The organism is Bradyrhizobium sp. 186, from assembly GCF_023101685.1.
Lineage (GTDB): Bacteria > Pseudomonadota > Alphaproteobacteria > Rhizobiales > Xanthobacteraceae > Bradyrhizobium.
The window spans coordinates 10,241,048-10,354,502 of the sequence record NZ_CP082164.1 but is presented as its reverse complement, the minus strand read 5'-3'; the positions used below and the strand labels follow the sequence as shown (position 1 = coordinate 10,354,502).

Annotated in this window: 103 protein-coding genes, 2 tRNA genes and 3 pseudogenes (2 of these 108 cut by a window edge); 58 read left to right on the top strand and 50 right to left on the bottom strand. The window is 64.4% G+C overall.

All coding sequences use genetic code 11. The features are described from left to right. Nucleotides 1–97 carry the start of a sulfate transporter family protein gene (locus IVB18_RS49485; RefSeq protein WP_247987267.1) on the bottom strand. It extends 644 nt beyond the left edge of the window, so only the first 97 of its 741 coding nucleotides appear in the window; the start codon lies at nt 95–97; its stop codon lies off the left edge, out of view. Between the two features lie 376 nt (nt 98–473). Here IVB18_RS49485 and IVB18_RS49480 point away from each other — a divergent pair, with 376 nt between their 5' ends. Beyond that, nucleotides 474–2,117, top strand: a complete 1,644-nt coding sequence (locus IVB18_RS49480; protein WP_247987266.1) for a S53 family peptidase — start codon at nt 474–476, stop codon at nt 2,115–2,117. Nucleotides 2,118–2,159: 42 nt separating this feature from the next. On the opposite strand, the gene nikR is transcribed toward IVB18_RS49480, so the two are convergent. Further along, complete coding sequence (gene nikR, locus IVB18_RS49475) at nt 2,160–2,606, bottom strand: nickel-responsive transcriptional regulator NikR (RefSeq protein ID WP_247987265.1); 447 nt, start codon at nt 2,604–2,606, stop codon at nt 2,160–2,162. A gap of 57 nt (nt 2,607–2,663) precedes the next feature. After that, nucleotides 2,664–5,042: a heavy metal translocating P-type ATPase gene (locus IVB18_RS49470; RefSeq protein ID WP_276581212.1), complete on the bottom strand. Its 2,379-nt coding sequence runs from the start codon at nt 5,040–5,042 to the stop codon at nt 2,664–2,666. A gap of 43 nt (nt 5,043–5,085) precedes the next feature. Between IVB18_RS49470 and IVB18_RS49465 the strand changes: the two are divergent. Next, nucleotides 5,086–5,360 (top strand): annotated as a pseudogene (locus IVB18_RS49465) (metal-sensitive transcriptional regulator). A 193-nt stretch (nt 5,361–5,553) separates the two neighbouring features. Here IVB18_RS49465 and IVB18_RS49460 read toward each other — a convergent pair. After that, a complete protein-coding gene (locus IVB18_RS49460) occupies nt 5,554–6,531 on the bottom strand; it encodes a YiiX/YebB-like N1pC/P60 family cysteine hydrolase (protein ID WP_247987264.1) in 978 nt (325 codons plus the stop codon). 190 nt (nt 6,532–6,721) lie between these two features. Here IVB18_RS49460 and IVB18_RS49455 point away from each other — a divergent pair, with 190 nt between their 5' ends. Then, nucleotides 6,722–8,119 carry an NAD(P)/FAD-dependent oxidoreductase gene (locus IVB18_RS49455; protein ID WP_247987263.1) on the top strand — a complete coding sequence of 466 codons (1,398 nt, stop codon included), beginning with the start codon at nt 6,722–6,724 and terminating at the stop codon, nt 8,117–8,119. A gap of 220 nt (nt 8,120–8,339) precedes the next feature. Here IVB18_RS49455 and IVB18_RS49450 read toward each other — a convergent pair. The 4 genes and pseudogenes from IVB18_RS49450 to pheS form a co-directional block, all read right to left on the bottom strand. Beyond that, a pseudogene (locus IVB18_RS49450) lies at nt 8,340–9,086 on the bottom strand (sulfite exporter TauE/SafE family protein); the annotation flags it as partial. Nucleotides 9,087–9,139: 53 nt separating this feature from the next. Further along, nucleotides 9,140–11,548: a phenylalanine--tRNA ligase subunit beta gene (gene pheT / locus IVB18_RS49445; RefSeq protein WP_247987262.1), complete on the bottom strand. Its 2,409-nt coding sequence runs from the start codon at nt 11,546–11,548 to the stop codon at nt 9,140–9,142. Further along, complete coding sequence (locus IVB18_RS49440; RefSeq protein WP_247987261.1) at nt 11,545–11,991, bottom strand: DUF559 domain-containing protein; 447 nt, start codon at nt 11,989–11,991, stop codon at nt 11,545–11,547. Before IVB18_RS49440 ends, pheT begins: the two co-directional genes overlap by 4 nt. 221 nt (nt 11,992–12,212) lie before the next feature. Continuing rightward, nucleotides 12,213–13,295: a phenylalanine--tRNA ligase subunit alpha gene (pheS, locus tag IVB18_RS49435; RefSeq protein ID WP_247987260.1), complete on the bottom strand. Its 1,083-nt coding sequence runs from the start codon at nt 13,293–13,295 to the stop codon at nt 12,213–12,215. Between the two features lie 205 nt (nt 13,296–13,500). Between pheS and IVB18_RS49430 the strand changes: the two genes are divergently transcribed. Continuing rightward, entirely contained in the window at nt 13,501–13,908 is a 408-nt protein-coding gene (locus IVB18_RS49430) for a hypothetical protein (RefSeq protein WP_247987259.1), read from the top strand. Between the two features lie 27 nt (nt 13,909–13,935). Here IVB18_RS49430 and rplT read toward each other — a convergent pair whose 3' ends face one another. Together rplT and rpmI are read right to left on the bottom strand one after the other, a co-directional pair. Further along, complete coding sequence (gene rplT, locus IVB18_RS49425; protein WP_247987258.1) at nt 13,936–14,295, bottom strand: 50S ribosomal protein L20; 360 nt, start codon at nt 14,293–14,295, stop codon at nt 13,936–13,938. A gap of 79 nt (nt 14,296–14,374) precedes the next feature. Next, nucleotides 14,375–14,575 carry a 50S ribosomal protein L35 gene (rpmI, locus tag IVB18_RS49420; RefSeq protein WP_008539890.1) on the bottom strand — a complete coding sequence of 67 codons (201 nt, stop codon included), beginning with the start codon at nt 14,573–14,575 and terminating at the stop codon, nt 14,375–14,377. Nucleotides 14,576–14,839: 264 nt separating this feature from the next. Here rpmI and IVB18_RS49415 point away from each other — a divergent pair, with 264 nt between their 5' ends. Further along, a complete protein-coding gene (locus IVB18_RS49415; protein WP_247987257.1) occupies nt 14,840–15,229 on the top strand; it encodes a hypothetical protein in 390 nt (129 codons plus the stop codon). Nucleotides 15,230–15,483: 254 nt separating this feature from the next. Here IVB18_RS49415 and infC read toward each other — a convergent pair whose 3' ends face one another. After that, nucleotides 15,484–16,023, bottom strand: a complete 540-nt coding sequence (infC, locus tag IVB18_RS49410) for a translation initiation factor IF-3 (protein ID WP_247991920.1) — start codon at nt 16,021–16,023, stop codon at nt 15,484–15,486. Between the two features lie 251 nt (nt 16,024–16,274). Between infC and IVB18_RS49405 the strand changes: the two genes are divergently transcribed. Beyond that, the gene (locus tag IVB18_RS49405; RefSeq protein WP_247987256.1) at nt 16,275–17,075 is read left to right on the top strand and encodes an alpha/beta hydrolase; all 801 of its coding nucleotides are present in this window, start codon (nt 16,275–16,277) and stop codon (nt 17,073–17,075) included. Between the two features lie 65 nt (nt 17,076–17,140). Here the strand turns inward: IVB18_RS49405 and IVB18_RS49400 are convergent, their stop codons facing one another. From IVB18_RS49400 to IVB18_RS49385, 4 genes are all read right to left on the bottom strand, one after another. Further along, nucleotides 17,141–17,938 carry an acyl-CoA thioesterase domain-containing protein gene (locus IVB18_RS49400; RefSeq protein ID WP_247987255.1) on the bottom strand — a complete coding sequence of 266 codons (798 nt, stop codon included), beginning with the start codon at nt 17,936–17,938 and terminating at the stop codon, nt 17,141–17,143. Between the two features lie 66 nt (nt 17,939–18,004). After that, complete coding sequence (locus IVB18_RS49395; RefSeq protein WP_247987254.1) at nt 18,005–19,336, bottom strand: IS110 family transposase; 1,332 nt, start codon at nt 19,334–19,336, stop codon at nt 18,005–18,007. 315 nt (nt 19,337–19,651) lie between these two features. Continuing rightward, nucleotides 19,652–20,815: a tRNA epoxyqueuosine(34) reductase QueG gene (queG, locus tag IVB18_RS49390; RefSeq protein WP_247987253.1), complete on the bottom strand. Its 1,164-nt coding sequence runs from the start codon at nt 20,813–20,815 to the stop codon at nt 19,652–19,654. A 97-nt stretch (nt 20,816–20,912) separates the two neighbouring features. Beyond that, complete coding sequence (locus IVB18_RS49385) at nt 20,913–21,605, bottom strand: glutathione S-transferase family protein (protein WP_247987252.1); 693 nt, start codon at nt 21,603–21,605, stop codon at nt 20,913–20,915. Between the two features lie 170 nt (nt 21,606–21,775). On the opposite strand from IVB18_RS49385, the gene IVB18_RS49380 reads away from it, so the two are divergent. The 3 genes from IVB18_RS49380 to IVB18_RS49370 all read left to right on the top strand — a co-directional run bounded on the left by IVB18_RS49380 (nt 21,776) and on the right by IVB18_RS49370 (nt 24,756). Continuing rightward, the gene (locus IVB18_RS49380) at nt 21,776–22,582 is read left to right on the top strand and encodes an undecaprenyl-diphosphate phosphatase (RefSeq protein WP_247987251.1); all 807 of its coding nucleotides are present in this window, start codon (nt 21,776–21,778) and stop codon (nt 22,580–22,582) included. Between the two features lie 98 nt (nt 22,583–22,680). Then, nucleotides 22,681–24,012, top strand: a complete 1,332-nt coding sequence (locus IVB18_RS49375) for an FAD-binding oxidoreductase (RefSeq protein WP_247987250.1) — start codon at nt 22,681–22,683, stop codon at nt 24,010–24,012. Between the two features lie 3 nt (nt 24,013–24,015). Then, on the top strand, nt 24,016–24,756 hold the full coding sequence (locus IVB18_RS49370) for an SDR family oxidoreductase (RefSeq protein WP_247987249.1): 741 nt from the start codon (nt 24,016–24,018) through the stop codon (nt 24,754–24,756). Between the two features lie 133 nt (nt 24,757–24,889). On the opposite strand, the gene IVB18_RS49365 is transcribed toward IVB18_RS49370, so the two are convergent. After that, nucleotides 24,890–25,855, bottom strand: coding sequence for a complex I NDUFA9 subunit family protein (locus IVB18_RS49365; RefSeq protein ID WP_247987248.1), 966 nt, complete (start codon nt 25,853–25,855; stop codon nt 24,890–24,892). Between the two features lie 150 nt (nt 25,856–26,005). Between IVB18_RS49365 and IVB18_RS49360 the strand changes: the two genes are divergently transcribed. The 11 genes from IVB18_RS49360 to ptsN all read left to right on the top strand — a co-directional run bounded on the left by IVB18_RS49360 (nt 26,006) and on the right by ptsN (nt 37,181). Then, a tRNA-Leu gene (locus IVB18_RS49360) sits at nt 26,006–26,092 on the top strand. A 933-nt stretch (nt 26,093–27,025) separates the two neighbouring features. Continuing rightward, a complete protein-coding gene (locus IVB18_RS49355; RefSeq protein ID WP_247987247.1) occupies nt 27,026–27,712 on the top strand; it encodes a hypothetical protein in 687 nt (228 codons plus the stop codon). A gap of 237 nt (nt 27,713–27,949) precedes the next feature. Further along, entirely contained in the window at nt 27,950–28,906 is a 957-nt protein-coding gene (locus IVB18_RS49350) for a methyltransferase domain-containing protein (protein ID WP_247991919.1), read from the top strand. Between the two features lie 277 nt (nt 28,907–29,183). Next, nucleotides 29,184–30,509, top strand: a complete 1,326-nt coding sequence (locus IVB18_RS49345) for a UbiA family prenyltransferase (RefSeq protein WP_247987246.1) — start codon at nt 29,184–29,186, stop codon at nt 30,507–30,509. 114 nt (nt 30,510–30,623) lie between these two features. Continuing rightward, the gene (locus IVB18_RS49340) at nt 30,624–31,238 is read left to right on the top strand and encodes a ribonuclease D (RefSeq protein ID WP_247987245.1); all 615 of its coding nucleotides are present in this window, start codon (nt 30,624–30,626) and stop codon (nt 31,236–31,238) included. Nucleotides 31,239–31,408: 170 nt separating this feature from the next. Further along, nucleotides 31,409–32,143: an LPS export ABC transporter periplasmic protein LptC gene (gene lptC, locus IVB18_RS49335; RefSeq protein ID WP_247987244.1), complete on the top strand. Its 735-nt coding sequence runs from the start codon at nt 31,409–31,411 to the stop codon at nt 32,141–32,143. 5 nt (nt 32,144–32,148) lie between these two features. Next, nucleotides 32,149–32,823, top strand: coding sequence for an LptA/OstA family protein (locus tag IVB18_RS49330; RefSeq protein ID WP_247987243.1), 675 nt, complete (start codon nt 32,149–32,151; stop codon nt 32,821–32,823). 209 nt (nt 32,824–33,032) lie between these two features. Beyond that, nucleotides 33,033–34,022 carry an LPS export ABC transporter ATP-binding protein gene (gene lptB, locus IVB18_RS49325; RefSeq protein ID WP_247987242.1) on the top strand — a complete coding sequence of 330 codons (990 nt, stop codon included), beginning with the start codon at nt 33,033–33,035 and terminating at the stop codon, nt 34,020–34,022. Between the two features lie 90 nt (nt 34,023–34,112). Continuing rightward, complete coding sequence (gene rpoN / locus IVB18_RS49320; RefSeq protein WP_247987241.1) at nt 34,113–35,726, top strand: RNA polymerase factor sigma-54; 1,614 nt, start codon at nt 34,113–34,115, stop codon at nt 35,724–35,726. 172 nt (nt 35,727–35,898) lie between these two features. After that, nucleotides 35,899–36,495 carry a ribosome-associated translation inhibitor RaiA gene (gene raiA, locus IVB18_RS49315; protein ID WP_247987240.1) on the top strand — a complete coding sequence of 199 codons (597 nt, stop codon included), beginning with the start codon at nt 35,899–35,901 and terminating at the stop codon, nt 36,493–36,495. Between the two features lie 224 nt (nt 36,496–36,719). Continuing rightward, entirely contained in the window at nt 36,720–37,181 is a 462-nt protein-coding gene (gene ptsN, locus IVB18_RS49310; protein ID WP_247987239.1) for a PTS IIA-like nitrogen regulatory protein PtsN, read from the top strand. Between the two features lie 69 nt (nt 37,182–37,250). Here ptsN and IVB18_RS49305 read toward each other — a convergent pair whose 3' ends face one another. Continuing rightward, nucleotides 37,251–38,840, bottom strand: a complete 1,590-nt coding sequence (locus IVB18_RS49305) for a winged helix-turn-helix domain-containing protein (RefSeq protein WP_247987238.1) — start codon at nt 38,838–38,840, stop codon at nt 37,251–37,253. Between the two features lie 224 nt (nt 38,841–39,064). Between IVB18_RS49305 and IVB18_RS49300 the strand changes: the two genes are divergently transcribed. The 3 genes from IVB18_RS49300 (at nt 39,065) to IVB18_RS51810 (ending at nt 43,034) form a co-directional block, all read left to right on the top strand. Beyond that, nucleotides 39,065–39,724 (top strand): peroxiredoxin, encoded by a 660-nt coding sequence (locus IVB18_RS49300; RefSeq protein WP_247987237.1) that lies wholly within the window; start codon nt 39,065–39,067, stop codon nt 39,722–39,724. An 80-nt stretch (nt 39,725–39,804) separates the two neighbouring features. Further along, nucleotides 39,805–40,884, top strand: coding sequence for a hypothetical protein (locus IVB18_RS49295; protein ID WP_247987236.1), 1,080 nt, complete (start codon nt 39,805–39,807; stop codon nt 40,882–40,884). 281 nt (nt 40,885–41,165) lie between these two features. Continuing rightward, on the top strand, nt 41,166–43,034 hold the full coding sequence (locus IVB18_RS51810; RefSeq protein WP_256477135.1) for an autotransporter domain-containing protein: 1,869 nt from the start codon (nt 41,166–41,168) through the stop codon (nt 43,032–43,034). Nucleotides 43,035–43,153: 119 nt separating this feature from the next. Here the strand turns inward: IVB18_RS51810 and IVB18_RS49285 are convergent, their stop codons facing one another. The 8 genes from IVB18_RS49285 to IVB18_RS49250 form a co-directional block, all read right to left on the bottom strand. Beyond that, complete coding sequence (locus tag IVB18_RS49285; protein WP_007598581.1) at nt 43,154–43,426, bottom strand: DUF1150 domain-containing protein; 273 nt, start codon at nt 43,424–43,426, stop codon at nt 43,154–43,156. Nucleotides 43,427–43,476: 50 nt separating this feature from the next. After that, on the bottom strand, nt 43,477–43,902 hold the full coding sequence (locus tag IVB18_RS49280) for an Hsp20 family protein (RefSeq protein WP_247987235.1): 426 nt from the start codon (nt 43,900–43,902) through the stop codon (nt 43,477–43,479). 362 nt (nt 43,903–44,264) lie between these two features. Further along, entirely contained in the window at nt 44,265–45,353 is a 1,089-nt protein-coding gene (locus tag IVB18_RS49275; protein WP_247987234.1) for a sn-glycerol-3-phosphate import ATP-binding protein UgpC, read from the bottom strand. Between the two features lie 108 nt (nt 45,354–45,461). Further along, nucleotides 45,462–46,310, bottom strand: a complete 849-nt coding sequence (gene ugpE, locus IVB18_RS49270) for a sn-glycerol-3-phosphate ABC transporter permease UgpE (protein ID WP_247987233.1) — start codon at nt 46,308–46,310, stop codon at nt 45,462–45,464. Further along, nucleotides 46,310–47,191, bottom strand: a complete 882-nt coding sequence (ugpA, locus tag IVB18_RS49265) for a sn-glycerol-3-phosphate ABC transporter permease UgpA (RefSeq protein WP_247987232.1) — start codon at nt 47,189–47,191, stop codon at nt 46,310–46,312. The genes ugpE and ugpA overlap by 1 nt, the downstream gene beginning before the upstream one ends. A 47-nt stretch (nt 47,192–47,238) precedes the next feature. After that, nucleotides 47,239–48,555 (bottom strand): sn-glycerol-3-phosphate ABC transporter substrate-binding protein UgpB, encoded by a 1,317-nt coding sequence (ugpB, locus tag IVB18_RS49260; protein ID WP_247987231.1) that lies wholly within the window; start codon nt 48,553–48,555, stop codon nt 47,239–47,241. Nucleotides 48,556–48,951: 396 nt separating this feature from the next. Further along, nucleotides 48,952–50,157, bottom strand: a complete 1,206-nt coding sequence (locus IVB18_RS49255) for a CaiB/BaiF CoA-transferase family protein (protein ID WP_247987230.1) — start codon at nt 50,155–50,157, stop codon at nt 48,952–48,954. Between the two features lie 175 nt (nt 50,158–50,332). Beyond that, a complete protein-coding gene (locus IVB18_RS49250) occupies nt 50,333–50,758 on the bottom strand; it encodes an organic hydroperoxide resistance protein (protein ID WP_247987229.1) in 426 nt (141 codons plus the stop codon). 156 nt (nt 50,759–50,914) lie between these two features. Here IVB18_RS49250 and IVB18_RS49245 point away from each other — a divergent pair, with 156 nt between their 5' ends. Beyond that, nucleotides 50,915–51,376 carry a MarR family transcriptional regulator gene (locus IVB18_RS49245; protein ID WP_247987228.1) on the top strand — a complete coding sequence of 154 codons (462 nt, stop codon included), beginning with the start codon at nt 50,915–50,917 and terminating at the stop codon, nt 51,374–51,376. 134 nt (nt 51,377–51,510) lie between these two features. Here IVB18_RS49245 and IVB18_RS49240 read toward each other — a convergent pair. Both IVB18_RS49240 and IVB18_RS49235 read right to left on the bottom strand, forming a co-directional pair. Beyond that, a tRNA-Ala gene (locus IVB18_RS49240) sits at nt 51,511–51,586 on the bottom strand. Nucleotides 51,587–51,652: 66 nt separating this feature from the next. After that, a complete protein-coding gene (locus tag IVB18_RS49235) occupies nt 51,653–52,063 on the bottom strand; it encodes a TIGR02300 family protein (RefSeq protein WP_247987227.1) in 411 nt (136 codons plus the stop codon). 160 nt (nt 52,064–52,223) lie between these two features. On the opposite strand from IVB18_RS49235, the gene aroA reads away from it, so the two are divergent. From aroA to IVB18_RS49190, 9 genes are all read left to right on the top strand, one after another. Further along, a complete protein-coding gene (gene aroA / locus IVB18_RS49230; protein WP_247987226.1) occupies nt 52,224–53,561 on the top strand; it encodes a 3-phosphoshikimate 1-carboxyvinyltransferase in 1,338 nt (445 codons plus the stop codon). A 10-nt stretch (nt 53,562–53,571) separates the two neighbouring features. Next, on the top strand, nt 53,572–54,177 hold the full coding sequence (locus IVB18_RS49225; RefSeq protein ID WP_247987225.1) for a hypothetical protein: 606 nt from the start codon (nt 53,572–53,574) through the stop codon (nt 54,175–54,177). Between the two features lie 43 nt (nt 54,178–54,220). After that, on the top strand, nt 54,221–54,562 hold the full coding sequence (locus tag IVB18_RS49220) for a hypothetical protein (RefSeq protein ID WP_247987224.1): 342 nt from the start codon (nt 54,221–54,223) through the stop codon (nt 54,560–54,562). 5 nt (nt 54,563–54,567) lie between these two features. Next, nucleotides 54,568–55,206 (top strand): (d)CMP kinase, encoded by a 639-nt coding sequence (gene cmk, locus IVB18_RS49215; protein ID WP_247987223.1) that lies wholly within the window; start codon nt 54,568–54,570, stop codon nt 55,204–55,206. A gap of 264 nt (nt 55,207–55,470) precedes the next feature. Further along, nucleotides 55,471–57,174: a 30S ribosomal protein S1 gene (gene rpsA / locus IVB18_RS49210; RefSeq protein ID WP_247987222.1), complete on the top strand. Its 1,704-nt coding sequence runs from the start codon at nt 55,471–55,473 to the stop codon at nt 57,172–57,174. Between the two features lie 126 nt (nt 57,175–57,300). Further along, nucleotides 57,301–58,158, top strand: a complete 858-nt coding sequence (locus IVB18_RS49205) for an FkbM family methyltransferase (protein ID WP_247987221.1) — start codon at nt 57,301–57,303, stop codon at nt 58,156–58,158. Between the two features lie 21 nt (nt 58,159–58,179). Further along, nucleotides 58,180–58,566: a VOC family protein gene (locus IVB18_RS49200; protein ID WP_247987220.1), complete on the top strand. Its 387-nt coding sequence runs from the start codon at nt 58,180–58,182 to the stop codon at nt 58,564–58,566. Between the two features lie 84 nt (nt 58,567–58,650). Beyond that, a complete protein-coding gene (locus IVB18_RS49195; protein WP_247987219.1) occupies nt 58,651–58,893 on the top strand; it encodes a hypothetical protein in 243 nt (80 codons plus the stop codon). Nucleotides 58,894–59,892: 999 nt separating this feature from the next. Continuing rightward, the gene (locus IVB18_RS49190; protein ID WP_247987218.1) at nt 59,893–61,143 is read left to right on the top strand and encodes an OmpA family protein; all 1,251 of its coding nucleotides are present in this window, start codon (nt 59,893–59,895) and stop codon (nt 61,141–61,143) included. Nucleotides 61,144–61,297: 154 nt separating this feature from the next. Here the strand turns inward: IVB18_RS49190 and argG are convergent, their stop codons facing one another. From argG to IVB18_RS49160, 6 genes are all read right to left on the bottom strand, one after another. Next, on the bottom strand, nt 61,298–62,635 hold the full coding sequence (argG, locus tag IVB18_RS49185; RefSeq protein ID WP_247987217.1) for an argininosuccinate synthase: 1,338 nt from the start codon (nt 62,633–62,635) through the stop codon (nt 61,298–61,300). A gap of 92 nt (nt 62,636–62,727) precedes the next feature. After that, complete coding sequence (locus IVB18_RS49180) at nt 62,728–63,504, bottom strand: phosphatase PAP2 family protein (protein WP_247987216.1); 777 nt, start codon at nt 63,502–63,504, stop codon at nt 62,728–62,730. Between the two features lie 135 nt (nt 63,505–63,639). Next, entirely contained in the window at nt 63,640–64,134 is a 495-nt protein-coding gene (locus IVB18_RS49175; RefSeq protein WP_247987215.1) for a hypothetical protein, read from the bottom strand. Nucleotides 64,135–64,275: 141 nt separating this feature from the next. Beyond that, nucleotides 64,276–65,478, bottom strand: coding sequence for a 23S rRNA (adenine(2503)-C(2))-methyltransferase RlmN (gene rlmN / locus IVB18_RS49170; RefSeq protein ID WP_247987214.1), 1,203 nt, complete (start codon nt 65,476–65,478; stop codon nt 64,276–64,278). A gap of 194 nt (nt 65,479–65,672) precedes the next feature. Continuing rightward, on the bottom strand, nt 65,673–66,308 hold the full coding sequence (locus IVB18_RS49165) for an invasion associated locus B family protein (RefSeq protein WP_247987213.1): 636 nt from the start codon (nt 66,306–66,308) through the stop codon (nt 65,673–65,675). A 115-nt stretch (nt 66,309–66,423) separates the two neighbouring features. After that, nucleotides 66,424–67,263: an SDR family oxidoreductase gene (locus tag IVB18_RS49160; protein ID WP_247987212.1), complete on the bottom strand. Its 840-nt coding sequence runs from the start codon at nt 67,261–67,263 to the stop codon at nt 66,424–66,426. 185 nt (nt 67,264–67,448) lie between these two features. Here IVB18_RS49160 and IVB18_RS49155 point away from each other — a divergent pair, with 185 nt between their 5' ends. From IVB18_RS49155 to IVB18_RS49145, 3 genes are all read left to right on the top strand, one after another. Then, on the top strand, nt 67,449–68,423 hold the full coding sequence (locus IVB18_RS49155; protein ID WP_247987211.1) for an NADPH:quinone oxidoreductase family protein: 975 nt from the start codon (nt 67,449–67,451) through the stop codon (nt 68,421–68,423). 335 nt (nt 68,424–68,758) lie between these two features. Further along, complete coding sequence (locus IVB18_RS49150) at nt 68,759–69,613, top strand: hypothetical protein (RefSeq protein WP_247987210.1); 855 nt, start codon at nt 68,759–68,761, stop codon at nt 69,611–69,613. An 18-nt stretch (nt 69,614–69,631) separates the two neighbouring features. Next, nucleotides 69,632–70,792 (top strand): TAXI family TRAP transporter solute-binding subunit, encoded by a 1,161-nt coding sequence (locus IVB18_RS49145; RefSeq protein WP_247987209.1) that lies wholly within the window; start codon nt 69,632–69,634, stop codon nt 70,790–70,792. Between the two features lie 149 nt (nt 70,793–70,941). Here the strand turns inward: IVB18_RS49145 and IVB18_RS49140 are convergent, their stop codons facing one another. Both IVB18_RS49140 and IVB18_RS49135 read right to left on the bottom strand, forming a co-directional pair. After that, nucleotides 70,942–71,331 carry a YkvA family protein gene (locus IVB18_RS49140; RefSeq protein WP_247987208.1) on the bottom strand — a complete coding sequence of 130 codons (390 nt, stop codon included), beginning with the start codon at nt 71,329–71,331 and terminating at the stop codon, nt 70,942–70,944. 89 nt (nt 71,332–71,420) lie between these two features. After that, nucleotides 71,421–71,723 (bottom strand): 4a-hydroxytetrahydrobiopterin dehydratase, encoded by a 303-nt coding sequence (locus tag IVB18_RS49135; protein ID WP_247987207.1) that lies wholly within the window; start codon nt 71,721–71,723, stop codon nt 71,421–71,423. A 151-nt stretch (nt 71,724–71,874) separates the two neighbouring features. Here IVB18_RS49135 and IVB18_RS49130 point away from each other — a divergent pair, with 151 nt between their 5' ends. Beyond that, nucleotides 71,875–73,320 (top strand): TAXI family TRAP transporter solute-binding subunit, encoded by a 1,446-nt coding sequence (locus IVB18_RS49130; RefSeq protein ID WP_247987206.1) that lies wholly within the window; start codon nt 71,875–71,877, stop codon nt 73,318–73,320. Nucleotides 73,321–73,489: 169 nt separating this feature from the next. Next, nucleotides 73,490–75,031: an alkaline phosphatase D family protein gene (locus tag IVB18_RS49125; RefSeq protein WP_247987205.1), complete on the top strand. Its 1,542-nt coding sequence runs from the start codon at nt 73,490–73,492 to the stop codon at nt 75,029–75,031. A 6-nt stretch (nt 75,032–75,037) separates the two neighbouring features. Here the strand turns inward: IVB18_RS49125 and IVB18_RS49120 are convergent. Continuing rightward, a pseudogene (locus tag IVB18_RS49120) lies at nt 75,038–75,193 on the bottom strand (response regulator); the annotation flags it as partial. Between the two features lie 143 nt (nt 75,194–75,336). Between IVB18_RS49120 and IVB18_RS49115 the strand changes: the two are divergent. Then, on the top strand, nt 75,337–76,113 hold the full coding sequence (locus IVB18_RS49115) for a Crp/Fnr family transcriptional regulator (RefSeq protein ID WP_247987204.1): 777 nt from the start codon (nt 75,337–75,339) through the stop codon (nt 76,111–76,113). A gap of 309 nt (nt 76,114–76,422) precedes the next feature. After that, entirely contained in the window at nt 76,423–78,249 is a 1,827-nt protein-coding gene (gene typA, locus IVB18_RS49110) for a translational GTPase TypA (protein WP_247987203.1), read from the top strand. Between the two features lie 64 nt (nt 78,250–78,313). Here the strand turns inward: typA and IVB18_RS49105 are convergent, their stop codons facing one another. From IVB18_RS49105 to ccmA, 5 genes are all read right to left on the bottom strand, one after another. Continuing rightward, nucleotides 78,314–78,898, bottom strand: coding sequence for a DsbE family thiol:disulfide interchange protein (locus tag IVB18_RS49105; RefSeq protein WP_247987202.1), 585 nt, complete (start codon nt 78,896–78,898; stop codon nt 78,314–78,316). Continuing rightward, on the bottom strand, nt 78,895–79,092 hold the full coding sequence (gene ccmD, locus IVB18_RS49100; RefSeq protein ID WP_247987201.1) for a heme exporter protein CcmD: 198 nt from the start codon (nt 79,090–79,092) through the stop codon (nt 78,895–78,897). The genes IVB18_RS49105 and ccmD overlap by 4 nt, the downstream gene beginning before the upstream one ends. Continuing rightward, on the bottom strand, nt 79,089–79,880 hold the full coding sequence (locus IVB18_RS49095; RefSeq protein ID WP_247987200.1) for a heme ABC transporter permease: 792 nt from the start codon (nt 79,878–79,880) through the stop codon (nt 79,089–79,091). Before IVB18_RS49095 ends, ccmD begins: the two co-directional genes overlap by 4 nt. 76 nt (nt 79,881–79,956) lie before the next feature. After that, nucleotides 79,957–80,625, bottom strand: a complete 669-nt coding sequence (gene ccmB / locus IVB18_RS49090) for a heme exporter protein CcmB (RefSeq protein ID WP_247987199.1) — start codon at nt 80,623–80,625, stop codon at nt 79,957–79,959. Between the two features lie 264 nt (nt 80,626–80,889). Continuing rightward, nucleotides 80,890–81,492 carry a heme ABC exporter ATP-binding protein CcmA gene (gene ccmA, locus IVB18_RS49085; RefSeq protein WP_247991917.1) on the bottom strand — a complete coding sequence of 201 codons (603 nt, stop codon included), beginning with the start codon at nt 81,490–81,492 and terminating at the stop codon, nt 80,890–80,892. Between the two features lie 254 nt (nt 81,493–81,746). Between ccmA and acnA the strand changes: the two genes are divergently transcribed. From acnA to IVB18_RS49070, 3 genes are all read left to right on the top strand, one after another. Beyond that, a complete protein-coding gene (gene acnA, locus IVB18_RS49080) occupies nt 81,747–84,467 on the top strand; it encodes an aconitate hydratase AcnA (RefSeq protein WP_247987198.1) in 2,721 nt (906 codons plus the stop codon). A 220-nt stretch (nt 84,468–84,687) separates the two neighbouring features. Then, entirely contained in the window at nt 84,688–85,464 is a 777-nt protein-coding gene (locus IVB18_RS49075) for a DUF1223 domain-containing protein (protein WP_247987197.1), read from the top strand. Nucleotides 85,465–86,003: 539 nt separating this feature from the next. Beyond that, nucleotides 86,004–86,375, top strand: a complete 372-nt coding sequence (locus IVB18_RS49070; RefSeq protein WP_247987196.1) for a DUF2794 domain-containing protein — start codon at nt 86,004–86,006, stop codon at nt 86,373–86,375. 106 nt (nt 86,376–86,481) lie between these two features. Here the strand turns inward: IVB18_RS49070 and IVB18_RS49065 are convergent, their stop codons facing one another. The 4 genes from IVB18_RS49065 to IVB18_RS49050 all read right to left on the bottom strand — a co-directional run bounded on the left by IVB18_RS49065 (nt 86,482) and on the right by IVB18_RS49050 (nt 91,566). Beyond that, a complete protein-coding gene (locus IVB18_RS49065) occupies nt 86,482–87,012 on the bottom strand; it encodes a GNAT family N-acetyltransferase (protein ID WP_247987195.1) in 531 nt (176 codons plus the stop codon). 203 nt (nt 87,013–87,215) lie between these two features. Next, nucleotides 87,216–88,007: a Bax inhibitor-1/YccA family protein gene (locus IVB18_RS49060; protein WP_247987194.1), complete on the bottom strand. Its 792-nt coding sequence runs from the start codon at nt 88,005–88,007 to the stop codon at nt 87,216–87,218. Nucleotides 88,008–88,276: 269 nt separating this feature from the next. Next, nucleotides 88,277–90,847 (bottom strand): FtsX-like permease family protein, encoded by a 2,571-nt coding sequence (locus tag IVB18_RS49055; RefSeq protein ID WP_247987193.1) that lies wholly within the window; start codon nt 90,845–90,847, stop codon nt 88,277–88,279. After that, nucleotides 90,844–91,566: an ABC transporter ATP-binding protein gene (locus tag IVB18_RS49050; RefSeq protein WP_247987192.1), complete on the bottom strand. Its 723-nt coding sequence runs from the start codon at nt 91,564–91,566 to the stop codon at nt 90,844–90,846. Before IVB18_RS49050 ends, IVB18_RS49055 begins: the two co-directional genes overlap by 4 nt. A 55-nt stretch (nt 91,567–91,621) precedes the next feature. Here IVB18_RS49050 and IVB18_RS49045 point away from each other — a divergent pair, with 55 nt between their 5' ends. Both IVB18_RS49045 and thpR read left to right on the top strand, forming a co-directional pair. After that, nucleotides 91,622–92,266, top strand: coding sequence for an arylesterase (locus IVB18_RS49045; protein ID WP_247987191.1), 645 nt, complete (start codon nt 91,622–91,624; stop codon nt 92,264–92,266). Between the two features lie 174 nt (nt 92,267–92,440). Then, nucleotides 92,441–92,977: an RNA 2',3'-cyclic phosphodiesterase gene (gene thpR / locus IVB18_RS49040; RefSeq protein ID WP_247987190.1), complete on the top strand. Its 537-nt coding sequence runs from the start codon at nt 92,441–92,443 to the stop codon at nt 92,975–92,977. A 31-nt stretch (nt 92,978–93,008) separates the two neighbouring features. Here thpR and IVB18_RS49035 read toward each other — a convergent pair whose 3' ends face one another. Further along, on the bottom strand, nt 93,009–93,416 hold the full coding sequence (locus IVB18_RS49035; protein WP_247987189.1) for a type II toxin-antitoxin system VapC family toxin: 408 nt from the start codon (nt 93,414–93,416) through the stop codon (nt 93,009–93,011). After that, nucleotides 93,416–93,670, bottom strand: a complete 255-nt coding sequence (locus tag IVB18_RS49030) for a type II toxin-antitoxin system VapB family antitoxin (RefSeq protein ID WP_247987188.1) — start codon at nt 93,668–93,670, stop codon at nt 93,416–93,418. Before IVB18_RS49030 ends, IVB18_RS49035 begins: the two co-directional genes overlap by 1 nt. 198 nt (nt 93,671–93,868) lie before the next feature. Here IVB18_RS49030 and zapE point away from each other — a divergent pair, with 198 nt between their 5' ends. From zapE to IVB18_RS48980, 10 genes are all read left to right on the top strand, one after another. After that, nucleotides 93,869–95,053 carry a cell division protein ZapE gene (gene zapE / locus IVB18_RS49025; protein ID WP_247987187.1) on the top strand — a complete coding sequence of 395 codons (1,185 nt, stop codon included), beginning with the start codon at nt 93,869–93,871 and terminating at the stop codon, nt 95,051–95,053. Between the two features lie 249 nt (nt 95,054–95,302). Further along, complete coding sequence (gene mdh / locus IVB18_RS49020; protein WP_247987186.1) at nt 95,303–96,271, top strand: malate dehydrogenase; 969 nt, start codon at nt 95,303–95,305, stop codon at nt 96,269–96,271. A 202-nt stretch (nt 96,272–96,473) separates the two neighbouring features. Continuing rightward, a complete protein-coding gene (gene sucC, locus IVB18_RS49015) occupies nt 96,474–97,670 on the top strand; it encodes an ADP-forming succinate--CoA ligase subunit beta (RefSeq protein WP_247987185.1) in 1,197 nt (398 codons plus the stop codon). Nucleotides 97,671–97,674: 4 nt separating this feature from the next. Beyond that, complete coding sequence (locus IVB18_RS49010; RefSeq protein WP_247987184.1) at nt 97,675–98,154, top strand: DUF1579 family protein; 480 nt, start codon at nt 97,675–97,677, stop codon at nt 98,152–98,154. A 33-nt stretch (nt 98,155–98,187) separates the two neighbouring features. After that, nucleotides 98,188–99,072, top strand: a complete 885-nt coding sequence (sucD, locus tag IVB18_RS49005) for a succinate--CoA ligase subunit alpha (RefSeq protein ID WP_247987183.1) — start codon at nt 98,188–98,190, stop codon at nt 99,070–99,072. Nucleotides 99,073–99,209: 137 nt separating this feature from the next. After that, nucleotides 99,210–102,179, top strand: coding sequence for a 2-oxoglutarate dehydrogenase E1 component (locus IVB18_RS49000; protein ID WP_247987182.1), 2,970 nt, complete (start codon nt 99,210–99,212; stop codon nt 102,177–102,179). A 163-nt stretch (nt 102,180–102,342) separates the two neighbouring features. After that, nucleotides 102,343–103,587: a 2-oxoglutarate dehydrogenase complex dihydrolipoyllysine-residue succinyltransferase gene (gene odhB / locus IVB18_RS48995; RefSeq protein ID WP_247987181.1), complete on the top strand. Its 1,245-nt coding sequence runs from the start codon at nt 102,343–102,345 to the stop codon at nt 103,585–103,587. 65 nt (nt 103,588–103,652) lie between these two features. Beyond that, complete coding sequence (locus IVB18_RS48990) at nt 103,653–104,402, top strand: SDR family oxidoreductase (RefSeq protein WP_247987180.1); 750 nt, start codon at nt 103,653–103,655, stop codon at nt 104,400–104,402. A gap of 37 nt (nt 104,403–104,439) precedes the next feature. After that, entirely contained in the window at nt 104,440–105,840 is a 1,401-nt protein-coding gene (lpdA, locus tag IVB18_RS48985) for a dihydrolipoyl dehydrogenase (RefSeq protein ID WP_247987179.1), read from the top strand. A gap of 34 nt (nt 105,841–105,874) precedes the next feature. After that, nucleotides 105,875–106,405 (top strand): hypothetical protein, encoded by a 531-nt coding sequence (locus tag IVB18_RS48980; protein ID WP_247987178.1) that lies wholly within the window; start codon nt 105,875–105,877, stop codon nt 106,403–106,405. Between the two features lie 165 nt (nt 106,406–106,570). Here the strand turns inward: IVB18_RS48980 and IVB18_RS48975 are convergent, their stop codons facing one another. Continuing rightward, nucleotides 106,571–107,161, bottom strand: a complete 591-nt coding sequence (locus IVB18_RS48975) for a DUF4337 domain-containing protein (RefSeq protein WP_247987177.1) — start codon at nt 107,159–107,161, stop codon at nt 106,571–106,573. A gap of 83 nt (nt 107,162–107,244) precedes the next feature. Beyond that, nucleotides 107,245–108,210 carry a tyrosine recombinase XerC gene (locus IVB18_RS48970; RefSeq protein ID WP_247987176.1) on the bottom strand — a complete coding sequence of 322 codons (966 nt, stop codon included), beginning with the start codon at nt 108,208–108,210 and terminating at the stop codon, nt 107,245–107,247. 124 nt (nt 108,211–108,334) lie between these two features. Between IVB18_RS48970 and IVB18_RS48965 the strand changes: the two genes are divergently transcribed. Beyond that, nucleotides 108,335–110,545, top strand: coding sequence for a primosomal protein N' (locus tag IVB18_RS48965; protein WP_247987175.1), 2,211 nt, complete (start codon nt 108,335–108,337; stop codon nt 110,543–110,545). 252 nt (nt 110,546–110,797) lie between these two features. On the opposite strand, the gene IVB18_RS48960 is transcribed toward IVB18_RS48965, so the two are convergent. After that, the gene (locus IVB18_RS48960; RefSeq protein ID WP_247987174.1) at nt 110,798–111,286 is read right to left on the bottom strand and encodes a septal ring lytic transglycosylase RlpA family protein; all 489 of its coding nucleotides are present in this window, start codon (nt 111,284–111,286) and stop codon (nt 110,798–110,800) included. 636 nt (nt 111,287–111,922) lie between these two features. Here IVB18_RS48960 and IVB18_RS48955 point away from each other — a divergent pair. After that, nucleotides 111,923–112,483, top strand: coding sequence for a F0F1 ATP synthase subunit delta (locus IVB18_RS48955; RefSeq protein WP_247987173.1), 561 nt, complete (start codon nt 111,923–111,925; stop codon nt 112,481–112,483). Beyond that, nucleotides 112,483–113,455 carry the 5' portion of a F0F1 ATP synthase subunit alpha gene (gene atpA / locus IVB18_RS48950; protein ID WP_247987172.1) on the top strand. Its footprint extends 557 nt past the window's final position, so 973 of the gene's 1,530 nt are visible here — the first part of the coding sequence; it begins with the start codon at nt 112,483–112,485; the stop codon falls past the right edge of the window. Before IVB18_RS48955 ends, atpA begins: the two co-directional genes overlap by 1 nt.

Genomic DNA, 113,455 nt, shown 5'->3' with positions numbered 1-113,455 from the left:
TGATCAGCACCAGGGCAACGCCGATCGATCGCCACAGGATCGAGCGCATCGGCGGCGAGATCATTTGCGACAACGCCTTCACGGCGGCATCCAGCATGGGGCACCCTCTCACGAAATCACCCGTGAGAGGTAGACACCTGAAGTCGCTTCGGCAAGGGATGCTGACCCGTCGCCGCCTGCCTCTCCGCCTTGGCGGATCGCTTCACCGCAAAGGTGTCGCGCGGCGACGGCATCGTGTGTCGCTGTCGGTCCAGGGGAGCCCTGCAGTTGCAATTTTAAATCGAATTCCTTGGCATCGAATGGTCGGGGCTGCTGACAGATTCCGTGCCGATTTGAGCCGTTCGAAGATTTTCCCTGCCAAACAAGGGCTCTCTTGAAAAAATATCGCGCAATGCCTGAACCAATTTCCATTTGAGATTACACCTATAGTTGAGATGCGACAATCTGCCTTCCAATCACAAAAGGAGGAAGTCATGACAGGCCCGACCAAGCGTGTGGCGCTGGCGAATAGCGCACGGAAATTGCCGAAGGGAGCCAAGCTCGTCGGCGCGGCCGATCCCAAGCAGGAAATCGAGATCAGCGTCCGCCTGCGGGCGAAGCGCAACGACGACGAGCAAGTGATGGCGCTCGGCGCGCAACCGCCGCGCGAGCGGCAATATCTCTCGCGTGCCGAGTTCGCCGACCAGATGGGCGCCGATCCCGCCGACGTCGCCCGGCTCGACGATTTCGCCCATCATCACGATCTCAACGTCAAGAGCGTGCACCTGGCATCCCGCACGGTGAAGCTGACCGGCACGGTGAAGGCACTCAGCGCGGCCTTCGGCGTCAAGCTCAACAAGGTCAGGTACGAAGGTGCGATCCATCGCATGCGCAAGGGCAGCGTGCAGATCCCGGCCGATCTCCAGGATATCGTCATCGGCGTGCATGGCCTCGACAACCGGCCGGTGGCGCAGCCCCACTTCCGGCGCAAGGTTCCCAAGAAGGGCGCGTCCTCACGCGCCGCGCAGGGCGGCAGCTTCTCGGTCGATCAGATCGCTCAGCTCTACAATTTTCCGGGCGGCGAGACCGGCGCCGGCCAGTGCATCGCCATCATCGAGCTCAACGACATCGACCAGGAGGGCCATCCCACGGGCGCCGGCTACAAGACGTCGGACCTGCGCACCTTCTTCAAGAAGGCGGGAATTCCGATGCCGAAGATCGCTCCCGCGAGCGTCGACGGCGGCGCCAACAAGCCCGGCCATTCCGACGCCGACGGCGAAGTCGTGCTCGATATCGAGGTCGCCGGCGCGATCGCGCCGGGCGCCAAGATCGTGGTCTATTTCGCGCCCAACACCACCAACGGCTTCATCGACGCGGTGAAAGCCGCAGTCCACGACACCGCGCGAAAACCCTCGGTGATCTCGATCAGCTGGGGCGGGCCGGAAGACCAGGAAGGCTCGCAGCAATTCGTCGACGGCCTGAACGAGGCGATCCGTGATGCCGCCGCGATGGGCGTCACCGTCTGCGTCGCCTCCGGCGACAACGGTTCGGCTGACATGGGCGAGGATTGGGACGGCATGCCGCATGCCGACTTCCCGGCCTCGAGTCCGTTTGCCCTTGCGTGCGGCGGCACCAATCTGAAAGCGCCGAACGGCCACATCAACGAGGTTGTCTGGAACGGCGGGCTGCAGGGCGGCGCGGGCGGCGGCGGTGTCAGCGTCGTGTTCGCGCAGCCGAAATACCAGGCCCACGCGCATGTGCCGAAATCGCCGACGCACCAGCACGGCCGCGGCGTGCCCGATATCTCCGGCGATGCCGATCCGGCGACCGGCTACCGGATCTTTCTCAACGGCGTCGGCACCACGATCGGCGGCACCAGCGCGGTGGCGCCGCTGATGGCCGGACTGCTCGCCCGCATCAACGAGGCCACGACCAAGAAATTCGGCAAGACGGTCGGCTTCATCAATCCGCTGATCTACGCTTCGCATGCGCAAGGCGTGTTCCGCGACATCACGGTCGGCCATAACGACATCACCGGCGATCTGCACGGCATGTACAAGGCCGGCCCCGGCTGGGACGCCTGCTCCGGCCTCGGCGTCCCCAATGGCGAAGCGCTGCAGAATCTACTCGCGGCGTGAGTTTCTATTGCCACTCCCCGCGTGCGGGGAGTGGCAGAGGAGCTACTCATGTCGATGCGCATGCTTCCGCGGCTTCGCCTGCTTGCCTTCCCCGGTCGGGATCATCACCACGCGGCCGTAGCGGACGCCGCGTTCGGCGATGATGTGGTCGGCGAAATGCTTGACCTCGGAGGCGTCGCCGCGCAGCGCCGTCATCTCCATGCAATTGTTGTCATCGAGGTGGACGTGCAGGGTCGCCAGCGCGAGGTCGTGATGGCCGTGGAATTCCTGCACCAGGCGCTTTGAGAGATCGCGCGCGGCGTGGTCGTAGACATAGACGAGGCCGGCGACGCAAGGGCCGGTCTGCGCGCTGTCCTCGGTGCTCCGTTGCAGGCCCGCGCGCGCGAGGTCGCGGATGATCTCGCTGCGGTTCTGGTAGCCGCGGGCTTCCGCCGCGGCGTCGATCTCCGCCAGCAAATCGTCCTCGATCGTGATCGTTATTCGCTGCATCAGATCCTCTCCGCGTGTACCGCCGAATGAACCTGTTTTACATGGATTTTGTCACCCTCACAGCCGTGTCGTACGAAGCCGCAGCGCATTCCCGACCACGCTCACCGACGACAGCGCCATCGCGGCCGCCGCGATGATCGGCGACAGCAGGATACCGAACGCGGGATAGAGGATGCCGGCTGCGATCGGAATGCCGGCGGCGTTGTAGATGAAGGCGAAGAACAGGTTTTGGCGGATGTTGCTCATGGTCGCCTGCGACAGTTTTCGGGCGCGGACGATGCCGGTGAGATCGCCCTTGAGCAGGGTGACGCCGGCGCTCTCCATCGCCACGTCCGTGCCGGTGCCCATGGCGATGCCGACTTCGGCCGCGGCCAGCGCCGGGGCGTCGTTGACGCCGTCGCCGGCCATCGCGACGCTGCGGCCGGCCTTTTGCAGTTTTGCCACCACCGCGCTCTTCTGGTCCGGCAGCACTTCCGCCTCGACGTCGGAGATGCCGAGCTTGCGCGCGACCGCCTCGGCCGTGGTGCGGTTGTCGCCGGTCAGCATGATCACCTTGATGCCCTCGGCGGCCAGCGCCTTCAAGGCCTCCGGAGTCGAAGCCTTGACCGGATCGGCGATAGCGAACAGGCCTGCGAGCGTGCCGTCGACGGCCATGTTGATCACGGTCGCGCCATCGCCGCGCAGCCGCTCGGCTTCTGCGTCGAGCGCCTTGGTGTCGATGCCAATCGAAGCAAAGTATCGGGCATTGCCGAGCACGATGGTTTTGCCGTCGACCTTGCCGGTGGCGCCCTTGCCCGTCGGCGAGTCGAATTGCTCGACCTGGCCGAGGGCAAGCTGCTTCTCCTTCGCCGCGCGGACGACGGCGTCGGCCAGGGGATGCTCGCTGGCGCGCTCGACACTGGCTGCCAGCCGAAGGACGTCGTCCTCGGCAAAACCAGTGGCCGGCACGATCGCGACCACCTTCGGCTTGCCCTCGGTCAGCGTGCCGGTCTTGTCGACCACGAGCGTGTCGATCTTCTCCATCCGCTCCAGCGCCTCCGCGTTCTTGATCAGGACGCCGGCCTGTGCACCACGTCCGACGCCGACCATGATCGACATCGGGGTTGCGAGCCCGAGCGCGCAGGGGCAGGCGATGATCAGCACGCTGACGGCGGCAACCAGGCCGAAGGCGAGCCGCGGCTCCGGTCCGAACCAGGCCCAGGCGGCGAAGGCGACGATGGCGACCGCGATGACGGTCGGCACGAACCAGCCGGCGACCTGGTCAGCCAGCCGCTGGATCGGCGCGCGCGAGCGCTGTGCGTCCGCGACCATCTGCACGATCTGCGACAGCAGCGTCTCGCGCCCGACCTTGTCGGCACGCATGATGAAGCTGCCGGACTGGTTGAGCGTGCCGGCGATCACTTTTGCGCCGGTCTCCTTGGTGACGGGCATGGATTCGCCGGTCACGAGGGATTCGTCGAGCGAGGAGCGGCCTTCGAGAATGATGCCATCGACCGGCACCTTCTCGCCGGGGCGGACGCGCAAGCGGTCGCCGGCATGAAGCGCGTCGATCTCGACCTCGTGCTCGCTGCCATCGGCGTCGACACGGCGCGCGGTCTTGGGCGCGAGCCGTAACAGCGCCTTGATCGCGCCCGACGTCGCATCGCGCGCGCGCAGCTCCAATACCTGGCCGAGCAGCACCAGCACGGTGATGACCGCGGCCGCCTCGAAATACACGGCAACCGCGCCTTCGTGACTTCGGAACGTGGCGGGGAAGATCTGCGGCGCCAGCGTTCCGATCAGGCTGTAGACATAAGCAACGCCTGTGCCCATCGCGATCAGCGTGAACATGTTCAGATTGCGCGTGACCAGCGACTGCCAGCCGCGGACGAAGAACGGCCAGCCGGCCCACAGCACGACGGGCGTGGCGAAGACAAGCTGGATCCAGTTCGACAGCGCCGGATCGATCCAATTGTGCGGGCCCGCGAGATGTCCGCCCATCTCCAGCACCACGGCCGGCAGCGCCAGCGCGCCGCCGATCCAGAACCGCCGCGTCATGTCGGCGAGCTCCGGATTGGGTCCGGTCTCCAGGCTTGCGACCTCCGGTTCCAGCGCCATGCCGCAGATCGGGCAGCTTCCCCGGCCGACCTGGCGGATCTCCGGATGCATCGGGCAGGTGTAGATCGTGCCCGCGGGCATCTCGGGCTCGGGCGCCTTCTCCTTGGCGAGATATTTTGCGGGATCGGCGGCGAATTTGGTGCGGCAGCCGGCCGAGCAGAAATGGAAGGTCTCACCGTGATGATCGAAGCGGTGCTTGGACGTCGCAGGATCGACCGTCATGCCGCAGACGGGATCGCGGACTTTCGTCGGCGCGCTTCCGTGGTCGTGGTCATGATGATGAGCGTGACCTGCATGATTGCCGTGATGGTACCCGTGTGCGGCGTTTTTCATGGTCATGCTCCGGTCTTGCACTTATACCCCAGGGGGGTATATAGAGGCCATGCGCACAGACATCAAGGCATCTGTCGGAAAACGTCTCGGCCGGATCGAGGGTCAGGTTCGCGGCCTCTCGAAAATGGTCGAGGAGGACCGCTACTGCATCGACATCGTGACGCAGATTTCCGCAGTGCGCGCCGCGTTGCGCCGGGTCGAGGAGAGGTCCTGAAGGACCACGTCGCCCATTGCGTCGAGCACGCGATCGCCAGCGGCGACAAGGCGGACCAGCGCGAGAAGATCGCTGAGCTGATGGCTGTGATCGGCCGGGCGGAGCGGTAGGCTTTTCACGCACTCCGCCATTGCGAGCGCGCACAATACCTCCCCGATGTCGTCCTGGCGAAGGCAGGACCCATTACCCCAGGGAGCAGTTTGGCGAAGACTAGAAGTTGAACTCTCTGCCGGTACCAAGACCGCCCGCAATCGATAGATTCCGCGGTATGGGGTCCTGGCTTTCGCCAGGACGACATTGGAGCTATGCCGCCCTCTCACGCACCCGCGCCCGTCGCGTCGGGCGGTACATCGCGATCTTCTTCAGCAGCAGAAAATGCTCCGAGACGGTCACGCGTTCCACCGTCTCCGCAGGTTGCGCGATCACTTCTTCAGCCGGAACCGGCGCCTCTTCGTCAATCGCCTCAGGAACGAGCGGCGGCGCACGGAACGTTTCTGGAAACACACTGAAGGTGCCGGCTACCTCCTCGAGCGGCTTCTGCTTGTCGGCCCAGTGCAGGGCGGTGTAGTCGAAGCCGTGCACGATGGTGGGTTTGACGACTTCGAAATAGGGCGAGATGTCGAAGTCGCGGGGCATGTAGAGCGAAGAATCGCGGATGTGCAGGATCTCGCGGCGGGCGGCGCGGCTGCCGGCCTTGGTGATCTTCGGCAGGATCGGATAGCGCACCGCGTCGAAGGCCTGCGCGATCAGCGCCGAGCAGATGATCTTGGTGGGATCACCCGAGCCGATCGCGATCATGCGGCGCCGCCAGCGCTGCGGTATCGGCAGCGGAAACAGAAAGCGCATCAGGTCGACGATGTTCTTGGTGTCGTAGCCGAAGCCGATGCGGTTGATCGCATAGCGGCAGACCGTGGTGCGGTCCTCATGGGACAGCCCGACCGGGCGGCAGAGGCGGGTGTGATAGGGAAAATATTTCGACAGCGGCGCGGAGGTGACGCCTTCGCCGATATTGGCCTCGATCAGCACGTGCGGTTCGCCGTCGGGCTCCTCGGCACCCTCGATCGGGCCGACATAGAGTGCGGCATGCGACCAGGTCGACTGCGTCAGGTACTTGATGATGCCGGAAATGCGGTTGTTGCCCTCGACCAGCAGCACGTCGCCGGACTCGATGACGCCGCGCAGATGCTCCGGGTCGCTCGGCGTAAACGGCTCATACCCCGGCACCTCCTTCGAGAGGTACGCGGCAATGAGCTTGCCGGCTGAGTCTAGGACGGTCCCCATGTCGAACTCCCCACGGCCTTTTCCGACCGTCTTTTTCCTTCTCTTATCATGGTCCAAACGTCTTGCAATTCGGTTCATCGCTCTGTGAGGTCAAGCACGATTGATTCACCATGATAGTTGCCGCGCAACACCGGATGCGGCAAGGTTCGCTAGCTGTTCCCGTTCGCCGCAAGTCTCCGGAAACCATGACATGACTATCACGCGCCGCAGCTTCCTATCGGCGTCGGCAGCCTTTGCCGCAGTGCCGGTCCTGCGCGCAACCGCCGCTACCCTGCCCCGCGAGGCTGACATTGTCGTGATCGGCGCGGGTGCGGCGGGAATCGCCGCGGCGCGGCGCGTCATGGCGGCCAATCGCAAGGTCGTGGTGGTGGAGGCGGCGTCGCAGATCGGCGGCCGCTGCATCACCGATAGCACGACCTTCGACGTGCCGTTCGATCGCGGCGCGCGCTGGATGCACAATCCCGAGACCAATCCGATGATCCGGCTGGCGCGCAGCGCCGGGCTCGATGTCCTGCCGGCGCCGTCGGGCCAGAAGATGCGCATCGGCCGCCGCAACGCGCGCGCCGGCGAGACCGAGGAATTTCTGGCGGCGCTGGTGCGGGCCAACCGCGGCATCGACGAAGCCGCGCGCGGCAAGCTGGATACATCTTGCGCATCAGTGCTGCCCAAGGATCTCGGCGATTGGGCCGGCGCGGCGGAGTTCGTGCTCGGTGCAAGCTTTGCCGGCAAGGATCTGAGGGAACTCTCGGCAATCGACAAGGCGCGCGCGCAAGACCGCAATGCCGCGATCGCCTGCCGCCAGGGCCTGGGCACGCTGATCACGAAACTCGGCGAGCAGGCGCCGGTCGCGCTGTCGACGCCGGCGAGCCGCATCGTCTGGAGCAATCGCGACGTCAGCGTGGAGACGCCATCCGGGAAGATCACTGCGCGCGCCGCGATCATCACGGTCTCGACCAACGTGCTGACCGCGGGGGCGATCAAGTTTGCGCCCGATATCCCGAAGCGCACGCTCGATGCCGCGTCAAAGCTCGGCCTTGGCAGCTACGATCACATCGTGCTGCAACTGCCCGGAAACCCGCTGGGGCTGTCGCGCGACGACATCCTCATCGAGCAGAGCAATTCGACGCGCACGGCGCTGCTGTTCGCCAATATCGGCGGCTCCTCGCTGTGCTCGATCGATGTCGGCGGCGCATTCGGCCGCGAGCTCTCGGGGCAGGGCGAGAAGGCGATGATCGCCTTCGCCAAGGAGTGGATCACAAAACTGTTCGGCAGCGAGGCTGCCGCGGCCGTGCAGAAGACCAGCGCCACGCGCTGGAATGCCTCGCCCTTTGTCATGGGCGCGATGTCGGCGGCCTCGCCCGGCGGCCAGCTCTCGCGAAAAATTCTGGCCGAGCCGATCGGCTGCATGTTCCTTGCGGGCGAAGCCAGCCACGAGACACTTTGGGGCACCGTCGACGGCGCCTGGGAAAGCGGCGAGCGCGCCGCGGATGCGGCCTTGCGCAAGATCGGCGCGTTGAAGGACGAACCGGCTGATGTCCCGACGCAATCGACCAAGCGCCGCCGGACGACGCAACCGCAGCGCAATTGAGCCGAGATATATTCGGTCGTCGTCCTGGACAAGCGCAGCGACGGGCAGGCGCGTAGCGCTGTCTGGCAGCGGAGCGCAGATCCAGGACCCATTACCACAGGGAGAAGTTTGGCGAAGACTTGTGGCTACCAGCTCGCGCGGCAAACGCTGACCGGGGTAATGGGTCCTGGCTTTTGCCAGGACGACCACGGATAGAGTTATCGCAGCACCCCGTCCAGCACGGCAGCCCGGCAACAACCGCCATCGCGATCAGCACGTAGCAGATGCCGCGGAATACCGTCTCGCTGGCGCGGCCGAACAGGGATGCGCCGAAGGCGACGCCGATGGCGTAGACCGGGCCGACGACGAGCGAGAGCCCGAGCGACTCGCGTGAGATCAGGCCGGTGGTCGCGTAGCTGACCATCGAGAAGAAATCCGACGCGCCGAAGAACAGCAGGATGTTGGTGCGTTCGACGATCGGGGCGATCGGACGGCCGAGCCAGTAGCCGACGATCGGCGGGCCGCCGGTCTGCGCCAGTCCGCTACAAAAGCCCGACAGGCTGCCGATGCCGACCGACAGCCAGGCGTGGTCCTTGCCGCGATAGCGCCAGCCCGACAGCAGCAGCAGAAGCAGTGCTGCGACGAAGCACGAGATGATTCAGCGCGTGGTGACGGGCTCGAGCACGCTGAGGAAATAGGTGCCGACGGGCACGCCGACCAGCGCGCCCAGCACGATCACGGCGGTGGCCTTGCGGTCTGCCTTGCGCCACGCGTCGGGAACGAGCGGCGCCGCCGCGACGAAATCGATGACGAGGAGCAATGCGGCGACGAGCCGCGGCGCAGCGACGCTGCTGGCGAGCGGCATGAAGATCAGCGCCGAGCCGAAGCCGGAGAAGCCGCGCGCCGTGCCCGAGACGAAAGCGACGGCGCAGAGCGCCATCGCGATGGTGAGGCTGACGTCCTTCGGAAGAAGGTCGGTGAGATTCATGCTCTATGTTTGGAGCATGATGTTGTCCGAAAACCGCTTCACACTTTTCGGCATCATGCCCTCAAGGTGCCGCCCGTCTTCTTCGTGACTTCCGCCACGATCTTCGCGGCGACGGCCTCGATCTCCTGGTCGGTCAGCGTCTTCTCGCGGGGCTGGATCGTCACCGCGATTGCGATCGACTTCTTGCCGTCATCGATGCCCTTGCCTTCATAGACGTCGAACACGTTGACGCCGGTGATCAGCTTCTTGTCGACGCTCTGCGCCGCGCGCACGATGTCGCCGGCCTTCACGGTGCGATCGACGATGAAAGCGAAGTCGCGCGAGACCGGCTGGAATGCCGGCAACTCGATCGCGGGTTTCGCGCGGGTCGGCTTCTTCTTCGCCTCGGGGACACGGTCGAGGATCATCTCGAACACCATCAGCGGTCCGTCGGCGCCGAGCGCCTCGAGCGTGCGCGGGTGCATCTCGCCGAAATAGCCGAGCACGTTCTGCGGGCCGATCTGGATCGTACCGGAGCGACCGGGATGCAGCCATCCCGGACCACCGGCGACGATCTGAAGCGCTTGCATCGGCGCGCCGGCGGCGGCCAGCACCGCGAGCGCGTCGGCCTTGGCGTCGAACAATTCGGCTTGGGCCGAATCCGACCAGTGCCGGCCGAGACCTTCCGACGAGGCAAAGCCACGGCGAACGCCGCTCGCCGCCGTGAACTGATCCTGCGGACGGTCGCCCTTGAAGACCTGGCCGACCTCGAACAGCGCGACATCGCCAAAGCCGCGATCGGCGTTGGCCTGCGCCGCCGCGATCAGGCCCGCCAGAAGGGTCGGGCGCATGTCGGAAAGGTCCGACGCGATCGGGTTGGCCACTTCGAGTTCACGCTGGCCGCCGCCGAACAACTCGGCCGCGGGCTTCGTGATGAACGACCAGGTCACGGCCTCGATCATGCCGCGGGTCGCGAGCGCCCGCCTGGCGCGGCGGGTGCGGAGCTGTATCGGCGTCAGCACGGATTTGCGCGCGTCCTCGCCGCGCTCGAACGGCGTCTCCGGAACCTTGTCGATGCCGTAGATGCGGATGACCTCCTCGACGATGTCGGCCTTGCCGTGCACGTCCGAGCGCCAGGACGGCACCGCGACCTTCACCACCGGGCCAGGGCCCGCCATCATGAAGCCGAGATGGGTGAGGATGCGCTTCATCTCCGGCTGCGGCACCTCAATGCCGGACAGCCGCTTCACCTCGGTGACCGGAAAATCGATTACGCGGTCGTCGCCGAAGGCCTTGCCGACCACGACGTTCTCTGACGGCGCGCCGCCGCACATGTCCATCACCAGCTTGGTCGCGAGCTCCAGCCCCGGCACCATGAAGGCCGGATCGACGCCGCGCTCGAAGCGGTAGCGTGCATCTGAATTGATGCCGAGCTTGCGGCCGGTCTGGGCGATGTTGATCTCGTTCCACAGCGCCGATTCGATCAGCACGTCGGTGGTGTTCTCATCGCAGCCCGAGGCCTCGCCGCCCATGATGCCGGCAAGCGATTCGACGCCATGGTCGTCGGCGATGACGCAGATGTTGGCGTCGAGATTGTAGGTGCGGTCGTCGAGCGCCAGCAGCGTCTCGCCGTCGCGGCCCCGACGCACCACGAGATTACCCCTGACCTTCTTCGCGTCGAACACATGCAACGGTCGCGCGCGGTCATAGGTCATGAAGTTGGTGATATCGACCAGCGCGTTGATCGGACGCAGCCCGATCGCAGTCAGCCGCTTTTGCAGCCATTCCGGCGACGGGCCGTTCTTCACGCCGCGCACCAGCCTGAGCGCGAAGCCCGGACACAGCGCGGCGTCCTCGACCGTGACTTTCACGGGACACGGGAATTCGCCCTTGATCGCCTTGATGGTCGGATCTTTGAGTTTGCCCATATCGGCTGCGGCAAGATCGCGCGCGATGCCATGGACGCCGGTGCAGTCTTGCCGGTTCGGCGTTAAGTTGATCTCGATCGCGGGATCGCCGAGGCCGGCCCATTCGGCATAGCCGGCGCCGATCGGGGCGTCCGCCGGCAATTCCATGATGCCGTCATGGTCGTTCGAGATTTGCAGTTCGGCTGCCGAGCACAGCATGCCGCGGCTCTCGACGCCGCGGATGGTGCCGACCCCGAGCGTGATGTCCTTGCCGGGAATGTAGGTGCCGGGCGGTGAGAATACGCTGACCAGACCGGCGCGCGCATTCGGCGCACCGCACACGACCTGCACGGGCGCGCCACCATCGCCGGTATCGACCATGCAGACGCGCAGCCGATCCGCATTCGGATGCTGCTCGGCGGAGATCACCTTGGCGATGGAGAACGGCTTCAGCGCCTTCGCCTTGTCCTCGATGTTCTCGACCTCGAGCCCGATCATGGTGAGCTTGTCGGCAAGCTTGTCCAGCGGCTCGTCGGTGTCGAGATGATCCTTCAGCCAGGAGAGGGTGAATTTCATGGCTGCTTTTTCTCCACGGAGACGGTCTGCTCCCTCTCCCGCTTGCGGGGGAGGGTTGGGGTGGGGGCTCTCTCCGCAATGGCAGTGGCGATTGTTTCGAGAACGCCGACGCGATTTGTCGTCAAGTCGTGATTGCTGAAGCGGAGGATTTTGAAGCCTCGCGCTTCGATGATGGCGGAGCGATGTGCATCCGCGCGCTCACCTTTGTCGGAGAAGTGCTGGCCGCCATCGAGCTCGATAACGAGCTTTGCCGCATGGCAGATGAAGTCGGCGACGTAGCGCTCGATCGGCACTTGACGACGAAAAACCACACCGTTCAGTCGGCCGGCGCGCAGCTCCGACCAGAGGATGCGCTCTGCATCGGTCGAATTGCGCCTGAGCGCGAGCGCATTGGCCCGTAGCTTGGACGATATTTTCCAGTCCGAATGCTTAGGATCGACCATTGGCAACCCCATCGAGGAGACACCCTCACCCCAGCCCTCCCCCGCAAGCGGGGGAGGGAGTTCGACCTGTCGAGCGGACAGAGAATACGTACCCATGGGATAAACGCTGCGCGCTCGCTCTATCCGTTCCCTCCCCCGCAAGCGGGGGAGGGGCAGGGAGAGGGTTCTCTCCGCGGAGGGAACGGAGAAAGTCTTCGCTAGCTCACGTCCGAGCTGTGCCATCACGAGCTCAGCCCTCCCGCGAGTGTGGGCACTTCCAGCGGCTTGAAGCCGTAATGGGACAGCCAGCGGACATCGTTGTCGAACAGCTGGCGCAAATCGCTCATGCCGTATTTCAGCATCGCGATGCGGTCGATGCCCATGCCCCAGGCGAAACCCTGGTACTCGTCGGGATCGATGCCGCAGGCGCGCAGCACGTTCGGGTGCACCATGCCGCAGCCCAAAATCTCGAGCCAATCCTCGCCCTCGCCGAAGCGGATCTCGCCCTTGTCGCGGCGGCACTGGATGTCGACTTCGAGCGACGGCTCGGTGAACGGGAAGAACGACGGCCGGAAGCGCATGTTGATGTGGTCGACCTCGAAGAACGCCTTGCAGAACTCGTGCAGGATCCATTTGAGGTGGCCGAGATGCGAGTGCTTGTCGATGACGAGACCCTCGACTTGGTGGAATTGCGGCGTGTGCGTCGCATCCGAATCGATGCGGTAGGTGCGGCCCGGGCAGATCACGCGGATCGGTGGCTTCTGGCTCAGCATGGTGCGCACCTGCACGGGCGAGGTGTGGGTCCGCAGCAGCATGCGCGAGCCGTCCTCCTTCGGATGGAAGAAGAAGGTGTCGTGCATCTCGCGCGCGGGATGGCCTTCGGGGAAGTTCAGCTTGGTGAAGTTGTAATCGTCGGTCTCGATATCGGGACCTTCGGCGACCGAGAAACCCATGTCGGCGAAGATCGTGGTCAGCTCGTCCCAGACCTGGCTCAGCGGATGGATGCGGCCGGCCTCGGCCGGCGTATCGCGCAGCGGCAGGGTGACGTCGATGGTCTCGGAGGCGAGCCGTGCGTCCAGCGCTGCCGACTTCAGGACGTCGCGCCGCGCGGCGAGCGCTTGCATGACCTTGTCCTTGGCGAGGTTGATCGCGGCACCTTGCGTCTTGCGCTCGTCCGGCGACATTTTTCCGAGCGTGGCGAGAAGCGCGGAGATCGAGCCCTTCTTGCCGAGGGAAGCGACGCGGGCGGCTTCGAGGGCGGCTTCGTCGCCGGCGGCGGCGATCTGGTCGAGGATGGATGTTTCGAGGCTGGCAAGGTCGGACACGGTCGGATCCTTAAGCTTTCAAAAGGCTGCCGGGTTGTGGCCGCAGCCGGGCCGAAACGTCAAGCCGTATGCAGCGTGAAGACTGCCGCGGGCATGTTATCTGGACGCGTTTTCTTGACGCGAACCGGGCCCCGTTTCGCTCGAAAACGCTATGTTGAACCGACTCGTCATGGCTGGCACCAACCTGAAATCGAAGGAGAGGACGATGCGTCTGCGATCCTGCCTGGCCGGTCTGGCCCTGGTTCTTCTGGGAGGCGTCGCTCACGCCGCGGAGGAGTGCCCGGCCAAATCCACGTCGATGGACGACATCGTCGCCGTCCTCAACGCAGCGCCGGGCTGCGACCGTGCCATGAAGCTGTTCGAAGCCTGCGCATACGGCGCCAGCGGCGACGTGCAGTTCGGCGAAGTGGTCGAGAAGAAGTGCGAGGCTGATTTTCTTAGGCCTCTGAAGCCGCCGCAGAAGCTCAGCTATCAGCGCGAGTTGCGGGCCTGCGACCGGAAATACCGGAACAAGTCCGGCACAATGTATCTCTCGGCCACAGCCTTCTGCCGGGCGGAGGTCGCCCAGCGCTACTCGCGAAGCGCGCTGAAGGCCGGGGGAGCCGGCCGTTAGCGCTTGGCTTTACTTCAACGCCTTGGCTCAGGCGGCGAGAGCGGCCTTGGCCTTCTCGGCGATCGCTTGGAACGACGCGGGTTCGTTGATCGCGAGATCCGACAGCACCTTGCGGTCGACCATGATGCCCGACTTGGCCAGGCCGTCGATAAATCGGCTGTAGGTCATGCCGAACGGACGGACAGCAGCGTTGAGGCGCTGGATCCAGAGCGCGCGGAAAGTGCGCTTCTTGCGCTTGCGATCACGGAAGGCGTACTGCTGGGCCTTCTCGACGGCCGGCTTGGCGGCGCGGATGGTGTTCTTGCGGCGGCCGTAGAAACCCTTGGCGGCCTTGTAGACTTTCTTGTGCTTGGCGTGGGCGGTCACACCGCGTTTGACGCGAGACATGACAAAATCCTTCAGAGATGACTTGGTTTTCGGATCGCCGCGTCAATCGCGGCGCAGGTGGCAGTGATCGTGGACGCGATCAGGCGTTCGGCAAGAAGTACTTCTTGACGTTGTCGCCGTCGGTCTTGAACAGCACGCGAGTGCCGCGGAGCTGACGGATCTGCTTCTTCGTCCGCTTGATCATGCCGTGACGCTTGCCGCGCTGGGCGTGCATCACTTTGCCGGTGGCAGTCACCTTGAAGCGCTTTTTGGCGCCCGATTTGGTCTTCAGCTTGGGCATTTTGCTCTCCTATGGCCACAACAGAACGCCGCCCGTGAAGGCGGCTGGCCGTCCAAATGCTCGTTAGAGCGTTGATTGTGCTCAGGTTTTTGCGAACTAGCGCGAAACCCGCACGGACATCGCCACGGCAGCCCTTAAATCAGCCGGGCGATGAAGGCTGGGCTTATGGCAGAGCGAGAGCCAAATGGCAACGGTGAACCGCCAGAACCGGCCCGCCGACTATTTGAGATCGCCACATGTTTCCCCGCCTGGAGCTGGACCCAAATGGCCGATTTCCCGCGATTCTCTAACCGCTTGCCGCACCGCCTGGCGCTCCTTGCCGTGCTCGCCGCAGCGGCGCTGCCGTCAACCGCCGACGCCCGCAGAGGCGGCTATAACGGCGTCTGGAATGTCACCTTCGCCACCACCCGCGGCAATTGCAGCTCGGGCTACAGCGTTCCCTTCACCGTGATCGGGAATCGGGTGTCGTCCGCCGGCGGCGGCCGGGTCTCGGGCAGGGTCAATCGCGGCGGCGCCGTTGCGGTCCGCGTCTCGGTCGGCGCGTCCCACGCCAGCGGCGGCGGCCGGCTTGCCGGCATGGCCGGTGCCGGGTGGTGGAGCGGCATCATCTCCGGCGACCGCTGCCGCGGCACCTGGCAGGCGACGCGGACGTAAGGGACCGATCGATCACCATGGTGACGGTGCGCCCCCTCTCCCGCTTGCGGGCGCTTGCGGGAGAGGGTCGGGGAGAGGGTATCTCCGCAACGAAGAACCCCCCGAGAGGCGAGAGCCCTCACCCGCGCCGCCCAGGCGCGCGGTGCGCTGCCGAACGCCGCGACTTCTCCCGCAAGCGGAAGAGGTGAACAACAAAAACGGCCCGCCGGATGTCCGGACGGGCCGTTGAATTCTCAGGCCTCAAACGGCCGGCGTCAGCGCGGTGCCAGCACCATCACGACCTGGCGGCCTTCGAACCTCGCGTCCTGCTCGACCTTGGCGAGTTCGGCGACGTCCGTCTTGATCTTGTCCAGAAGCTTGGTGCCGATCTCCTGGTGCGCCATCTCGCGACCACGGTAACGCAGCGTGATCTTGACCTTGTCGCCCTCTTCGAAGAACCGCAGCATCGCGCGCATCTTCACGTCGTAATCGTGATCGTCGATCATCGGCCGGAGCTTGATCTCCTTGATCTCGACGGTCTTCTGCCGCTTGCGGGCTTCGGCGGCTTTCTTCTGGGCGGAATACTTGTACTTCCCGTAGTCCATGATCTTGCAGACGGGAGGCGCGACGTTGGGCGAAATCTCGACCAGATCCATGCCGGCTTCCTGGGCCATGCGGATCGCGAGAACGGTCTCGACCGTTCCCTTGTTGTCGCCGGTCTGATCGATCAGCTGGATCTGCGCATTGCGGATATCGTCATTGATGCGCGGCCCGTCTTTGGCGGCAGGGGCCGGGGCTCTATTGGGACGGCGAATGGGTGGTTCTCCAAAGTTGTGAAGGAAGCAGCTATTTTGAAGGAAGAAGCGTTTGCCGGCAAGCAGGTCGCGTGTGTCGCGGTCGAAAAACCCTCAAATGCGAGGCTTTTTGGTCACGCCCATCGGCACGGTGCTCGACATAGACACCTTGTTCTCGTTCCGCAAGCGTTCCAAAACGTCAAGGTTGATACCCGGTTGCGCCGCCGGGCCGGCCCGGAGAGCTCAAACGGCACAGCCAGAGTAAATGTTCCATGACCAATGCGATTCCCGAAGCCGTGCTCGATTTCATCGAAATGGGTGAGGGTGCCTCAGTACGCAAGATCGCGGTGCGCAGCCGCACCGGAGCGGGGCCCGGCCTGTTCTGGCTCGGTGGCTTCAAGTCGGACATGCAGGGCACCAAGGCCGTAGCGCTGGATAATTGGGCCAGCGAGCGCGGCCGGGCCTCGGTCCGGTTCGACTATTCCGGCCACGGCGAATCCGGCGGCGATTTCGCCGACGGAACCATTGGGCGCTGGTTGGAGGAGAGCCTGACGGTGTTCGAGCGCTGCTGCGACGGCCCGCAGGTCGTGATCGGCTCCTCCATGGGCGGCTGGATGGCGCTGCTGCTCGCGCGCGAGCTGAGGAAGCGGCAAGAGAAGCAGCAAGCCAAGACGTCGCTGGCGGGCCTGGTGCTGATCGCGCCGGCGCCCGACTTCACTGAGGAGCTGATGTGGAAAAACTTTTCGCCCGAGGTGAAGCAGGAGATCGAGACCAAGGGCTTTTGGTTGAGGCCATCCGAATATGGCGACGGTTCGCCCTATCCGCTCACGCGGAAGCTGATCGAAGAGGGCCGCAACCATCTCGTGCTCGGCAGCGCCATCGATCTCGGCTGCCCCGTCCGCATCCTGCAAGGCGCGCAGGATCCCGATGTGCCGTGGCAGCACGCGTTTGCGCTGACGCATCGCCTGCCGGCCGACGACGTCGTGCTGACCATGATCCAGGACGGTGACCACCGCCTGTCACGCCCGCAGGACATCGCGCGCATTCTCGCCGCGGTGGCGGAGATCGGGTGAAACTGTTTCCAAGCCTGACGGTGTCATCATCCGCCTTGTGCGCCTGACTCTCTATGGCGTGAGCGTTACCGCTTCGACGGATTGGCCATCGGCTTTCGCTGCGCCAGTGCCGCCACCGTTGCGGTGCCGATCGGGCCTTGTTCGTCATAGAGCCAGCATTCGCCGATCGCGACGCCGTCGGTGGCGTGGTGATTCACCACCTCAAACCCGATCCAGTTCGTCGCCGGCAGCCGGTGCAGATAGATCGTCACGTCGCTGTTGATGTAGCCGAGCCCCCTGTCGCCGGCATTGGCAAACGGGCTGGCGAAATCGGCGCCGGTCGCGACATGGACGAACGGCGTCATCGGCACGCCCGCAACCAGCTCGCGCACTTCGCTCATCCAGAGCCGGCGCGGACCGAGCGAGCCCATATGGCCGACGATCGGCCGCGTCGTCCATTTGCCGTTCATGCCGAGCCGCGGATCGGTCGGCTTTGGAATGTCGGCCGGCTTCGGCGCGTCCCAGTTCGGCGGCGACCAGACGTTGCCGTCGGGATTCTGCGTCCGCCGCAGCAGCTGGCAGGAGGCGCGCGCCATGCTGACACCGCTGGAGAAAAACTCCGCCTCGACCACGCGGATGCGCATTCCATCGCGCACCAGCCGCGTCGTCACTTGAATCGGCTTGTCGATCGTCGGCAGCCGAAACATGTCGACGGTGAGCCGCGCCGGCACGAATTCGGGACCGGAATGGCGCTCCTCGATGGCGAAGCCGAGCAGGCCGATGATGACGCGTCCGTGCAGCGATTTCGGATCCCACGGGCCGTTGGCAGCTTCCGTCGGATGGAATGTATCGCCGTCGCGGGTGAAGAAAGGCGTGTTTGTCATGGCGCGCGACCTTGAAGGAACGCGCGCGGAAATCAAGGTCCCACAACCCTCTCCATGAACACGCTGTCAGACGACGGCGGCTGGATTGGGGACGATTTGCTGGCCGAGCTGGCGAGCCAGTCGGTGCAGAATGCGGTGCTTGGTTTCCAATACCCTCGCCTCGTATTGAGCCACACCTGTCTCGACGAAGTCGAGGCCTTTGACCATCACGCGCCAGAAGAGTGTGGCTAGTTTTCGCGCGAGGGCCTTGTTCGCCGCCAAGCCGCCGCGCCGTGCCGCCATGCGCCGGTAAAAGCCGCCGAGCGCGACGTATTTGCTGCGGGCCAAGGCACGGGCCATCACACAAAAGATCTGGCCGGCTCGGTTGCGGCGCCGTTTGACCGAAGCCTTGCGTTTGCCGCTTTGAGCGCTTCCGGGAGCAAGCCCCAACCACGAGGTGAAGTGCTTTTCAGTCCGCCACTTGGTCAGATCCGTGCCAACTTCACCGATGAGCTGCAAAACGCTGTACTCGCTATGGGCGGGCAGCGTCGTCAAATCCTTGGCGCCACAGATCTGTGCGAGGATCTCCCGCAGATCCGCGATATCCGGCGCATTGACGCCCGGCCGCGTGCGCGGTTTTCCTGTCTTTGTCGAAGCGGCCGGTGGCGGCACCTTCGCGTCCGGCATCTGGCGAAGGACGACCGCAATCTGGCGATCGCAGGCGGCGATGAGGCCTTGATAATGGTCCCAGCTTTGAACGGCCTGCGCGAGGGCGAACAAATGTTCTTCGGCCCAGTCGCCGCGCAGCGATTCGACGACGCGCTCAGCTTTGACGTTGCGGATTCGAATATCGCATAGACCCAACAGGACCTGCGGATCGCGTTCACCGGCGAGGATGGCGCGGATCACGGTCAGACCGCTCGCCCCGGTCAGAGAGCTGATGACTTCGTGCAGTTTGATATTCATCCGCTCCAGCGCTTTTTGCATGTGCTGGACATGTCCGGCGGCCGCCGCGATGTGGTCCCCGCGAAGGCGCAGATAGTCCTGCAGACGGCGGATATTGGCCGGGGGAACAAAGCCCGCCCGCAGCAAGCCATGCGCATGCAGCGTGGCGCCCCACTGGCAGTCTTTCATGTCGGTCTTGCGCCCCGGAAGATTGCGCGTTTGGCGGCCATCGACCATCACCACCTCCATGCCCGCAGCTTCCAGAACCCCATAGAGCGGCAACCAATAGACCCCGGTCGCTTCCATCGCGACTGAGCGCACCTGATGTTCGGCCAAATAGTCGCGCAGCGCATGCAGCTGCGAGGTCACCGTGCCGAACAGCGCGGGTGGCCCACCCGCGATCGACACATGCATTTTCTCACTGCCGACATCAACAAAGGCTGCACGCGGATCCAGCACCGCCAATTCACTCATTCAAGCCCTCATGTCCTTCTGCTGTCCATTCTGGTGCGAAGCCCCGCCAAGAGCCCAACCGCGCTTTGAGATTGCAAACCTCTCCAACGGGAAGCGCAATGCTCGCCAAAATGTGCAATCGCCAGCGATCGGAGCCAACCTCATGGCCGGGCAACCAAGTGCACCAGAGGATCATGCGGCCACACTGCTCCAGGCGGAACCCCGCAGCCACGATACCGTGTTCATGGTCCGTGTGCAGCGCCGGTTTCGGAGCTGGGGGCTCATGGTGAGGAGGCGCGAAGCGCCGTCTCGAACCATGAGGGTTGGGTCGAAGGGTTAGGAGGCGAGCTCCCACTCTTCGCGCACGCTTTCGTCGCGCTCGTCGGCAATCGCATTCGTCTTGATTGCTGTGAACGCTTCATCTGACAGCAACTGCGCCAGCGCCCACACCGCAGCACCCCGCACCAGCGGACTTGAATCATCGAGCAACCGCCGCGCCTCTTCCGCCAGCGCCGCATCGCCGGAGTTGCCGATCGCGATCAGCACGTTGCGCAGAAAGCGGTCGCGGCCAATGCGCTTGAGCGGGGACTTCGTGAACAGTGCGCGAAAGGCTGCATCGTCGAGACGCGCCAGTTCAACGAGCGTTGGCGCGCGCAACTCGTCACGTGCGGCGAGCTTTGCTTCACGGCCTTCCTGCGCGAACTTGTTCCAGGGACAGGCGGCGAGGCAATCGTCGCAGCCATAGATGCGGTTGCCGATGGCTTTGCGAAACTCCTGCGGGATCGGTCCCTTGTTCTCGATGGTGAGGTACGAGATGCAGCGCCGCGCATCGAGCTTGTAGGGCGCGGGGAACGCGGCGGTCGGGCAGATGTCGAGACACGCCTGGCAGGAGCCGCAATGATCGATCTCGGCGTCGTCGCGCGGCAGCTCGAGCGTGGTGTAGATCGCGCCGAGAAACAGCCAGGAGCCGAATTCGCGCGAGACGAGATTGGTGTGCTTGCCTTGCCAGCCCAGCCCCGCGGTCTGCGCCAGCGGCTTCTCCATCACCGCCGCGGTGTCGACGAACACCTTGACCTCGGACGGCACGGTCGCAACCAGCCAGCGCGCCAGCGCTTTCAGCCGCTTCTTGATGAGATCGTGATAGTCGTCGCCCTGCGCATAGACCGAGATCGCCGCGCGCGTGCGCTGTTGCAGGATCGCAAGCGGGTCCTGGCCGGGACCGTAATTGACGCCGAGCATGATCACGCTGCGCACGTCCTGCCACAGCCCGCGCGGATCGATGCGACGCTCCGGCTGTGCCGCAAGCCAGTTCATGTCGCCATGGCCGCCCGAGGCGATGAATTCGAGAAAATGTTTTCCGGCGTTTTCGATCGTGCCTGATGCGGTGATGCCGATGCAGTCGAAGCCGAGTGCGCGAGCTTGCGCCTCGAGCGCAGCGCGCAGCCGATCCATGTCTGTGCCGGACTTATTCAACGATGCATCCACATTTGACGTCGTCATGGCCGGGCTTGTCCCGGCCATCCACGTCCTCGCGTAGCATTCATGGAAAAAGTAAGAACGTGGATGCCCGGGACAAGACCGGACATGACGGCCTCAATCAGAAATCCAGGTCCACATAGGTCCGCGACGCCGGCACGCCGGCCAGCCATTCGCTCAGGAGCGGACGGAACGACGGGCGGGATTTCACCCGCGCGTACCATGCCTTTGCTGCGTCGTCCTCGCTCCATGGCACGTCGCCCAGATAGTCGATCGCCGAGAGATGCGCCGCGGCGGCGAGATCCGCGTAGGTGAGCCGGTCGCCGGCGAGGAAGTTACGCGTCTGCGCCAGCCAGCCGATATAGGCCAGATGATAGCGCACATTGGCTTTCGCCGCGCGCATCACGTCGGCCGAGGGTGCGCCGCCGCCGTTTTCCTCGCTCATGAAGCGCTTGTAGATGCGTTCGGTGACGAGAGGGTGCGAGACCTCCTCGAAGAACTTTTCGTTGAACCAGGCCATCAGCCGGCGCACTTCGACGCGCTCGCCGATCGTCTCCGGCATCAGTCGTTTGGCGGCCATCTCGGCGCCATAGGCCTCGTCGAGATATTCGGCGATGATCGCCGCACCCGGAATCGGCGGCTGCTCCTCGTCCACCAGGACCGGCGTGGTGCCTGCCGCATTGAGCAGCAGAAACGCCTCGCGCCGTTCCCAGCCGCGCTCTTCGACCAGGCGCAGCTCAAGCCCGTATTCGCCCACGATCAGACGAATGAAGCGCGAATGTGGACAGAACGGATGATGAAACAGCGTAAACATGAAGCCTTTGACTATTTGATGGTGCTTAACAATCCATCAATGTTTGTGCGGCGCCACACTAGTCCTTCAAAACCGCGAAGCAAGGGTGCGATGCCGCATTTTGCGATTGCGGCAAAGGGGCGAATAGGCGAGAAGAGCCCCGCTTTTTCCAGCGGAAATGGACCGTAAATATGTCAGATGCAATACGGGCAGTGATCCTCGGCATCATCGAGGGTGTGACCGAGTTCCTTCCCGTTTCCTCGACCGGCCACCTCCTGCTCGCGGAACGTTTCTTCGGCCTCGGCGAAGGCGCCTTCTGGGATTCGTTTACCGTTCTGATCCAGCTCGGCGCGATCCTTGCGATCGTCGTATTGTACTTCAAGAAATTGTGGGACGTTGCGATCGGCATGTTCACCGGCGACGTCTATGCGCGCCGCTTCGTGATCGGCGTGCTGGTGGCGTTCCTGCCCGCGGTCGCCGTCGGTCTCGTCGCCGGCAAATACATCAAGAGCATGTTGTTCAATCCGTGGGTGGTGTGCTTCTCGCTGATCGTCGGCGGCGCCATCCTGTTGTGGGTCGACCGGCTCAATCTCAAGGCGCGCGAATATGACGCCACCAGGTTTCCGCTGCTGATGTATCTCTATATCGGCATTGCGCAGTGCGTAGCGATGATCCCGGGCGTGTCACGCTCCGGTGCCAGCATCGTCGCCGCGATGTTCCTCGGTGCCGACAAGCGCGCGGCGGCGGAGTTTTCGTTCTTCCTCGCGATCCCCACCATGATCGGCGCGTTCGCCTACGACTTCTACAAGAACCGCTCCGAGATGACGATGGACCACATGGGCATCGTCGTGATCGGCTTCGTGGTATCGTTCATCACCGCGATCATCGTGGTGAAGACCTTCCTGGAATACGTCACCCGCCACGGCTTCGTGGTGTTCGCCTGGTGGCGGGTCATCGTCGGCACGCTCGGCCTGATCGCGCTGGCGCTGGGACGTTAACCTCCGAAAACTAGCTGACGCGCCTCAACGCAATATAAGCTTTTGATCGGTAGGCAGTTTCCAGAGCACGGCGGCGCGCCCTGCAAAGGAGCTGAACCATGACCCTCGTCAGCGGCTGGGGGCGCTTCCCGGTCGTCGATAGCGAACTCCTGCGACCGCGGTCGTTCGAGGCCGTGGGCGAAGCCGTCGCCGGGTGCGCCGGCGCTGTGGCGCGCGGCAATGGCCGTGCTTATGGCGACGCGGCAATCGGCGCCAGCCGGACCGTCGCGATGACCGGGTTCGATAGGGTCAGGTCGTTCGATCCGGCGACCGGCCGCATCCGTCTCGAAGCCGGCGTGCTGCTGTCGGACCTGATCGACACCTTCGGCCCGCGCGGCTTCCTGCCTTTCGTCGTTCCGGGCACGCGGTTCGTGTCGATCGGCGGCGCCATTGCCGCCGACGTGCACGGCAAGAATCATCATTGCGAGGGCGGCTTCGGCCGTTATGTCGAGAGCGTTTTGCTGCGCACCGGGCAAGGCGAGGTCATCGAGGCCTCGCGCGAGCAGAATTCGGATGCCTTCTTCGCGACCATCGGCGGCATGGGCCTCACCGGTGTCATTCTCGAAGCGACGATCCGGTTGCGGCCGGTCGAGACCGGCTGGATCCGCGAGCGGGTGATCTCCGCGTCCGATCTCGATGCCGCGATGCGTGCGCTCGATGCCGGCGATTCCGCGACCTATTCGGTGGCGTGGATCGATTGCGCGGCGGGCGGCAGCAATCTCGGCCGCGCGCTGATCTATCTCGGCGAGCACGCGAGTGCGGATGAGCTTGCCGACGGTGCCGATCGATTTCCCGTCGGCAAGGATCCCGGGCTCGCCGTGCCCGTCGATCTGCCGTCGATGACGCTGAACCGCTACAGCATCCGCGCCTTCAACGAGCTTTACTATCGCATGGGCGCGCGGCGTGCCGGCCGCAGCCATCTGGTCTCGCTTTATCCGTATTTCTTTCCGCTCGATAGCATCAGCGCCTGGAATCGCATCTACGGCCGGCGCGGCTTCCTCCAGCATCAATGCGTGATCCCGGAGCAGGGCGCGCGCGATGTGCTCGGCGAGATCCTCGACCGCGTTTCGAAGCGCGGCGATGCCTCCTTCCTCGCGGTGCTGAAGAAGCTCGGCCAGGGCGACGGCATTCTGTCGTTTCCATTGCCCGGCTACACGCTTGCGCTGGATTTCCCGCTGAAGGGCGACATCCTGAATTTCCTCGACGAGATCGATCGGCTGGTCGTCGCCGCCGGCGGGCGGCTCTATCTCGCCAAAGATGCACGCCAGTCGCGCGCGACGTTTGAGACCGGCTATCCTGCCCTGAAACGCTTCAGCGCGATCCGCAGATCGCTCGACCCCGCCGGAAACATCCGGTCAAAACTTTCACAGCGTTTGTTTGATGAGGTTTAAGCCATGACTTCGCGCAAGACGGTTTTGGTGCTGGGTGGCTCATCCGATATCGGCCGCGCCACCGCGCGCGCTTTTGCGAAAGCGGGATATGACGTTCAGTTCGCAGGGCGCGATGTCGCCGTGCTGGAGCCTGACGCCGCCGACCTGCGCGCCCGCTACAATGTCGAGTGCAGCATCTTCAAGTTCGACGTGCTCGACACCGCATCGTTCGACGGCTTGGTTGGCGGTCTTCCCGCATTGCCGGACGTCGTCATCTCCATCGTCGGATTGCTGGGCGCGCAGGAGAACGCGCAAAGCGATCTCGCCCACGCCACGACGATCATGCGCTCGAACTACGAAGGGCCGTCGCTGATCCTCGGCCTGTTCGCGGAAAAGTTTTTGGCGCGCGGCAACGGCACGCTCGTCGGCGTGTCATCCGTTGCGGGCGATCGCGGGCGCGCCTCGAACTATGTCTACGGGTCGGCCAAGGCCGGCTTCTCGGCCTTCCTGTCCGGCCTGCGCGCCCGCGCCAGCAGCAGTGGCGTTCACGTCGTCACCGTGAAACCCGGCTTCGTCCGCACCAAAATGACGGAAGGCATGAAACTGATCGGCCCGCTCACCGTCGAAGCGCCGGTGGTGGGCGATGCGATCCTTCAGGCCGTCGAGCGGAAGACGGATGTCGTCTACGTCAGCGGCAAATGGCGCCTCGTGATGTTGATCATCAAGACGCTGCCGGAGGCGATCTTCAAGAAGCTGAAGTTCTGACGTTGTTGCTGCGGGTGTCGCGGCTCGTCATGCCCGGCCTTGTGCCGGGCATCCACGTTCTTGGTGACCGCGTTAAGAAAAGACGTGGATGGCCGGGACAAGCCCGGCCATGACGACGTGGAGACGGAAGCCCTTACGCGCTCTTGCGCTGGAACTGCCCGGCGGCGCGAAAACGCCAGAGATATTGCGGGGCGATCGCCTCCAGCGGATCGGCGATGATGCCGAGGCCTTCCAGCGTCAGCCCAGCGGCCTTCGCCGCCTCCGAGACGACATTGTCGCGCTCGAGCAGCGTGACCTGGTCCGGGGTCAGCTTCATCGCGCCCGGTGCGAATTGCAGGAAGTTGGCCTTGAAGCGGGCGAGGGAGAACGGCAGCGGGATCAGCGCCCGTTTGCGGTCGGCGATGGCCAAAATGGCCTCGATGATCTCGCGCATGGTCAGCACATCCGGCCCGCCGAGCTCGTAGGTGGCGCCGGCCTTGGCCTTGCCGTCGACGGCGTCCGCGATCGCGGTCGCGACGTCGCCGACATAGACCGGCTGCATCTTTGTCTCCCCGCCGATCAGCGGCAGCACCGGCGACATCCGCGCCAGCGCGGCGAAGCGGTTGGTGAACTGGTCCTCGGGCCCGAACATCACCGACGGGCGGAAGATCGTGGCCGACGGCACCGCCGCGAGCACCGCCTGCTCGCCGGCCGCCTTGGCGCGGGCGTAGCGCGAGGGCGACTGCGCGTCGGCGCCGATCGCCGAGACATGCACCATCCGGGCACCGGCGGCCGCGGCCGCCTTGGCGACCGTCTCGGCGCCCTTGGTCTGGACGGCGTCGAAGCTCTGCGCGCCGCCCTCAGTGAGGATGCCGACCAGGTTGATCGCGACGTCCGAATCACGCATCGCCGCCTCGACCGAGGCGGGGTAGCGCAAATTGGCCTGCACGGTGTGGACCTGCCCGACCTTGCCCGAGGGCTGGAGGAAGCCGGCCAGTTCCGGCCGCCGCACCGCAACCCGGATCCGGTAATCGCGCTTGCACAGCGCGCGGACCACGTTGCGGCCCAAAAACCCCGATCCGCCGAAAACCGTGACGAGAGTTTCCAGATTCGATGCCATGGGGTCCAATCCTGCGGGAAGAGTGCGTCTCGTCAGGCTTGTATCGGGCCGGTTTGCGATGCGCAATCCGCAACCCCAAGCACGGCACAAGCATGAATTGACAAGCGCGTCACCGAACCTTAGTAACCGCCTCCGTGCCCCAACCGGCATGCCCAGGTGGTGGAATTGGTAGACGCGCTGGCTTCAGGTGCCAGTGGCTTAACGGCCGTGAAGGTTCGAGTCCTTTCCTGGGCACCATCTTTTCTCTCATCCCCGTATGAGACGGCGATTTCGCCGAATTCGCAGGCGATTGGCGCCGGTGTTCGGCTGCTCCTCCACCCGAATTAAGCCGCTTTTAGCGGATGCTCCCCTAGGCTCCGATCGTCCATTTCCCTGCTCCCGGCCTCCCCAGCCTTTGGGCCGGTCATGTTGCGGTCAGTAAAGCGTTTTCGAATGGAGCAGCCTGCCTGGAGCGCTCAGGCCGTCCGGTTCTCCCTCCGCATCGCAGAGCCCAGCGAAATAAAGACGCGTCAGGCGCTTGCTGCGGCCTATCCGGAAACCGTCTGGGAGGCGCTTCGCAATGATGCTCCCGCGCATCTGACCCACCGGCAGGCGCCGGCGCTAGCAGGCGAACTCTATCGCGTTTGGGTGGACGGCGAGAGCCGCGCCCGGAGTATTGCCATGGTGCACACGCCGAGCAGGAAGCCTATTGGGTGGGTGTGCTCGGAAGCGCCGCACGGCAGAGCATGTCTCTTCAGGCTGGCCTAAGGGTTCGCAGCCTACCTCGAAATAGGTAGGTGAGTTCTCCCTAAGAGGCATAGGAAAGCGTGCAGCCGAACGAATAACACTGCTGCGTAAGAGCAAGTGTTCGCCTGCGAGCTCACCATCACAAGCGAAAGTCGAGCGAATTTAGAAGCGGGGCTCTCAACCAGTTGCGGTGGCGGGCACACCAAACCGACAATCGAAGGCGGCGGCGATGATCATGCGACCAGCGACCTCATCAACGAGGTGCAGATCCCGGTAGCCGTGTCTGCGAAACGAAGCCGGCGGCGGGTTCGATGGCCACGTCGCTCACATACTCTCAATTGGATGATCCGGCTGGTGTGCGATGTCGCGGAATGCGGGGCAACATGCCATCGCGAGCCGCTGACCTATTTGATGGTCCAGCAAGATTTGCGACGGAGAAATACGATGAGCATCTTTCAGCAAATTGCGAAAGTCGCGACTATGGGAGCCTTCGCGGTCCTGCTTGCCGTCCCGATCGCAGCGGCGGAGCAAGGCGGACGATACTGGGTGCCGAAGACGACAAGCGCCGGCCCATACTGGAGACCGTCAGCCCCGTATTCCGAGCCAACAACAATGACGCCGGCTGCTCCATCCTCTGAATTGATGACGCATGCAGCCCCGCATGGGCGATGGCTAGTGAAAAACTCGACCAAACGGCTCGCTGCTAAACAGTCGCGGACGCGATCCTCTCTCGCTGCAATGGCCCGGATCGCCCCCGTTTCCAAAACGCACCGTTTGATCCTGCAGGTCAACACCCATGACCCGGCCGCGATGAATCTCGCGTTGAACAACGCGACGAACGTTACGGAACATTATAGGGAGCTCGGGGAGGAGGTGAAAATCGAGGTGATCACGTTCGGGCCTGGCCTGCATATGCTTCGCGACGACACGTCGCCCGTGAAAGCTCGAATTGAGCAGATGGCGCTGAGCACGCCGGAGGTATCGTTCAAGGCTTGCGGTAACACCCAGGAAAAAATGCACCAAGCCGAGCACAAGGACATACCGATTGTTTCTCAGGCGCAGGTAGTAAAGTCAGGCGTGGTGCGCGTGATGGAACTGCAGGAGACGGGTTGGACCTACGTAAAACCGTGACCAGCTACTTCCGGTCTACCCATGGTGAGCGGTCGCTCTCAGGATAGGCGCCTTCGCGCCGCAACTGGCCTACTTCCGCTTGTCCGCGGCCACGGACGTCGCTCTTCGCCAGCCTTCATTTGAATGATGACGAGACAGTTGAACTCAACCACTCTCCACCGAAAGGCGTGTATGAGGTCGGGAGAGATGAGCACTTGTCCAGCATGCGGCAATGCATCAACTGCCAAATTGTTCGAAGTGACCGCAGATCAGGCCTCTCGATCCTTCGTCAATCCGCGCCAGTATCCGGATCGCTCTCGAAAATTAACACGCCACCTGTCGCTTCTCTGGGGCCGCGACACATGCGATATCCGCAAATGCGCAGATTGCGGATTCGGTTTTGCAGATCCGTTCGTCGCGGGTGGCGCTGAGTTTTATAACCTGGCCGCGCCGCACCCTTCCTATCCAACCATGAAATGGGAGTATGCAAGGACAATCGAAGAGCTCGACGGCCTGAGCACTGCCGGAAAAACTGCGATCGATGTCGGGGCGGGGTTTGGGTATTTTCTCGATCACATCAAGGACAAATTCTTTCACGCGTCCGATGTTTACGCTGTCGACTACAACGAAACGGCGCAATTGGCATTGCAATCGAAAGGCTACAAGACCTTTTCGGTCGACTTTCGAGAGGATGGCTTCACCCCCATGAAAGAGGCCTTCGACATCATCTTCATGTTTCAGGTGTTCGAGCATATGGACCGAGTGGATGACGTCTTCGCTCGATTGGAATACCTTCTCAAGGCGCAAGGCTCTGTCTTCATCGCCGTGCCAAATGAGATCCGAACGCACTACATGGAGTGCCATGGATCGCTCATAGACATGCCACCGAACCACATTGGCCGCTGGACGAAGGAAGCGTTTGATGCCGTATGTCGGCGACACGGCCTGCAATTGAGCATTTGCGAGCGGGAACCATTCAACCTCGTGAAGTTCCTCAGGGAAGACATCGTGGACAGCTTTTTGCGCAGAGCAGAGAAACCGGGCAGCGTCAGTGAGTTCGTGCGCGGCCTGCCGCGAAGCAAAGCGCAGCGGATTGGGCAAGCTGTGATCGCACTTGCGCTTTCACCGTCACGCTTGCCGGCATGGGCCTGCGCGGCCAGGAACTCATCGACGTTGGGGAGTGCGCTCTGGGTGAAGATCGACAAAGGCTCGTGACGGGCTGCCACGAACAAGGCACCGCGCTTTTGGAGGGGTAGCGGCCCGACGCGACCAGTTTTATTACAAAGTTTTCAAGGGCTTCGCCGAGATCTGCACTTACCGCCATGCCGCGTGTCTCCGCCAGTATTTTGCATCAAGCGGGAGTTGGCTCGGTCCCATCCCGATTAAGTCCCCTTTAGCGAATGCTCCCCTAGGCTCCGATCGTCCATTTCCCTGCTCCCCGGCCTTCCCAGCCTTTGGGCCGGTCATGTTGCGGTCAGTAAAGCGTTTTCGAATGGAGCAGCCTGCCTGGCAGTACGATCGCGGCACGCCCGAGCCGTCGGCGATGCCGGCGGCTGCCCGGACGCTGCTCATCGATCTCGAAGGTGCGCTGCTGCGCTCCGAGCTGCTGATGGAAGCGCTGTTCAGCAGCCCCGGCCGCATGCTTGCCCGCTTCGGCGCGGGCGGACGCCCGGGCATGGCGGCGCTCACGGATATTTTGGCGCACGCCAAGATCGACTACGCCCATCTGCCCTATGATTCCGACGTCCTGAACCAGGCGCTGGCAGCGCGGGCGCGGGGTGAGAAGATCTATCTTGTCGCAGGCCGCTTCGCCCATCATGCCGCGGGCATTGCGGCGCATCTCGGCTTCGACGGCGTCGTTGCGCCGGCGGACCTCATCGCGGGCGGCAGCCTGGCGTTCGATCGTGCCTCGATCGAGCGCATCGAGAGCCGCGGCGGCAGACGCGCCAGCCTGACGACGTGGGCGAAGGCGCTGCGCGTCTATCAATACGCCAAGAACACGTTGGTGTTCGTGCCGGCGATCACGGCGCATCAGATGAATTTTGCGACGCTTGGCCATGCGCTGCTGGCGTTCCTGGCGTTCTCGGCCTGCGCGTCGGGCGCCTATCTGATGAACGATTTGCTTGATCTTGCAGCCGACCGTCAGCACCCGACCAAGCGCCATCGCGCGCTCGCGGCCGGCGACTTGCCGATCTCCTCGGCGCTGCTCGCGATCCCAGCGCTGTGGCTGTTCGCGGTCGCGGCCAGCCTCTGCATCTCCGCAATGTTCCTCGGCGTGCTCGCCGCCTATCTCGCCACCACCATCGCCTATTCGCTCGTGCTCAAGCGCAAGATGCTGGTCGACGTGGTGACGCTCGCCGGCCTCTATACGCTGCGCATCCTCGCCGGTGCCGTCGGCGTCGGCGTGGTGCTGTCGGAATGGCTGCTGATCTTCTCGCTGTTCGTGTTCACCTCGCTGGCGCTGATCAAGCGCTTCAGCGAGCTCAGCATGCGCGAGGATGCGGGGCTGTCCGATCCCTCCAACCGCGACTACAGGATCACCGACCTGCAAATCATCGCCGCGATGGCGGCCGCGAGCGCCATGAACGCGGTGACCGTGTTCTCGCTCTACGTGTCCTCATCCGCTGTGATGCCGCTGTACAGCCGTCCCTGGATGCTGTGGCTGCTCAACCCGCTGCTGCTGTACTGGTTCGGCCGGGCCCTGATGATGGCGCATCGCCGCGAGATGCCGGACGATCCCATCATCTACACCTTCCGCGATGGCGCCAGCCGCATCACCGTGGCGGCGATGATCTGCATCATGCTGGCGGCGATCTGACGGCCTTGAGGGCCTATCCGGCGCTTGCGCGGCCTGCCGCCAGTGGATACATCGCGGGCTATCCGATTAGCCTAATATGCCGACGCACCGATTCGATTGAGGTTTTGAAGCGCCATGACCGTACGCCTGCACCGCGGCGACCTGCCCGACCTGTCCCGCTACACCGGAGCGGTGGCGATCGACACCGAGACCATGGGGCTGAACCCGCAGCGCGACCGGCTCTGCGTGGTGCAGCTCTCGCCCGGCGACGGCAGCGCCGACGTGGTGCAGATCCCGAAGGGCCACACCGACGCGCCGAACCTGAAGGCGCTCTTGGCCAATCCCGCGATCACCAAGATCTTTCACTTTGCGCGGTTCGACGTTGCGGTGCTGTACCAGACCTTCGGCGTGATGACCGGGCCGATCTACTGCACCAAGATCGCCTCCCGCCTGACCCGCACCTATACCGACCGCCATGGCCTCAAGGACCTCGTGCGCGAGGTGCTCAATGTCGACCTCTCCAAGCAGCAGCAGTCGAGTGACTGGGGTTCCGACAGCCTGACCGAGCCGCAGCTCGCCTACGCTGCCTCCGACGTGCTGCACCTGCACGGCTTGCGCGAGCGGCTGGATGCCATGCTGGTGCGGGAGGGTCGCACGGCGCTGGCGAAAGCCTGTTTCGACTTCCTGCCGACCCGCGCCCTGCTCGACCTCCAGGGCTGGGGGGAAGAGGACATTTTCGCGCATTCCTGAAGCCTTCGGCAGCAGTTAGGCTAAGGCTGCCGCCCCGTTTCGGACACAGTCGTAACGGCCTGTCGCAGGCTGCTGCATATTTTGGCGGTGCCGGGTACAATGGGGCACCCTCGATCGGAGCCTTCATCTGGAAAGCTCGCGGCGCCTTTGGAGCAGCTCTTGGAGCAGCGGTGAACTCGGCCCAGTATCAAACCTATGACGCCGCGCTTGCGGCGCGGTTTGCCCGCGCGGCGCGTCACAGCCGCCTGGTACGGATTCTGCGCATCGCGGTGCCGGTGACGGTGGTTGTGGCCATGGCCTCGATCGTCGCCGTCTCGACCTTTCTCAACCCCTTCAGTATGATCCCTGTGAAGGTCGACTCCGGAAATTTGGTGGTAACAGGCACCAAGATCACGATGGAATCGCCGCACATGTCCGGTTTCACGCCGGATCAGAGGCCCTATGAACTTTGGGCCAAGACCGCGACGCAGGACATCACGGATCCCGACCATGTCGATCTCTCGGACTTGCGTGCGAAAGTTCTGATGGAAGACCAATCGACCCTGTTCCTCGATGCCCGCACCGGCAGGTTCGACAACAAGCAGCAGCAGCTCGACCTGCACAAGGACATCTTCCTGCGCACCTCGACCGGCTATGAGGCGCGGCTGAACTCGGCCTTCGTCGACATGGGCAAGGGCACCGTCAGCTCGGACGAGCATGTCGACGTCAAGCTGACCAACGGAACGCTGACGTCGGATCGGCTGCGAATCACGGAAGGCGGCGATCTCATCCGCTTCGAGGGCAATGTGGTGATGCATCTGGACAAGCTCGGCGACGACCCCGGTGCCGCGCCCGCCGAGCAGCCCGCGCCAGCGCCGCCCGCAAAGACGCGCGCGCCCCAGAACAAGTCTGCCAATTCAAGATGATTTTCATGACGAAGTTTTTCCCGCGCGGTGCATGCAAGGCTGGCGTGAGCGCCGGTGCGCTCGTCTTTGGCGCCGCGCTGCTCGCAGCCGGCGCAGTGCTCGCGCAGAGCACGATGCAGGGCGTGCCCAATGCGATGCAGGGCTTTTCGCAGAACCGCGATCAGCCGATCCAGATCGAGGCTGCGTCGCTCGAGATGCGCGACAAGAAGAAGGAGGCGACCTTCTCCGGCAATGTGAAGGTCGTGCAGGGCGACACCACCATGACCTCGAAGACACTGGTGGTGTTCTACGAATCCGGTGGCGACAAGCCGGCGACGCCGGGCCCGGGCGGCGCCTCCTCGATCAAGCGGCTGGAAGCGCGCGGCAATGTCGTGGTCACCCAGAAGGACCAGGTGGTGACCGGCGAGACCGCCGTCTTCGACCCCAAGACCAACCTCATCACCATGCTCGGCGGCTCGGGCCAGGTGGTCCTGACCCAGTGCCAGAACGTGCTGCGCGGCGACCGCCTCATGGTGGATATGACCACCGGCGTCTCGCGGGTGGAATCCGATGGCGGCAGGGGGGTGCAGGGCCTGTTCATCCAGTCCCAGGGCGGACAGAGCGGCAAATGCGGGACGCCCACGGCCCCTGGCGCCGCGGCTCCGCCTTTGCAACTGCCTGGCGCAAGTAAACAGAAGTAAATTCAATGGCTTGGGTCGGATGCTCCCGATCCGAGGTTGAAGCTTGCCCGGCGAGACTGTATCTAGCGCAAGGGCTTTCGAGGCGGGGTCTGCCGCTTATTGGGCGTGTTTCACTGGGCATGAGACATCCCTTCACTCATGCTGCGTCGGCGAATCGTGAGGCCGGCGCGGCAGATCGCGCGAATGCCGCGAAAGGCTAGAAGGCGGGGATGGTCGATCTATTCAGCATGTTCCGTCGGCGCCCCGCCAAGCGCGGCCGTCCAGGATTTGCGCGTCAGGACATCACCGCGCTCGGTGACAGCGTCGGCGGTCTGGTGACCAGCCCGGTCCGGGACGCACCCCCCATTGCCCGTGAGCCGGACCAGTTCCGCGCCGAGCCGCCGCGTCCGCGCCAGCCACCGGCTCAACCGGCCAGAGCAAGTGCCAAGGCAAGTGCCAAGTCCAACGGCGCAGGCGGGCCGCAACTCTTGAAGCGGCCGGGCTTCCTGGCTGTGCATAGCGTGGAAAAGAGTTTTGGCAGCCGCCAGGTGGTGCGCGGCGTCAGCATCTATGTGCGCCGCGGCGAAGCGGTCGGCCTGCTCGGTCCGAACGGCGCCGGCAAGACCACCGTGTTCTACATGATCACCGGCCTGATCAAGCCCGACCGCGGCGCGATCGAGCTCGACGGCCACGACGTGACCAAGCTGCCGATGTATCAGCGCGCGCGGCTCGGCATCGGCTATCTGCCGCAGGAAGCCTCGATCTTCCGTGGCCTCACCGTCGAGCAAAATATTCGCGCCGTGCTCGAAGTGGTCGAGCCCTCGCGCAAGAAGCGCGAGGCGCAGCTCGATGCGCTGCTCGACGAGTTCAACATCACGCGCCTGCGTAAATCGCCGTCGATCGCGCTGTCCGGCGGCGAGCGGCGCCGCGTCGAGATCGCGCGCGCGCTGGCGACGCGTCCGAACTACATGCTGCTCGATGAACCTTTCGCCGGCATCGATCCGATCGCGGTCGGCGATATTCAGGACCTCGTGCGCCATCTCACCAATCGCGGCATCGGCGTGCTCATCACCGACCACAATGTGCGTGAGACGCTCGGCCTCACCGATCGCGCCTATATCGTCTATGCCGGTGAAATCTTGACCGAGGGCAACCCGGATGAGATCGTCAATGATCCGGACGTTCGCCGCCTTTACCTTGGCGAGGAATTCCGCCTCTAGCCCGTTTTTCGAATTCGTCAAGACGTGTACATCGGGCTTAGACTAGGGTAAGCAAAAATCGGACCAACTTTTTGGATCGGTTCTTGCTTCATGGCGCTTTCGCAGAGATTAGAGTTCCGGCAATCGCAGTCGCTGGTCATGACGCCGCAGTTGATGCAGGCGATCAAGCTGCTGCAATTGTCCAATCTCGATCTCACGACCTTCGTGGAAGAGGAACTCGAGCGTAATCCGCTGCTGGAACGCGCCAATGACGAGCCGCCGGCGGGCGAAGCCCCGGCCGAGGCCGGTCAGTTCAACGATTCCGACGGTGGCCATAACGACGAGCCGGGCGGCGGTCCGGGCGAGGCCTTCGAGCCCGGCCAGGAAGAATGGATGAGCAAGGATCTCGGCACCCGCGCCGAGATCGAGCAGACCCTGGACACCGGTCTGGACAACGTCTTTTCCGAGGAGCCGGCCGAGGCGGCTGCGCGCAACGCCCAGGATGTGGCGCCGACCACTTATACGGAATGGGGCGGCGGAGCTTCCGGCGACGAGGACTACAATCTCGAAGCCTTCGTCGCGGCGGAAATCACGCTCGGCGATCATCTGGCCGAGCAGCTCTCGGTTGCCTTCACCGGGTCCGCGGAGCGCATGATCGGTCAGTACCTGATCGACCTCGTCGATGAGGCGGGCTACGTGCCGCCGGATCTCGGCCAAGCGGCCGAGCGGCTTGGCGCATCGCAGCAGGACGTCGAGCACGTTCTGGCGGTGCTGCAAAAATTCGACCCACCCGGCGTCTGCGCGCGCAATTTAAGCGAATGCCTGGCGATCCAGCTCCGCGAGCTCGACCGCTACGACCCGGCGATGCAGGCGCTGGTCGAGCATCTCGATCTGCTCGCCAAGCGCGACATCGCCGGCTTGCGCAAGGTCTGCGGCGTTGACGACGAGGACATCGCCGACATGATCGGCGAGATCCGCCGGCTCAATCCCAAACCCGGCATGAAGTTCGGCTCGTCGCGTTTGCAGACCATGGTGCCGGACGTCTATGTCCGCCCGGGTCCGGATGGCGGCTGGCATGTCGAGCTCAATAGCGACACCTTGCCGCGCGTGCTGGTCAACCAGACCTACTACTCGCAACTGTCGAAGAAGATCGGCAAGGACGGCGACAAGTCGTATTTTACCGATGCTCTGCAGAACGCGACCTGGCTCGTGCGCGCGCTCGATCAGCGTGCCCGCACCATCCTGAAGGTTGCGACCGAGATCGTGCGCCAGCAGGACGGCTTCTTCACCCATGGCGTGGCGCATCTGCGGCCGCTCAATCTCAAGGCCGTTGCCGACGCCATCCAGATGCATGAATCCACGGTGTCGCGCGTCACCGCCAACAAATACATGGCGACCAATCGCGGCACGTTCGAGCTGAAATATTTCTTTACCGCCTCGATCGCCTCGGCCGACGGCGGCGAGGCGCATTCCGCCGAAGCGGTGCGTCACCACATCAAGCAGCTGATCGATTCGGAAGCACCCTTGGCGATCCTGTCCGACGACACCATCGTGGAACGGTTGCGCGTCTCGGGCATTGATATTGCCCGCCGCACGGTCGCGAAGTACCGCGAAGCCATGCGCATTCCCTCGTCGGTGCAACGCCGTCGCGACAAGCAGAGCGCTCTTGGTAACATCCTCTCCACTGCAATGTCCGATCGCTCCCGCAACACCGAGCCGGCCTGATTGCGCTGGCGCCAAATCGCGCTACTCTCAATGTTCCATCGCGACCGATCCATGCGGGCGCATGATCCGGAAAACTGTGCGGCGGTTTTCCGGACAGATCATGCGCAGACAAGAACCTAAGGCGCGACGACCCTCAACCGCGCCTTGGGCCCTCAACCAAGCGAGGCATCACATGACCCTCCGGATTTCGGGAAAGAGCATCAGCGTCGGCGAGGCCCTGCGCGGCCGCGTTGCCGGGCGAACCGACGAGGTCTTGCGCAAATACTTCGACGGCAACTATTCCGGCCACATCACGCTGAGCAAGGACGGGTTCGGCTTCCGCACCGACTGTGCGCTGCATCTCGATTCGGGAATTACGCTGGAGGCCGATTCGAACGCCCCGGACGCCTATGCCAGCGCCGACCAGGCGCTGCTGATGATCGAGAAGCGGCTGCGACGCTACAAGAGCCGGCTCAAGGACCGCTCCGCCCGCAAAACGCACGTCGCCGCGGCGCTCGCCGCGCTGGATGCCACGAGCTACGTCCTGGAGGCGCCATCCGAGGGTGAGGACGAGGTCACCGGCTACAGCCCCGTCATCATCGCAGAGGCAACGACCTCGCTGAAACCGCTCTCAGTCAGCGAGGCCGTCATGGAACTCGACCTGAGCGGGGCCCCCTGCCTGGTATTCCAGCACGGTTCGAGCGGCCGGGTGAACATCATTTACCGCCGGGCGGACGGCAATGTCGGCTGGGTCGACCCGCCGGCGGGCAAGCCGGGCGACAAGGCCTGATGGCTTTGGGTGACGCCTTGGGCCGCCCCGCCGCCCTTAACAATGACCGGGGCAAAGCCGCACGCGGGAGTTGGCACCGGGATTGCGTTGGAGTAGAAGCGCCCCACATCAGGACCGGGGCTAAGTCCGCCTCCTGCTTCACCTTCTTGACGCCGGCCCGGCTCGGCTCTCGCCAAGCTAGCCAATTCGGAACCTGACGGTTTAATTCACCTCGGAAAACTTTCATGCCGATTACCGATCTGGTCGCGCCCGAGGCGATTCTCCCGGCATTGAAGGTCAACAGCAAGAAGCAGGCGCTCCAGGAACTGGCAGCCAAGGCTGCCGAGCTGACCGGGCAGAACGAGCGCGCGGTCTTCGAGGTGCTGTTGCAACGGGAGAAGCTCGGCACCACCGCTGTCGGCTACGGCGTAGCCATTCCCCACGGCAAGCTGCCCAAGCTGGAAAAGATTTTTGGCCTGTTCGCGCGGCTCGATCGCCCGATCGATTTCGAGTCGATGGACGGCCAGCCGGTCGATCTGGTCTTCCTGCTGCTCGCGCCGGAAGGCGCCGGCGCCGACCATCTCAAGGCGCTGGCACGTATCGCCCGCCTGCTGCGCGACCAGGACCTCGCCAAGAAGCTCCGCGCCTCGCGCGACGCCCAGGCGATCTATTCGGTGCTGGCGCTGCCGCCCGCGACGGCGGCGTAATTTCGGCTTTCCGCGTCGCCCGCTGCGCCGCAGGCTTGGCGGATCATTCGCGGCATCCGCTTGCCTCTATCACTCCGGCAGTCCCGCGCGCCGCAGTCCTTCGCCATATCGCCAAGCATCGTCCGGACGCCGGTAGGGACCGTAGATGGCCTCCAAGTTGGACACGCGCTCGTCGGGATTGATCTGGAGCAGCCGGGCCACCGTCTTTTGCGCTGGCTCGAGCTGGCCGGCGAATGCATCCGCCGAGGCGCCGATGCGCAATGCCGGCAACAGTTTTGGCGTGCCGCGCAGGGCCGCCTTGGCCCAGGATGAGGCTTCGTCGTAGCGGCCGGCGAAGAAGTGAGCGTGTGCCGTCGCCGCCTGCATCAGCGGCATCAGCGGATCGACCGGGCTGAGGCGCATCGCGTACATCAGGTGTGCAACGGCCGCTTCAGGCTCGCCCATCCAGCTCTTGATGAAGCCGGCGAAATAAGACGCCCACATCAAATTGGGATTGACCTGAAGCGCCTGGTCGATGCACGCGGCGCCGGCGTCGAGATCGCGGACGACATAGGCCAGTGCTCCGGCACTGGTTGCCAGCGCGAGTGCGTCGTCGCTGCCGAGGCGAATTGCATTCCGCGCCAGCCGGTCGGTCTCGGCAATGTCCCGCGCGAGATCGTCGGTCGGCCATCGGTTGGTTCTGTCCTTGACGTAGCAATAGGCGGCCATGCCGTAGGCGGCAGCGAACTCCGGATCGAGCTCGATGGCACGCTTGAACAGCCGCAAGGCCTCGACATTGGCCTCGCGGATGGTGAAGCGGTAGATCGCCGCGGTGCCGCGCAGATAATACTCGTACGCGCCCAGGCTTTCGGTCGGCTTGCGCTTGGCGCGCTCGATCGCGGAGTGCTCGAGCTTCGGCACCAGCAACCCCACTACCTGCCGGGCGATCCGGTCCTGCAAATCGAAGACGTCCTCAAGCGCGCCGTCGAACCGGTCTGCCCACAGATGCGCGCCGGTCGACGCATCGATCAGCTGCGCGGTGATGCGGACGCGGTCGGCCGATTTGCGAACGCTGCCTTCGAGGACGAAGCTAACGCCGAGTTCGCGGCCGATCTGCTTCACGTCAACGGAGCGGCCTTTGTAGGTGAAGCTGGAATTGCGCGCGATGACGAACAGGGAGCGAAAGCGCGACAGCGTCGTGATGATTTCCTCGACGACGCCGTCGGCGAAATATTCCTGTTGCGGGTCGCCGCTCATGTTCTGAAACGGCAGCACCGCGACCGCTGGTTGAACTGGAAGCGGAGGCGTTTCGCTCGCCGCAACCGCATCCGGAGCCGGTGGCTCCGTTGTGACGGAATGCTGCGTACCGGAGCTCAACGGGCCGGCAAACCGGTAGCCGTATTTGGGCAAGGTCTCGATCCATCGTTCGCCGCCAGGCTCTTTGCCGAACGCCCGGCGCAGCGCCGCGATCTGGACCGGCAGATTGCTCTCCTCGACGATCAGGCCGCCCCACGCTGACTTGATCAGAGCGTCCTTGGAGACCGGGTTCCCCGGGCGCTCCACGAGCGCGCGCAGCACCGCGATCGCGCGCTGGCCAAGCGCGACGGGAGAGCTGCCGCGGAACAGGATCGCGGCGTCTGCATCAAGTCGGAACGGACCGATGATGTAACTCGTGGCCATGGCGCGGTGCTTAAGAACTTTTTCAGAACGATGCCATGACTTTCGCCATCGCGGGGCGCAGATATCAACGACCACAATCTCAAGGTTATCTAGCCTGGCCGGATTCCGGCTGCAAAATCAAGCAGGTGCGACGCATCGTCTCAGTCTCAACTGAGACAAGCGAGGTCGCCACGAGATCTTCGTGCGCCATGGCCGCACCGGAAGACGACAGAAGGAAATGCCCAATGGCACTCGCACTCAACGACACGGCGCCGGATTTCGAGGCGCAGACAACCGAAGGCGAGGTTCGGTTCCACGATTGGATCGGCGATTCCTGGGCGGTGCTGTTCTCTCACCCGAAGGATTTCACGCCGGTCTGCACCACCGAGCTCGGCACTATGGCCGGCCTCAAGAGCGAGTTCGACAAGCGCAACGTCAAGATCATCGGCATCTCGGTCGATCCGGTCGAAAATCACACCAAGTGGAAGGGTGACATCCACAAGGCGACGGGCCACGCGGTCAACTATCCGATGATCGGCGACCGCGATCTCAAGGTCGCCAAGCTGTTCGGCATGCTGCCGGCCTCGGCCGGCACGACGTCGGAAGGTCGTACACCGGCCGACAACCAGACGGTGCGCTCGGTCTTCGTCATCGGACCGGACAAGAAGATCAAGCTGGTGCTGACCTATCCGATGACGACCGGCCGCAACTTCCAGGAAATCCTGCGAGTCATCGATTCGCTCCAGCTCACCGCAAGGTTCCCGGTTGCGACGCCCGCCGATTGGATGCCCGGTGAGGATATCGTGATTGCCGGATCGGTCTCGAACGAGGATGCCGTCAAGCGGTTCGGCAGCTTCGATACCGTCCTGCCTTATCTGCGCAAGGCCAAGCAGCCATCGGCCTAACGCGTCGCGCGGCGATCTGGGTTCGGCAAGTTTCAATTCTAGAGCGTGGCCCGCGAAGAGGCCACAAGCCAGGCGGGGCAATGCAGCATCAGTTTCAACAATCGCGGCCGACGCTCAGGCGCGTCCTGCTCCTCAGCACGGCCTTCACCGGCGTCCTGGCACTTGGCGTCGCGGGCCATTCCGACCGCGCCCTCGCATCGTGCGCCGTCTCGGCGTCACCGAACGTCGTCTCCTGCGACACGACGGTGACAACCGCCACGGGGAACTTTGATGCGGCATTGACGACGTCGAACGACTACAGTCAGGTGTTCAACACTGGCGGCGCCGTGACCGCCGGGGTCAATGCCGGCCAGGCGGTCAGCGGACAGGGGCTCTGGATCGTCGCGGCCGAACTCGGTGCTCCCATCACCTTCACCAACAACGGCGCAGTGCTGGGGCCAGGCGACGGGCTCAAGCTCGCCTCCAATGCTGGAAACATCACCTATTTCGGCAATGGCAGCGTCAGCGGCACCACCGCAGGCGTCGGCGGCCTCGTCATCATGGTAACTGGCGCCGGCTCCATCACGGTCGGCACGAGTGGCGCGCCCGTTGCGGCAAACTTTTCCGGCAGCTCCGCGCTGGTCGCTCAATCGGGTGCCGGCGCGACCGACGTCTTCCTGAATGGCGGCAGCCTGACGGCAACAGGCGCCGCCGGGGGCGGCTTGTCCCTGATCAATGGCAGCGGAAACGTCTCAGCCACGCTGACCGGCAACACGACGATCGCCAATGCCAGCGGTGCCCCAACACCACTTTCGGCATCGGTGCGCAATCGACTGGCGGTGATGTCAACGTCACGTCGAACGCCAATATCGGCAGCGCCGGTGCAATGTTCGGAGCCGGCATTCAAATCATCGCAGGCGGTGGAAATGCTCATCTATCCCAAACCGGCGGGGCGATCTTCGCCAGCACGACCGGGTTGCTTGCAGTGGGTGGTGACGCGGTTTCAATCAATACGAACGCAGGCAGCTCGATTACCTTGTCCGGCGGAACTGGTGTCACGGCCGCCGCGAATGCCGGCGCAATCAACGTCACCACCGCCGGCACGATCAGCGGGGCGGATCAGGGCGTCGATGCGCGCATCTTCAGCGGCGCCAATACCAGCGATGTCACCGTCGTTGTGAACGGCAACGTCACCGCGAATCTCGTCGGTGTCATAGCGGCCACGGGTGGCACCGGTAACGTGAATGTCTCGGTCGGCGCTGGCGCCACTGTGCAAGGCACGACCACCTTCGGCGTGGGAGTTAGTGGTAACGCCACCAATGCGGTCACGAACAGCGGCGCGATCATTGGCGATACCGGACTGGTGACGGTACTCGGCAGCACCACGGTGACGAATGCCGGCAGCATCACCGGCACCGGCGGCAGCGCGGTGAACCTCGGCGGCGCCAACAACCTCTTTGTCATGACCGGGCCGGCCGCGACGCTCACGGGCCGGGCGGTCGGCAGCGGCACGGACACTTTCCGCTTCGCCGGCGCCGGAAGCAACAGCTTCGACGTCAGCCAGATCGGCGCCGGCTGGGCGCTGCTCGACAAGACCGGATCGTCCATCTGGTCGCTCACGGGCACGTCCACCTATGCGGGGCCGGTCACGGTCAACGGCGGTACGCTGGCGGTGAACGGCGATCTCTCCTCGGCCGGCAGCCTGACGGTGAATGCCGGCGGCACGCTCGGCGGCAGCGGCATCGCCGGCGCCGTCGCCATCAACGGCGGCACGCTGGCGCCGGGCAATTCGATCGGCACGCTGACGACGGCGAGCCTGACGATGACCGCGGCCTCAACCTATCTGGTGCAGGTGTCCGGCGCCGCCTCCGACAAGACCCTCGTCACGGGCATCGCCGGCATCAATGGCAAGGTCGTAGTCGATCCGCTGACGCGGCTGTCGGCGACGACGACCTACACGATCATGACGGCGGGCACGGTGATCGGTACCTTCTCCGGCGTCGAATTCCTCACCGCGACCAGCTTCGCCCGCAATGCGCGGCTGAGCTATGTCGGCAACGACGTGCTGCTGACGCTCGATCCCGGTTCGCTGCTGTCCTCGCTGCCGGGCAATGCCAGCATCAACCAGCGCAACGTCGCTGCGGGGATCGACAATGGCCTGTTCGGTGGCGGCGCGCTGCCGGCCGGCTTCAATGCGCTGTTCGCGCTCTCGGGCCAGCCTCTGCTCAATGCGCTGACGCAGGCCTCGGGCGAGACCGCGACCGGCACGCAGCAGACCACCTTCAATGCCATGAACATGTTCATGGGTCTCTTGACCGATCCGTTCGTGGCCGGGGGCGGCGATCCGCGTTCGTCCAACGGCGCGTCGGGCTACGCCGCTGACGGCAGCGAGGCGCTCGCTTATGCCGGCCGCAAGCGCACGGGTGCCGAGCGCGACGCCTATGCCGCCATGTCTCGCAAGGCGCCGCCGCAGGGCTTCGAGGCGCGCTGGAGCGTATGGGCCGCAGGTTTTGGCGGTTCGCAGACCACCGACGGCAACGCAACGCTCGGTTCGAACACCGCCACCAGCCGCATCGCCGGCGCTGTGGCAGGAGCCGACTACTGGTTCTCGCCCAACACGGTGGCCGGCTTTGCGCTCGCCGGCGGCGGCACCAATTTCTCGGTGGCGAACGGCGGCACCGGCCGCTCCGACCTGTTCCAGGCCGGCGGCTTCGTACGCCACAATGCCGGCGCGGCCTATGTCACGGGCGCGCTGGCCTATGGCTGGCAGGACATCACCACCGATCGCAATGTCACCATCGCAGGCGCCGATCATCTCCAGGCGCGCTTCAACGCCAACGCGTATTCCGGTCGGCTCGAAGGCGGCTATCGCTTGGTCACGCCGTGGATCGGCGGCATCGGCGTCACGCCTTACGCCGCAGCCCAGTTCACCACCTTTGACCTGCCGGCCTATGCGGAGCAGGCGATCACCGGCAGCAACACCTTCGCTCTGAGCTACGCTTCGAAGAGCGTCACCGACACCCGCAGCGAGCTCGGCCTGCGCACCGACAAGTCGTTCGCGCTCAACGACGCGATCGTCACGCTGCGGGCGCGCGCCGCTTGGGCCCACGACTTCAACGCCGATCGCAACATCGCCGCCACCTTCCAGGCGCTGCCCGGCGCGAGCTTCGTCGTCAACGGCGCGGCGCAGGCGCACGACACGGCGCTGACCACCGCGTCGGCGGAGGTGAAGTTCGCAAGCGGTTTGGCGCTCGCTGCCACCTTCGAGGGTGAATTCTCGAACGTCACGCGCAGCTACGCCGGCAAGGGCATCCTGCGCTACGGGTGGTGAGACCGGCAACGGGGCGAGGTCGGAGCCGTACGACTTCGGCCGCTTCCAAAAGCAAAACGGGCACGCCTTCGTGTGAAGGCATGCCCGCTTGAAATTCTATTCGTGCGACGTGCGCGTGCTCAGTGCACGCTCACCGCTTGCAGCTCGTTGCTCCAGGCGTTGGCGATCGCGGCTTCGCGGCTGTCGGTCAGCATGATCGGCGTGCCGTCGGCGGCATGGAGCGCGAAGAGTTTTAAACCCGGCGCGATCTTCGGCGCTTCCGGAAACAGGCCCGGCACATCCTCGGAGCGGATCTGCTTTACATAGGCGATATGGCCTTCGCCGAGGGTTGCCAGCGTCTCCGGAGAGACATTCTTGGCTTCGTATTCGAACGCAACGTGACCTTCACTCATGGTCTCGACTCCTCTGGGAAACTAAGCGGTCGAGTCCGCTACTCGTTCCATTATTCGTGCTCATTGATAGCGATTGTCTTAACGATCCTCTCCGGTTCCGGCCGGGCAAGATCGATCGCCAGCAATCCGTTCTTCAGATCCGCACCCAGCACCAGCATCCCCTCCGCCAGCACGAAAGTACGCTGGAAGTGGCGCGCGGCAATGCCGCGATGAATGTATTGCCGGGTCTTGTCGTCCTGCTGCCGCCCGCGGATCACGAGCTGGTTTTCCTCAATTGTTACATCGAGTTGGTCGCGGGTGAATCCAGCGACCGCCAGGGTGATGCGCAATCGTTCGGGTGCACCGTCCGACCGTTCGCACCTCTCGATATTGTACGGAGGGTAACCGTCGGCGCCTTTGACGACGCGATCAAGCACGCGCTCAATCTCGTCGAAGCCCAGAAGGAACGGACTGGAAAGCGTGGGAACACGAGACATAGTTTACAAAGTCCTCTCGAAGCGACTTTGGTGCATCAGGGCCCGTAGAGGCACCCCTTGGTCAGCAATATGGGCATATCCCCGTGTCGGTTCAAGCACCTAGCGGGGCCCTGCACAGCCGTCATTTCCCGCATTTGACGCGGCTTGCTTTCACGCAGGCGTTTCCACATCGTCGTGGCCGGGCTTGACCAGGCTTGTCCCGGCCATCCACGAACCTTCGCTCGGCACGAAGAACGTGGATGCCCGGGACAAGCCCGGGCATGACCGAGTTTGCCTTGCGATTTATCTCAATGAAAACAGACCCCCGGCTACTGTGCATGGGGTTGTTTTCGATATTTTTTATTTAAGCGGTTCCGAAAGCCTCAGGCCTCGATCCGAGTCCGCCCGTCACCGCTGAAAAGGTGCAGCTTCGCCCGCACCGCCGCGACACGGATTTTTTGGCCGATCGGCGGCGCCTCGGAGCCGGGAATCCGGACGATGATCTCGCCAGGCGGCAGCTCGCCGGGATTGGCGGCGATGCGCTGCTCGTCCTGCTGACGCGCGCCGTAGATGAAGGTCTCCGCGCCGACGCGCTCGATGGCTTCCACTGTGAGCGGCAGCGCGACGCCGCCGGCCGGTGTCTGGTCGGTGATGACGAAATCTTCCGGGCGGATGCCGAGGATGCCGGCCTCGGCTGCACCGCCGTCGCCGAGCTGCGATTTGATCTCGTCCGAGCGCGTCGACATCAAATTCATCGGCGGGGCGCCGATGAAGGAGGCGACGAAGGTTGTCGCCGGCCTCTCGTAGATTGCGAGCGGATTGCCGACCTGCTCGACCTGGCCGCCATTCATCACGACGAGAACGTCGGCGAGGGTCATTGCCTCGAGCTGGTCGTGGGTGACGTAGATCGACGTGGTGTTGAGCCGGCGCTGCAATTTGCGGATCTCGACCCGCATCGCGATGCGCAGCTTGGCATCGAGATTGGAGAGCGGCTCGTCGAACAGAAACACTTTTGGCTGGCGTACGATGGCGCGGCCCATGGCGACGCGCTGGCGCTGGCCGCCGGAGAGCTGGCGCGGCTTGCGCTCCAGCATCGGCGTGAGCTCGAGCACGCGCGCCGCTTCCTCGACGCGGGTCTTGACCTCGGCCTCCGCCATGCCGCGGTTGCGCAGGCCGTAGGCCATGTTGTTGAAGACGCTCATATGCGGATAGAGCGCGTAGTTCTGGAACACCATTGCGATGTCGCGATCGGCGGGCTCGACCTGGTTGACGACGCGGCCGCCGATGTCGATATCGCCGCCGGAGACGGTCTCCAGGCCCGCCACCATGCGGAGTAGCGTCGACTTGCCGCAGCCGGAAGGGCCAACCAGTACGCAGAACTGGCCATCGCCGACATCGACGTCGACGCCTTTGATCGCCTCGAAGCCGCCGGGATAGGTCTTGCGGACGTTGCGGAGGGTGACGTTAGCCATGGGTTGCACCGGCGAATAGCGAGTAGGGAATGGCGAATGGGGATTGGTTGGGACGCAAGGCAGATGCAGCGACCCCATTCGCTACTCGCCATTCGCTATTCGCCATCTTCACTTTTCCGTCTCGACCAGTCCGCGCACGAACAGTTTCTGCATGGCGACGACGACGAACACCGGAGGCAGCATCGCCAGCACGGCGGTCGCCATCACGACCGGCCATTCGGTCAGCGCATCGGTGGTGGTGATCATCTTGCGGATGCCGACCTGGATGGTCTGCATGTCGTCACGGGTGGTGATCAGCAACGGCCAGAGATACTGATTCCAGCCGAGAATGAAGAGGATCACGAACAGCGCCGCCATGTTGGTGCGCGACAGCGGCAGCAGCGTATCCCAGAAGAAGCGGAAGGGACCGGCGCCGTCGATACGCGAGGCTTCGAGAAGCTCATCCGGCACGGTCATGAAGAACTGGCGGAACAGCAGCGTCGCAGTGGCCGACGCGATCAGCGGCAGCGACAGGCCCGCATAGCTGTCGAGCATGTGCAAATCGGCGACGATCTTGTACGTCGGATAGATGCGGACCTCGACCGGCAGCATCAGCGTGATGAAGATGATCCAGAAGATCGGCATCCGGAACGGAAAGCGGAAATAGACGATGGCATAGGCCGAGATGATCGAGATCGCGATCTTGCCGACCGCGATCAAGAGCGCCATCACCAGCGAGTTCAGCATCATGTTGCCGACGGGCTCGCGGGTCGAGCCGCTCGTGCCGACGAAGATGGTCTGGTAGTAGACCTCGAAGAAATGGCCGCCCGGCAACAGCGACATCTGCCCGTTGGCGATCAGCGCGTTGTCCTGGGTCGAGGCAATGATCGCGATGTAGACCGGAAAGGCGACGATTGCGATCCCGATCCACAGGATGATGTGGGCGACATAGCGCCGAGAGCCCTCTTCCTCGACCATCAGTAGGTCACCTTGCGTTCGACGAAGCGGAACTGGATTCCCGTCAGCACGATAACCATGACCATCAGGATCACCGATTGCGCCGCGGAGCTGCCGAGATTGCCGCCGAGCAGGCCGTCGGAATAGACCTTGTAGACCAGCGTGACCGTCGATGTCCCGGGCCCGCCGCGAGTCATGGTGTCGATGATGCCGAAGGTGTCGAAGAAGGCGTAGACGATGTTGACGACCAGCAGGAAGAAGATGGTCGGCGACAGCAGCGGGAAGGTCACGGTCCAGAACCGACGCATCGGGCGCGCGCCGTCGATCGCGGCGGCCTCGAACACGCTCTTCGGGATGGCTTGCAGGCCGGCGAGGAAGAACAGGAAATTATAGGAGATCTGCTTCCAGGCGGCGGCGAGGATGATCAGCGACGCGGCCTGGTTGCCGTCGAGCAGCGGATTCCAGTCGACGCCCATCGCACGCAGATAGCGCGAGAGCACGCCGAGCGAGGGATGCAGCATGAAGATCCAGAGCACGCCGACCACGGGCGGCGCGACCGCATAGGGCCAGATCAGCAGCGTGCGGTAGAGCATTGAGCCGCGCAGCGGCTTGTCCGCCATCACGGCGAGCAAGAGCGCGAAGGACAGCGACGAGACGGCGATGGCGAACGAGAAGAAGAACGTCCGGACGATCGCCTCGAAATAGGCGGGGTCCCTGAACAGATCGAGATAGTTCTCGAACCAGACGAAGCTCGTCGAGAGACCGAAGGCGTCCTGGAGCAGGAAGGATTGAATCACCGCCTGCGCGGCCGGCCAGTAGAAAAAAATCAGGACGACCGCGAGCTGCGGCGCAACCAGCGCGTAGGGTAATAGCTTTGCTTGGAAAATGGCTTGCTTTTGCATGATGTCAGCAGAAGCGGCAGGCCGGTCGCGGCCTGCCGCTCATCGCCTTACTTCACGGCGGTCTTTTCGAACTGCCGCAGCATCGTGTTGCCGCGTTCGACGGCGGCGTCCAGCGCCTGCTTGGCGGTCTTCTTGCCGGCGAGCGCCTGCTCGATCTCTTCCGACCAGACGTCGCGGAGCTGAACCATGTTGCCGAGCCGCAGACCGCGGGAGTTTTCAGTCGGCTCCTTGTTGGTCAGCTCGAGCAGCGGCGTCTCCAGATAAGGCTGGTCCTTGTAGAAGCCTTCTTCCTTTGCCTTGGCGTAGGCCGCCTTGGTGATCGGCAGATAGCCCGAGGCCTTGTGAATATACACCTGGCGTTCGGTGTCCGAGAGGAAGGTCAGGAATTTCGCGACGCCCTTGTATTCGTCGGCCGCCTTGCCGCCCATGACCCAGAGCGAGGCGCCGCCGATGATCGAGTTCTGCGGTGCGCCCTTGACGTCCGGGTAATAGGGCATCGGCACGGCGGTGAAGGCGAACTTGGCCTGCGCCTTGACGTTGCCGAAGAACGCCGACGAGGTCAGGTAGATCGGGCATTCGCCCGACGTGAAGCGGCCTTCGCCGGTGTTGGTGCGGCCGGCATAGTCGTAGGTCTTGTCCTTCTGCAGCTCGACCAGCTTCTCGAGATGCTTGACCTGGAGCGGTCCGTTGAACTCCAGCACGGTGTCGAAACCGTCGAGGCCGTTGGCCTTGCTGGCGAGCGGCACGTTGTGCCAGGCGGAGAGCTGCTCGAGATTGACCCAGGTGACCCAGGAGCCGGAGAAGCCGCAAGTGGCGTGGCCGGCGGCCTTCAGCTTCTTGCCGGCTTCGAACACTTCAGGCCAGGTCTTCGGGATCTCGACATTGGCTTTCTTGAGCTCGTCGAGGTTGACCCACATCACGGTCGACGACGAATTGAAGGGGAACGACAGCATCTCGCCCTTCGAGGTCGAGTAGTAGCCGGTGATCGCGGGCAGGTAGGCCTTGGCATCGAACTTCTCGCCGGTCTCGGCCATCAGCTTGTAGACGGGCTTCACCGCGCCGGTCGCGGCCATCATGGTCGCGGTGCCGACTTCGAACACCTGCATGATGTGCGGAGCGTTGCCTGCGCGGAACGCCGCGATGCCCGCGTTCATCGTGTCGGCGTAATTGCCCTTGTAGGTTGGGATGACCTTGTAGTCGGTCTGCGCCGCGTTGAAGTCGGTGGCGAGCTTGACGATGACGTCGTTGTTGGCGCCGGTCATCGCGTGCCACCACTGGATTTCAGTCGCGGCCCATGCCGGCGAGGCGCCCAGACCAACCGTGGCTGCAACAGCGGCAGCCGCACCAAAGTGTCGAAGAGCCATCTAGAAACCTCCCTTGGGCCGTCAAAAATGATCGCTTGCGCTAGCAGCGCCATATGACGTTCACATGACTGTGTAAGCGGCCGAAATGAAAGCGGCAAGCACTGGAAAAGGGAAGCCGTCAAATAGGCGAAGGCGGCGCGGGCAGCCTCATCCGTTCGCGGTGCAGCATGAGCATTGGCGACAAGTGCAGCGCTGCCGCGAAAGCGGAGTGTGCAGGGAATTCGATGCGGCCGCAGATTAGCCTCTCCCGCTTGCCGGAGAGGCCGGCGCGTAGCGCCGGGTGAGGGCTCTCTCCGCTTGGGGATTTGTCCCATCGCAGAGACACCCTCTCCCCGACCCTCTCCCGCAGGCGGGAGAGGGAGCGCCCCTGCGTTGACGCTCGATCTTTGTCCTATCTCAGCGCTTGCGCTCGGGCCCGCAGACCGTGCCTTGCTCCACCATCGCGTCGATCTCGGCCCTTGAGTATCCGAACTCGCCCAGCACCTCGGCGGCGTGCTGGCTGAATTTCGGCGGCAGGCGGCGCAGGCTCGGCTTGCTGCGATCGAGCCGGATCGGCGAGGCGACGCCCTTGTACCAATCCTTCTCGATGATGTCGCCGCGATGGATGGTGTGCGGGTTGGTCAACGCCTGGTCGATCTTCTGCACGGGGCCTGCGGGCAGGCCCGCGGCGAGCAGGCGATTGCACAGCGGCTCGGCCTCGTGCTGGCTGAACACGGCGGCGAGCTCGGCGCGCAGCGCCTCGCGATTGGCGATGCGGTCCTTGTTGCGGGCAAAGCGCGGATCAGTACCTAGCTCGGGCTTGCCGATCTCCTTGGCGAGCTTGCGGAAGGTGCCGTCATTGCCGACGCCGATGAAGATGTTGTCAGTCTTGGTCGGGAAGATCGCATAGGGCACGAGATTGGGATGCTCGTTGCCAGTCAGGCCAGGCGGCTTGCCATGCATGAAATAATTCGCGGTGTGCGGATGCATGATGGCAAGGCCGGTCTCGTACAGCGTCGTCTCCAGGAACTGGCCCTGGCCCGAGCGCTGCCGCTCCGACAGCGCCATCAAGATGCCGATCGCCGCATAGAGGCCGGTGGTGATGTCGACCAGCGGCACGCCGATCCGCATCGGGCCGCTCTCGGGCGAACCGGTCGCCGCGATCATGCCGGTCATGGCCTGGATGATGGCGTCATAGCCGGGATTGCCGCCGCGCGGGCCGTCGGCGCCGAAGCCGCAGATCCGGCAATGCACGAGGCGCGGAAATTTTTCGCGCAGCACCTCGTTGCCGATGCCCCATTTCTCCAGCGTACCGGGCTTGAAATTCTCGATCAGGACGTCGGCCGTCTCCAGCATCTTCAGCAGCACAATGCGGCCGCCCTCGGAGGCGAGGTCGAGGCCGATCGAACGCTTGTTGCGGTTGATGCCGACGAAATAGGCCGCGTCTTCCTCGTGGAAGGGAGGGCCCCAGTCGCGCACCTCGTCGCCCGCCGGCGGCTCGACCTTGATCACGTCGGCGCCGTGGTCGGCGAGAATTTGCGTGCAGTAAGGGCCGCCGAGCACGCGCGTGAGATCGATGACGCGCAGTCCGCTCATTGCGCTTGTGGCGGCTTCAGAACTCATGCCTTCGCTTCCCCTGTGTCGATCGTCGACCACAGGCCTAGCGAGGTTCGTCCACGCCAGCAATGGCTTGTTGCGTGGGGCGTCATGCGGGGCGCGCGCCGCATCCCGCGGCGTGGCAAATCAATCGGAATAGCCGGCCCGAGCGGGATCTCGGGCCAGCTGATCCGCTTGACGGTCAGACGACCGTCAGGCGGACGTCGACGTTGCCGCGGGTGGCGTTGGAATACGGGCACACCTGGTGAGCCTTCTCGACCAGCGCCTCCGCTTCGGCACGGGCAAGGCCCGGTAGCGAGACGGCAAGATCGATATCGAGGCCGAACCCGCCTGCCGCGCGCGGGCCGATGCCGACGGTCGAAGTGACGGAGGCGTCAGCCGGGACCTTGGCCCCGCCTTGCGAGGCCACGAACTTCATCGCGCCGATGAAGCAGGCGGCATAGCCGGCCGCAAACAGCTGCTCGGGATTGTTGCCTTCGCCGCCGCCGCCGCCGAGCTCCTTCGGCGTGGTGAGCTTGACGTCGAGCGCGCCGTCGAGGGTTGCAGCATGGCCGTCGCGGCCGCCGGTGGCTTTTGCGCTGGTCTTGTAGAGGACATTCACGGACATTTTCGTCTCCTCGGGTTTCCGGATGGGGTACGGTATGTATTGCAAACAATTAGATTGTGCGCAATTGAAATTGCGATGCCTCACATTTAATTGTTCGCAATTGAATACGCGGCCGCCAGGTCCCAGAATGACGTGAAGAATCTCGTGGGATTGAACATGGCACGGAAACAATCGGCGGCGGATGCGCCGCTGCGGCTCGACAACCAGATCTGCTTCGCGGTCTATTCGGCCACGCACGCCTTCAACCGCGTCTACAAGCCGCTGCTGGACCGGCTCGGCCTGACCTATCCGCAATATCTGGCGATGCTGGTGCTGTGGGAGCGCGACGACGTGCCGGTCAAGGACATCGGGGAGAGGCTGTTCCTGGATTCGGGGACATTGACACCCCTGCTCAAGCGGCTCGAGGCCGCCCATCTGGTCAAGCGCACGCGCTCGAGCGAGGACGAGCGTCAGGTGTTGATTGCGCTGACCCCGCAGGGTCACGCGCTGAAGGAAAAGGCGCGCGCGGTGCCGCAGTCGATCCTGGCGGCATCGGACTGCTCGGTATCGGAACTGGTCGCAATGAAGGACGAGATCGTCGCGCTGCGCGACCGGCTCAATGCGGTGATCGGGGAGTAGGGGATTTCGTCGCAGCCCGCCTCCGCCCTGCGGGCCTCATCGGTCCGCCTTCGCCCTACGGGCTTCGCCGGACACCACGCTTTGCCCCTCGGGCTCTGCGCGGCTGCGCCACGCGTAGCCCGAGGGGCGAAGCGTGGTGGAGCCAGGCGGGATCGAACCGCCGACCTCTTGCATGCCATGCAAGCGCTCTCCCAGCTGAGCTATGGCCCCTTAACCGTCCGACGCGCCGTGGGCGACGCGCCGGGAGAGACCCAGAACCACAGTTCTGGGATTATCTCAAGTCTCTTCATCACCTCCGACATCACCAATGATGTCGGTCACGTCCTCATCGCCCTCTTCGTCGTCGGCAATGAACGTCGAATCATCGTCATCGTCGTCATCGATGGTCTCGTCGGCCTCGATATCGTCTTCCGATTCGGGCACGACGGCCTTGACCTTGCCGGTGTTCTCCTCGGCATCGGCCTCCTCGAGCGACACCGTCTCTTCGGCTTCCGCCGGCTCCGGCGTGGTGTCCTGGGCCGGGGCGTGCCGCGGCTCGGCGCCGCGCGCCGCGCGGGCCGGTGCCACCGGCGCAATCGGCACCACCTCGCCGGTATAGGGCGAGATCACTGGGGTCTTGTTGAGATCGTAGAACTTCTTACCCGTAGTCGGGCAAATGCGTTTGGTTCCGAGTTCGGACTTGGCCACGGCAGAGGAATCCTGGGAATGTCTGAAAAGCGGTGTTTCACTTGGCTAGTTGGCGGCCCGCTGTCAATAGCGCATTACGGGAGAACGACATGCCGGTGACGGGGCACAGACCATATGGTACCTGCGCCCCAGCCTCTGAGGCGCATCTAAGGACACAATCTTGACCCATTCCGACCAACCGAGGCCACTCCAGTCTCGCGCCAGCGGTCCCCTGACCGGGAAAGTACGGGTGCCCGGGGACAAGTCGATCTCCCATCGCGCCCTCATCCTGGGTGCGCTTGCGGTTGGCGAGACCCGGATTTCTGGCCTGCTGGAGGGCGAGGACGTCCTGAACACCGCCAAATCCATGCAGGCTCTGGGCGCTAGGGTCGAGCGCACCGGCGATTTCGCCTGGTCCGTGCGCGGCGTCGGGGTGGCTGGCTTTGCAGAGCCCAAGGCGCCGCTGGATTTCGGCAACTCCGGCACAGGCTGCCGATTGGTCATGGGCGCCGTTGCCGGCTGCCCGATTTCGGCGGTTTTCGACGGTGATGCCTCGCTCCGCACCCGTCCCATGCGCCGGATCCTGGATCCGCTCGAAAAAATGGGCGCCAAGGTCGTTTCCGAAGGTGAGGGCGGCCGTCTGCCGCTGACCGTCCAGGGCGCGCGCGATCCGCTGCCGATCATCTACAAGACCCCGGTCGCCTCGGCGCAGATCAAATCGGCCGTGCTGCTGGCGGGTCTGGCCGCGCCGGGCACCACGACCGTGATCGAGACCGAAGCCAGCCGCGACCATACCGAATTGATGTTGAAGCATTTCGGCGCCGACATCACCTCGACGATCGAAGGTGCTCACGGCCGCCGCATCGCGCTGGTCGGTCAGCCTGAATTGCATGGCGCCACCGTCGTGGTGCCTGCCGATCCGTCCTCGGCGGCGTTTCCGATCGTCGCAGCCCTGATCGTCGAAGGCTCCGATGTCGTCTTGTCCGACGTCATGACCAATCCACTGCGGACCGGCCTGTTCACCACGCTGCGCGAAATGGGCGCCTCGATCGAGGAAAGCGAAGTTCGCGGCGATGCCGGCGAGCCGATGGCGCAGCTGCGCGTCCGCGCCTCGAAGCTGCGCGGCGTCGAGGTCCCGCCGGAGCGCGCACCCTCGATGATCGACGAATATCTGGTGCTGGCGGTGGCGGCCTCCTTTGCCGAAGGCACCACCATCATGCGCGGCCTGCAGGAACTGCGCGTCAAGGAATCCGACCGGCTCGAAGCTACCGCCGACATGCTGCGCGTCAACGGCGTGAAGGTGGAGGTCTCCGGCGACGATCTGATCGTCGAAGGCCGCGGCCACGTCCCCGGCGGCGGCCTCGTCGCCACCCACATGGATCACCGTATCGCGATGTCGGCGCTGGTGATGGGCTGCGCGTCCGATCAGCCGGTAACCGTCGACGACACCGCCTTCATCGCCACCAGTTTTCCGGATTTCATTCCGATGATGCGTTCGCTGGGGGCCGAGTTTTCATGAGGCCGCCGCCATGAGCGCAGGCTTTGACCGCGACGCTCTGCTGGATGCTTTCGACTCCATCGGCCGGGCTGCGGCCGATGCGGGAGCCAAGCTTCAGATTGCGGTCTATGGCGGCTCCGCCCTCATGCTCGCCAGCAATTTCCGCTTTGCGACCGAGGATGTTGACGTCTCGAAGCTTGAGCACCCGCTGCCGGATTGGCTCGAGAGCGCGACAACGGACATCGCTGCAAGGAATGGTTGGGACCTCAACTGGTTCAACGACCAGGTCGCCTTTCATCTCAGCCCGCTCGCAGACCGTGCTGCCGACCATCTGGAATTTGGGACCTTCCCGCGCGACGGAACGACGCCGGGGCTTGAGGTCTCGGTGCCCTCCGCCGCATATTTGCTGGCGTTGAAATTGAAGGCATTTCGGGTCACTGATCCCGTTCGCGGCGAGACCGAGCGGCTGGATATCTTGAATTTGATGAAAGTGGTTGGAATCTCGGGAGCAGACGAAGCCATCGCGTTGCTGGGCCGGTATTTTCCAGTGAGCGCGGCGTCCTCGGAAAAGCAGCGCTTCCTGCTGAAGAACATGGATCTGGAGGGAGGAGCGGATGCGCCCGAATACCCTCGCTGAAGCCGTCGATCGCATTTGCGCCGGCGCGCCTCAGGACACCACGTTGGCCGAATTCCTCGACACGTTCGATCTGGCTGGGACGAGCCGCGCTCAATACGAGACGATCGAAGACGAGCCAGTATTGACGCGGAACGATCGGCTCGATGCCCTGGTCGGCGCGATCGCGGAATATCTGGCAAAACAGCGTCGCCTCGGCCAGGTCCCGGCATGGGTATGCGATCCGGCGCGGCGCCTTGCCGAGCCGTGGTTCACCGCATCGTCCCCGTCCGATGCGATGCGCGAGTATCTTACCTATGCGAGTCCCGCCGAATTCGCATCTCGCAACATCTTTACCGAAGAGCGGCCATTGCGACGCGCCCGCGGGCCCCACACAGCCAAGGTTTGAGTGACATGATTATCGCCATCGACGGGCCCGCGGCCTCGGGCAAGGGTACGCTCGGCAAGCGGCTCGCGCACCATTACGGCTATCGTCACCTCGACACCGGCGTGATCTATCGCGCGGTGGCCTACGCCCTGATGCAGTGCGGTCACGATCTCCGGGATGAGGCGGCCGCAGTCGCGGCAGCCCTGGAACTCGATCCCGAAAAGTTCGGCAATTCCGCCCTGAAGACGCAGAAGGTCGGCGAGGGCGCCTCCATCGTCTCGGCGATCCCGCGGGTTCGCGAGGCCCTGGTCAACTTCCAGCGGCAATTCGCCGCCGATCCGCCCGGCGCTGTGCTGGATGGTCGGGACATTGGAACCGTGATCTGCCCCCACGCCGATGTGAAGATTTTCGTCGTCGCAGACCCCAGGGTCCGCGCGCGCCGCCGTACCATGGAAGCCAAGGCGAGGGGCGAGGAGGCGGACGAGGCGGCCGTGCTCGCCGATATCATCCAGCGGGACGAGCGCGACAAAAACCGTCCGATCGCGCCCTTAAAACCCGCCCCCGATGCTTACTTGCTAGATAACTCCCAACTGGATATAGAAGGCGGCGTCCGGGCCGCCATCGACATTATCGAGGCTGTCCGAGCGGGCCGGCCGCGGGGTTAAGCCTCGGCCGTCATTGGAGGAAGCGCCCGCTCCCGCTCTTTGAGGTCGATACCTCGGTCCCTGTTTCGGGACCGGCGCGATCCAGGTTCCGGACAAAGATTCTCACGTATCGAACGCGCGGGCCTCAGCCGGCCCGCTTCCGCTGTTCCGGTGCAAGCCGGGGCAACGAGCGGTCGCTCGAAGGCTCTGCGGACCTTCCGACACTGCGCGCCCGATACGCCCATGAACCCAACGGCCGGCAACACATCCGCAACTGGAGAACAAATGGCTTTGACTTCTGCTGATACCTATAGCCCCTCGCGCGATGATTTCGCCGCGATGCTCGACGAGTCCTTCGCTGGTGGCAACCTGCAGGAAAGCTCCGTCGTCAAGGGCAAGGTGGTTGCAATCGAAAAGGACATGGCCGTCATCGACGTCGGCCTGAAGACCGAGGGCCGCGTCGCGCTTCGCGAATTTTCCGGCCCGGGCCGTGACAGCGAACTCAAGGTCGGCGACGAGGTGGAAGTGTTCCTCGATCGCATCGAGAACGCCCTCGGCGAAGCCGTGCTGTCGCGCGACAAGGCGCGCCGCGAAGAGAGCTGGGGCAAGCTCGAGAAGGCGTTCCAGAACAACGAGAAGGTCAACGGCGTCATCTTCAACCAGGTCAAGGGCGGCTTCACCGTCGACCTCGACGGTGCCGTGGCCTTCCTGCCGCGCTCGCAGGTCGACATCCGTCCGATTCGCGACGTTGCGCCGCTGATGAACAACTCGCAGCCGTTCCAGATCCTCAAGATGGACCGCCGCCGCGGCAACATCGTGGTGTCGCGCCGCACGGTTCTCGAAGAGACCCGCGCCGAGCAGCGCCAGGAACTGGTGCAGAACCTCGAAGAGGGTCAGGTCATCGACGGCGTGGTCAAGAACATCACCGATTACGGTGCGTTCGTTGATCTCGGCGGCATCGACGGTCTGCTGCACGTCACCGACATCGCGTGGCGCCGCGTCAACCATCCGACCGAGGTGCTGTCGATCGGTCAGACCGTGAAGGTCAAGATCATCAAGATCAACCACGAGACGCACCGCATCTCGCTGGGCATGAAGCAGCTGCTGGATGATCCGTGGCAGGGCATCGAAGCCAAGTACCCGCTGGGTGCGCGCTTCACCGGCCGCGTCACCAACATCACCGACTACGGCGCGTTCGTCGAGCTCGAGCCGGGCATCGAAGGCCTGATCCACGTCTCCGAGATGTCGTGGACCAAGAAGAACATGCACCCCGGCAAGATCGTGTCGACTTCGCAGGAAGTCGAAGTGCAGGTGCTGGAAGTCGATTCCGTCAAGCGCCGCATCTCGCTCGGCCTCAAGCAGACCATGCGCAACCCGTGGGAGGTCTTCGTCGAAGGTCATCCGACCGGTTCGACGGTCGAGGGCGAGGTCAAGAACAAGACCGAGTTCGGTCTGTTCCTGGGTCTCGAGGGCGACGTCGACGGCATGGTCCATCTCTCCGACCTCGACTGGAAGCTTCCGGGCGAGCAGGTGATCGACAACTACAAGAAGGGCGACGTGGTGAAAGCCGTGGTGCTCGATGTGGACGTCGAGAAGGAGCGCATCTCGCTCGGCATCAAGCAGCTCGAAGGCGACCCGTTCGCCGAGCCGGGCGATGTCAAGAAGGGCGCGGTCGTGACCTGCGAAGTGCTCGAAGTGAAGGAGAGCGGCATCGAGGTGAAGATCACCGGGACCGACTTCAGCACCTTCATCAAGCGCTCGGAGCTCGCCCGTGACCGCAACGACCAGCGCGCCGAACGCTTCGCCGTCGGCGAGAAGGTCGATGCCCGCGTGATCCAGTTCGACAAGAAGGCCCGCAAGGTCCAGGTGTCGATCAAGGCGCTCGAAGTCGCCGAAGAGAAGGAAGCCATCGCGCAGTACGGCTCCTCCGATTCCGGTGCGACGCTCGGTGACATCCTCGGCACCGCGCTCAAGAACCGCGACAAGTAAGCGAAACGCCTGTTTCGCAAGTATCAAAGCCCCGGCGCGAGCCGGGGCTTTTTTTGTTGCAGGATGCTCCACCGGGACGACACTGAAACCTCCGATGGAGCGTTTAAGTCCCCGGCAAAACCGGCTATGCATGCGTCGCTTGCAACGAGGACTTTTGGCTTGAGGCCCGACACCAACCTTTCGTCCGCGCCGTTCGGCGCGTTTGCGCCGAACGCGGCGCAGGCCGCGCTCATTCGCCTCGCACGACAGTCGGGGCTGAAGCGCGGCGCGTTTCGTCCCTGGCTGTCGCGGCTGGTCGATCTGCTGCGGGGCGGTCCGGTTGACGCGAATTATCAGGGCGCCTCGTTCCGCTTCTACCACCAGCGCAGCGCGACCGAGCGCGGCGCGCTGTTCAACCCCGACTACAATCTCGACGAGCTCGACTTCCTGCGCCAGCACACGCGAGCGGGCGGCGTGTTCGTCGACGTCGGCGCCAATGTCGGCACCTTCGCACTGGTGATGGCGCGCCAGGTCGGGCCTGCGGGCAAGGTGGTTGCGATCGAGCCGCATCCGACCACCTTTGGACGGCTCTCCTTCAACCATGCCGCATCGCGCGCGACACAGGTGCGCCTGGTGCAAGCGGCTGCAGGCGATAGCGATGGCGAGCTGATGATCGAGACCGACGGCGGCAATCTCGGTGCCAGCCACGTCGTGACGGGCGCGGCCAGCGCCGAGGCGATCAAAGTCCCGTCGTTGCGGCTGACGCGGATCCTCGACGAGGCCGGGGTCACGCGGGTCGACGCGCTCAAGATCGACGTCGAAGGTTTTGAGGACCGCGTTCTGATCGGCTTCTTCCGCGATGCGCCGCCCTCCTTGTGGCCACGCGCGGTCGTGATCGAGCATCTGTCACAAAACGAATGGCGCGAGGATTGTATTGCTGACATGGTCGCGCGCGGCTTTGCGGTCGTGCGCAAGACGCGGAGCAATACGTTCCTCTCCCGCTGACCGCGAACGACGGAGGTTGCGATGATCGATCACATGGGCTTCCCGGTGTCCGACTATGAGCGCGCCAAGGCGTTCTACACCAAGGCGCTGGCGCCGCTCGGCTACGGCCTGATCATGGAGGTCACGCAGGAGCAGACCGGGCACGATCCGGCCGCAGGCTTCGGCGCGGACGGCAAGCCGGATTTCTGGATCGGCGGCGAAGGCGTACTGAACAAGCCGGTGCATGTCGCCATCCTCGCCAAGGATCGCGCCACGGTCGATGCCTTCTACAAGGCAGCGCTTGAAGCCGGCGGCCGCGACAACGGTGCCCCGGGCATCCGTGCGCATTATCATCCGAACTACTACGGCGCCTTCGTGCTCGATCCCGACGGTCACAACATCGAGGCCGTCTGCCACACCCCGGAATAAACCGGCTGCGACACGCCACGGACGAGGAACATCGACGCGGCATCATCGTTGTTGTTCTCTGGACAACTCAGGTCGATGATGCCCATGCCGATCGAACCGCCCGACATTCCGCCGACGACGCCGGGCACACCGACAGAGCCACCGGCCGGAATTCCGCCGGGCAATCCGCAGCCCGAAATTGCGCCGCCGGTGCGCGAGCCGGGCGAATCACCGCGGCCGGAGGAATTACCTGGCCGCATTCCCGAAGAGATTCCATCGCGCGGACCGAACGGGCCGCTCACACCAAACCCCGCGACGGACGCCAATCCGTCGCAGGACCACATATGAGGCGATTGCAACCTGCCTCTGAATGCGCAATGAACGTCGATGTTCTGATGTGATTTGCGTGCAGAAATAAATCGGGCCGCGACCTCTTCGCCCGCCACAATCCGGCCTAACGCGTAGCTGTTCATCACGCTTCTTCGTCAAAGAACCTTCCGGGGAATCTCATCACATGACCAACCTTCGCTTCGTGCTGCTTGCCACGACGGCTCTGACCGCGATGCAATTCGCAAGCTCCGCATCGCATGCGCAAAGCGCACCGCCGCTTGTGGTCGCGCAGGCCCAGCCGCAAGAGACGGGCCCTGACGGAAAACCGAAGCAGCCTCCGAAGGGACCGCCAGCGGCTGCACCGCCTGCGGCGCCCGCGCGCCCGGCCGCACCCCGCCCGCGGCTGCACCACCCCACCCGCCCGCTCCGCCTCCGCCAGCCGCCGCGCCGTCGCGCCCAACTCCGCCGCCGCCCCCACCGCCCCTGCGGCACGCCCGGCTCCGCCCCGCCGCCCCCGCCTGCGGCACGTCCGGCTCCTCCGCCGCCGCCACCCCTGCCGCTCCGAAGCAGCCGTCGCCGCCTCCGGCCGCGGCTCCGCAGCAGCACGCGCCGCCTCCGCCTGCGGCTCCTCAGCAGCACGCACCGACGCCACCGCCTCCGGTTCCACCCGCAGCTCGTCCAGCTCCGACGCCGCCACCGCCCGCAGCGGCTCCTCAGGCACGTCCCGCGCCGGCGCCCACAGCGACGCCCGCCGCGCCGGCGGCGCGCCCCGCTGCGCCCGCTCCGGCGACCTCACCTGCGCCGACAACGACACCAGCGCCGACGGCGACTCCGGCCCCGGGCAGCACCCCTGCGGTGCCTCCCGGACGCCCCGGTGCGCCGCCTCCCGGCCGTCCTGGTGCGCCTCCGCCAGCTGCCGGATCGCCATCACCAGCTCCCGGTGCCACGCCGGCTCCGACGGCTAGCCCGGCACCGGGCGGCACACCGACGCCGCCTCCCGGCCGTACGGGTCCGGCATTGACGCCCGCTCCCGGCACAACCCCGGCCCCGACCGCGACGCCGACCCCCGGCGGCGCGGCGACCCCGGCGCCCGGACGTCAGGGCGGAACGCCTCCTGGAGCCACACCTCCTGTCGGCGCCGCGGCACCAACTGTCGTGCCTGGCACGCCAGCCGCAGCGCCACCGCCCAACAGGGCGCAATACGCTCCGCCGACGGTTACGCCGGCCTTCCGCGCAGCGCCCACGGTCGTAGCACCGCTGCCGCCGCCGCCGCGTCCGCCACAGCGTGACTTGACGCCGCTCGCGATCGGTGCGGGCGTGGTGGCGGGCGCCGTGATCGGCGCGACCATCGCCGACCTCCATAACCAGCGACGCGAGGTCGTCGAAGGCGGCCGCACCGTCTACACCGAGCCGGACCGCATCATCATCCGCGATCCGGGCGGCCAGGCATACGTCCGCGGCAACGATCTCTATCGCTTCCGGTATGGCGCCCGCGACATCCGCACCGACACTGTCGGCGGCGAAACCCGCACCGTCGTGATGCGTCCCGATGGCAGCCAGGTGATCACCGTGGTCGGCGCGGACGGTTCGTTGCTGCGGCGAATCCGCAGGGACCCGGGCGGGCGCGAGCTCGTCATCATCGACAACAGCTACCGCGATCCGCGGTCGGTCGGCGGCTTCTATGTCGACGTGCCGCCGCCAGTGGTCAACATTCCCTACGATCGCTACATCGTCGACGCGCAGGAGGCATCGCCGGACGTGATCTATGAGACCATGGAGGCGCCGCCGGTGCAGCGGATCGATCGGCGTTACTCGCTCGACGAGATCCGCTACAGCCCCAATGTTCGCATGCAGATGCCGAGCATCGACGTCAACACGATCAACTTCGAAACGGGATCGTGGACCATCCCGCCGGACCAGGCGGCCCGGTTGCAAGGGATCGCCGACGGCCTCAACCGTGCGATCCAGCGCAACCCGCGCGCCGTGTTCCTGATCGAGGGCCACACCGACGCGGTCGGCAACGAGGTCGACAATCTGTCATTGTCGGACCGCCGTGCGCAGTCCGCGGCCGAATTGCTGACGCAGCAGTTCGGCGTGCCGGCGGAGAACCTGACCTCGCAGGGCTACGGCGAGCAGTATCTGAAGGAGCAGACGCAGGGGCCGAGCGTGATCAACCGGCGCGTTACTGTCCGCAACATCACGCCGCTGCTCAACGGTGGCCAGGCCTCACTGCCGCCGCCCCCGCCCGGCACCGCGCCGCCGCGCTGAGGCGACACCCACAAACGCAAAATGGCCGGGAGCGATCCCGGCCATTTTTGTTTGCTCTTGTAGCCTGGATGGAGCGAAGCGAAATCCGGGATCTATCGGCCCGGTGAGAAAGTACCGGATTGCGCTTCGCTCCATCCGAGCTACGAAAGCAGCGTCAACCCTTATCGTTCTCGAGCCTGAATATCTGCGAGCCTTCGCTACCCGACAACAGGCCCGTATCCGTGTAGAGCTTCAGCTTCGTGCGCGTGTCGGCGATGTCGAGATTGCGCATGGTGAGCTGGCCGATGCGGTCGGCCGGGGTGAAGGGCGCGTCCTCCACCTTCTCCATGCTGAGCCGCTCCGGCGCATAGGTGAGGTTGGGGCTTTCGGTGTTGAGGATCGAGTAGTCGTTGCCGCGGCGCAATTCGAGCGTCACCTCGCCGGTGACGGCACGCGCGACCCAGCGCTGCGCGGTCTCGCGCAGCATCAGCGCCTGTGAATCGAACCAACGGCCCTGATACAACAGTCGGCCGAGGCGCATGCCGCTGATGCGGTACTGCTCGATGGTGTCCTCGTTGTGGATGCCGGTGACGAGGCGCTCATAGGCGATGTGCAGCAGCGCCATGCCGGGCGCTTCATAGATGCCGCGGCTCTTGGCTTCGATGATGCGGTTCTCGATCTGGTCGCTCATGCCGAGGCCGTGGCGGCCGCCGATGACGTTGGCTTCGAGCAACAGCGCGACGGGATCGGCAAAGGTCTGCCCGTTCAGCGCTGTGGGCTGGCCTTCCTCGAAGCGCACCACGACCTTCTCGGCCTTGACGTTGCAGTCGTCGCGCCAGAACGGCACGCCCATGATCGGGTTGACGATCTTGATGCCGCTGTCGAGGCTCTCCAGATCCTTTGCCTCGTGCGTGGCGCCGAGCAAATTGCTGTCGGTCGAATACGCCTTCTCGGCGCTCATCTTGTAGGCGAAGCCTTGGGCGGTCATGAACGCCGACATTTCGGCGCGGCCGCCGAGCTCGTCGATGAACTGCTGGTCGAGCCAAGGCTTGTAGATGCGCAGGCCCGGATTGGTCAAAAGGCCGTAGCGATAGAAGCGCTCGATGTCGTTGCCCTTGAAGGTCGAGCCGTCGCCCCAGATGTTGACGCCGTCTTCCTTCATCGCCGCGACCAGCATTGTGCCGGTGACGGCGCGCCCGAGCGGCGTGGTGTTGAAATAGGTGATGCCGCCGGTCGAGATGTGGAACGCGCCGGACTGGATCGCGGCGATGCCTTCGTGAACAAGTTGCGTGCGGCAATCGACGAGCAGCGCTTTCTCCGCGCCGAACTCCATCGCCTTGCGCGGGATCTCGTTGTAGTCGGCCTCGTCGGGCTGGCCGAGATTGGCGGTATAGGCGTAGCAGCGCGCGCCCTTCTGCTTCATCCAGAGCAGCGCCGCGCTGGTGTCGAGACCGCCGGAAAAAGCGATGCCGACTTTCTCACCCTTGGGCAGGCTTTTCAGGATCGTGGTCATGGCGCTTCCAATCGGGTCTCAAGGGCTGATGTCATTTGCGGGTTGACCGCGCGAATATCAAATTTCGCGGGGCTCGGCACGCATTTAATGGCTCAGATCGACGGCGCCGGGCCTGTCTTGCCGCCGAACAGGCGCTGGCGGAGGCGGTAGGCCGGCCAGGCCAGCCGGGTCAGCGCGGCATCGACGGCTTCATCCGAAAACCGCGTCCGTGGCCAGCGGTAAATCAGCGCAAACGCGAGCCAGATCACGACGAAGGTCACGAGGCCGGCGATCGAGACGTCGGTAAAAAAGTGTCCGCCGAAGGCCATGCGCAGCCCGCTGGTCACCGCGCCGAACATCACCGCGCCGGCGTAAGCGAGCGGCCGCCATGCCGGCGGGGCGAGGGAGGCCGGCGCCAGCGTCCAGAACGCGGTCGCGCCCTCGCCGGAGAAGAACGAGCAGTTGCGTCCGCAGCCGCCGCGGGGATCCCACCACGGCACGAACTGCTGGTCTCCGGCGAACTGCGTCACCACCACGGGACGCGGCCGGCCCCAATAGGACTTGAAGGCGAGATTTGTGAGGATGCCGGCCGACAGCGTCAGCGTGATCAGCAGGAACATGATCGCGCGCCCCGATACCATCAGGGGCCGGTCGGGACGGATCAGCTTGACCACCAGCGCCACCAGCGAGGGCAGCGCGAACGCCCAGGCGATCCACATCGCCGCGTCACGCGCAAAGCCGGCATAGCCGTTCAGCTTGAGCGGAAAGGTTTTTGTGGCGGGATCGAAGAACAGCGAGGTGAGCTTGATGTCGAGTTCGGGATAGAGGCCGAAGACGACGCCGATCAAAAGCCACAGCGCCAGGGCGATGAAGAGTCCGGTCCGGTTCATGGCGCGCGGTTTAGCGGAGGTGAGGCGAGATGAAAACCCTCACAACGGTCATTCCGGGATGGTCCGAAGGACCAGACCCGGAATCTCGAGATTCCGGGCTCGATGCTTCGCATCGCCCCGGAATGACGACGCGAACTACCGCGCATCCGGCCTCGATTGCGACGGCAGCGGTGGAGGCGGCTTGCGCAGGGGCGGCGGATTGCGCCAGGCGCCGGCATTGCGGCCGGCGATCAGCCAGTAGACGACGCCCGCGACAATGCCGGCACCCGTCATGATCTCCAGGTGACGCCGCACGATGCCCTCGAACTGCAACGTGTCGGAATGAAAGGGAACGAGGCCGAGATAGCAGGCAAGCCCCACGATGCCGCCGCCCACGGCATAAGCGAGCGCGCTGCGGATGTAGAGTGCCTCGGCGATCGCGGCGATCACCGCCGCAGGCACCAGCGCAAAGCCGGAGACGAAGATGAAGCCGAATCCGAGCAGGATGTCGATCACGCCTTGATCGACGGGACCGGCGCCGAGATCGGCGAATTCCGGAAACAGCAGCGCGCCGACGATGATCATGCCGCCGACGAAGCAGGCGGCGAGAAAGCCGATGAAGATGACGACGAGCCGGCCGATCAGTGCCATCGGACAAATCCACCTTCGAAGATGCGCATCAATGGCCTCGCCGCGTGATGGCCAGGCTTGTCCCGGCCATCCACGCTCTTCATGTTCCGGACAAGCACGTGGATGCCCGGCACAAGGCCGGGCATGACGACCTCAATCGCATCAATCCGTCATCGCCATGGCGCGCAGCGCCTGGCGTTCACGCACGGAGAGCTTTTCGGTCTCCGACTTGAGCTGGCCGCAGGCGGCGAGGATGTCGCGGCCGCGCGGGGTGCGCACCGGGGAGGAATAGCCGGCGTTGAAGATGTATTCGGAGAATTTTTCGATCTGGTCCCAGTCCGAGCATTCGTAGGCCGTGCCGGGCCAGGGATTGAACGGGATCAGGTTGATTTTTGCGTGGATGCCCTTGAGCATCTTCACCAAGAGCTTCGCATCGTCGAGCGAATCGTTGACGCCCTTGAGCATCACATATTCGAAGGTGATGCGGCGCGCGTTCGACGCGCCGGGATAGTCACGGCAGGCCTGCAACAATTCCGCAATCGGATATTTGCGGTTGAGCGGCACGAGTTCGTTGCGCAGCTGGTCGCGCACGGCATGCAGGGAGATCGCGAGCATCACGCCGATCTCGTCGCCGGCACGGACGATGTTCGGCACCACGCCCGAGGTCGACAGCGTGATGCGGCGGCGGGAGATGCCGATGCCTTCATTGTCGCCGACGATCAGAAGCGCATCGCGCACCGCGTCGAAATTGTACAGCGGCTCGCCCATGCCCATCATCACGATGTTGGTGACGCGACGCGTGCCGTCCTCGCGATCGGCCCAATCGTTGAGGCGATCGCGCGCCACCATCACTTGGCCGACGATCTCGCCGGCGGTGAGGTTGCGCACCAGGCGCTGCGTGCCGGTATGGCAAAAGGAGCAGTTCAAGGTGCAACCGACCTGCGACGAGACGCAGAGCGTGCCGCGATCATTCTCGGGAATGTAGACGCACTCGACCTCATGCGCCCTCTCGGCATTGTCGCCGCTCGGCAGCCGCAGCAGCCATTTGCGGGTGCCGTCGTTGGAGATCTGCTCGGCCACGACTTCGGGCCGGTCGACGGTGAAATGCTGTGCGAGATCGGTGCGGATATTCTTCGAGATCGAGGTCATCTCGTCGAAGTTCCGGGCGCCGCGGAAATAGATCCAGTGCCACAATTGCTGCACGCGCATCTTGCGCTGTGCGGGCGCCACGCCGATCTCGCCGAGGCGATCGGCAAGCTCTGTGCGCGACAGGCCGACGAGCGACGGTTTTGCCGGCGGCACATAGGTTTCGAGTGGAGTCTTCTCCACCAGGATTGCGTTATGCGGCTCGGTCGTCGGTTGCATCGAATGGACCTGGAATTTGTTTTCGTCGTTCCGGGATGGTCCGAAGGACCAGACCCGGAACCTCGAGATTCTCAGGTGCGCAATTGCGCACCATAGTTCGATGCTACGCATCGCCCCGGAATAACGGAAGGACCTTGGAACCGTCCCTATATAGCAACCGGAACGGCCGATTGCGACCTTGATCGCGCGCAGCCTTAACGCCTGCAGTCCTGCGAGATCCGGTCCAGCGCCTGGGCGAGGCCCTTCAGGGAAAAGGTGTCGATCGTCTCCGTCCCCTTGGCCGAGACGCCCTTGACCACGAGATCGGCGGATTTGCGCATGGCCTCGACCATCCGCTCCTCCTCGGCCGCGTTCTTGATCCAGAGGCCGTCGCCTTGAGTGTACATCGCGTAGGCGGCGCCGCCGACCTCGGCCGTCGATTCCGCGCCCGGCTTCAGAGCATAGCCGATCATGACCGAGACCTCGTGATTGACCTTCTCGGACGGCCGGCTCGAGACGAAGGCATAGGCGGGGTCACGCGGCCGATTCGGCGGGTTGGTCTTCGAGGATGACGGCTTTGCCAGCGCGAAGCAGACTTTCTTGCCGTTGGGGGTCGCCGAATAGGCGCCCCAGGTGCCGAACTGGCCGATCAGCGTCGGCTCTGCACCACCCGCAACCGCCGCGGGCGGGGCCACCGGCTTGCTCTCGGGCTTTGCGGCCGTTTTGGCCGCCGGCGCAGCCGGCTTCGGTGCGGCCTTCGGCGCCGGTTGCGCCGTCTGTGCGTGCGCGGAATCGATGATTCCCCACGCCGCCACGCCAATCATCAAAGCCAAAGATAGCACCCGCCACATGCTGGAGTGGTTCCCTCAATATTGTGACTGGAAGATGGCCCGGCCGCGATTTGTCCCCGGGCAGGGATAGCCGGGAAAGTCCAATTTGGGAAGGCAGTTAGCGGGACGGGCGCGGCTATCCCCTTGCGCGCGCGGCGCGCTGCTCGGCCCATTGCGCCTCGGTCCAGCGCAACAGGTCCTCGGCGCCGGAACTGCGCAAATGCGCGCCACCGTCGATCACCACCATCTCGCCATTGATGTAGCCGGCACGGTCCGAGACCAGGAAGCTGGCGAGATCGGCGAGCTCGCTGTGCTCGCCGGTGCGGCCAAGCGGATTGCGCGAGGTCCAGCCTTCATCACGGCCCTCGGGGCGAAGTTGCTCGGAGGCGCCGGCGGTCGGGAACGGGCCCGGCGCGATCGCGACGGTGCGGATGCCCTTCGGCCCCCACTCCACCGCGAGGCTTTTGGTCATCGCCAACACCGCCGACTTCGCCATCGCCGAGGGAACTGTGAAGGCGCGGCCGGTGATGGTCGAGGTCGAGAGGATCGAGAGCACGACGCCGGCGTGCTTGTCCTCGATCCAGCGCTTGCCGGCGGCGAGCGTGCAATACATCGCGCCATGCAGCGTCGGCGCGAGAATCGCGTCCGCCGCGCGGGACGATAGATGCTCGCTCTGCGCGATGAAGGTCGCGGCGGCGTTGTTGACGAGGATATCGAGCGGCGCCTCGCGCCAGATTGCGTCCATCATGCTCTCGACGGCGGCGCCGTCGCGAATATCGCAAGCAATCGCCGTGACCTTGCCGCCGGTCTGCGCGCGCATCTCCGCGGCCGTTGCTTCCAGCCGGTCGAGCTTGCGGGCGCAGATCACGAGCTCGGCACCGAGTGTGAGGAAACGCCGCCCCATTGCCGCGCCGAGGCCCGAGCCGCCGCCGGTGACGAGGATGCGCTTGTTCCTCAGTAAACCTGTTTCAAACATCGTTTGAATCCTCCCGTTGGCGTACTCCGTCATTACGGGCGCAATGACGAGGATAGGCGGACGCGTGGTCTTAGACAAAGAAACCGGATTGTCGCCCGTGCCTAAATCCGGCAGAAACGGCCAAACTATAATTTGGTCGAAACGCCAAGTGCCGTCTCAACACGTGCTCTCAAGAAGGTGCCGCCATGAAAGCCATCCTCTGCTCGCAATATTGCCAGCCCGACGATCTCGTGCTTGCCGACGTGCCGGATCCGGTGGCGGGGCCGGGCGAGGCGGTGATCGCGATCAAGGCGGCTGCGCTGAACTTCTTCGACATCCTGATGATCCAGGGCAAGTACCAGATCAAGCCGCCGTTCCCGTTCTCGCCCGCCGCCGAAGTCGCGGGCGTGATCGAGAGCATCGGTCCGGGCGTCACTGACGTGAAGGTCGGCGATCGCGTGGTGGCTTCCTGCGGTCACAACGGCGCGCGCGAAAAAATCGCGCTACCGGCGGCATCGATCGTGAAAATTCCCGACAATCTCGACTACGACCGCGCCGCCGGCATCATCATCATCTACGGCACCGCGCTGCATGCGCTGGAGGATCGGGCGAGCCCGAAGCCGGGCGAAACGCTCGCCGTGCTGGGTGCCGCCGGCGGCACAGGTTTGGCGGCCTGCGAACTCGGCAAGCTGATGGGCTTGAAGGTGATCGCCTGCGCCTCGTCGGACGAGAAGCTTGCCTTCGCGAAAGCGCATGGCGCCGAGCTGACGCTGAACTACGGCAAGGAAGATCTGAAGGAAGGCCTGCGCAAGCTCACCGGCGGCAAGGGCGTCGACATCATCTTCGATCCCGTGGGCGGCGCCTATGCCGAGCAGGCGTTGCGTTCGATCGCCTGGGAAGGCCGCTTCCTCGTGATCGGCTTTGCCGCCGGCGACATTCCGAAAATGCCGCTGAACCTCGCGTTGCTGAAGGGCTGCGACATCCGCGGCGTGTTCTGGGGCGCCTGGACGCGGCTCAACCCGGCGAAGAATCGCGCCAATCTCGAGAAGCTCGTGAAGTGGACCGCGGAAGGAAAAATCTCATCGCACGTCGACCGCACCTTCCCGCTCGCGCAGACCGCGGATGCGCTGAAGGTGCTTGCGGGGCGTCAGGCCATGGGCAAGGTGATTTTGCATCCGTGACACCGTCGGCGGCGCGACGCTGCCGAGATGCACACAGCTGTCATCGCCCGCCTTGTGCGCAATTGCGCACTGGGGCGGGCGAGGCCGCTTCGCCCGGAATAGCGCGCCGGCGCTTGGTAGAACGTCCTCAACCATTGCCGCCAAAATTGCGGTGCATTCCCCGGCTTCGCCCCAATCAAACCCAAATATCTCCCGATTCGCGCCAATGGCCGTCGCTTTTTGGGCTGATTCAAATTGCGATTTACCGGTTCCAGTTTGCAGGGCGCTCCTGGACAACAACAAGAAAACTGAAACCGGCAATGCCCCGCGTTGTGTCAGTATTGGGGAGCATCACCATGGAGACGACGGCCTTCCGTCAGTCCAGGGGGTCGAGGGCGCTCGACTCCCAACAAGCCGCATCACATCCGTCCACCGCGTCCTACATTCGTGCGCGCGCTGAACGGACCGATCCTTCATCGCACGATCCGATTCCACTGTTCCTGTCCGATCCGCTCAGCGAGCCGAATCCAAGGGAATTCGTGCCATTGGCCGCGCGAAACAGAACCGGAATCGTCCCGCGCATTCTCGCCGCCGTCCTGGCCGCGTCGGCCATCGCGGTCCCGATCGCTCTGTTTCAGTCCGACATCAACCGGCTGCTCGCCGTCAACGCCAAGTCGTGGATGGGCGCGGCCGCGGACGAGGCCGCACCTTCCGCCAATCCGCCCGCCGCACGGCAGAGTCCGGTCAAGGATGCCGCGCGTGTGACCAACACGATGCTGGCGAGCGCTGACGCACAGGACGTTCCTGCGCCAACGGCGCCGAGCCGCGAAGCGATCGCAACCGCCTATCAGACCGCGCTACAGGCTCAGGCACCAGCGCCTATACCGGCACCCGTCGCCGCACAGCCCGCCTCACCTCCGCCGGCCAGGACACTCGACGCCGACACGTTGGCCGGGTTGATGGCGCGCGCCAGAAGCCTGATGACCGTCGGCGACATCGCCGCGGCGCGGCTGCTGCTCGAGCGCGCGGCGAATGCGCAGGATGCGACGGCTGCGTTCCTGCTGGCGCAGACCTATGATCCAGCCGTACTGGGCACCAAGGACACGCGGAGCATCACCGCCGACGCCGTCGCCGCGCGCGACTGGTACCGGAAGGCCGCACAGCTTGGATCGGCGGAGGCGCGGCAGCGCCTCAGCCAACTTCAGAACTAGAACTCATCAGGGGACATCATGCGTAACGCTTTAGGAATGGCGCTTGCCGCCATCATGACGATCTGTGCCTTCGCGGCACGCGCCGAGCAGACCGAATACGATCCGGCCAAAGTCTCGGACAGCCTGAAGGCCATCTTCCAGTTCGGCTCCACCTCGACCAAGCAGGCGCTGAACGCCAACACCGTCACGCTGATCACCGGCACGATCGGCGGCACCTATGTGCAATTCGGCGCCGACTTGGCCTCCGTACTCGACGACGGCAACAAGATTCGCGTGCTGCCGGTGGTCGGCCGCGGCTCGGTGCAGAGCGTCGCCGACATCCTGTTCCTGCAAGGCGTCGATCTCGGCATCGTGCGGGCCGACACGCTCGACTATCTCGAACGCAAGGGCTTCGCCAAGGACATCAAACGGCAGTTCACCTATGTGACGAAGCTCTACAACGAAGAGATGCAGGTGATTGCGCCGAAATCGGTCGCGACCCTCAGGGACCTCGAAGGCAAGACGGTGAGCGTCGACCTGCCGAACGGCGGCACCTTCGTCACCGCGCTCACCGTGTTCGAGCGGCTCGGGATCAAGGCGAAATTCGTCTATGTCGAGCAGCGGATCGCGATGGAGAAGTTGAAGGCCGGCGAGATCGACGCCGTCATCGTGGTCGGCGGCAAACCGTACAAATCGGTCTCGAGCTTCGGCAATGACGGCCGCTTCCATCTCGCGGGCGTGGATTATGCAAAGCCGCTGCAGAGCGACTATCTGCCCGCGACACTGACCGCCAAGGACTATCCGAACCTGATCAAGGAGGGCGAGAGCGTGGACACCATCGCTGTGCCGGCGGTGCTCGCGGCCTATAACTGGGGGCCCAACACCGAGCGCTACCGCAAGCTTGCGCTGTTCGTGGACGCGTTCTTCACGAAATTCCCGACGCTGCAGAACCCGCCTTTCCATCCCAAGTGGAAGGAAGTCTCGCTCGCGGCACCCCTAACGGGCTGGAATAGATTGCCGGTGGCGCAGCAATGGCTCGACCGGCACGGCGTCGAGCCGGTCACGCGGCAGCGCTTCGAGGCGTTTCTGAAGCAGAGCTCCACGGCCGCGAACGTGCCCGACGCGGACAAGGAAACGCTGTTCAAGCAATTCCAGGCGTGGGATGCGGAGAAAGTGCGGGCGCAGGCGGGGAAGAAGTAGCGAGCGCGATTGCTCTCCACACACTCAGCCGTCATCGCCCGCGAAGGCGGGCGATCCAGTATCCAGAGGCGGCAATGATTGAACCGAAAGGCCGCGGCGTACTGGATTCCCCGCTTTCGCGGGGAATGACAGCGTGCTTGTGGCGAACGCTACTGCGCGGCTTCGGCTTTCGCCTCATCCAGTCCGCGCTTCAGCTTGGCGCGGGCGGCTTCGCGGTGCTCGGTCGTGATGTGGCTGGCGACCATGCGAATGGCGGTGGCGAGCACGGCGGCGTCATCGGTGAAGCCGAGGATCGGCATCACGTCGGGAACGAAGTCGAACGGCAGGATGAAATAGGCGAGAGCGCCGAGCAGCGACGCCTGGACATGGCGCGGCGTCCCTTTGTCGAAGGCGCAGTAATAGGCCGCGAGCAGATCTTCCGCGAACGGCAGCTGCACGGCGACACGCTTCAGCTTGCGCCAGAAGCGGCGGCGCACGCTCTCACGATCTTCCGCGAGCCGCTCGGCCGGCTCGAAGCCGACGCTGTGTTCGGCGGCCATGCTTGGAGACTCCCGTTCAGCCGGGCGCGGCCGATCGCCGCATCCAGTGCTGATCACAAGATGGGGATCGGGCCGATCCCTGCAAGATGTCAGCCCGGTGTAAGCTTGGCGATGGCGTTCATCGCCTTGGCCAGCTCGATGTCGAGCGCGGTGACCCCGCCGGCGTCATGGGTCGAAAGCACCACCTCGACGGTTTTGTAAACGTTGCGCCATTCGGGATGGTGATCCATCTTTTCGGCGACCAGCGCGGCGCGCGTCATGAATCCGAAAGCCTCGCTGAAATCCTTGAAGACAAAGGTTTTCCCGAGGGCGTCGCGGCCCTGGGTTTCGCTCCAGCCCGGTATTCCGCTCAGCGCCTGCTTGCGCGCGTCCGCCGTCAGCCGTTCTGCCATGACCGTCTCCGTCGTTCAGGGGAACTTTACCCTAACACCGGTTGGCGTCCCCGGTTCATACGGGATTTCCGCCATCCGCTAACCATGACGGAGATGTAACCCCGCCGGACAAGAAATTTGCTACAATTGCGGGCGTAAATCGCCGGCCAGGATGAAACTGCGCCTCAAGAGCCTGTTCGGGAGAACGATGACCGGGGAATTGGACCTGGCCGAAGCGCCCTCTCCGCCTTCGCCGCGATACGCGGCGCAGAAGACGGCACTCGTGACTCTTGCGCTCGTGCTTGCGATCGTCGGCGCGCTCGTCGGTGGCTATTATTTCGCGATGCGGCCTGTGATGCTGAAGATCGCGGTCGGCCCCGCCAACAGCGATGACGTCAAGGTCGTGCAGGCACTGACCCAGGCCTTCGCGCAGAACAAGAGCTATGTGCGGCTGCGTCCGATCCAGACCGACGGCGCCACCGCCAGCGCCGGTTTGCTCGCAGAGGGCAAGGCCGATCTCGCCATCGTACGCGGCGATCTCGATGTGCCGAAGAACGCGCAAGCCGTTGCGACCCTGCGCAAGAACGTCGTGGTGCTGTGGTCGGTCCCCGGCAAGGGCAAGAAGAAGGGCGCCAAGATCACCAAGGTCGCGCAGCTCGCCGGCCATCGCGTCGGCGTGGTCGGCCGCACGCAGGCCAACGTCAACCTCCTCAAGGTGATCCTCCAGCAATATGGCGTCGATCCCGCCAAGGTCGAGATCGTGCAATTCCCGGCGAATGAAGCCGCCGAGGCGATCCGCACCCAGAAGGTCGACGCCTATCTCGCGGCCGGTCCCGTCAACAGCAAGATCACGTCGGATGCGATCGCCGCTTCCGCCAAGGATTTTGGCACGCCGACCTTCCTCGCGATCGATTCGGCGGATGCGATCGCGCAGAACCATCCGGTCTATGAAGCGTCCGAGATCCCCGCGGGGACTTACGGCGGCTCGCCCGATCGCCCCGACGACGAGGTCAAGACGATCAGCTTCTCGCATCACATCGTGGCGCGCAAAGGCCTGTCGGAAACCACTATCGCAGCCTTCACCCGGCAGCTCTTCGCCGTGCGCCAGCAACTGGTGACGGAATTCCCGCTCGCCGCGAAGATCGAGACGCCCGACACCGACAAGGATGCCGTGATTCCCGTGCATCCCGGCGCCGCCGCCTTCGTCGATGGCGAGGAAAAGACCTTCCTCGACAAATACAGCGATTACATCTGGTGGAGCCTGATGGCGCTCTCGGCCATAGGCTCGATCGGCGCATGGTTCGCGGGTTATTTGAAGAAGGACGAGCGCAACACCAACAGCCATCTGCGCGAACGGCTTTTCGACATGATCGCCGCGGCACGCAAGAGCGAGACGGCCGAAGAGCTCGATCAGATGCAGACCGAGGCCGACGAGATCCTGCGCGATACGCTACGCTGTTACGATCACGGCGCGATCGAGGAAGGCGCGCTCACTGCCTTCAACATCGTGCTTGACCAGTTCCACGCCGCGATCGCCGACCGCAAGGCCGTGTTGTTCAGCATGCCGCAGAACCTGCAGCGCGCCAGCGCGCAATTTCGGGCCGCCAGCAACGCGTAAAAGCTCGCGCGCGTAATAGCTGCGTCACATTGTCTCAATATAGCTTTCGCTGTCATTCCGGGATGGTCCGAAGGACCAGACCCGGAATCTCGAGATTCCGGATTCGCGCTCTGCGCGCCCCGGAATGACAGCCGAGATGCGCACGAGACAGCCAACCAGCGAACCTCTCATGAAGCTCAAATTCTCCCGCCGCCGTTTTCTTGCCACCGGCGCTGGTGCGCTTGGCGCGATCGCGATGTCCCATCTCTCGCGCGCGGCCGACCGGCCGGCGGTGACCCATGGCTTGCAGTCCGGCGACGTCACCGTCGATGGCGGCGTGGTCTGGGCGCGCGCCGACCGTCCCGCGCAGATGCTGGTCGAGGTGGCGACGACGGAATCATTCAAGGACGCGCGTGCGCTGCCGCCGATCGCGGCGCTGCCGGAAAGCGACTTCACCGCGAAGATGCTGATCGAGAACCTGCCGGGCGGACAGGACATCTTCTACCGCGTCCGCTTTCGCGATCTCTCGCATACCGCGATCGAGGGCGAGCCGGTGACCGGCCGCTTCCGCACCGCGCCGGCCGACCGCCGCGACGTCAGCTTCGTCTGGGGCGGCGACGTCGCGGGTCAAGGCTGGGGCATCAATCCCGATGACGGCGGCATGTTCACCTTCTCGGCGATGCGCAAGCACCGTCCGGATTTTTTCCTGCATTCCGGCGACACCATCTATGCCGACGGTCCGATTGTATCCGAGGTGAAGCTCGCCGACGGCAAGATCTGGAAGAACGTCACGATTCCCGAGAAAGCAAAAGTAGCCGAGACGCTGGACGAGTATCGCGCCGCGCACAAATACAATCTCACCGACGCCAATGTCCGCGCCTTCAATGCCGAGGTGCCGATCTTCGTGCAGTGGGACGACCACGAGGTGACCAACAATTGGTCGCTGTCGAAGGAGCTGCGGGCGACCTATAAGGAGCGCGACATCATGCGGCTCGCGGCCCGCGCAGGCCGCGCGTTCCACGAAATGTATCCGCTGCGCGAAAGCATCGTCGAGCCCGGCCGGGTCTATCGCCAGATCTCCTACGGCCCGCATCTCGACGTGTTCATGCTCGACGAGCGCAGCTATCGCGGCCCGAACGGCGCCAATCTTGAAACCGCTTACGATCCCGCCAGCTACTTCCTCGGCCCCGACCAGATGGCCTGGCTGAAGCGCGGCCTGCTCAATTCGCGCGCGACCTGGAAGGTGATCGCCTCCGACATGCCGCTCAGCCTGATCGTATCAGATACAGCGAAGGGCGGATCGGAAGCTTTTGCACAAGGCGACGGCCCGGTGCGCGGCCGCGAATTCGAGATCGCCGACATCTTGCGCTTCATCAAGATGGCGCCGATCCGGAATACGGTGTGGCTGACCGCGGACGTGCACTACGCCGCCGCGCATTACTACGATCCGAACAAGGCGCAATTCCAGGACTTTGAGCCGTTCTGGGAATTCGTGTCGGGTCCGCTGCACGCGGGCACTTTCGGTCCGAACGAGCTCGACAACACGTTTGGGCCGGAGGTGCGCTTCGTGAAGGCGCCGGGGAAAGACAACCAGAACCTGCCGCCACCCGCCGGGATGCAGTTCTTCGGTCACGTCAAGATCGACGGCGCATCCGGCCAGATGATAGTGACCTTGCGCGACCGCACCGACGTCGCGCTGTGGTCGACCACGCTTGATCCCAAGCTGGCTTGACCGGCTTCAGGCGCCCCGCGTCCGTAGCGCGGCCTCCAGCGCATCGCTGGAGCATGGCTTTTGCAGCCGCGGCCGCTTGACGAAATCGGAAGCGATGTGCGTCTCGGTGACGAAGACGAAGGGGATATTCAGGGCCGCCAACCGTTCGGCGACCGATCAGGACAGCCTCGACACGATGCCTGCGCCCGGCGCATCGGAGAGTTCCCGGAACGAAACCCACCACATCGCAGTTCTTCAGTCTGTCCACTTGTGCACGCAGGATCTGGACGGAACTCGCCAATGTGGAGGCTGACGGGGAGTTCACGATGGACGCGCGTACCGGCAAGGCAACCGTGGTCAGCAGCCGGCCGACCAATAATCTGCTGCGGCGCTTGAGCGAAGCGGACTACGCGATGCTCGCACCACACGTCATCGTCGAAGACGCCGCGACGAACGAGCTGCTCTACAATCCCGGCGACGACGTCCAGGTCGTGCACTTCCCCTGCGGACCGTCGCTCGCCACCTTTCTTGTTCCCAACGAAGACGGCCGTGACGTCGAGACCATCCTGGTCGGCCGCGAAGGCGCGGTGGGCGGCATCGTCAGCGAGGGGTTTTTGCCGGCCTACACCCGAATCTGCGTGAAATTCGGCGGGCCGTTTGCGCGCATTCACGTCGGCAAGCTGGAGGCGGCCAAGCTCCGTTCGATCTCGTTGCGGCACGTCTTCGCCCGCTACGCCGACTGCCTGCTGGCGCAGATTTTCCAGTCGACCGCCTGCAACGCCATCCACTCGATCGAACAGCGCACGGCCAAATGGATCTTGGCGGCGATGGAGCGGACGGGTGACGAGAACAGCGTGCCGCTGACGCATGAGCAGCTCGCGACATTGCTCGGCGTCGGCCGCAGCTATGCAAGCCGCGTGCTCCAGTCGTTCAAGGCGGAAGGCGTCCTCGAGACGCGGCGCGGGTCGATTTTGGTCCGCAACCGCGACGGCCTGCGGCTACGCGCCTGCCTGTGCAACGATGCTGTGAAGATGCACTTCGAGGAGGTGCTGCGGGGGGTCTACCCGACCGAGAAAGCGGATCGCAGCTCGGCGCAAGGCTGATCCGAACGGCCTTTTTGCGGTCAGACCGGCGACGAAGCCTTAGATAGCGCTTGGATTAGGCTTGGATCGGCCCTAAGCCCCGGGAATTCCCGGACAAAATTCAGTCAACCAACCGCGAAAGAACGCATTGTTTTTTGGCTTTTTTTGCATATATTGCGCCGCAACGCAGGATGCCCAGTCGAGCTGGCCGGGCTTCCTTTTTGGGCGGAAAGCGCCCGTTCTCCTGTTTCCAGCGTTGTCCGAGAAGAGGTCCCGGTCCGACCGGCGAGACGCGCTTAACCCATTGTTCGACCGCAAAGAAGCTCAACCATGAACCTTCGTAACGTCGCCATTATCGCCCACGTCGACCACGGCAAGACAACCCTGGTCGACCGCCTCCTCCAGCAATCCGGCACCTATCGCGAGAACCAGAAGGTGACCGAGCGCGCCATGGACTCCAACGATCTGGAGCGCGAGCGCGGCATCACCATTCTGGCCAAGGCGGCCTCGGTGCAGTGGAAGGACACCCGCATCAACATCGTCGACACCCCGGGCCACGCCGATTTCGGCGGCGAGGTCGAGCGCATCCTCAACATGGTGGACGGCGCGCTGGTGCTGGTGGACGCCGCCGAAGGCCCGCTACCGCAGACCAAATTCGTGGTCTCCAAGGCGCTCAAGGTCGGCCTCAAGCCGATCGTCGTCATCAACAAGGTCGACCGCCCCGACGCGCGTCCGACCGAGGTCATCAACGAGGTGTTCGACCTGTTCGCTGCGCTCGACGCCAGCGAGGAGCAGCTCGATTTTCCAATCCTTTACGGATCGGCCAAGCAGGGCTGGATGGCCGATAGCCCGGATGGGTCGCACGACGCGGGCATGCAGCCGCTGTTCGACCTGATCGTGCGCCATGTCGCGCCGCCGACCGTCGAGGAAGGCCCGTTCCGCATGATCGGCACCATTCTCGAAGCCAACCCCTATCTCGGCCGCATCATCACCGGCCGCATCTCCTCAGGCTCGATCAAGCCGAACCAGGCCGTGAAGGTACTGGGCGCCGACGGCAAGGTGATCGAGCAGGGCCGCATCACCAAGATCCTCGCCTTCCGCGGCATCGAGCGCACCCCGCTCGAAGAAGCCGACGCAGGTGACATCGTCGCGATCGCCGGCCTGACCAAGGGCACCGTCGCCGACACCTTCTGCGATCCGTCGGTCGACACGCCACTGGTGGCGCAGCCGATCGACCCGCCGACCGTGTCGATGTCGTTCATCGTCAACAACTCACCGCTCGCCGGCACCGAAGGCGACAAGGTGACCAGCCGCATGATCCGCGACCGCCTGCTGCGCGAAGCCGAAGGCAATGTCGCGCTGCGCGTTGTCGAGGCCTCCGACAAGGATTCGATGGAAGTTTCCGGCCGCGGCGAATTGCAGCTCGCGATCCTGATCGAGACCATGCGCCGCGAAGGCTTCGAACTGTCGGTGTCGCGCCCGCGTGTGGTGCTGAAGAAGGATGAGACGACCGGCGCCTGGCAGGAGCCGATCGAAGAAGTCGTGATCGACGTCGACGAAGAGCATTCCGGCGTGGTCGTGCAGAAGATGAGCGAACGCAAGGCCGAGATGATCGAGATGCGCCCCTCGGGCGGCAATCGTCTGCGGCTGGTGTTCTACGCGCCGACGCGCGGCCTGATTGGTTACCAGGGTGAACTGCTCACCGATACCCGCGGCACCGCGATCATGAACCGCCTGTTCCATGGCTATGCGCCGTACAAGGGCGACATCCAGGGCCGCCGCAACGGCGTGCTGATCTCCAACGACCAGGGCGAAGCGGTGGCTTACGCCATGTTCAAGCTGGAAGATCGCGGTCCGATGATGATCGAGCCGGGCTGGAAGGTCTACAAGGGCATGATCGTCGGCGAGCATACCCGCGAGAACGACCTCGAGATCAACATCCTCAAGGGCAAGCAGCTCACCAACATCCGAACCACCTCGAAGGACGAAGCGGTGCGCCTGACCCCGCCGATCCGGATGACCCTGGAAAAGGCGCTGGCCTATATCGAGGACGACGAGCTCGTCGAGATCACGCCGAAGTCGATCCGTCTGCGCAAGCGGCACCTCGACGCCAACGAGCGCAAGCGCGCGGAAAAGTCCAAGGAAGCGGTGGCGTAAGCCGAGCTGTCCACACGCGTCATGCCCTGCCTTCGCGGGGCATGACGAAGTACGCCGATCTTCTCTATTTCAACGCCTTCGCCAGCTCCGGCAGCAGCACGTTGCGCAAATTGTCCGGCGTGATCGGTCCGACCAGCTTGTAGACGATGGTGCCTTTGCGTCCGACGACGAACGTCTCGGGCACGCCGTAGACGCCCCACTCGATCGAGGCGCGGCCGTTGGCGTCGGTGCCGACGCGACCGAACGGGTTGCCGTAGCGGCCGAGAAAGCGCCGCGCGTTGTCCGGTGCATCCTTGTAGTTGATGCCGATGAGCTGGAAGCGCTTGTCTTTTGCCAGTTCGGTCAAAAGCGGCGCCTCGTCATGACAGGGCACGCACCAGGACGCCCAGACATTGACCAGGCTGACCTTGCCCATGAACGCCGCGGGATCGAGCCCCGGCACCTGCGTGCCGTTGTCCTGCAATCCATCGAGCGGCGGCAACATGGTTTGCGGCGCCGGCCGTCCGATCAGCGCGGAGGGAATACGCGAGGGATCGCCGCTGCCGAGCCGGAACCAGAACAGCAGCGCAAGGACGATGAAGACGATCAGCGGCAGCACCATCAGGAGGGTGCGTCGCTGCGGCGTCGCGGAGGTCGATTGATCGCTCATGTGATCGCTCTTGGCGTATCCGTCGCGCTGCGGCCCGAGCGGCGGGTGATGCCGCTGCGGTCGAGCTCGCGCAGGCGCTGGGTCTGGCTGCGATGGTCGAGCATGACCCAGCCGATCAGGATCGCCACCACGATGGCCGCGGCAGCATAGGATGTCACGATGAAGGACGCGTAGGGGCCGAGTGATATCATCATGCGGCCCCAGCTTCTTTTGACGCGTTTTCTTCACGCGAACCGGCGCCCACTTCGCTCGAAAACGCTATACGGCTCGCCTGCATCATTTGCAGGGAGCGGACACGGCGGCGCAGGATCTCGTTGCGCATCGCCGCCAGATGCAGCGTGACGAACAGCAGCGTGAACGCAATCGCCATCACCAGCAGCGGAATCAGGAACGATTTGTCGAGCGACGAGCCGCCCATGCGCATCACCGAGGCCGGCTGGTGCAGCGTGTTCCACCAGTCGACCGAGAACTTGATGATGGGCAGGTTGATCGCGCCGACCAGCGTCAGCACCGCCGCCGCGCGCGCCGCGCGCGAGGGATCGTCGACCGCGCGCCACAGCGCCATCAGGCCGAGATACATCAGGAACAGGATCAGCACCGAGGTCAGCCGCGCGTCCCATTCCCAATAAGTGCCCCACATCGGCCGGCCCCACAGCGAGCCCGTGAGCAGCGCGAGGAAGGTGAAGGCGGCGCCGATCGGTGCGGCGGATTTGGCGGCGACGTCGGCAAGCGGATGCCGCCATACCAGCGTGCCGAGCGAGGCCACGCTCATCACGCCCCAGACGAACATCGACAGCCAGGCATTCGGCACGTGGATGAACATGATCTTCACGGTCGCACCCTGCTGATAATCGTCGGGCGCATAGGCGGACTGATAGAGACCGATCGCAAGCAGGATGACGGTTGCGGCCGCAAGCCACGGCAACACCCGCGCTGTCAGCGCGAGGAACCGCGTCGGGTTGGCGAGGTCGATCAGCGTCATGGTACCGTGATAATCACCGGTGGCTGCTCACGCAATCAGCACGAAAGCGCGCAGCGAAAATTGATCGGGGTCAAGGTCAATCAAGGCCGTGCCTCAGGCTCGCCGCCGCCGCAAAGGGGCCCACCACGAGGCTGACCAGCGACAATGCGCACAGGATCGAGAACGGCGCGCCGAACGACAGCGGCACGGTGATCGCGGCCTGCGAGGCCGCAACCCCGAAGATCAGCACGGGAATCGACAGCGGCAGTACCAGGACCGCCATCAACAGCCCGCCGCGATGCAGCGTCACCGCCAGCGCGGCGCCGATCATGCCGGTGAAGGTCAGGGCCGGGGTGCCGGCCAACAGCGTCAGCGCCACCGCGCCGGTCGCGACCATGTCGAGGTTGAGCAGGAGGCCCAGAACGGGGGTTGCGACAATCAGCGGCAGGCCGGCGGCGAGCCAATGCGCCAGCGCCTTGGCGGCACAGGCCAGCTCCAGCGGCGTCCGGCTCATCGTGATCAGGTCGAGCGAGCCGTCCTCGTGGTCGGCCATGAACAGCCGGTCCAGGGTGAGCAGGCTGGCCAGCAGCGCGCCCAGCCAAAGGATCGCCGGCCCGAGCCGCGACAGCAGCGCCAGGTCCGGCCCGACTGCAAAGGGCATCAGCACCACGACGGTGAGGAAGAACAGCACCCCGATCAGCGCCCCGCCGCCGACGCGGAGCGCGATCCGGATGTCCCGGCGAACAAGGGCGGCGAGGGCGGTCATGGGATGGCCCTTGTTGCAAACCAGTGGTTCGTAGGCTTCTCGCGCCCCAAACGCACTGCGCCCCTTGCGGGGAGGGCGGGGAGGGGTAGCCCGGGGAGGATGCTTGCCGCGTGCGAACCGCCTGCAACAGAGCGCCCGCATCCCGAGCGCTGGACCCGGTAGAGCATGCCATGTGGCACCCCCCTCCCTGGCCCTCCCCCGCAAGGGGGGAGGGGACGGAGAGAGCGGAGCTCTGCCACTCGAAAAGCTGAGGGTGCGTGAATATCATGCCACACCCCCGATCCGCAGCTCCCGCGATTCGATCCCCAGTGGCGCGTGGGTAGCGGCAATGATCAGGCCGCCGCGGGCGAGGTGGTCGCGCATCAGTCCGCCGAACATGTCCTGGCCGGCGACGTCCAGCGCCGTGGTCGGCTCGTCCAGCAGCCAGACCGGGCGATGGACCGTGAGCAGGCGAGCCAGCGAGAGCCGGCGGCGCTGGCCGGCCGACAGGAACGCCGCTGGCAGGTGGGTGGCGTGGTCGAGGCCGACTCTGGCGAGGCTTTCGGCCGTGTCGCCCCGCTCGCCGCCCAGGAAATCGGCCCAGAATGACAAATTTTCCGCCACGCTCAGCGCTGGCTTGAGGGAGTCGCGATGGCCGAGATAGTGGCATTGCTCGGGGAGCGTCAACTCGGCATCACCCCCCGCCAGCGCGATGGTGCCGCCGGCCGGAATAAGCAGGCCCGCGATCAGTCGCAACAGCGACGTCTTGCCCGATCCGTTGCGGCCCATGACGGCCACTGCTTCGCCGGTCGCGGCTTCGAAATCGAGGCCGGCAAACACCTCGCGGCCGCCCCGAACGCATATGAGCCCGTTGCCGGAGAGGCGGATATCGCCTTGTGTTGAAGCCCTCAACGGAGCCCCCAGGAAAACCCTAAGTAAATCTTGGGGTAGCGCATCAGAATTTTTGGCTCGCGAATTGCTGCGGTACGATTGTGGCTGTGGCGGCGCGGTTAGAAAGCTTCTATAAGCCCGGAACTACTTGATGCAGCAACTCAACCTGCCCCTGCAAGCGACCCAGCCGGATTCGCTGACGGTGTTAAAATACCCCTTGCCGGGTATAACTAACAATTGGGATTTCCTACATGACCTCGCTCGACAGCTTCAAATGCAAAAAGACCCTCAAGGTCGGCGCCAAGACCTATGTGTATTACAGCCTGCCCACGGCGGAAAAGAATGGTCTGAAGGGAATTTCCAAGCTTCCCTATTCGATGAAGGTCCTGCTCGAGAACCTGCTTCGCAACGAGGACGGCCGCTCGGTCAAGAAGGAGGACATCGTCGCGGTGTCCAAATGGCTGCGCAAGAAGTCGCTCGAGCATGAGATCGCGTTCCGCCCCGCCCGCGTGCTGATGCAGGACTTCACCGGCGTGCCGGCGGTGGTCGATCTCGCCGCGATGCGCAACGCCATGCAGAAGCTTGGCGGCGACGCCGAGAAGATCAACCCGCTGGTGCCGGTCGATCTCGTCATCGACCACTCCGTGATCGTGAACTTCTTCGGCGACAACAAGGCCTTCGGCAAGAACGTCACTGAAGAATACAAGCAGAACCAGGAGCGCTACGAGTTCCTGAAGTGGGGCCAGAAGGCGTTCTCGAACTTCTCGGTCGTGCCGCCCGGCACCGGCATCTGCCACCAGGTCAATCTCGAATATCTCTCCCAGACGGTCTGGACCAAGAAGGAGAAGATGACGGTCGGCAAGAAGACCGGCACCTTCGAGGTCGCCTATCCCGACTCGCTCGTCGGCACCGACTCCCACACGACCATGGTCAACGGTCTCGCCGTGCTCGGCTGGGGCGTCGGCGGCATCGAGGCGGAAGCCTGCATGCTCGGTCAGCCGCTGTCGATGCTGCTGCCCACCGTCGTCGGCTTCAAGCTGAAGGGCGCCATGAAGGAAGGCGTCACCGCGACCGACCTCGTGCTCACCGTGACGCAGATGCTGCGCAAGCTCGGCGTGGTCGGCAAGTTCGTCGAGTTCTTCGGCCCCGGCCTCGACCATCTCTCGGTCGCCGACAAGGCGACCATCGCCAACATGGCTCCCGAATATGGTGCGACCTGCGGCTTCTTCCCGGTCGATGCCGCCGCGATCGATTATCTCAAGACCTCCGGCCGGGCCGCGCCGCGCGTTGCGCTGGTGCAGGCCTATGCCAAGGCGCAAGGGCTGTTCCGCACCGCCAAGTCGGCGGATCCGGTGTTCACGGAGACGCTGACGCTCGATCTCGGCGACGTCGTGCCCTCGATGGCCGGCCCGAAGCGTCCCGAAGGCCGCATCGCGCTGCCCTCGGTGGCCGAAGGCTTTTCGCTCGCGCTCAGCACCGAATACAAGAAGACCGAGGAGCCCGCGAAGCGCTTCGCGGTTGAAGGCAAGAACTTCGACATCGGCCATGGCGACGTCGTGATCGCGGCGATCACCTCCTGCACCAACACCTCGAACCCGAGCGTGCTGATCGGCGCCGGGCTCCTGGCCCGTAACGCTGCCGCGAAGGGCCTCAAGGCCAAGCCGTGGGTGAAGACCTCGCTTGCCCCGGGCAGCCAGGTTGTCGCGGCCTATCTCGCCGATTCCGGTCTGCAGACCGATCTCGACAAGGTCGGCTTCAACCTGGTCGGCTTCGGCTGCACCACCTGCATCGGCAATTCCGGTCCGCTGCCGGAAGAGATCTCGAAGTCGATCAACGACAACGGCATCGTCGCGGCTGCCGTGCTCTCCGGCAACCGCAACTTCGAAGGCCGTGTCTCGCCGGACGTGCAGGCGAACTATCTCGCCTCGCCGCCGCTCGTCGTGGCCCACGCGCTTGCGGGCAGCGTGACCAAGAACCTCGCCGTCGAGCCGCTCGGCGAAGGCAAGGACGGCAAGCCGGTGTACCTCAAGGATATCTGGCCGACGACCAAGGAGATCAACGCCTTCATGAAGAAGTTCGTGACCGCGTCGATCTTCAAGAAGAAGTATGCCGACGTGTTCAAGGGTGACACCAACTGGCGCAAGATCAAGACGGTCGAGAGCGAGACCTATCGCTGGAACATGAGCTCGACCTATGTGCAGAACCCGCCCTATTTCGACGGCATGAAGAAGGAGCCGGAGCCGGTCACCGATATCATCGAGGCGCGCATCCTCGCGATGTTCGGCGACAAGATTACCACCGATCACATCTCGCCGGCCGGTTCGATCAAGCTCACCTCGCCTGCTGGCAAGTATCTCAGCGAGCATCAAGTGCGCCCGGCCGACTTCAACCAGTACGGCACGCGGCGCGGCAATCATGAAGTGATGATGCGCGGCACCTTCGCCAACATCCGCATCAAGAATTTCATGCTTAAGGGCGCCGACGGCAACATTCCCGAGGGCGGTCTGACCAAGCACTGGCCCGACGGCGAGCAGATGTCGATCTACGACGCCGCGATGAAGTATCAGCAGGAGAGCGTGCCGCTGGTGGTGTTCGCCGGCGCCGAATACGGCAACGGCTCCTCGCGCGACTGGGCCGCCAAGGGCACTCGCCTGCTCGGCGTGCGCGCCGTGATCTGCCAAAGCTTCGAGCGCATCCATCGCTCCAATTTGGTCGGCATGGGCGTGCTGCCGCTGACCTTCGAGGACGGTACCTCCTGGTCATCGCTCGGTCTGAAGGGCGACGAGAAGGTCACGCTGCGCGGCCTGGTCGGCGACCTCAAGCCGCGTCAGAAGCTGACCGCGGAGATCGTCTCCAGCGACGGTTCGTTGCAGCGCGTTTCGCTGCTTTGCCGCATCGATACGCTGGACGAGCTCGACTACTACCGCAACGGCGGCATCCTGCACTATGTGCTGCGCAAGCTCGCGGCGTAAGCGCGGATTTGTGAACGGTGGCTCACTGCGAAGTGAGTAGAAGCTTAAACGAAGGCGGCCTATCACAAGGTCGCCTTCGCGCGTTTGCGATAGGCTTCAGATGGGCCGGCCTGGCGGAGAACCTCGCCCGGGACGATTGAATGTGCGGCGCCCGTAAGACTACGGTGACCATCCGGCGGTAAGATTTCCCTTTCACGAGCAATGGTGTGCGGCGTTCGACATGACAGCAATGACGGCTTCTCATCTGGTTTCGCGCTGGTCCGGTGCCTTCTGGTCGGGAGCACTCGGTATCTGTGCGATCGTCGCCGTCATCCGTCCTGCCGAGGCTGACCCCCGCGCCGTGGTCGAGCTCTTCACCTCGCAGGGCTGCTCGTCCTGCCCGCCCGCCGACAAGATCATCGGCGATCTCTCCAGCGATCCCTCGATCATCGCCCTGAGCATGCCGATCGACTATTGGGATTATCTCGGCTGGAAGGACACGCTGGCGGATTCGCGTTTCTCGGCACGGCAGCGTGCCTATTCGCGCATGCGCGGGGACCGTGAGGTCTATACGCCGCAGGTCGTGGTCAACGGCTCCACTCACGTCATCGGCAGCGATCGCGCCGGCATCGAAAGCGCGATCGGCAAGACCGACAACGGCGCCGGCGTGATGAGCGTGCCGGTGTCGATGTCGCTCTCGGGCAAGCAGATCAACGTCTCGGTGGCCGCGAGCAAGGAGCCCGCGATCTCGCATGGCGAAGTCTGGATCTGCTCAATTGCCAAGTCGATGCCGATCGCGATCAGTCGCGGCGAAAATCGCGGACAGCAGGTCACCTATCACAACGTCGTGCGCAACCTGCTCAAGGTCGGCGACTGGACCGGACGTTCGGAAAGCTGGACGGTGCCGATCGAGAACCTCACGCGCGACGGCGTCGATGGTGCGGTGGTCTACATCCAGGACGGCAGCCGCGAGAAGCCCGGCCCGATGCTGGGCGCGGCGTATACGTCGCTGCACTGAAGCGCAGATCGCTCCGACAAACCGGTCTTTGTCATTCCGGGGCGCGCCGCTTTGGCGCGAGCCCGGAATCCATTTCTTATCTTGGAAAATCGGATTGATGGATTCCGGGCTCGCGCTGTCGCACGCTCCGGAATGACAGCGAGCCGGAAACATCCCGATACAAACCAAAAAGGACCAACTTGCGTTGGCCCTCCTTGTCGTGCGTACAGACCCGATCCCGACGACCCCGGGGGGCTGGGGGCTGAGGAATCCGGAACCGAAAGGACCGGGTCAACGCACGTGAGTCTTCTCGCAATGCAGGGCGGCAGTCGCTAGGCAGAAAAGCGGCGATACTATGATTCCTGCTAACGATCCCGTGACGGTTTGCCGCTGCGGAGTTCCATCGCTGCGTGTGCATTGATCCGCGTCCGGTTTGGCAAGTTCGGCCGGGAACCTCTTGCGGCGGAGACCGGTTGGCGCGATCATGCAACCGTCATGATCCGCGATCCCGGGGGACGGTTTCGCGGACGCGATCATGCTGATGCGACAGGAGACGCTCCATGAGTCTGACGTCGGAGGATGCCGATCCGAGCGAGCAGCGCGCAGTCGCGCGCACCACTGCTGCGAACGCCCAACCCGGCCGGGTGACGTTCAACCGGCTCGAACTGCATCGCATCCTCAATCTCTACGGCCGCATGGTCGCCGACGGCGAGTGGCGCGATTATGCCATCGACTTCCTCAAGGACCGCGCGGTGTTCTCGGTGTTTCGCCGCGCCTCCGAGGTGCCGATCTATCGCATCGAGAAGGATCCGCGGCTCGCGCGCAAGCAGGGCATGTACAGCGTGATCTCGGCGACCGGCCTGATCCTGCGCCGCGGCCATGAGCTGGAGCGTGTGCTGCTGGTGATCGACCGCAAGCTGGCGGTGGTGTAGCCGTCGTAGGGTGGGCAAAGGCGCAACGCGCCGTGCCCACCATGTTTCCGCAGTCACCGCAGCATGGTGGGCACGCTTCGCTTTGCCCACCCTACAAGACTGAGGATTATTTCCCCGGCACCGTGCTTGCGCCCTCGCCGAGGTCGCGCTGCATCATCACCGTGTCGAGCCAGCGGCCGAATTTCAGCCCGACACTGGGATGCGTGCCGATCATCTTGAAGCCGCCCTTGGTATGCACGCCGATCGAGCCGGCATTGGCGGAATCGCCGATGACCGCGATCATCTGGCGGAAGCCGCGCGCCTCGCACTCGATGATCAGCCGCTCCAGCAACAGCAACCCGACGCCGCGGCGGTGGAAGGACGGGTCGAGATAGATCGAGTTCTCGACCGTGAAGCGATAGGCCGGCCGCGGCCGGTAGGCGCCGGCATAGGCATAGCCGGCGACGCGCCCGTCGAGCATGGCGACGAAATAGGGATAGCCGCCGTCGACCAGCGCGCGGTAGCGGCGCGTCATCTCCGCGAGATCGGGCGGCTCCAGCTCGAACGTCGCGGTGCCGTGGCGGACCGCATGCTCGTAGATGGCGGTGATGGCGGGAAGGTCGGCCTCGGTCGTGGGCCTGATTTCAAGTGCGGACATGGGGAGAAGATACCAATGGATCGCCCGGAAGCAACGCTCTTCATTGGCCGTCATGGCCGGGCTTGTCCCGGCCATCCACGCGCTTTCTTGGGGTGGCGAGAACGTGGATGCCCGGGACAAGCCCGGACGTGACGGAGAAAGTACGTCAAACAAAAACCCCGGCCTTTCGGCCGGGGCTCATGTCGTTCACTCCAGGCTATCGCTTAGTCGCGCTGGCCGAGGAGCTGCAGGAGCAGCGTGAACAGGTTGATGAAGTTCAGGTACAGCGACAGCGCACCGGTGATCGCCGCACGCTCTGCGATCTCGCCGCCGGCCGAGGCGTAGCCGTAGATGTAGTCGTTCTTCAGCCGCTGCGTATCCCAGGCGGTAAGGCCCGCGAACACCAGCACGCCGACCACGGAGACCACGAACTGCAGCACCGAGCTCGCCAGGAACAGGTTGACCAGGCTCGCGATGATGATGCCGATCAGGCCCATGAACAGGAACGAGCCCATGCCGCTCATGTCACGCTTGGTGGTGTAGCCATAGAGGCTCAGCGCGCCAAACGTGGCCGCGGTGATGAAGAATACCCGCACGATCGAGGTGTGCGTGAACACCAGGAAGATCGAGGACAGCGAGATGCCCATCAGCGCCGCGAACACCCAGAACAGGATCTGGGCGGTCGAAGGAGCGAGACGGTTGATACCGGCCGAAATCACGAACACCATGGCGAGCGGCGCCAGCATGAACAGCCATTTCAGCGGGCTCACGAACATCGCGTAGCCGAACGGCGTCAGGAACAGCTTGCCGACGCGGACGGCTTCCGGAGTCGGAACATCCGTCACGGCGGCCATGTAGACGCCGAGCGCGGCCAGGCCGGTGATGGCCAGGCCAACGCTCATGTAGTTGTAGATGCGCAGCATGTAGGCGCGCAGACCGGCGTCGACCGTCGCGGCGTCAACACGCCCGGCGGCCCTGCCGAAAGGAGAAGCGTAGTTACGGTCTAGGTCCGACATGGTCGAATTCCCGTTGGTTGGCCGGTCCGGCATGAGGGTCGCCATGCCGCCGGTTCGTCAAACTCTATCTCGGATACCGATGCCTGCCGACTAAATTTTGGCTAACAATCGGGGCTCCGAACCCAATCGATATGTGGGAAACTAACACATTCGCTGCAACCGTCCACGCGCGGCTGAATGTCGCCCTTAGCCACAATCCTGGCGAGCGGGCGTGGTTAACCGCAGGAATCGGGCGATTCTGCAACGGCGCGGCGACCCGCTACATTTTGTCACAAATTCCGCAACACCGTGGCGGGCTTTTTGTTCAACGCCAGCAGCGTGCCGGCGAGCCCAAGCCCGACGGTGACGACCAGGGCCGCTGCGACCACGCCGGCCGCGCTGCCGGCCTGCCAGACGAAGCTCAGCGTCATTACGCGCGTCACGATCATCCAGGCCGCGATGCTGCCGGCGGTCACGCCAAACACCGCGGTGGCAAGCCCGATCAGGAGATACTCAAGCGCATAGGCGCCGAGCAGCCGCAGCCGGGTCGCTCCCAGCGTCTTCAGGATCACGGCATCATAGACCCGGTGGCGGTGGCCGGCGGCAAGCGCCCCACCCAGCACCAGGATCGCCGAGATCAGGGTCACGGCGCTGGCGCCGCGGATCGCCAGCGCCAGATTGGTCACGACCGAGCCGACCGTCTCCATCACCTCACGCACGCGGACGCTGGTCACCATCGGGTAGGCGTCGGCCACCTGCTTGATGATCTTGCCGTCGCCGGCGGCGTCACCGCCGGCTTCCGTCAGCGTCGCGATGTGGGTATGCGGGGCGCCCTTGAAGGCGTTCGGCGAGAACACGAGAACGAAATTGATGCCGAGCCCCTGCCAGTCGATGTTGCGCAGATTGCCGATCCTGGCCGGGATGTCGCGGCCGAGCACGTTGACCACGACCTCGTCGCCGATCTTCAGCCCGAGCCCGTCGGCGATCTTCTTCTCCATCGAGACCAGCGGCGGGCCGGAATAGTCGGCGCCCCACCATTCGCCCTCGATGACCTTGGAGCCTTTTGGCAACTCACCGGTATAGGTCAGGCCGCGGTCGCTTTGCAGCACCCATTCGGAATCGGTCGAAGGCTTCAGGTCTTCGGCGCGGACGCCGCGCGCGGCGACGATCCGCCCGCGCAGCATCGGCACGTCTTCGACCTTCGCGTCCGGCACGATCTGGCGCAGATAGAGGTCGAACTGGGCGGCCTGCGTGCTCGGTATGTCGATAAAGTAGAAGGACGGGGCGTGGTCCGGGAGCGCCGCCAAGAACTGCCGGCGCAGATTGCCGTCGATCTGGGTGATGGTGACGAGCACCGCGAGCCCAAGTCCCAGCGACAGCACGACCGAAGGCGTCAGCGCGCCCGGCCGGTGGATGTTGGCGATCGCGAGCCGCAGCATCGGCAGCCGCGTGCGGGGCAGCCGCCGCGCGATCGCCATCAGCAAGGCGGCGACGCCGCGGAGCAGCGCGAACACGACGACGGAGGAGAGCACGAACACCGCGGCGATGCGCTTGTCGAACGACAGCCCGATCACGACGGCGACGAGCAGGGCCACGACGACGCCCATGAAGGCGAGATAGCGCCAGCGCGGCCGGTGCCATTCGTTGCTGATGGTATCGCGGAACAGGGCTGCGACCGGCACGTCATGCACGCGCCCGAGCGGCCACAGGCCGAAGGCGAGCGCGGTGAGCAGGCCATAGACGAAGGACAGCGCGAGCTCGTCGGCGTGCACGGCCGGCACCACCGGCAGCGGCAGCAGCTTTCCGAACAGGCCGACGATGGCGAAGGGCATCGCGGCACCGAGCGCAAGCCCGATCACCGAGCCGATCGCAGCAAGCAGTAGAACCTGCGCGAGATAGATGCCGAACACGTCGCGCCCCGTTGCGCCGACGGCCTTCAAGGCCGCGATCACCTCGAGCCGGCGGTCGATATGGCTCTTCACGGCATTGGCGACGCCGACGCCGCCAACCAGCAGCGCGGCGAGGCCGACCAGCGTCAGGAACTGCGTGAACCGGCTGATGTTGCGTTCGAGCTGCGGCGAGGCATTGGAGCGGCTGCGGACCTCCCAGCCGGCCTGCGGTGCGGCGTTGCGCGCATCGGCGATGAAGGCGTCGGTGGCGCGCTCGCTGTTGGCGGTGTCCGGCAGCTTCACCCGGTAGACCCAGCGCACCAGGCTGCCGGGCTGGATCAGGCCCGTGGCGTGCAGGCCGGCCTCGCTGATCAGGAACCGCGGGCCGAAGCCGATGCCGCCGGCAAGCTTGTCGGGCTCGGCCTCGACCGTGCTGCGGATCTGGAAGGTCGCGGACCCGATGGTGACACGGTCGCCGGTCTTGAGGGAGAGCCGCGCCAGCAGCGTCGGATCGGCAGCGGCGCCGAATGCGCCGTCGCGCTCCGCGAGAAGATCGGAGAGTGGCATCTGCGGCGCTAGCGTCAACTGCCCGAGCATCGGATAGGTGTCGTCGACCGCCTTCATCTCGACCAGCGCCAGCTTGCCCTCAGACGAGCGCGCCATGCCGCGCAGGGTCGCGGCGATCGACACAGTGCCGCGCGAGCGCAGGAAGGCGACCTCTTCGGGCTTCGCCTCGCGCTGAAACAGCACGAAGGAGGCGTCGCCACCGAGCAGCGTGCGGCCTTCGCGCGCCAGCCCATCGCTGAGGCTCGCCGACACCGAGCCGACGCCGGCGATCGCCATCACGCCAAGCGCGATGCAGGCGATGAAGACGTAGAAGCCGCGCAGGCCTCCACGCAATTCGCGCAGCGCGTAGCGCAGCGACAGCGCGACCCCATTGGGGCGCGCAAACGGTTCAGCCGCGCTGCTCATGCTTGCGTCGACTGCGTGTCGATGCGCCCCGAACGCAGGCGGATCACGCGATCGCAGCGATGCGCCAGCGAGGAATCGTGCGTGACCAGCACTAGCGTCATGCCGCGCTCGGCATGCTTGCCGAACAGGAGATCGACGATCTGCTTGCCGGTCGTCTCGTCGAGATTGCCGGTCGGCTCGTCGGCGACGAGGATCGCGGGATCGGGCGCCAGCGCGCGGGCGAGCGCGACGCGCTGCTGCTCGCCGCCCGAGAGTTGCGTCGGATAGTGATGCAGGCGGTCGCCGAGCCCGACCGATTGCAGCTCCTGCGCGGCGCGCTTGGCGGCATCGGGATTTCCGGCGAGTTCGAGCGGCACCGCGACGTTCTCCAGCGCCGTCATGGTCGGGATCAGGTGGAAGGATTGGAAGACGATGCCGACCTGGCGGCCGCGGAAGCGGGCGAGCGCATCCTCGTCGAGGGCATTGAAAGGCGTGCCGTTCACCACCACCTCTCCGCTATCAGGACGCTCCAGCCCCGCCATCACCATCAGCAGCGTGGATTTGCCCGAGCCTGACGGGCCGATCAGGCCGACCGTCTCGCTACGGCCGATCCGCAGGCTGATATCCTTGAGGATGTGAACGCGTGCCGCGCCCGTGCCCAATGAGAGATTGACGTTGGAGATGGCGATGGTGTCCGGCGTGGTGCCGGCGAGCGAAGAGGATTCGATGCGACTGTCCATGGTCCGGTCATATGGCAACTCCGCTGGCGCGGTCGAGAGGCGTTACGGATTGTTCATGCACATAGCCGTGTTGATGTTCGCTTTGATGACGGTGGTGAATCCGGCCTGGGCCCAGGCACAGTCCGCGGCGAAACCGATCAAGCTCGTGGTCCTCGGTGATTCCTTGAGTGCCGGTCTTGGCCTTCCCGGCCAGGAGGCATTTCCCGCACGGCTCCAAAAAGTCTTGCAAAACAAGGATATAGCCGTTGATATGATCAACGCCGGGGTGTCCGGCGACACCGCCTCAGGCGGTCGCGACCGCCTCGACTGGTCGGTATCGGACGGAACCGAGGGCGTGATCATCGAGCTCGGCGCCAACGATGCGTTGCGCGGCATCGATCCCGACCTGACGCGCGCCGCGCTGACCGACATCGTCGCGCGCCTGAAGGCGCGCAAGATCGCGGTGATGCTGTGCGGCATGCTGGCGCCGCCGAATTACGGCGCCGACTATGCGGCGCGCTTCAATTCGATTTATCCGGATCTGGCGAAAAAATTCGACGTGCCGCTCTATCCGTTCTTCCTCGACGGTGTCGCGGCCGATGCCAAGCTCAACCAGGCCGACGGCATTCATCCGACCGCGGCGGGCGTCGACATCATCGTCAAGAACATCGTGCCCACAGTGGAGGCATTTTTGCGCACCATAAGCGAGCAACGGCGTTGAAAAGCAGGCAGCGCTAACACTATCTGTGAGTGTTACCCCGAGCGTTCACGGGTCGCGCTTCGCAGAGTCACACAACTGCGATAGGAATCAGGTTACCGGTGATTCGTCGCCGGCTCTAAAATTTGGATATGATCCTTCCCAAGGTTCATGCCCAAGCATCGGGAGTGCGAAACGATGCCGCGTTTGTTCACTGGTCTGGAAATTCCGGCCGAGATCGGCCAGACGCTTTCCAATTTGCGGGGCGGCCTTCCCGGCGCCCGCTGGATCGATCCCGAAAATTATCACGTCACCTTGCGCTTCATCGGCGATATCGACGGCATGTCCGCCAACGAAATCGCCTCGATGCTGTTTCGCGTCAACCGCAAGCCGTTCGAGGTGAAGGTGCAAGGCCTCACGAGTTTCGGCGGCCGCAAGCCGCGCGCGGTGGTCGCGACCATTGCGCCGAGCAAGCCGCTGATCGAATTGCAGGCCGAGCTCGAACGGATGATGCAGCGGATCGGCCTCGATCCCGAGGGCCGCAAATTCATCCCGCATGTCACGCTGGCCCGGCTGCACGACGCCTCCGACCAGGACGTCGCCGACTATCTCTCGCTGCGCGGCTACTTTCCGAGCAAGGCGTTCACGGCGGAACGTTTCGTGCTGTTCTCGTCCCGCGCCTCCACCGGCGGCGGACCGTATGTGGTCGAGGACGCCTACGAGTTGTGTCCGTGAGGCTTCATAGCGCTCCCGGCTTGTCGCGTCGCTATCGCAGCGGCGCCACGCCGGGCCGGCTGATATCAGTCTTCGCAAAATCCCCGCCGCCCTTGAACAGCAGCGGCTCGCTGCGGGTCACCGCCAGCGCATAGGAAAAGCAGTCGCCGTAGTTCAGCGCAGCGGCGTGACGTCCCTTTCCGTAGCGTCGCCACGCGCGTCGTGCCGCATCGGTCTGTTCGGCGTCGACGGCAACGATCTCGGCACCGATCTTGAGCAGCCAAAGGTCGAACTCACGCCCGCCCGCGTCACCCATCCGCGTTTCAAGCACCATCGCTGCTTCGAGCACGGTTGCTGCCGAGATCAGTCGGACCGGGTCATCCGCAATCTGGATTTCCATCCGTGACGCGTCCGGCTCGTTGAGGGCGATTGCGACAATCGCCGATGTGTCGATCACCATCAGCGCGGGAATCCGTGCTCGTCATAGCCGAGGATCTCTTCCGGCGTTCGGTCATCGACCACGGGCATCTCGCTCCAGCGCCGCCGGATCTCCGCCATGTCTTCCAACAGAGCGGTCTTGCGGGATTGGCTGCCGAGGCGGTGCAATCGCTCCTCGATGGCGCGCTTGGTCGCGGTGGTGATGTTCTCGCCGGTCAATTTCGCCAGATTCCGCGCCAATAGCTCGGTTTCGTGGTCCTTGATGCTGAGTGCCATGTAAGGTTCCTTGGTTCCTCCTTAGGTATATTCTACCTTCTGCAAAGGCAAGGTGAGAAAGCAAGGGGTGGGATCGCTCGGTTCGAGGTGACGTCGTGGCAGCAGGTGGAGGAGAACCCGAGGAAGCATGAAGAAGCGCATACGTCGTTGCGCCAATACACGGTTGCAATTTGCCCCCGTCTCTGGCGGTAAAGGGCCATGCTCTCGACCCCCAGTTCCCCATTCCGCGAGGCGTATCAGGCTGAGATTGCCTCGGGCGCGATCGAGCCCGACGCCGCACAAGCCGAAGTCGCCGAAGCCTATGCGGCGCTGGACCAGCGGCTCGCGAGCTACAAGCCCGCGCGCAAGCAAGGCCTGCTCAGCCGTTTGTTCAGCAGCGACAAGGACGAGGCGCCGCGCGGGCTCTACGTCCATGGCGAGGTCGGCCGCGGCAAGACCATGCTGATGGACCTGTTCTTCCAGCACGCCTCCGTCGAGCACAAGCGGCGCGCGCATTTCCACGAGTTCATGGCCGAAGTACATGAGCGCATCTACGGCTATCGCCAGAACATCGCACGCGGCGAGATCGCCGACGGCGACGTCATCGCGCTGACGGCGAACGCGATCTTCGAGGAGAGCTGGCTGCTCTGCTTCGACGAATTCCACGTCACCGACATCGCCGACGCGATGATCCTCGGCCGCCTGTTCGCAAAGCTGCTCGAGTTCGGCACCGTGGTGGTCGCGACCTCCAACGTCGCGCCCGACGATCTCTACAAGGGCGGTCTGAATCGTTCGCTGTTCCTGCCGTTCATCAAGCAGATCACCGACCACATGGACGTGCTGCGGCTGGACGCGCGCACCGATTTCCGGCTGGAGAAACTCCAGGGCGTGCCGATGTGGCTGACGCCGGCGGACGCCGACGCGGACACGGCGCTCGACCGCGCCTGGTCGAAGATGACCGGCGGCGCCAAATGCAAGTCGCGCGATATTTCGATCAAGGGGCGCATCCTGCACGTGCCGTGCTCGGCCCATGGCGTGGCGCGGTTCGGATTTGCGGATCTCTGCGAAAGACCGCTCGGCGCATCCGATTACCTCAGGCTTGCGCACGATTATCACACCATCCTGGTCGACCATATTCCAGTGATGGACGTCTCTCAGCGCAACGCCGCCAAGCGTTTCATTACGCTGATCGATACGCTCTATGACAATGCCGTGAAGCTGATGGCCTCGGCCGATGCCAACCCGATATCGCTCTATCTCGCCCACGAAGGCAACGAGGCCAACGAGTTCAAGCGGACCTCGTCGCGCCTGATCGAGATGAGCTCGGAATCCTATCTGGCACTGCCCCATGGCCGCAAGGATTCCACTGCCAGCGGCTCCACCAAGGGGCTGGTGGAGACTTAAGTCCTAATTATTCTGTCGCCAAGGTCGTCATTCCGGGGCGCCCGCCCTTCGCGGGCGAACCCGGAATCCCGAAGTCGTGGCGCGAGATTCCGGGTTCGCGACTTTCGTCGCGCCCCGGAATGACAAGGTTGCGCTCGTATACTCGGCAAGCCCGACAATTGGGCATCCGGCGACTTGAACGGGGGAAGCGAAAGGGATAACCACCCTGTCAGTTTTCCCCTCCTTCGGATGCCTAAAGGACAGGTTCACATGGCGCGCGACAAGATTGCTTTGATTGGCTCCGGCCAGATCGGCGGAACGCTGGCTCACCTCATCGGCCTGAAAGAACTGGGCGACGTCGTGATGTTCGACATCGCCGAGGGCGTGCCGCAGGGCAAGGCGCTCGACATCGCGCAGTCCTCGCCGGTCGACGGTTTTGACACCCACTACACCGGCGCCAATTCCTACGAGGCGCTCGATAACGCCAAGGTCTGCATCGTCACTGCCGGTGTGCCGCGCAAGCCCGGCATGAGCCGCGATGACCTCCTCTCCATCAACCTCAAGGTCATGGAGCAGGTCGGCGCCGGCATCAAGAAGTACGCCCCCGACGCCTTCGTCATCTGCATCACCAATCCGCTCGACGCCATGGTCTGGGCGCTGCAGAAGGCCTCGGGCCTGCCGCACAAGAAGGTCGTCGGCATGGCCGGCGTGCTGGATTCATCGCGCTTCCGCTACTTCCTGGCCGACGAGTTCAACGTCTCGGTCGAGGACGTCACCGCCTTCGTGCTCGGCGGCCATGGCGACACCATGGTGCCGCTGGTGAAGTACTCCACGGTTGCCGGCATTCCGCTGCCCGACCTCGTCAAGATGGGCTGGACCTCGCAGGCGCGCCTCGACGAGATCGTCGACCGCACCCGCAACGGCGGCGCCGAAATCGTCAACCTGCTCAAGACCGGCTCCGCCTTCTATGCGCCGGCGGCTTCCGCGATCGCGATGGCCGAGAGCTACCTGCGCGACAAGAAGCGCGTGCTGGCCAGCGCCGCCTACCTCAACGGCGAATACGGCGTGAAGGACATGTATGTCGGCGTGCCCGTCGTGATCGGCTCCAAGGGCGTCGAGCGCGTCGTCGAGATCGAGCTTGCCGGCAAGGACCGCGAGGCCTTCGACAAGTCGGTCGGCGCGGTGCAGGGTCTCGTGGACGCCTGCAAGAAGATCGCGCCCGATCTTCTCGGCCGCTAAGCGCAACAATCCCGCCGAAGATCGAAAACCGGTCTTCGGCGGTTTCATTTCCGGGGCCCGCGTTGAGCGGGTTTCGGGTCCGCAGTCCAGAGATCTCGATGTCAAAGAATCCGGGTTGCAGTTCCTGTGGTATATGGTATGCCAGCCACAAGACTGAGGTGGGCCCATCGGGTCACCGCCCGCGGGTTCAGGGAGCGACCATATGAATATCCATGAATACCAGGCCAAAGCGCTGCTGAGCGAGTTCGGCGTGGCGATCTCCAAGGGCGTCCCGGTCCTGAAGCCGGCCGACGCCGAGGGCGCGGCCAAGGCTCTGCCCGGCCCGGTCTGGGTGGTGAAGAGCCAGATCCACGCCGGCGGCCGCGGCAAGGGCAAGTTCAAGGAAGCCTCGGCCGGCGACAAGGGCGGTGTCCGCATCGCCAAGTCGGCCGCGGAGGTCACCGAATTCGCCAAGCAGATGCTCGGCGCCACGCTCGTGACGATCCAGACCGGCCCCGCCGGCAAGCAGGTCAACCGCCTCTACATCGAGGATGGCTCCGACATCGACAAGGAATTCTATCTCTCGATCCTGGTCGACCGCGAGACCTCGCGGGTCTCCTTCGTGGTGTCGACCGAAGGCGGCGTCAACATCGAGGACGTCGCGCACAACAGCCCTGAGAAGATCGTCACCTTCTCGATCGATCCCGCCACCGGCATCATGGGCCACCATGGCCGCACCGTCGCGAACGCGCTGAAACTCTCCGGCGATCTCGCCAAGCAGGCCGAGAAGCTCACCGCGCAGCTCTATGCCGCCTTCGTCGCCAAGGACATGTCGATGCTGGAGATCAACCCGCTGGTCGTGACCAAGCAGGGCCAGCTCCGCGTGCTCGACGCCAAGGTGTCGTTCGACGACAACGCGCTGTTCCGTCATCCCGAGGTGCTGGCGCTGCGCGACGAGACCGAGGAGGACGCCAAGGAAATCGAGGCGTCGAAATACGACCTCAACTACGTCACCCTCGACGGCAATATCGGCTGCATGGTCAACGGCGCCGGTCTCGCCATGGCGACGATGGACATCATCAAGCTCTACGGCATGGCGCCGGCCAACTTCCTCGACGTCGGCGGCAGCGCCAGCAAGGAGAAGGTTGCAGCCGCGTTCAAGATCATCACCGCGGATCCCAACGTGAAGGGCATTCTCGTCAACATCTTCGGTGGTATCATGAAGTGCGACGTGATCGCCGAAGGCGTCACGGCCGCCGTGCGCGAGGTCGGCCTCAGCGTGCCGCTGGTGGTTCGCCTCGAGGGCACCAATGTCGAACTGGGCAAGACGATCATCCGTGAATCCGGCCTGAACGTGGTGCCGGCCGACAATCTCGACGACGCCGCGCAGAAGATCGTGAAGGCCGTCAAGGGAGGCTAAGGCCATGACCCAAGACCATCTCGCTGCATCGTCCCCGCTGCCGGAGCATGCACGCCTTGCGGCGTTCGCCGGCGAATGGAATGGCGAAGAGGTGGTCTTTCCGTCGCGCTGGATCGCCGGCGGACCGGCCACCTCGCGCACCGTGGCACGCATGGATCTCAACGGCTTCTACCTGGTCCAGGACTCGGTCCAGATGCGCGACGGCAAGCAGGCCTTCGCCACCCACGGCATCTTCACCTACGACCGCGACGACCGGACCTACAAATTGTTCTGGTACGACTCGCTCGGCTACACGCCGCCCTCGCCCGCTTCCGGCGGCTGGGTCGGCAAGACCTTGACGCTGGTGCGCGGCTCGCTGCGCGGCAATGCGCGCCACATCTACGAGATCATCGACGATAATGCCTATTCGTTGAAGATCCAGTTCTCGCCGGACGCAGAAGGCTGGGCCGACGTGCTCACCGGCGTCTATCGTCGCATCCACTGACCTCACACTGTTAGTTTCGCGAAAGCAGACCTCATGTCCATCCTGATCGACAAGAACACCAAGGTCATCTGCCAGGGCTTTACCGGCAAGAACGGCACCTTCCACTCGGAGGCCGCGGTTGCCTACGGCACCAAGATGGTCGGCGGCACCTCGCCGGGCAAAGGCGGCTCGACGCATCTGGGACTGCCGGTGTTCGACACTGTGCGCGAGGCGCGTGAGAAGACCGGCGCCGATGCGTCGGTAATCTACGTGCCGCCGCCGGGCGCGGCCGATGCGATCTGCGAGGCCATCGACGCCGAGATGCCGCTGATCGTCTGCATCACCGAGGGCATTCCGGTCATCGACATGGTGCGGGTGAAGCGTTCGCTGGCCGGCTCCAAGTCGCGTCTGATCGGGCCGAACTGCCCGGGCGTCATGACCGCCGGCGAGTGCAAGATCGGCATCATGCCGGCCAACATCTTCAAGACCGGCAGCGTCGGCATCGTCTCCCGCTCCGGCACCCTGACCTATGAAGCCGTGTTCCAGACCTCGCAGGAAGGCCTCGGCCAGACCACCGCGGTCGGCATCGGCGGCGACCCGGTCAAGGGAACCGAGTTCATCGACGTGCTGGAAATGCTGCTCGCCGACCCCAAGACCGAGTCGATCATCATGATCGGCGAGATCGGCGGTTCCGCCGAGGAGGACGCCGCCCAGTTCCTCAAGGACGAGGCCAAGCGCGGCCGCAAGAAGCCGATGGTCGGCTTCATCGCCGGCGTTACCGCACCTCCCGGCCGTCGTATGGGCCATGCCGGCGCGATCATCTCGGGCGGCAAGGGCGACGCCGGTTCCAAGACCGACGCGATGAAATCGGCAGGGATTACAGTGTCGCCGTCTCCCGCCCGCCTCGGGCATACGCTTGCCGAAAAATTGAAGGACTAATTCACTCCTTCGTGCTTTTCCGGGCGAAGTTTCGCAGCAAATAGGATAAATGGTGCCTGTCGCGCTGAGCCTCTGCCGGGGAGCTCAGCGCGAGCGCCGTTTGTTATGCGCGAACCGAAATCGCCAGGAACTCAAGTATGTCTCGCCAAGACGCGAACGCAGCCTTTGCCCTCTCCTCCTTTTTGCAGGGCACCAACGCCACCTACATCGACGAAATCTACGCCCGCTACGAGAAGGATCCGTCCTCGGTCGACGCCGAGTGGCAGGAGTTCTTCAAGAGCCTGAAGGACCAGCCGGACGACGTCCGCCGGAACGCCCAGGGCCCGTCCTGGGGGCGCGCCAACTGGCCGCTGACGCCGCAGGACGACCTCACCTCCGCCCTCGACGGCAATTGGGCGGAAGTCGAGAAGGCGGTCGGCAGCAAGATCGCCGCCAAGGCACAGGCCAAGGGGGGCGACAAGGGCGTCGGCATTTCTTCCGCCGAAGTGCTCCAGGCCACGCGCGATTCCGTCCGCGCGCTGATGCTGATCCGCTCCTACCGCATGCGCGGCCACTTCCACGCCAAGCTCGACCCGCTCGGCATCGAGGCCCCGCGCAATCGCGAAGAGCTTGACCCCCGCACCTACGGCTTCAGCGAAGCCGATTTCGACCGCAAGATCTTCCTCGATCACGTGCTCGGCCTCGAATATGCGACGCTGCGCGAGATCACCGCGATCTGCGAGCGCACCTACTGCCAGACGCTCGGCGTCGAGTTCATGCACATCAGCAACGCTGCGCAGAAGGCCTGGATCCAGGAGCGCATCGAAGGACCGGACAAGGAGATCTCGTTCACCCGCGAAGGTCGCCGCGCGATCCTGACGAAGCTGGTCGAAGCCGAAGGCTTCGAGAAATTCTGCGACACCAAGTTCACCGGCACCAAGCGTTTCGGTCTCGACGGCGCCGAGTCGCTGATCCCGGCGCTCGAGCAGATCATCAAGCGTGGCGGCAATCTCGGCGTGAAGGAAGTCGTGGTCGGCATGCCGCATCGCGGCCGCCTCAACGTGCTGACGCAGGTGATGGGCAAGGCGCATCGCGCGCTGTTCCACGAGTTCAAGGGCGGCTCGGCCAACCCGGACGCGGTGGAAGGTTCGGGTGACGTCAAGTATCACCTCGGCGCGTCCTCGGACCGCGAGTTCGACGGCAACCGCATCCATCTGTCGCTGACCGCGAACCCCTCGCATCTCGAGATCGTCGATCCCGTGGTGCTCGGCAAGGTCCGCGCCAAGCAGGACCAGCACGGCGATCCGCCGGACCAGCGCATTTCGGTGATGCCGCTGCTGATGCATGGCGACGCGGCGTTCGCCGGCCAGGGCGTCGTCGCGGAATGCTTCGGCCTGTCGGACCTGAAGGGCTATCGGACCGGCGGCTCCGTGCACTTCATCGTCAACAACCAGATCGGGTTCACCACCTATCCGCGCTACTCCCGCTCTTCGCCTTACCCGTCCGACGTGGCGAAGATGATCGACGCGCCGATCTTCCACGTGAACGGCGACGATCCGGAAGCCGTCGTGTTCGCGGCCAAGGTCGCGACCGAGTTCCGGCAGAAGTTCCACAAGCCTGTCGTCATCGACATGTTCTGCTATCGCCGGCATGGCCATAACGAGGGCGACGAGCCCGCGTTCACCCAGCCGGTGATGTACAAGAAGATCGCGGCTCATCCCACGACGCTGGAGCTTTACGCCCGCCGCCTCGTGAGCGAAGGCGTGATGACCGAGGGCGAGGTCGACAAGGCCAAGGCCGACTGGCGCGCGCGGCTCGATGCCGAGTTCGAGGCCGGCACCTCCTACAAGCCGAACAAAGCCGACTGGCTCGACGGCAAATGGGCCGGTTTCAAGATCGCCGATCAGGAAGAAGATGCACGGCGCGGCGTCACCGGCGTCGACACCGCCGAGCTGAAGGAAATCGGCCGCAAGATCACCAAGGTGCCGGACGGTTTTCGCGTTCACCGTACCATCCAGCGCTTCCTCGACAACCGCTCCAAGGCGATCGACACCGGCGTCGGCATCGACTGGGCGACCGGCGAGGCACTGGCGTTCTGCACACTGCTCAACGAGAACCATCATGTCCGCCTGTCGGGCCAGGATTCCGAGCGCGGCACCTTCTCGCAGCGCCACTCGGTCCTGATCGACCAGGAGGACGAGAGCCGTTACACGCCGTACAACCATCTCGGCCACGAGCAGGGCCATTACGAGGTCATCAACTCGCTGCTCTCGGAAGAAGCCGTGCTCGGCTTCGAATACGGCTATTCACTCGCTGAGCCGAACACGCTGACGCTGTGGGAAGCGCAGTTCGGCGACTTCGCCAACGGCGCCCAGGTCGTGTTCGACCAGTTCATCTCCTCGGGCGAGCGCAAATGGCTGCGCATGTCCGGCCTCGTCTGCCTCTTGCCGCACGGCTATGAGGGCCAGGGCCCGGAGCACTCCTCGGCGCGTCTCGAGCGTTACTTGCAGATGTCCGCCGAAGACAACATGCAGGTGGTCTACCCGACCACGCCGGCAAATTACTTCCACGTGCTGCGGCGCCAGCTCCATCGCGAGATCCGCAAGCCGCTGATCGTGATGACGCCGAAGTCGCTGCTGCGTCACAAGCGGGCGGTGTCGCGCCTGGAGGAGCTCGCGAAGGATACGACCTTCCACCGCATCCTCTATGATGACGCCCAGATGCTGCCGAACGAGGCCGTCAAGCTCGTTCCGGACGAAAAAATCCGCCGCATCGTGCTCTGCTCGGGCAAGGTCTATTACGATCTCTACGAGGAGCGCGAGAAGCGCGGCATCGACGACATCTACCTGTTGCGCGTCGAGCAGCTCTATCCGGTGCCGCTGAAGGCGCTGGTTGCCGAGCTGTTGCGCTTCAAGAAGGCCGAGGTGATCTGGTGCCAGGAAGAGCCGCGCAACATGGGTGCGTGGCACTTCATCGAGCCCTATCTGGAATGGGTGCTGAACCAGGTGCACGGCGTGAGCCGGCGTCCGCGTTATGTCGGCCGCGCCGCCTCCGCCGCGACCGCCACTGGTCTGATGTCCAAGCATCAGGCGCAGCTGAAGGCGTTCCTGGACGAAGCATTGAGCTGAACTTTTTCGAACTGCGTCATGCCCCGCGCGAGCGGGGCATCCAGTGCGTCGCGACGTCCGTTCTGAATGCGAACGTCCCGGCTTGCTGGATGGCCTGCTTTTCGCACGGCCTGTGACACCTGAAAATTCACGACCGCATTGGCGATCCCTTAAGGAAAAGACCATGACTGAAATTCGTGTGCCGACCCTCGGCGAATCCGTCACCGAGGCCACCATCGGCCGCTGGTTCAAGAAGGCCGGCGATCCCGTCGCCGTCGACGAGCCCTTGGTGGAGCTCGAGACCGACAAGGTCACCATCGAAGTCCCGGCGCCGTCCGCCGGCACGCTGAGCGAGATCGTTGCCGCCGACGGCGCGACCGTTGCGGTCGGTGCGCTGCTCGGCCAGATCACCGAAGGCGCCGCCGGCGCCGCCAAGCCGGCCGCTGCTCCCGCCAAGCCCGCCGCTGCCGCTGCGCCCGTCGCCGCTGCTGCCGCTCCGGCTCCGGCCGCGAAGGCGCCGCCGGCCGATGCGCCGCTGGCGCCGTCCGTGCGAAAACTCTCCGCCGAGACCGGCATTGACGCCTCGACCGTTCCCGGCTCCGGCAAGGACGGCCGCGTCACCAAGGGCGACATGCTCGCCGCGATCGAGCGTGCGGCTTCCGCGCCGACCCCGGTCAATCAGCCGGCCGCCGCCGTGCAGGTGCGCGCACCGTCGCCCGCCGACGCCGCCGCCCGCGAAGAGCGCGTCAAGATGACCCGGCTGCGCCAGACCATCGCGCGCCGCCTCAAGGACGTGCAGAACACCGCGGCGATGCTGACGACCTTCAACGAGGTCGACATGACCAACGTCATGGCGTTGCGCGCGCACTACAAGGACGCATTCGAGAAGAAGCACGGCTCGAAGCTCGGCTTCATGGGCTTCTTCACCAAGGCCGTCGTGCAGGGGCTGAAGGATATCCCGGCCGTCAACGCCGAGATCGACGGCACCGACCTGATCTACAAGGACTACTATCACATCGGCGTCGCCGTCGGCACCGACAAGGGCCTGGTCGTGCCGGTCGTGCGCGACTGTGATAACAAGTCGATCGCCGACATCGAGAAGGGCATCGCCGATTTCGGGCGCCGCGCCCGCGACGGCCAGCTCAAGATCGACGAGATGCAGGGCGGCACCTTCACCATCACCAATGGCGGCATCTACGGCTCGCTGATGTCGACGCCGATCCTGAATGCGCCGCAGTCCGGCATTCTGGGCATGCACAAGATCCAGGAGCGGCCGATGGTGATCGGCGGCAAGATCGAAGTGCGCCCGATGATGTATCTGGCGCTGTCCTATGATCACCGCGTGATCGACGGCAAGGAAGCCGTGACCTTCCTGGTGCGCGTCAAGGAGAGCCTGGAAGATCCGGCGCGGCTGGTGCTCGATCTCTGATCGCTGATGCTCTGCGAGCGCCGTCGCCACGACGCGACGGCGCGTGTCGAACCATGGAGGCGCGCGTGACGGATAGGGTTGCGATCATCACCGGCGGCAGCCGCGGCATCGGGCGAGCGACCGCGATCGCCGCCGCGGCGCGCGGCTTCCGTATCGTTGTCGGCTATGCCAGCAACAAGGTGGCCGCGGACGAGGTCGTCGCCCAGATCGAGGCCAGCAACGGCAAGGCCATTGCGGTGAAGTGCGATGTCGCCGAGGAAAGCGATATCCTGATGCTGTTCGAGGCTGCCGATCAGTTCGGCACGCTCGGCGCGCTCGTCAACAATGGCGGTATTGTCGGGACGAGCGGCGTGCGTGTCGACGAGATGTCAGCCGAGCGCATCCAGCGCGTGATGGCCGTCAACGTCACCGGCAGCATTCTATGCGCGCGCGAAGCTGTGAAGCGGATGTCTACGAAACACGGCGGCCAGGGCGGCGTCATCGTCAATCTGTCATCGGTGGCTGCCAAGCTCGGTGCGCCGAACACCTATGTCGACTATGCGGCGTCCAAGGGCGCGATCGATTCCTTCACCATCGGCCTTGGCTATGAGGTTGCCGCCGAAGGCATCCGCGTCGCCGGCATTCGCCCCGGCCTGATCGACACCGAAATCCACGCCGCCGGCGGCGAGCCCGACCGCGCCCACCGTCTGGCGCATATGGTGCCGATGAAGCGCGTCGGCACCGCGGAGGAAATCGCCAACGCCATCGTCTGGCTGATGTCGGACGATGCCTCCTACGTCACCTCAGCCATTCTCGATGTGTCCGGCGGACGCTGACACATCCTTTCACGCCAAACTTACGGGACTTCCTCTCATGGCTACCTACGATCTCGTCGTCATCGGCACCGGACCGGGCGGTTATGTCTGCGCGGTGCGCGCAAGCCAGCTCGGCATGAAAGTCGCGGTGGTGGAAAAGAACGCCACCCTCGGCGGCACCTGCCTGAATGTCGGCTGCATGCCCTCCAAGGCGCTACTGCACGCCTCGGAAATGTTCGAGGAGGCCGGGCACTCTTTCGCCAAGATGGGCGTCAGTGTCTCCGCGCCGAAGCTCGATCTGCCTTCGATGATGAACTTCAAGCAGCAGGGCATCGACGGCAACGTCAAGGGCGTCGAGTTCCTGATGAAGAAGAACAAGATCGACGTGCTGAAGGGCGCCGGAAAGATTCTCGGCACCGGCAAGGTCGAGGTGTCCGTTGACGGCAAGTCGCTGACGATCGAGACCAAGAGCATCGTCATCGCCACCGGTTCCGACATCGCGCGCCTCAAGGGCATCGAGATCGACGAGAAACGCATCGTGTCGTCGACCGGCGCGCTGTCGCTGGACAGGGTCCCCGGCAAGCTGCTGATCGTCGGCGCCGGCGTGATCGGGCTCGAGCTCGGCTCGGTCTGGCAACGTCTCGGTGCCGAAGTCGTCGTCGTGGAATTTTTGGACCGCATCATGCCCGGCATGGACGGCGAGATCGCAAAACAATTCCAGCGCATCCTGGAGAAGCAGGGATTTGCGTTCAAGCTCGGCGCCAAGGTCACGGGCGTCGACACGTCGGGCAAGACGCTGAAGGCGACGATCGAGCCCGCTGCCGGCGTCGCCGCAGAGACGCTGGAAGCCGATGTCGTTCTCGTCTGCATCGGCCGCGTGCCGTACACGGATGGGCTGGGCCTGAAGGAAGCCGGCGTTGCGCTGGACAATCGGGGCCGCGTCCAGATCGATCCGCATTTCGCCACCAGCGTGAAGGGCGTCTATGCCATCGGCGACGTCGTCGCGGGCCCCATGCTCGCGCACAAGGCCGAGGATGAAGGCGTGGCTGTTGCCGAGATCATCGCCGGTCAGGCCGGTCACGTGAACTACGACGTTATCCCAGGCGTCGTGTATACCACGCCCGAAGTGTCCTGCGTCGGCAAGACCGAGGAGGAACTGAAGCAGGCTGGTGTGGCTTATACCGTCGGGAAGTTTCCATTTACCGCCAATGGCCGTTCCAAGGTCAACCAGACCACGGACGGCTTTGTGAAGATTCTCGCAGATGCGAAGACCGATCGCGTGCTCGGCGTGCACATTATCGGCCGCGAAGCCGGCGAAATGATCCATGAAGCAGCCGTTCTCATGGAGTTTGGCGGCAGTGCGGAAGATCTCGCGCGCACCTGCCACGCGCATCCGACCCGCTCCGAGGCCATCAAGGAGGCTGCGCTTGCAGTCGGCAAGCGGGCCATCCATATGTAGGGCACGCCCCGAGCCGAATCGGGCGGGACAACACATGCTGCGCCGCCTTCTTCAACCGGTCTGGGTTCTGCTGGCGATCATCTTCCTGATCGAAGCGTGGCTGTGGGACCATCTGGAACCAATCGTCGCGCGGGTTGTCGCAATCATCCCGCTCGCTCGGTTCAAGCAATGGCTGTCCGAGCGCGTCGATGCGCTGTCGCCAGCCATGACGCTCATCGTGTTCGCGGTCCCCATCATCCCGCTGTTTCCGCTCAAGCTGGTCGGCCTGTGGCTGCTCACGCATGAATACTGGACCAGCGCGGTCTTCACGATCCTGTTCGCGAAGCTGCTTGGCGTCGGCGTCACCGCCTTCGTCTTCGACGTGACGCGCGACAAGCTCATGGAGATGGTCTGGTTCGAGCGGCTCTATGCTCTGGTGCTGAAGCTGCGCGCCAAGGCCGCCGAGCTCGTCAATCCGATCAAGCAGCGCATCAGGGAGCTCATCACCGGCAATGGTGAAGGCTGGTCCTCGCGTACACTCCGCCTGATCCAGCGCTTCCGCAAGAGCGTGCACGAAGCGCGCTAGCGGTTCGCCGCATACTCGGTGTCATTGCCCGGCTTGACCGGGCAATCCAGAGATAGCGGTGGGATACGGAGAAGCCGCGGCGTACTGGATGCCCCGGTCAAAGCCGGGGCATGACAGCGGAATGTGTGGCGGCCGATTTGCTTTGCCGTCGTTACGCGACACCGTTTAGTGCAAATGCACCAGATGCGGCCACCACAGGCCGAGCGCGGTCATGACGATGCCGGCGAGCGTCAGGATGCCGCCGACATAGGCGAGCGCGAATATGCCGGTGATGATGGTGGCTGACGCCAGCACGATGCCGATCTGGAAGGCGGCCGACGCAAGCTCGAAGTGATGATACTTCGCGGTCGCCTCGTCGCGCTCATGCTCGGCGTGCTTGGCTTTCTCGGCGAGCTGCTCGGTGCCTTCGCCGGTCTCCGGCTCGGAGCGGTAGCGCGCCGCGGTCTTCTGCCAGTCCTCGATCTGCTTCTGCACCGCGGCCTTGGTGGCGTCGTCGGTTGCGGAGCCCAGCGTCAGCTTGCCCTGCTCGGCCGCGGTTACCACCACGGTGCGGCGGACGCTCTTGGCCTGGAAGAACGCCCAGAGGTTGGCGGCCTCGACATTCTTGCTGATCGATTCGGTCTGGGCGCCCTTGCCGAGCGTCTCGGAGATCGCCAGGAACAGCGCCAGCACGGCGATCAGAAGGGCGATCTTCTTGTTCGAGCCGGACGCGTGCTCGGCGTGTTCGGCGTGCTCCATGCTTTCATGTGCGCTCATGATGTCCCTCCTGCCTCGGTTCCCCACGATTGACCGAACCGCGGGCGCCGCGCAAGAGGCAAGGAAGTTATGACGTCAGTGTGTCACCGCCGCGGATGCGCGCTCGCATAGACTTCCAGCAGCCGCTCGGAATCGATGCCGGTGTAGATCTGCGTGGTCGAGAGCGAGGAATGGCCGAGCAATTCCTGGATTGCGCGCAGGTCACCGCCACGCGACAACAGATGCGTGGCGAAGGAATGCCGGAGCGCGTGCGGCGTGGCGCTATCGGGCAGGCCGAGCGCGCCGCGCAGCCGCTCCATCGCGAGCTGGATAATGCGCGGGCTCAACGGGCCACCGCGCGCACCAAGGAAAATTGGGCCCTCGGGAGGCAGCGGATACGGGCAGATCGCAACGTACTCCTGGACGAGCCCAAGCACGTTTTGCAGCACCGGCACCATGCGGGTCTTGTTGCCCTTGCCGGTGACGACGAGCACGTCGCCTTCGCCGGGCCTCGGCACCTCGCGGCGCTTCAGGCCCAGCGCTTCGGAGATGCGCAGGCCTGAGCCGTACAAGAGCGCCATCACGGCGGCATCGCGGGCCAGGATCCAGGTCTCGCGCTCCTCGCCGGCGCGCTCGTCGGCGTCCGCAAGACGCTTTGCGGATGCCATCGGAAGAGGTTTTGGCAGGCTCTTTGAGACCTTCGGCGCGCGGATTGCCGACAGGGCGCCGACCTTGCCCTTGCCTTCGCGCTCGAGGAAGCGGCCGAAGGAGCGCAGGCCCGCGAGCGCACGCATCAGCGAGCGGCCGGACACCTCGTCGGCGCGGCGCATCGCCATGAAGGCGCGGATGTCGGTGGCCTCAAGCGCGGCGAAGCGTGCCAGCGTCACGCGCTCGCCCCAATGGGCGCAGAGGAAATTCAGGCATTGCCGCAAGTCGCGGGCATAGGCCTCCAGCGTCTTCGGGGACAGCCGCCGTTCGGCGCCGAGATGTGACAGCCAGCGCGCCATCTCCTGCGCGATCGACGGATCGGCGCTGGCGAGCTCGATTGGTGGGGCGGCCGCTTTGCTCATGAGCTCTGGACGTGGTGATTCCACTCAGTATATCGCATCACACTCGTTTATCGTTCGCTAAGGCTGCCTCGCGACGCTAGCCTTGAGGCCCCCGGGTTCCGATTCCCTCGTCCAAAGACCATTGATGGATCATTCGCCGCGCAGCAGCACCGCCTCCGCCAACGCGACCCGTATGGTCGACGTGCTGGTGCCGGTCGCGCTCGACCAGACCTATTCCTATCGCGTGCCGCGCGGCATGGAGCTGAAGGCGGGCGATCTCATCGGCGTGCCGCTTGGCCCGCGCGAGGTGCTCGCGGTGGTCTGGGCGGAAAATACCAGTCCGGATCCACGCCTGCACAACCGGTTGAAGGATGTCAGCGAGAAGCTCGATCTTCCGCCCCTGAAGGGCGAACTGCGCTCGGTGGTCGACTGGGTCGCCAATTACACGCTGAGCCCGCGCGGCATGGTGCTGCGCATGTGCCTGAGGATGGGCGAAAACCTCGGCCCCGAGCGGGTGCGCGCCGGCGTCCGCCTGGTCGGCGATCCGCCAAAGCGGCTGACGCCCGCACGGCAGCGCGTGATCGAGCTGCTGTCGGATCGGCTGCTGCACGGCAAATCCGAGGCCGCCAAGGAAGCCGGCGTTTCGACCGGCGTGATCGACGGCCTCGTCGATGAAGGCACGCTCACGGTCGAGCCGTTGCCGCCGCCTCCACCGCCGCCGGCCCCGGATCCGGACTTTGGGCGGCCGGATTTCACGCCGCTCCAGCGTGCCGCGGTCGATACGATGCGCGCGCTCGCCGCCAACGGCACGTTTCACGTCGCGCTGCTCGACGGCGTCACCGGCTCGGGCAAGACCGAGGTCTATTTCGAGGCTATCGCCGAGGCCATCCGCCGCGGCAAGCAATCGCTGATCCTGATGCCGGAGATCGCGCTGACCGGCCAGTTCCTCGACCGCTTCGCGCAGCGCTTTGGCGTGCGGCCGCTGGAGTGGCATTCGGAGCTGACGCCGCGCACACGCGCGCGCAACTGGGCCGCGATCTCGGACGGCAGCGCGCCGGTCGTGGTCGGCGCGCGCTCGGCGCTGTTTTTGCCCTACGCCAATCTCGGGCTCATCGTCGTCGACGAGGAGCACGACCAGGCCTACAAGCAGGATGACGGCGTGCATTATCACGCCCGCGACATGGCGGTGGTGCGGGCGCATATCGCCAAGATTCCGATCGTGCTGGCATCTGCGACGCCCTCGGTCGAATCCGAGGTCAATGCGCGCAAGAATCGCTATCAGCGCATCGCGTTGCCCTCGCGCTTCGGCGGTCAGCACCTGCCGCATATCGAGGCGATCGACCTGCGCCGCGAGCCGCCGGCGCGCGGCCGCTTCATCTCGCCCCGGCTTGCAGGCGAAATGAAGACCGCAATCGAGCGGCGCGAGCAGGCGCTATTGTTCCTCAATCGCCGCGGCTACGCGCCGCTGACCTTGTGCCGCGCCTGCGGCCATCGCTTCGCCTGCACCATTTGCGACGCCTGGCTGGTCGACCATCGCTTCCGCCAGCGGCTGGTCTGTCATCACTGCGGCTTCTCGATGCCGCGCCCGCAAGCCTGCCCGCATTGCGCGGCGGAGGAATCGCTGGTTGCGGTCGGGCCCGGGGTCGAGCGCTTGCAGGAGGAGGCGGCTGCGCTGTTCCCGGAGGCGCGCACCATGGTGCTGTCGAGCGATCTCATCACCTCGATCGAGGCGATGCGCTCGGAGCTGAATGACATTGCCGAAGGCCGCGTCGACATCATCATCGGCACGCAGCTCGTGGCCAAGGGTCACAATTTCCCGCGGCTCAATCTGGTCGGCGTGATCGATGCGGATCTGGGCCTCAGCAATGGCGATCCGCGCGCGGCGGAACGCACCTGGCAATTGCTCAACCAGGTGATCGGCCGTGCCGGGCGCGAGCAGGGCCGCGGCGTCGGCTATCTCCAGACGCACCAGCCCGATCATCCCGTGATGAAGGCGCTGATCGCCTGCGACCGCGAGGCCTTCTACGACAGCGAGATCGATTTGCGCGAGCGCACGCTCTATCCGCCGTTCGGGCGGCTCGCGAGCCTGATCATCTCCGCGGGCGACCGTCCGAGCGCGGAAGGGTTTGGCCGCAGGCTGGTTGCGCTGGCGCCGCGCGACGAGCGCGTACAGGTGCTGGGGCCTGCGGAAGCGCCGCTCGCCGTGATCAAGGGCCGCTACCGCTTCCGTATCCTGGTGAAATCGGCGCGCGGCTTCGACCTCTCGGACTATTTGCGCAACTGGCTCGCCGTCAGCCCGAAGCCGAAGGGCAATCAAAAGCTCGAGGTCGACGTCGACCCGCAGAGTTTTTTGTAGAGACGGCCGCCACACCCTCGATCGTCATTCCGGAACGCGCCGCAAGGCGCGGGCGGAATCCATTTCACCGCAGACTCTGCGGCCCGATGGATTCTCAGATGCGCAATTGCGCATCATAGTTCACGCTTCGCGTGCCCCGGAATGACAGAGAACAAAAAAGCCCACCGTCCCCCAAGGCGGCGGGCTTGTTTCACGCGCGCAGCAAGCTGCTCATGTCCGATGGACGGATGCTGCGCGGCGCGTCGGGTGCCTTTAGGAGACGACCTCGGCGGTGACGCGGCCGACGCCGGCGCCGGTGAGGCCGATGGCGCGGGCAGCACCGGTGGAGAGGTCGAGGACGCGGCCGCGAATGAACGGGCCACGGTCATTGATGGTGACGACGACGCTCGAGCCACCGTGGGTGACGCGCAGCTTGGTGCCGAACGGCAGCGAACGGTGCGCTGCGGTCATGGCGTTCTGGTTGAAGCGCTGGCCCGACGCGGTCTTGCTGCCGGACTCGTTGCCGTAGAAGGAGGCGATGCCGGAGAAGGAGTGCCCGGTGCCCGACGACGGCGTCATGGCAGCGTTGGCACTACGCCAATCCGAGCTGGAATCGTTCTGGGCATGATGGTGATGGTGCCGGTGATGCCTGGATTTGGCGGAAGCTTCGGTGGCAGTTCCACCAACGAGGAGAGTTGCGGCGACGAAAGCGATCGCCGTACGAGGCCGGGTGACGTACCCCAGCGTCTTCAATGACAGCATTTAGTGGTCCCTACGCTAGTATTGCCACATATGTGGCTAATGGAGCCCCCATCAGTTTGTGAGCAGGATGGCGTTTCGTCGCGCAATGAGGCGTGAATTGGGCAGTAGTTCTGCTATGTGTGCGGCTGAAACATCTTGTTACTCGTTCCAGATATTCGCCAGATGCCCTGTGAGCTTCCATTTTAACAATTGGTTAACCAATCGATTACTAGTGAATACTGCAGACCGAAGTCATCGCTATCATTGTTTAGAATTAGGTAAGTATTCGGCGAGTGGTGCGAGCGCGGGCGAATTCACGGCTCAGCGAGTCGTGTTCATGGCCGCTATGCGCTGAGGGCAGGAACGAAACGGCGATGCGACATGTCGCACCCTGCGCAATTCCGTGACGTGGCAGGTGTTCGAGCGGACTTCGCGGAGTGCGACGAACTGGCGAGAGAACGTCGGGCCTTTAACTTGGCGTCATGTTGCACGTGCGCGCCTGCTATGTTAGCAAAGCCGCGATTTTAACGCGCTCGGCACTTCCCGTGTCGGCCGAAAATCGAAGTCCCGCTTGAATTCCAAGGGCTTGGATCGCTAGGCGCCGCTTCGTGGCGACGGTTTTTCCCTTGCGAATTTGACAGCTAAAAGAGCGCGTCTGTGGCTGCAGAAAATTCGTCCGTTTCAGGTGTGTCCGGCCGTTACGCAACGGCCTTGTTTGATCTGGCCCGCGACCAGAAAGTGGTCGACGAGGTCAAGGCCGATCTCGAGAGGTTCGAGGGTCTGCTGAACGAAAGCGCCGATCTGAAGCGCCTTGTGCGCAGCCCGGTGTTCGCGGCCGAGGCCCAGTCCAGGGCGCTCTCGGCCGTGCTGGACAAGGCCGGTATCGCCGGCATCTCCGCCAATTTCCTCAAGGTTCTGACCGCCAACCGCCGCCTGTTCGCGGTGGCCGACGTCATCCGCGCCTACCGCGCCCTCGTCGCCAAGTACAAGGGCGAGGCGACCGCCGACGTCACCGTGGCGGAGGCGCTCTCGGACAAGAATCTCGACGCTCTCAAGGTTGCCCTGAAGTCGGTGACCGGCAAGGACGTCGCGCTCAACGTGAAAGTCGACCCCTCGATCATTGGTGGCCTCGTGGTCAAGCTTGGCAGCCGCATGATCGATAGTTCGCTTCGCACCAAACTCAATTCGATCAAGCACGCGATGAAAGAGGCAGGCTGATGGACATCCGCGCCGCGGAAATTTCCGCGATCCTCAAGGACCAGATCAAGAATTTCGGCCAGGAAGCTGAAGTCTCCGAGGTCGGACAGGTGCTGTCCGTCGGCGACGGTATCGCTCGCGTTTACGGTCTGGACAACGTCCAGGCCGGCGAAATGGTCGAGTTCGAGAACGGCACCCGCGGCATGGCGCTGAACCTCGAAACCGACAACGTCGGTATCGTTATTTTCGGTGGCGACCGTGAGATCAAGGAAGGCCAGACCGTCAAGCGCACCCGCGCCATCGTGGATGCGCCGGTCGGCAAGGGCCTGCTCGGCCGCGTCGTCGACGCGCTCGGCAACCCGATCGACGGCAAGGGCCCGATCCAGGCCGACAAGCGCATGCGCGTCGACGTCAAGGCGCCCGGCATCATTCCGCGCAAGTCGGTGAGCGAGCCGATGGCGACCGGCCTCAAGGCGATCGACGCCCTGATTCCGATCGGTCGCGGCCAGCGCGAGCTGATCATCGGCGACCGCCAGACCGGCAAGACCGCGATCGCGCTCGACACCATCCTCAATCAGAAGCCGCTCAACGCGCAGCCGGACGAGAACATCAAGCTGTATTGCGTCTACGTCGCGATCGGCCAGAAGCGTTCGACCGTCGCCCAGTTCGTGAAGGTGCTGGAAGAGCAGGGCGCGCTGGAATATTCGATCATCGTCGCCGCGACCGCTTCCGATCCGGCGCCGATGCAGTACATCGCCCCGTTCACCGGCTGCACCATGGGCGAGTACTTCCGTGACAACGGCATGCACGCCGTCATCATCTATGACGATCTGTCCAAGCAGGCCGTCGCCTACCGCCAGATGTCGCTGCTGTTGCGCCGCCCGCCGGGCCGCGAAGCCTATCCGGGTGACGTGTTCTATCTGCACTCCCGCCTGCTCGAGCGCGCGGCGAAGCTCAACAAGGATCAGGGTTCGGGCTCGCTGACGGCGCTGC

Excerpts from the sequence above, each read along its gene's own strand:
- IVB18_RS49480 (WP_247987266.1), top strand. The coding sequence starts at position 474 with ATGACAGGCCCGACCAAGCGTGTGGCGCTGGCGAATAGCGCACGGAAA.
- nikR (WP_247987265.1), bottom strand. The coding sequence starts at position 2,606 with ATGCAGCGAATAACGATCACGATCGAGGACGATTTGCTGGCGGAGATC.
- IVB18_RS49470 (WP_276581212.1), bottom strand. The coding sequence starts at position 5,042 with ATGACCATGAAAAACGCCGCACACGGGTACCATCACGGCAATCATGCA.
- IVB18_RS49460 (WP_247987264.1), bottom strand. The coding sequence starts at position 6,531 with ATGGGGACCGTCCTAGACTCAGCCGGCAAGCTCATTGCCGCGTACCTC.
- IVB18_RS49455 (WP_247987263.1), top strand. The coding sequence starts at position 6,722 with ATGACTATCACGCGCCGCAGCTTCCTATCGGCGTCGGCAGCCTTTGCC.
- pheT (WP_247987262.1), bottom strand. The coding sequence starts at position 11,548 with ATGAAATTCACCCTCTCCTGGCTGAAGGATCATCTCGACACCGACGAG.
- IVB18_RS49440 (WP_247987261.1), bottom strand. The coding sequence starts at position 11,991 with ATGGTCGATCCTAAGCATTCGGACTGGAAAATATCGTCCAAGCTACGG.
- IVB18_RS49430 (WP_247987259.1), top strand. The coding sequence starts at position 13,501 with ATGCGTCTGCGATCCTGCCTGGCCGGTCTGGCCCTGGTTCTTCTGGGA.
- rplT (WP_247987258.1), bottom strand. The coding sequence starts at position 14,295 with ATGTCTCGCGTCAAACGCGGTGTGACCGCCCACGCCAAGCACAAGAAA.
- rpmI (WP_008539890.1), bottom strand. The coding sequence starts at position 14,575 with ATGCCCAAGCTGAAGACCAAATCGGGCGCCAAAAAGCGCTTCAAGGTG.
- IVB18_RS49415 (WP_247987257.1), top strand. The coding sequence starts at position 14,840 with ATGGCCGATTTCCCGCGATTCTCTAACCGCTTGCCGCACCGCCTGGCG.
- IVB18_RS49405 (WP_247987256.1), top strand. The coding sequence starts at position 16,275 with ATGACCAATGCGATTCCCGAAGCCGTGCTCGATTTCATCGAAATGGGT.
- IVB18_RS49400 (WP_247987255.1), bottom strand. The coding sequence starts at position 17,938 with ATGACAAACACGCCTTTCTTCACCCGCGACGGCGATACATTCCATCCG.
- IVB18_RS49395 (WP_247987254.1), bottom strand. The coding sequence starts at position 19,336 with ATGAGTGAATTGGCGGTGCTGGATCCGCGTGCAGCCTTTGTTGATGTC.
- queG (WP_247987253.1), bottom strand. The coding sequence starts at position 20,815 with ATGACGACGTCAAATGTGGATGCATCGTTGAATAAGTCCGGCACAGAC.
- IVB18_RS49385 (WP_247987252.1), bottom strand. The coding sequence starts at position 21,605 with ATGTTTACGCTGTTTCATCATCCGTTCTGTCCACATTCGCGCTTCATT.
- IVB18_RS49380 (WP_247987251.1), top strand. The coding sequence starts at position 21,776 with ATGTCAGATGCAATACGGGCAGTGATCCTCGGCATCATCGAGGGTGTG.
- IVB18_RS49375 (WP_247987250.1), top strand. The coding sequence starts at position 22,681 with ATGACCCTCGTCAGCGGCTGGGGGCGCTTCCCGGTCGTCGATAGCGAA.
- IVB18_RS49370 (WP_247987249.1), top strand. The coding sequence starts at position 24,016 with ATGACTTCGCGCAAGACGGTTTTGGTGCTGGGTGGCTCATCCGATATC.
- IVB18_RS49365 (WP_247987248.1), bottom strand. The coding sequence starts at position 25,855 with ATGGCATCGAATCTGGAAACTCTCGTCACGGTTTTCGGCGGATCGGGG.
- IVB18_RS49355 (WP_247987247.1), top strand. The coding sequence starts at position 27,026 with ATGAGCATCTTTCAGCAAATTGCGAAAGTCGCGACTATGGGAGCCTTC.
- IVB18_RS49345 (WP_247987246.1), top strand. The coding sequence starts at position 29,184 with ATGGAGCAGCCTGCCTGGCAGTACGATCGCGGCACGCCCGAGCCGTCG.
- IVB18_RS49340 (WP_247987245.1), top strand. The coding sequence starts at position 30,624 with ATGACCGTACGCCTGCACCGCGGCGACCTGCCCGACCTGTCCCGCTAC.
- IVB18_RS49330 (WP_247987243.1), top strand. The coding sequence starts at position 32,149 with ATGACGAAGTTTTTCCCGCGCGGTGCATGCAAGGCTGGCGTGAGCGCC.
- lptB (WP_247987242.1), top strand. The coding sequence starts at position 33,033 with ATGGTCGATCTATTCAGCATGTTCCGTCGGCGCCCCGCCAAGCGCGGC.
- rpoN (WP_247987241.1), top strand. The coding sequence starts at position 34,113 with ATGGCGCTTTCGCAGAGATTAGAGTTCCGGCAATCGCAGTCGCTGGTC.
- raiA (WP_247987240.1), top strand. The coding sequence starts at position 35,899 with ATGACCCTCCGGATTTCGGGAAAGAGCATCAGCGTCGGCGAGGCCCTG.
- ptsN (WP_247987239.1), top strand. The coding sequence starts at position 36,720 with ATGCCGATTACCGATCTGGTCGCGCCCGAGGCGATTCTCCCGGCATTG.
- IVB18_RS49305 (WP_247987238.1), bottom strand. The coding sequence starts at position 38,840 with ATGGCCACGAGTTACATCATCGGTCCGTTCCGACTTGATGCAGACGCC.
- IVB18_RS49300 (WP_247987237.1), top strand. The coding sequence starts at position 39,065 with ATGGCACTCGCACTCAACGACACGGCGCCGGATTTCGAGGCGCAGACA.
- IVB18_RS49295 (WP_247987236.1), top strand. The coding sequence starts at position 39,805 with ATGCAGCATCAGTTTCAACAATCGCGGCCGACGCTCAGGCGCGTCCTG.
- IVB18_RS51810 (WP_256477135.1), top strand. The coding sequence starts at position 41,166 with ATGACCGGGCCGGCCGCGACGCTCACGGGCCGGGCGGTCGGCAGCGGC.
- IVB18_RS49285 (WP_007598581.1), bottom strand. The coding sequence starts at position 43,426 with ATGAGTGAAGGTCACGTTGCGTTCGAATACGAAGCCAAGAATGTCTCT.
- IVB18_RS49280 (WP_247987235.1), bottom strand. The coding sequence starts at position 43,902 with ATGTCTCGTGTTCCCACGCTTTCCAGTCCGTTCCTTCTGGGCTTCGAC.
- IVB18_RS49275 (WP_247987234.1), bottom strand. The coding sequence starts at position 45,353 with ATGGCTAACGTCACCCTCCGCAACGTCCGCAAGACCTATCCCGGCGGC.
- ugpE (WP_247987233.1), bottom strand. The coding sequence starts at position 46,310 with ATGGTCGAGGAAGAGGGCTCTCGGCGCTATGTCGCCCACATCATCCTG.
- ugpA (WP_247987232.1), bottom strand. The coding sequence starts at position 47,191 with ATGCAAAAGCAAGCCATTTTCCAAGCAAAGCTATTACCCTACGCGCTG.
- ugpB (WP_247987231.1), bottom strand. The coding sequence starts at position 48,555 with ATGGCTCTTCGACACTTTGGTGCGGCTGCCGCTGTTGCAGCCACGGTT.
- IVB18_RS49255 (WP_247987230.1), bottom strand. The coding sequence starts at position 50,157 with ATGAGTTCTGAAGCCGCCACAAGCGCAATGAGCGGACTGCGCGTCATC.
- IVB18_RS49250 (WP_247987229.1), bottom strand. The coding sequence starts at position 50,758 with ATGTCCGTGAATGTCCTCTACAAGACCAGCGCAAAAGCCACCGGCGGC.
- IVB18_RS49245 (WP_247987228.1), top strand. The coding sequence starts at position 50,915 with ATGGCACGGAAACAATCGGCGGCGGATGCGCCGCTGCGGCTCGACAAC.
- IVB18_RS49225 (WP_247987225.1), top strand. The coding sequence starts at position 53,572 with ATGAGCGCAGGCTTTGACCGCGACGCTCTGCTGGATGCTTTCGACTCC.
- cmk (WP_247987223.1), top strand. The coding sequence starts at position 54,568 with ATGATTATCGCCATCGACGGGCCCGCGGCCTCGGGCAAGGGTACGCTC.
- rpsA (WP_247987222.1), top strand. The coding sequence starts at position 55,471 with ATGGCTTTGACTTCTGCTGATACCTATAGCCCCTCGCGCGATGATTTC.
- IVB18_RS49205 (WP_247987221.1), top strand. The coding sequence starts at position 57,301 with ATGCATGCGTCGCTTGCAACGAGGACTTTTGGCTTGAGGCCCGACACC.
- IVB18_RS49200 (WP_247987220.1), top strand. The coding sequence starts at position 58,180 with ATGATCGATCACATGGGCTTCCCGGTGTCCGACTATGAGCGCGCCAAG.
- IVB18_RS49195 (WP_247987219.1), top strand. The coding sequence starts at position 58,651 with ATGCCGATCGAACCGCCCGACATTCCGCCGACGACGCCGGGCACACCG.
- argG (WP_247987217.1), bottom strand. The coding sequence starts at position 62,635 with ATGACCACGATCCTGAAAAGCCTGCCCAAGGGTGAGAAAGTCGGCATC.
- IVB18_RS49180 (WP_247987216.1), bottom strand. The coding sequence starts at position 63,504 with ATGAACCGGACCGGACTCTTCATCGCCCTGGCGCTGTGGCTTTTGATC.
- IVB18_RS49175 (WP_247987215.1), bottom strand. The coding sequence starts at position 64,134 with ATGGCACTGATCGGCCGGCTCGTCGTCATCTTCATCGGCTTTCTCGCC.
- rlmN (WP_247987214.1), bottom strand. The coding sequence starts at position 65,478 with ATGCAACCGACGACCGAGCCGCATAACGCAATCCTGGTGGAGAAGACT.
- IVB18_RS49165 (WP_247987213.1), bottom strand. The coding sequence starts at position 66,308 with ATGTGGCGGGTGCTATCTTTGGCTTTGATGATTGGCGTGGCGGCGTGG.
- IVB18_RS49160 (WP_247987212.1), bottom strand. The coding sequence starts at position 67,263 with ATGTTTGAAACAGGTTTACTGAGGAACAAGCGCATCCTCGTCACCGGC.
- IVB18_RS49155 (WP_247987211.1), top strand. The coding sequence starts at position 67,449 with ATGAAAGCCATCCTCTGCTCGCAATATTGCCAGCCCGACGATCTCGTG.
- IVB18_RS49150 (WP_247987210.1), top strand. The coding sequence starts at position 68,759 with ATGGAGACGACGGCCTTCCGTCAGTCCAGGGGGTCGAGGGCGCTCGAC.
- IVB18_RS49145 (WP_247987209.1), top strand. The coding sequence starts at position 69,632 with ATGCGTAACGCTTTAGGAATGGCGCTTGCCGCCATCATGACGATCTGT.
- IVB18_RS49140 (WP_247987208.1), bottom strand. The coding sequence starts at position 71,331 with ATGGCCGCCGAACACAGCGTCGGCTTCGAGCCGGCCGAGCGGCTCGCG.
- IVB18_RS49135 (WP_247987207.1), bottom strand. The coding sequence starts at position 71,723 with ATGGCAGAACGGCTGACGGCGGACGCGCGCAAGCAGGCGCTGAGCGGA.
- IVB18_RS49130 (WP_247987206.1), top strand. The coding sequence starts at position 71,875 with ATGAAACTGCGCCTCAAGAGCCTGTTCGGGAGAACGATGACCGGGGAA.
- IVB18_RS49125 (WP_247987205.1), top strand. The coding sequence starts at position 73,490 with ATGAAGCTCAAATTCTCCCGCCGCCGTTTTCTTGCCACCGGCGCTGGT.
- IVB18_RS49115 (WP_247987204.1), top strand. The coding sequence starts at position 75,337 with ATGGACGCGCGTACCGGCAAGGCAACCGTGGTCAGCAGCCGGCCGACC.
- typA (WP_247987203.1), top strand. The coding sequence starts at position 76,423 with ATGAACCTTCGTAACGTCGCCATTATCGCCCACGTCGACCACGGCAAG.
- IVB18_RS49105 (WP_247987202.1), bottom strand. The coding sequence starts at position 78,898 with ATGAGCGATCAATCGACCTCCGCGACGCCGCAGCGACGCACCCTCCTG.
- ccmD (WP_247987201.1), bottom strand. The coding sequence starts at position 79,092 with ATGATGATATCACTCGGCCCCTACGCGTCCTTCATCGTGACATCCTAT.
- IVB18_RS49095 (WP_247987200.1), bottom strand. The coding sequence starts at position 79,880 with ATGACGCTGATCGACCTCGCCAACCCGACGCGGTTCCTCGCGCTGACA.
- ccmB (WP_247987199.1), bottom strand. The coding sequence starts at position 80,625 with ATGACCGCCCTCGCCGCCCTTGTTCGCCGGGACATCCGGATCGCGCTC.
- acnA (WP_247987198.1), top strand. The coding sequence starts at position 81,747 with ATGACCTCGCTCGACAGCTTCAAATGCAAAAAGACCCTCAAGGTCGGC.
- IVB18_RS49075 (WP_247987197.1), top strand. The coding sequence starts at position 84,688 with ATGACAGCAATGACGGCTTCTCATCTGGTTTCGCGCTGGTCCGGTGCC.
- IVB18_RS49070 (WP_247987196.1), top strand. The coding sequence starts at position 86,004 with ATGAGTCTGACGTCGGAGGATGCCGATCCGAGCGAGCAGCGCGCAGTC.
- IVB18_RS49065 (WP_247987195.1), bottom strand. The coding sequence starts at position 87,012 with ATGTCCGCACTTGAAATCAGGCCCACGACCGAGGCCGACCTTCCCGCC.
- IVB18_RS49060 (WP_247987194.1), bottom strand. The coding sequence starts at position 88,007 with ATGTCGGACCTAGACCGTAACTACGCTTCTCCTTTCGGCAGGGCCGCC.
- IVB18_RS49055 (WP_247987193.1), bottom strand. The coding sequence starts at position 90,847 with ATGAGCAGCGCGGCTGAACCGTTTGCGCGCCCCAATGGGGTCGCGCTG.
- IVB18_RS49050 (WP_247987192.1), bottom strand. The coding sequence starts at position 91,566 with ATGGACAGTCGCATCGAATCCTCTTCGCTCGCCGGCACCACGCCGGAC.
- IVB18_RS49045 (WP_247987191.1), top strand. The coding sequence starts at position 91,622 with ATGCACATAGCCGTGTTGATGTTCGCTTTGATGACGGTGGTGAATCCG.
- thpR (WP_247987190.1), top strand. The coding sequence starts at position 92,441 with ATGCCGCGTTTGTTCACTGGTCTGGAAATTCCGGCCGAGATCGGCCAG.
- IVB18_RS49035 (WP_247987189.1), bottom strand. The coding sequence starts at position 93,416 with ATGGTGATCGACACATCGGCGATTGTCGCAATCGCCCTCAACGAGCCG.
- IVB18_RS49030 (WP_247987188.1), bottom strand. The coding sequence starts at position 93,670 with ATGGCACTCAGCATCAAGGACCACGAAACCGAGCTATTGGCGCGGAAT.
- zapE (WP_247987187.1), top strand. The coding sequence starts at position 93,869 with ATGCTCTCGACCCCCAGTTCCCCATTCCGCGAGGCGTATCAGGCTGAG.
- mdh (WP_247987186.1), top strand. The coding sequence starts at position 95,303 with ATGGCGCGCGACAAGATTGCTTTGATTGGCTCCGGCCAGATCGGCGGA.
- sucC (WP_247987185.1), top strand. The coding sequence starts at position 96,474 with ATGAATATCCATGAATACCAGGCCAAAGCGCTGCTGAGCGAGTTCGGC.
- IVB18_RS49010 (WP_247987184.1), top strand. The coding sequence starts at position 97,675 with ATGACCCAAGACCATCTCGCTGCATCGTCCCCGCTGCCGGAGCATGCA.
- sucD (WP_247987183.1), top strand. The coding sequence starts at position 98,188 with ATGTCCATCCTGATCGACAAGAACACCAAGGTCATCTGCCAGGGCTTT.
- IVB18_RS49000 (WP_247987182.1), top strand. The coding sequence starts at position 99,210 with ATGTCTCGCCAAGACGCGAACGCAGCCTTTGCCCTCTCCTCCTTTTTG.
- odhB (WP_247987181.1), top strand. The coding sequence starts at position 102,343 with ATGACTGAAATTCGTGTGCCGACCCTCGGCGAATCCGTCACCGAGGCC.
- lpdA (WP_247987179.1), top strand. The coding sequence starts at position 104,440 with ATGGCTACCTACGATCTCGTCGTCATCGGCACCGGACCGGGCGGTTAT.
- IVB18_RS48980 (WP_247987178.1), top strand. The coding sequence starts at position 105,875 with ATGCTGCGCCGCCTTCTTCAACCGGTCTGGGTTCTGCTGGCGATCATC.
- IVB18_RS48975 (WP_247987177.1), bottom strand. The coding sequence starts at position 107,161 with ATGAGCGCACATGAAAGCATGGAGCACGCCGAACACGCCGAGCACGCG.
- IVB18_RS48970 (WP_247987176.1), bottom strand. The coding sequence starts at position 108,210 with ATGAGCAAAGCGGCCGCCCCACCAATCGAGCTCGCCAGCGCCGATCCG.
- IVB18_RS48965 (WP_247987175.1), top strand. The coding sequence starts at position 108,335 with ATGGATCATTCGCCGCGCAGCAGCACCGCCTCCGCCAACGCGACCCGT.
- IVB18_RS48960 (WP_247987174.1), bottom strand. The coding sequence starts at position 111,286 with ATGCTGTCATTGAAGACGCTGGGGTACGTCACCCGGCCTCGTACGGCG.